General features: G+C 72.5%; 90 protein-coding genes, 3 tRNA genes and 2 pseudogenes. 44 read left to right on the top strand and 51 right to left on the bottom strand.

From position 1 onward, the window contains the following. Positions 1-144 precede the first annotated feature (144 nt). From ABT122_RS04955 to ABT122_RS04940, 4 genes and pseudogenes are all read left to right on the top strand, one after another. A complete protein-coding gene (locus tag ABT122_RS04955; RefSeq protein WP_351545398.1) occupies positions 145-909 on the top strand; it encodes an SDR family NAD(P)-dependent oxidoreductase in 765 nt (254 codons plus the stop codon). 23 nt (positions 910-932) lie between these two features. Continuing rightward, a pseudogene (locus ABT122_RS04950) lies at positions 933-1,160 on the top strand (flavoprotein); the annotation flags it as partial. Between the two features lie 313 nt (positions 1,161-1,473). Further along, a complete protein-coding gene (locus tag ABT122_RS04945) occupies positions 1,474-2,520 on the top strand; it encodes a FecCD family ABC transporter permease (protein WP_351545396.1) in 1,047 nt (348 codons plus the stop codon). Continuing rightward, positions 2,517-3,716, top strand: coding sequence for a FecCD family ABC transporter permease (locus ABT122_RS04940; protein ID WP_351545393.1), 1,200 nt, complete (start codon positions 2,517-2,519; stop codon positions 3,714-3,716). The genes ABT122_RS04945 and ABT122_RS04940 overlap by 4 nt, the downstream gene beginning before the upstream one ends. Before the next feature lie 41 nt (positions 3,717-3,757). Here the strand turns inward: ABT122_RS04940 and ABT122_RS04935 are convergent, their stop codons facing one another. Next, entirely contained in the window at positions 3,758-4,747 is a 990-nt protein-coding gene (locus tag ABT122_RS04935; protein ID WP_351545390.1) for an ABC transporter substrate-binding protein, read from the bottom strand. Between the two features lie 198 nt (positions 4,748-4,945). Here ABT122_RS04935 and ABT122_RS04930 point away from each other — a divergent pair, with 198 nt between their 5' ends. The 3 genes from ABT122_RS04930 to ABT122_RS04920 all read left to right on the top strand — a co-directional run bounded on the left by ABT122_RS04930 (position 4,946) and on the right by ABT122_RS04920 (position 9,277). Beyond that, entirely contained in the window at positions 4,946-5,689 is a 744-nt protein-coding gene (locus ABT122_RS04930) for a siderophore-interacting protein (RefSeq protein ID WP_351545387.1), read from the top strand. A 92-nt stretch (positions 5,690-5,781) separates the two neighbouring features. Beyond that, on the top strand, positions 5,782-7,527 hold the full coding sequence (locus ABT122_RS04925) for an ABC transporter ATP-binding protein (protein WP_351545384.1): 1,746 nt from the start codon (positions 5,782-5,784) through the stop codon (positions 7,525-7,527). Continuing rightward, on the top strand, positions 7,520-9,277 hold the full coding sequence (locus ABT122_RS04920; protein WP_351545382.1) for an ABC transporter ATP-binding protein: 1,758 nt from the start codon (positions 7,520-7,522) through the stop codon (positions 9,275-9,277). Before ABT122_RS04925 ends, ABT122_RS04920 begins: the two co-directional genes overlap by 8 nt. Positions 9,278-10,402: 1,125 nt before the next feature. Here ABT122_RS04920 and ABT122_RS04915 read toward each other — a convergent pair. The 6 genes from ABT122_RS04915 to ABT122_RS04890 all read right to left on the bottom strand — a co-directional run bounded on the left by ABT122_RS04915 (position 10,403) and on the right by ABT122_RS04890 (position 13,026). Beyond that, positions 10,403-10,591 carry a hypothetical protein gene (locus tag ABT122_RS04915; protein ID WP_351545379.1) on the bottom strand — a complete coding sequence of 63 codons (189 nt, stop codon included), beginning with the start codon at positions 10,589-10,591 and terminating at the stop codon, positions 10,403-10,405. After that, positions 10,588-10,818 carry a hypothetical protein gene (locus ABT122_RS04910; RefSeq protein WP_351545376.1) on the bottom strand — a complete coding sequence of 77 codons (231 nt, stop codon included), beginning with the start codon at positions 10,816-10,818 and terminating at the stop codon, positions 10,588-10,590. The genes ABT122_RS04915 and ABT122_RS04910 overlap by 4 nt, the downstream gene beginning before the upstream one ends. Then, a complete protein-coding gene (locus ABT122_RS04905; RefSeq protein ID WP_351545373.1) occupies positions 10,815-11,348 on the bottom strand; it encodes a hypothetical protein in 534 nt (177 codons plus the stop codon). The genes ABT122_RS04910 and ABT122_RS04905 overlap by 4 nt, the downstream gene beginning before the upstream one ends. Positions 11,349-11,409: 61 nt before the next feature. After that, positions 11,410-12,255 (bottom strand): helix-turn-helix domain-containing protein, encoded by an 846-nt coding sequence (locus ABT122_RS04900; RefSeq protein WP_351545370.1) that lies wholly within the window; start codon positions 12,253-12,255, stop codon positions 11,410-11,412. A 2-nt stretch (positions 12,256-12,257) separates the two neighbouring features. Beyond that, the gene (locus ABT122_RS04895) at positions 12,258-12,785 is read right to left on the bottom strand and encodes a DUF6879 family protein (RefSeq protein WP_351545500.1); all 528 of its coding nucleotides are present in this window, start codon (positions 12,783-12,785) and stop codon (positions 12,258-12,260) included. After that, a complete protein-coding gene (locus tag ABT122_RS04890) occupies positions 12,757-13,026 on the bottom strand; it encodes a hypothetical protein (protein ID WP_351545367.1) in 270 nt (89 codons plus the stop codon). Before ABT122_RS04890 ends, ABT122_RS04895 begins: the two co-directional genes overlap by 29 nt. A gap of 310 nt (positions 13,027-13,336) precedes the next feature. Between ABT122_RS04890 and ABT122_RS04885 the strand changes: the two genes are divergently transcribed. Further along, complete coding sequence (locus tag ABT122_RS04885; RefSeq protein WP_351545364.1) at positions 13,337-13,903, top strand: flavoprotein; 567 nt, start codon at positions 13,337-13,339, stop codon at positions 13,901-13,903. Positions 13,904-13,992: 89 nt separating this feature from the next. Here the strand turns inward: ABT122_RS04885 and ABT122_RS04880 are convergent. Further along, positions 13,993-14,065, bottom strand: a tRNA-Arg gene (locus ABT122_RS04880). Between the two features lie 308 nt (positions 14,066-14,373). Here ABT122_RS04880 and ABT122_RS04875 point away from each other — a divergent pair. The 10 genes from ABT122_RS04875 to ABT122_RS04830 all read left to right on the top strand — a co-directional run bounded on the left by ABT122_RS04875 (position 14,374) and on the right by ABT122_RS04830 (position 28,636). Next, complete coding sequence (locus tag ABT122_RS04875; protein WP_351545497.1) at positions 14,374-15,978, top strand: dynamin family protein; 1,605 nt, start codon at positions 14,374-14,376, stop codon at positions 15,976-15,978. Between the two features lie 5 nt (positions 15,979-15,983). Next, positions 15,984-17,975: a GTPase gene (locus tag ABT122_RS04870; protein ID WP_502976094.1), complete on the top strand. Its 1,992-nt coding sequence runs from the start codon at positions 15,984-15,986 to the stop codon at positions 17,973-17,975. Between the two features lie 163 nt (positions 17,976-18,138). Then, a complete protein-coding gene (locus tag ABT122_RS04865) occupies positions 18,139-18,615 on the top strand; it encodes a single-stranded DNA-binding protein (protein WP_351545362.1) in 477 nt (158 codons plus the stop codon). Between the two features lie 406 nt (positions 18,616-19,021). Continuing rightward, a complete protein-coding gene (locus ABT122_RS04860) occupies positions 19,022-20,440 on the top strand; it encodes a thioester domain-containing protein (RefSeq protein WP_351545359.1) in 1,419 nt (472 codons plus the stop codon). Positions 20,441-20,594: 154 nt separating this feature from the next. Beyond that, a complete protein-coding gene (ettA, locus tag ABT122_RS04855) occupies positions 20,595-22,259 on the top strand; it encodes an energy-dependent translational throttle protein EttA (protein WP_351545356.1) in 1,665 nt (554 codons plus the stop codon). A gap of 16 nt (positions 22,260-22,275) precedes the next feature. Then, positions 22,276-22,719: an acyl-CoA thioesterase gene (locus ABT122_RS04850; RefSeq protein ID WP_351545353.1), complete on the top strand. Its 444-nt coding sequence runs from the start codon at positions 22,276-22,278 to the stop codon at positions 22,717-22,719. Further along, positions 22,716-23,396, top strand: coding sequence for a DUF8185 domain-containing protein (locus tag ABT122_RS04845; RefSeq protein WP_351545350.1), 681 nt, complete (start codon positions 22,716-22,718; stop codon positions 23,394-23,396). The genes ABT122_RS04850 and ABT122_RS04845 overlap by 4 nt, the downstream gene beginning before the upstream one ends. Positions 23,397-23,546: 150 nt before the next feature. Further along, positions 23,547-26,222 (top strand): GcvT family protein, encoded by a 2,676-nt coding sequence (locus tag ABT122_RS04840; RefSeq protein ID WP_351545348.1) that lies wholly within the window; start codon positions 23,547-23,549, stop codon positions 26,220-26,222. Between the two features lie 39 nt (positions 26,223-26,261). Next, positions 26,262-27,416: an N-methyl-L-tryptophan oxidase gene (gene solA / locus ABT122_RS04835; protein ID WP_351545345.1), complete on the top strand. Its 1,155-nt coding sequence runs from the start codon at positions 26,262-26,264 to the stop codon at positions 27,414-27,416. Positions 27,417-27,460: 44 nt separating this feature from the next. Then, entirely contained in the window at positions 27,461-28,636 is a 1,176-nt protein-coding gene (locus tag ABT122_RS04830) for an aromatic ring-hydroxylating oxygenase subunit alpha (RefSeq protein WP_351545342.1), read from the top strand. Here the strand turns inward: ABT122_RS04830 and ABT122_RS04825 are convergent. Further along, on the bottom strand, positions 28,633-29,037 hold the full coding sequence (locus ABT122_RS04825) for a globin (RefSeq protein ID WP_351545339.1): 405 nt from the start codon (positions 29,035-29,037) through the stop codon (positions 28,633-28,635). The two genes, ABT122_RS04830 and ABT122_RS04825, sit on opposite strands and share 4 nt — an antisense overlap. A gap of 122 nt (positions 29,038-29,159) precedes the next feature. On the opposite strand from ABT122_RS04825, the gene ABT122_RS04820 reads away from it, so the two are divergent. Further along, positions 29,160-30,152 carry a methyltransferase domain-containing protein gene (locus ABT122_RS04820; RefSeq protein WP_351545336.1) on the top strand — a complete coding sequence of 331 codons (993 nt, stop codon included), beginning with the start codon at positions 29,160-29,162 and terminating at the stop codon, positions 30,150-30,152. A gap of 34 nt (positions 30,153-30,186) precedes the next feature. Here ABT122_RS04820 and ABT122_RS04815 read toward each other — a convergent pair whose 3' ends face one another. The 14 genes from ABT122_RS04815 to ABT122_RS04750 all read right to left on the bottom strand — a co-directional run bounded on the left by ABT122_RS04815 (position 30,187) and on the right by ABT122_RS04750 (position 49,905). Then, positions 30,187-31,632, bottom strand: a complete 1,446-nt coding sequence (locus tag ABT122_RS04815) for an FHA domain-containing protein (RefSeq protein ID WP_351545333.1) — start codon at positions 31,630-31,632, stop codon at positions 30,187-30,189. Positions 31,633-31,716: 84 nt separating this feature from the next. Further along, on the bottom strand, positions 31,717-33,060 hold the full coding sequence (locus ABT122_RS04810; protein WP_351545330.1) for a vWA domain-containing protein: 1,344 nt from the start codon (positions 33,058-33,060) through the stop codon (positions 31,717-31,719). Between the two features lie 257 nt (positions 33,061-33,317). Beyond that, the gene (locus tag ABT122_RS04805; RefSeq protein ID WP_351545329.1) at positions 33,318-34,859 is read right to left on the bottom strand and encodes a PP2C family protein-serine/threonine phosphatase; all 1,542 of its coding nucleotides are present in this window, start codon (positions 34,857-34,859) and stop codon (positions 33,318-33,320) included. 3 nt (positions 34,860-34,862) lie between these two features. Beyond that, positions 34,863-37,358, bottom strand: coding sequence for a serine/threonine-protein kinase (locus ABT122_RS04800; protein ID WP_351545493.1), 2,496 nt, complete (start codon positions 37,356-37,358; stop codon positions 34,863-34,865). A gap of 50 nt (positions 37,359-37,408) precedes the next feature. Next, positions 37,409-38,749: a coiled-coil domain-containing protein gene (locus tag ABT122_RS04795; RefSeq protein ID WP_351545326.1), complete on the bottom strand. Its 1,341-nt coding sequence runs from the start codon at positions 38,747-38,749 to the stop codon at positions 37,409-37,411. Positions 38,750-38,768: 19 nt separating this feature from the next. Beyond that, complete coding sequence (locus ABT122_RS04790; RefSeq protein WP_451068454.1) at positions 38,769-39,839, bottom strand: glutamate ABC transporter substrate-binding protein; 1,071 nt, start codon at positions 39,837-39,839, stop codon at positions 38,769-38,771. Between the two features lie 11 nt (positions 39,840-39,850). Beyond that, on the bottom strand, positions 39,851-41,182 hold the full coding sequence (locus tag ABT122_RS04785; RefSeq protein ID WP_351545323.1) for a GlnX family signal transduction membrane protein: 1,332 nt from the start codon (positions 41,180-41,182) through the stop codon (positions 39,851-39,853). Positions 41,183-41,715: 533 nt separating this feature from the next. Further along, positions 41,716-42,702, bottom strand: a complete 987-nt coding sequence (locus tag ABT122_RS04780; RefSeq protein ID WP_351545320.1) for an N-acetylglucosamine kinase — start codon at positions 42,700-42,702, stop codon at positions 41,716-41,718. Further along, positions 42,693-43,958: a 6-phospho-beta-glucosidase gene (locus tag ABT122_RS04775; RefSeq protein ID WP_351545317.1), complete on the bottom strand. Its 1,266-nt coding sequence runs from the start codon at positions 43,956-43,958 to the stop codon at positions 42,693-42,695. The genes ABT122_RS04780 and ABT122_RS04775 overlap by 10 nt, the downstream gene beginning before the upstream one ends. A gap of 7 nt (positions 43,959-43,965) precedes the next feature. After that, the gene (locus ABT122_RS04770) at positions 43,966-44,862 is read right to left on the bottom strand and encodes a carbohydrate ABC transporter permease (protein WP_351545315.1); all 897 of its coding nucleotides are present in this window, start codon (positions 44,860-44,862) and stop codon (positions 43,966-43,968) included. A gap of 2 nt (positions 44,863-44,864) precedes the next feature. Beyond that, on the bottom strand, positions 44,865-45,806 hold the full coding sequence (locus ABT122_RS04765) for a carbohydrate ABC transporter permease (protein ID WP_351545313.1): 942 nt from the start codon (positions 45,804-45,806) through the stop codon (positions 44,865-44,867). Between the two features lie 14 nt (positions 45,807-45,820). Next, entirely contained in the window at positions 45,821-47,158 is a 1,338-nt protein-coding gene (locus ABT122_RS04760) for an ABC transporter substrate-binding protein (protein ID WP_351545310.1), read from the bottom strand. A gap of 198 nt (positions 47,159-47,356) precedes the next feature. Beyond that, on the bottom strand, positions 47,357-48,577 hold the full coding sequence (locus ABT122_RS04755) for an ROK family transcriptional regulator (RefSeq protein WP_351545307.1): 1,221 nt from the start codon (positions 48,575-48,577) through the stop codon (positions 47,357-47,359). Between the two features lie 245 nt (positions 48,578-48,822). Further along, a complete protein-coding gene (locus ABT122_RS04750) occupies positions 48,823-49,905 on the bottom strand; it encodes a mechanosensitive ion channel family protein (RefSeq protein ID WP_451068453.1) in 1,083 nt (360 codons plus the stop codon). 274 nt (positions 49,906-50,179) lie between these two features. Between ABT122_RS04750 and ABT122_RS04745 the strand changes: the two genes are divergently transcribed. After that, positions 50,180-50,716, top strand: coding sequence for an HNH endonuclease (locus ABT122_RS04745; protein ID WP_351545305.1), 537 nt, complete (start codon positions 50,180-50,182; stop codon positions 50,714-50,716). 127 nt (positions 50,717-50,843) lie between these two features. On the opposite strand, the gene ABT122_RS04740 is transcribed toward ABT122_RS04745, so the two are convergent. Continuing rightward, positions 50,844-53,780 (bottom strand): beta-N-acetylglucosaminidase domain-containing protein, encoded by a 2,937-nt coding sequence (locus ABT122_RS04740; protein WP_351545302.1) that lies wholly within the window; start codon positions 53,778-53,780, stop codon positions 50,844-50,846. Between the two features lie 286 nt (positions 53,781-54,066). Here ABT122_RS04740 and ABT122_RS04735 point away from each other — a divergent pair, with 286 nt between their 5' ends. The 3 genes and pseudogenes from ABT122_RS04735 (at position 54,067) to ABT122_RS04725 (ending at position 56,755) form a co-directional block, all read left to right on the top strand. Then, on the top strand, positions 54,067-54,372 hold the full coding sequence (locus ABT122_RS04735) for a hypothetical protein (RefSeq protein WP_351545299.1): 306 nt from the start codon (positions 54,067-54,069) through the stop codon (positions 54,370-54,372). Between the two features lie 9 nt (positions 54,373-54,381). Next, a pseudogene (gene malQ / locus ABT122_RS04730) lies at positions 54,382-56,576 on the top strand (4-alpha-glucanotransferase). After that, on the top strand, positions 56,519-56,755 hold the full coding sequence (locus ABT122_RS04725) for a hypothetical protein (RefSeq protein WP_351545294.1): 237 nt from the start codon (positions 56,519-56,521) through the stop codon (positions 56,753-56,755). Before malQ ends, ABT122_RS04725 begins: the two are co-directional and overlap by 58 nt. A gap of 616 nt (positions 56,756-57,371) precedes the next feature. Here ABT122_RS04725 and ABT122_RS04720 read toward each other — a convergent pair. From ABT122_RS04720 to ABT122_RS04705, 4 genes are all read right to left on the bottom strand, one after another. After that, a complete protein-coding gene (locus ABT122_RS04720; RefSeq protein ID WP_351545291.1) occupies positions 57,372-57,713 on the bottom strand; it encodes an STAS domain-containing protein in 342 nt (113 codons plus the stop codon). A gap of 23 nt (positions 57,714-57,736) precedes the next feature. Then, positions 57,737-58,843 (bottom strand): cobalamin B12-binding domain-containing protein, encoded by a 1,107-nt coding sequence (locus tag ABT122_RS04715; RefSeq protein ID WP_351545288.1) that lies wholly within the window; start codon positions 58,841-58,843, stop codon positions 57,737-57,739. Further along, complete coding sequence (locus ABT122_RS04710; RefSeq protein WP_351545285.1) at positions 58,840-60,357, bottom strand: PP2C family protein-serine/threonine phosphatase; 1,518 nt, start codon at positions 60,355-60,357, stop codon at positions 58,840-58,842. Before ABT122_RS04710 ends, ABT122_RS04715 begins: the two co-directional genes overlap by 4 nt. A gap of 367 nt (positions 60,358-60,724) precedes the next feature. Further along, on the bottom strand, positions 60,725-61,258 hold the full coding sequence (locus ABT122_RS04705; protein ID WP_351545282.1) for a MarR family winged helix-turn-helix transcriptional regulator: 534 nt from the start codon (positions 61,256-61,258) through the stop codon (positions 60,725-60,727). Between the two features lie 95 nt (positions 61,259-61,353). On the opposite strand from ABT122_RS04705, the gene ABT122_RS04700 reads away from it, so the two are divergent. Beyond that, entirely contained in the window at positions 61,354-62,292 is a 939-nt protein-coding gene (locus ABT122_RS04700) for an EamA family transporter (protein ID WP_351545279.1), read from the top strand. A gap of 10 nt (positions 62,293-62,302) precedes the next feature. Here the strand turns inward: ABT122_RS04700 and ABT122_RS04695 are convergent, their stop codons facing one another. The 6 genes from ABT122_RS04695 to ABT122_RS04670 form a co-directional block, all read right to left on the bottom strand. Beyond that, on the bottom strand, positions 62,303-62,929 hold the full coding sequence (locus ABT122_RS04695) for a GTP-binding protein (RefSeq protein ID WP_351545276.1): 627 nt from the start codon (positions 62,927-62,929) through the stop codon (positions 62,303-62,305). Then, positions 62,910-63,266 (bottom strand): DUF742 domain-containing protein, encoded by a 357-nt coding sequence (locus ABT122_RS04690; RefSeq protein WP_351545273.1) that lies wholly within the window; start codon positions 63,264-63,266, stop codon positions 62,910-62,912. Before ABT122_RS04690 ends, ABT122_RS04695 begins: the two co-directional genes overlap by 20 nt. Continuing rightward, a complete protein-coding gene (locus ABT122_RS04685; protein WP_351545271.1) occupies positions 63,263-63,679 on the bottom strand; it encodes a roadblock/LC7 domain-containing protein in 417 nt (138 codons plus the stop codon). The genes ABT122_RS04690 and ABT122_RS04685 overlap by 4 nt, the downstream gene beginning before the upstream one ends. Continuing rightward, positions 63,676-65,115, bottom strand: coding sequence for a sensor histidine kinase (locus tag ABT122_RS04680; RefSeq protein WP_351545484.1), 1,440 nt, complete (start codon positions 65,113-65,115; stop codon positions 63,676-63,678). The genes ABT122_RS04685 and ABT122_RS04680 overlap by 4 nt, the downstream gene beginning before the upstream one ends. Before the next feature lie 225 nt (positions 65,116-65,340). After that, complete coding sequence (pepN, locus tag ABT122_RS04675; protein ID WP_351545268.1) at positions 65,341-67,923, bottom strand: aminopeptidase N; 2,583 nt, start codon at positions 67,921-67,923, stop codon at positions 65,341-65,343. 711 nt (positions 67,924-68,634) lie between these two features. Further along, a complete protein-coding gene (locus tag ABT122_RS04670; protein ID WP_351545266.1) occupies positions 68,635-69,663 on the bottom strand; it encodes an aspartate-semialdehyde dehydrogenase in 1,029 nt (342 codons plus the stop codon). A 198-nt stretch (positions 69,664-69,861) separates the two neighbouring features. Here ABT122_RS04670 and ABT122_RS04665 point away from each other — a divergent pair, with 198 nt between their 5' ends. Further along, positions 69,862-70,398 (top strand): sigma-70 family RNA polymerase sigma factor, encoded by a 537-nt coding sequence (locus ABT122_RS04665; protein ID WP_351545263.1) that lies wholly within the window; start codon positions 69,862-69,864, stop codon positions 70,396-70,398. 1 nt (position 70,399) lies between these two features. Then, entirely contained in the window at positions 70,400-71,056 is a 657-nt protein-coding gene (locus ABT122_RS04660) for a hypothetical protein (RefSeq protein ID WP_351545261.1), read from the top strand. A gap of 77 nt (positions 71,057-71,133) precedes the next feature. Here the strand turns inward: ABT122_RS04660 and ABT122_RS04655 are convergent, their stop codons facing one another. The 3 genes from ABT122_RS04655 to pepN (ABT122_RS04645) all read right to left on the bottom strand — a co-directional run bounded on the left by ABT122_RS04655 (position 71,134) and on the right by pepN (ABT122_RS04645) (position 78,483). Continuing rightward, positions 71,134-74,457 carry a S8 family serine peptidase gene (locus tag ABT122_RS04655; protein ID WP_351545259.1) on the bottom strand — a complete coding sequence of 1,108 codons (3,324 nt, stop codon included), beginning with the start codon at positions 74,455-74,457 and terminating at the stop codon, positions 71,134-71,136. Between the two features lie 216 nt (positions 74,458-74,673). Beyond that, entirely contained in the window at positions 74,674-75,669 is a 996-nt protein-coding gene (locus tag ABT122_RS04650) for a hypothetical protein (protein ID WP_351545256.1), read from the bottom strand. 228 nt (positions 75,670-75,897) lie between these two features. Beyond that, positions 75,898-78,483 (bottom strand): aminopeptidase N, encoded by a 2,586-nt coding sequence (gene pepN, locus ABT122_RS04645; RefSeq protein ID WP_351545253.1) that lies wholly within the window; start codon positions 78,481-78,483, stop codon positions 75,898-75,900. Between the two features lie 209 nt (positions 78,484-78,692). On the opposite strand from pepN (ABT122_RS04645), the gene ABT122_RS04640 reads away from it, so the two are divergent. Further along, a complete protein-coding gene (locus ABT122_RS04640) occupies positions 78,693-79,334 on the top strand; it encodes a mycothiol-dependent nitroreductase Rv2466c family protein (RefSeq protein WP_351545250.1) in 642 nt (213 codons plus the stop codon). Positions 79,335-79,501: 167 nt separating this feature from the next. Here the strand turns inward: ABT122_RS04640 and ABT122_RS04635 are convergent, their stop codons facing one another. The 4 genes from ABT122_RS04635 to ABT122_RS04620 all read right to left on the bottom strand — a co-directional run bounded on the left by ABT122_RS04635 (position 79,502) and on the right by ABT122_RS04620 (position 83,066). Then, positions 79,502-80,137 (bottom strand): superoxide dismutase, encoded by a 636-nt coding sequence (locus tag ABT122_RS04635; RefSeq protein ID WP_351545248.1) that lies wholly within the window; start codon positions 80,135-80,137, stop codon positions 79,502-79,504. A gap of 139 nt (positions 80,138-80,276) precedes the next feature. Then, positions 80,277-81,713 carry an FGGY family carbohydrate kinase gene (locus ABT122_RS04630; RefSeq protein ID WP_351545481.1) on the bottom strand — a complete coding sequence of 479 codons (1,437 nt, stop codon included), beginning with the start codon at positions 81,711-81,713 and terminating at the stop codon, positions 80,277-80,279. Positions 81,714-81,800: 87 nt separating this feature from the next. Further along, on the bottom strand, positions 81,801-82,814 hold the full coding sequence (locus ABT122_RS04625; protein WP_351545246.1) for a 2-hydroxyacid dehydrogenase: 1,014 nt from the start codon (positions 82,812-82,814) through the stop codon (positions 81,801-81,803). A gap of 90 nt (positions 82,815-82,904) precedes the next feature. Then, positions 82,905-83,066: a hypothetical protein gene (locus ABT122_RS04620; protein WP_351545244.1), complete on the bottom strand. Its 162-nt coding sequence runs from the start codon at positions 83,064-83,066 to the stop codon at positions 82,905-82,907. A 116-nt stretch (positions 83,067-83,182) separates the two neighbouring features. Here ABT122_RS04620 and ABT122_RS04615 point away from each other — a divergent pair, with 116 nt between their 5' ends. Together ABT122_RS04615 and ABT122_RS04610 are read left to right on the top strand one after the other, a co-directional pair. Next, on the top strand, positions 83,183-84,553 hold the full coding sequence (locus ABT122_RS04615) for an FGGY-family carbohydrate kinase (RefSeq protein WP_351545241.1): 1,371 nt from the start codon (positions 83,183-83,185) through the stop codon (positions 84,551-84,553). Then, the gene (locus ABT122_RS04610; protein ID WP_351545238.1) at positions 84,550-85,167 is read left to right on the top strand and encodes a histidine phosphatase family protein; all 618 of its coding nucleotides are present in this window, start codon (positions 84,550-84,552) and stop codon (positions 85,165-85,167) included. The genes ABT122_RS04615 and ABT122_RS04610 overlap by 4 nt, the downstream gene beginning before the upstream one ends. Before the next feature lie 330 nt (positions 85,168-85,497). Here the strand turns inward: ABT122_RS04610 and ABT122_RS04605 are convergent, their stop codons facing one another. Beyond that, positions 85,498-86,928: an amino acid permease gene (locus tag ABT122_RS04605; protein ID WP_351545235.1), complete on the bottom strand. Its 1,431-nt coding sequence runs from the start codon at positions 86,926-86,928 to the stop codon at positions 85,498-85,500. A gap of 378 nt (positions 86,929-87,306) precedes the next feature. Here ABT122_RS04605 and ABT122_RS04600 point away from each other — a divergent pair, with 378 nt between their 5' ends. Continuing rightward, positions 87,307-87,891: a biotin transporter BioY gene (locus ABT122_RS04600; RefSeq protein WP_351545232.1), complete on the top strand. Its 585-nt coding sequence runs from the start codon at positions 87,307-87,309 to the stop codon at positions 87,889-87,891. Between the two features lie 67 nt (positions 87,892-87,958). Here ABT122_RS04600 and ABT122_RS04595 read toward each other — a convergent pair whose 3' ends face one another. Further along, entirely contained in the window at positions 87,959-89,284 is a 1,326-nt protein-coding gene (locus ABT122_RS04595; protein ID WP_351545230.1) for an FAD-binding oxidoreductase, read from the bottom strand. Positions 89,285-89,353: 69 nt separating this feature from the next. Continuing rightward, the gene (locus tag ABT122_RS04590; protein WP_351545227.1) at positions 89,354-90,793 is read right to left on the bottom strand and encodes an amino acid permease; all 1,440 of its coding nucleotides are present in this window, start codon (positions 90,791-90,793) and stop codon (positions 89,354-89,356) included. 90 nt (positions 90,794-90,883) lie between these two features. Between ABT122_RS04590 and ABT122_RS04585 the strand changes: the two genes are divergently transcribed. Both ABT122_RS04585 and ABT122_RS04580 read left to right on the top strand, forming a co-directional pair. Then, entirely contained in the window at positions 90,884-91,369 is a 486-nt protein-coding gene (locus ABT122_RS04585; RefSeq protein ID WP_351545224.1) for a ribose-5-phosphate isomerase, read from the top strand. A 503-nt stretch (positions 91,370-91,872) separates the two neighbouring features. Beyond that, a complete protein-coding gene (locus tag ABT122_RS04580) occupies positions 91,873-92,682 on the top strand; it encodes an Fpg/Nei family DNA glycosylase (RefSeq protein WP_351545221.1) in 810 nt (269 codons plus the stop codon). A 16-nt stretch (positions 92,683-92,698) separates the two neighbouring features. On the opposite strand, the gene ABT122_RS04575 is transcribed toward ABT122_RS04580, so the two are convergent. Next, positions 92,699-93,928, bottom strand: a complete 1,230-nt coding sequence (locus tag ABT122_RS04575; protein WP_351545218.1) for a GNAT family N-acetyltransferase — start codon at positions 93,926-93,928, stop codon at positions 92,699-92,701. Between the two features lie 199 nt (positions 93,929-94,127). On the opposite strand from ABT122_RS04575, the gene ABT122_RS04570 reads away from it, so the two are divergent. Continuing rightward, positions 94,128-95,273, top strand: a complete 1,146-nt coding sequence (locus tag ABT122_RS04570; RefSeq protein ID WP_351545215.1) for a SpoIIE family protein phosphatase — start codon at positions 94,128-94,130, stop codon at positions 95,271-95,273. A 58-nt stretch (positions 95,274-95,331) separates the two neighbouring features. Here ABT122_RS04570 and ABT122_RS04565 read toward each other — a convergent pair whose 3' ends face one another. Further along, on the bottom strand, positions 95,332-96,222 hold the full coding sequence (locus ABT122_RS04565; RefSeq protein ID WP_351545212.1) for a lytic polysaccharide monooxygenase auxiliary activity family 9 protein: 891 nt from the start codon (positions 96,220-96,222) through the stop codon (positions 95,332-95,334). A gap of 1,060 nt (positions 96,223-97,282) precedes the next feature. Further along, the gene (locus tag ABT122_RS04560; RefSeq protein WP_351545209.1) at positions 97,283-97,678 is read right to left on the bottom strand and encodes a peptidase inhibitor family I36 protein; all 396 of its coding nucleotides are present in this window, start codon (positions 97,676-97,678) and stop codon (positions 97,283-97,285) included. Positions 97,679-97,953: 275 nt separating this feature from the next. On the opposite strand from ABT122_RS04560, the gene ABT122_RS04555 reads away from it, so the two are divergent. Continuing rightward, positions 97,954-98,400 (top strand): ATP-binding protein, encoded by a 447-nt coding sequence (locus tag ABT122_RS04555; protein WP_351545478.1) that lies wholly within the window; start codon positions 97,954-97,956, stop codon positions 98,398-98,400. Positions 98,401-98,457: 57 nt separating this feature from the next. Here the strand turns inward: ABT122_RS04555 and ABT122_RS04550 are convergent, their stop codons facing one another. Then, a complete protein-coding gene (locus ABT122_RS04550) occupies positions 98,458-99,615 on the bottom strand; it encodes a cation:proton antiporter (RefSeq protein WP_351545206.1) in 1,158 nt (385 codons plus the stop codon). A 281-nt stretch (positions 99,616-99,896) separates the two neighbouring features. Between ABT122_RS04550 and ABT122_RS04545 the strand changes: the two genes are divergently transcribed. The 3 genes from ABT122_RS04545 to ABT122_RS04535 all read left to right on the top strand — a co-directional run bounded on the left by ABT122_RS04545 (position 99,897) and on the right by ABT122_RS04535 (position 103,964). Continuing rightward, positions 99,897-100,799 carry an ABC transporter ATP-binding protein gene (locus ABT122_RS04545; RefSeq protein ID WP_451068476.1) on the top strand — a complete coding sequence of 301 codons (903 nt, stop codon included), beginning with the start codon at positions 99,897-99,899 and terminating at the stop codon, positions 100,797-100,799. Continuing rightward, positions 100,799-103,252 (top strand): ABC transporter permease, encoded by a 2,454-nt coding sequence (locus ABT122_RS04540; protein ID WP_351545203.1) that lies wholly within the window; start codon positions 100,799-100,801, stop codon positions 103,250-103,252. The genes ABT122_RS04545 and ABT122_RS04540 overlap by 1 nt, the downstream gene beginning before the upstream one ends. Before the next feature lie 259 nt (positions 103,253-103,511). Beyond that, positions 103,512-103,964 (top strand): HD domain-containing protein, encoded by a 453-nt coding sequence (locus tag ABT122_RS04535; RefSeq protein ID WP_351545200.1) that lies wholly within the window; start codon positions 103,512-103,514, stop codon positions 103,962-103,964. A 110-nt stretch (positions 103,965-104,074) separates the two neighbouring features. Here ABT122_RS04535 and ABT122_RS04530 read toward each other — a convergent pair whose 3' ends face one another. Continuing rightward, positions 104,075-105,259 (bottom strand): acyltransferase family protein, encoded by a 1,185-nt coding sequence (locus ABT122_RS04530; RefSeq protein WP_351545197.1) that lies wholly within the window; start codon positions 105,257-105,259, stop codon positions 104,075-104,077. A gap of 443 nt (positions 105,260-105,702) precedes the next feature. Here ABT122_RS04530 and ABT122_RS04525 point away from each other — a divergent pair, with 443 nt between their 5' ends. Next, on the top strand, positions 105,703-105,897 hold the full coding sequence (locus tag ABT122_RS04525; protein ID WP_351545194.1) for a hypothetical protein: 195 nt from the start codon (positions 105,703-105,705) through the stop codon (positions 105,895-105,897). A 100-nt stretch (positions 105,898-105,997) separates the two neighbouring features. Here ABT122_RS04525 and ABT122_RS04520 read toward each other — a convergent pair. Next, positions 105,998-106,071: transfer RNA gene (locus ABT122_RS04520), tRNA-Gly, on the bottom strand. A gap of 172 nt (positions 106,072-106,243) precedes the next feature. Here ABT122_RS04520 and ABT122_RS04515 point away from each other — a divergent pair. The 5 genes from ABT122_RS04515 to clpX all read left to right on the top strand — a co-directional run bounded on the left by ABT122_RS04515 (position 106,244) and on the right by clpX (position 111,115). Beyond that, positions 106,244-106,320 (top strand) — tRNA-Pro (locus ABT122_RS04515). 200 nt (positions 106,321-106,520) lie between these two features. After that, a complete protein-coding gene (gene tig / locus ABT122_RS04510) occupies positions 106,521-107,951 on the top strand; it encodes a trigger factor (protein WP_351545191.1) in 1,431 nt (476 codons plus the stop codon). Between the two features lie 295 nt (positions 107,952-108,246). After that, the gene (locus tag ABT122_RS04505; RefSeq protein ID WP_351545472.1) at positions 108,247-108,852 is read left to right on the top strand and encodes an ATP-dependent Clp protease proteolytic subunit; all 606 of its coding nucleotides are present in this window, start codon (positions 108,247-108,249) and stop codon (positions 108,850-108,852) included. A 150-nt stretch (positions 108,853-109,002) separates the two neighbouring features. Continuing rightward, complete coding sequence (locus tag ABT122_RS04500) at positions 109,003-109,662, top strand: ATP-dependent Clp protease proteolytic subunit (protein ID WP_351545188.1); 660 nt, start codon at positions 109,003-109,005, stop codon at positions 109,660-109,662. A gap of 169 nt (positions 109,663-109,831) precedes the next feature. Next, positions 109,832-111,115, top strand: coding sequence for an ATP-dependent Clp protease ATP-binding subunit ClpX (gene clpX, locus ABT122_RS04495; RefSeq protein WP_351545469.1), 1,284 nt, complete (start codon positions 109,832-109,834; stop codon positions 111,113-111,115). Between the two features lie 131 nt (positions 111,116-111,246). On the opposite strand, the gene ABT122_RS04490 is transcribed toward clpX, so the two are convergent. Next, on the bottom strand, positions 111,247-112,263 hold the full coding sequence (locus tag ABT122_RS04490) for a hypothetical protein (RefSeq protein ID WP_351545185.1): 1,017 nt from the start codon (positions 112,261-112,263) through the stop codon (positions 111,247-111,249). 136 nt (positions 112,264-112,399) lie between these two features. On the opposite strand from ABT122_RS04490, the gene ABT122_RS04485 reads away from it, so the two are divergent. Continuing rightward, positions 112,400-115,021, top strand: coding sequence for a valine--tRNA ligase (locus ABT122_RS04485; RefSeq protein WP_351545182.1), 2,622 nt, complete (start codon positions 112,400-112,402; stop codon positions 115,019-115,021). Positions 115,022-115,343: the final 322 nt, after the last annotated feature.

The raw sequence follows: 115,343 nt of genomic DNA, 5'->3' as shown, positions 1-115,343 counted from the left end.
GATTCACGCCATTGTCCGCCCCGGGCCCGCACCCCGTGTGCCGCTTTCTGGTGGGAAATCCCCGTCGCGTGGCAGGCTTCGGGACCGAGACGCCACCGGAAGTCCTCTTCCGGCCCGTCACCCCACCCCCGAAGGGAGCCCCTGATGCGGCTGGAAGGCAAAGTCGCCGTGGTGACGGGCTCCGGCACCGGCATAGGGCGGGCCATCGCCCTCCGCTTCGGCCGCGAGGGCGCGAGCGTCGTGGTCAACGGCCGCCGCCCCAGACCCGTCATCCAGACCGCGAAGGACATCACGGCGGCCGGCGGCCGGGCCGTCGCGGTCCCGGCCGACGTCTCGTCCGAGGACGAGGCCCGGACTCTGATGGACACGGCCGTGGAGCTGTACGGGGCCCTCGATGTGCTGGTCAACAACGCGGGCGCGCTCATCACCCGCACCAACGCGGCGGAGTGCGCCGAGCCCGACTGGCACGCGACCCTGGACGCCAATCTCCACACCGCCTTCCTCAGCTCCCGGGCCGCCCTGCCCGCGCTTCTCCGCAGCCAGGGCAACATCGTCCAGATCGCCTCGGTCCACGGGCTCACGGGGCTGACCGACGGCGCCGCGTACGCCGCCGCGAAAGGCGCGCTGGTGAGTCTGACCCGCTCGATGGCCATGGACTTCGGCCCGCGCGGCGTCCGGGTCAACGCGGTCTGCCCGGCGTATGTCGAGACCGACATGAACCGCGAGGCGCTCAACGGACTCCGGGAGTCCGGCCGCTTCGGCACCGTCCTGGACCGGCTCCCCCTCGGCTTCCTCGGCGACCCCGACGACGTGGCCCACGCGGCCCTCTACCTGGCCAGCGACGAGGCCCGCTGGATCACCGGAGTCGCCCTCCCGGTGGACGGCGGCCTCTCCGCCGGCCGCTCCTGACCCCCCAACCCCCTGGAGCGCGCGTGAGCGACGACCGGTCCGATGGGCCCTTCCTGTACGTGGTCGTGTGCGCGGCCGGGATCGCCGGCGATGTCGGCCGGCTGATCACCGCCGCGCAGGAGGCGGGGTGGGAGGTGGGGGTCGTCGCGACCCCGCGGGGCCTCGGCTTCATCGACGCGCCGGCGGCCGGGGCCCGGGCCTGGTATCCGATCCGCCCGGTCCGGCGAGGTCCCGGCCCGTCGGAGGCGATCGACAAGGGCGCGTCTCTTTCGTTCGTCTCTCCCCACCCCCCCGTGCTGGAGATCGCGAGCTTCCTCGCCGGGGCCTTCGCGGCCTCGGCGACCGGGTGGCACGACGCGGGCCCCGGCCCGTCACGGTCATAGCTAAGGTTAGCCTTACTTCACGGGGTGGCTGAGCCTCCGGGCCGGCAAGCCGCGCCCGCAGAGGGGCAGTTGCCGCCCGTGGAGCGGCCGGTGCGGGTGGGCGGAGAGAGGCTGGAAGAATGCGGATTGCCATGTTCGGCCATCGGGCCCGGGGGCGTCGCACCCCGTGAGCCGGAATGCCATGATCTCGCCCGCTCCACCCTCCGCCGGGGACGGAGAGCGGAACACGGCCCGCGCGGTAATGCGGGGCACCGGCCTGCTGCTGGCCATGGGGGTGTTGCTGCTGATGGTCGTGGTCAGCACCTGGATCGGGACGAAGGACACCTCGCTCGGACAGGTCTGGTCGGCGATCCGGGGGGACGACGGCTCATACGCCACAGGGGTGATACGGGAACTGCGGCTGCCGCGCACGCTGATGGGACTGGCCGTCGGCGCGGCGCTCGGGGTCGCGGGAGCGGTGATGCAGGCCATGACCCGCAATCCGCTCGCCGACCCGGGCCTGCTCGGGGTGAACGCCGGCGCATCCGCCGCGGTGGTCCTGGGCATCGGAGTGCTCGGCCTCGGTACGTTCACCTCTCTGGTGTGGGCGGCCTTCGCGGGTGCCGGGGCGGCGACCGTCCTCGTCTATGTGCTCGGCGCGTCGGGGCGCGCCGGGCCGACCCCGGTGCGCCTCGCGCTGGCCGGCGCGGCGGTCAGCGCCTGTCTGGGCGGGGTGATCGGCGGTCTCACCGTCTTCAACACCGCGACCTTCGAGTACATGCGGTTCTGGATGGTCGGTTCGCTGGCGGGCCACGATCCCCGCGTGATGGGGCAGTTGCTCCCCTTCGTGGCGACCGGCCTGGTGCTCGCGCTGCTGATGGCACGCTCGCTCAACGCCCTCGCGCTCGGTGAGGAGATGGGCAGGGCGCTCGGCACCGGGGTGGCGCGGACCCGGCTGGCGGCCGTCGTGACGGTGACCCTGCTCTGCGGTGCGGCGACCGCCGCCGCCGGACCGGTCGGTTTCGTGGGGCTCGTCATCCCGCTGGTGGCGCGCTGGCTCACCGGTCCCGATCTCCGCTGGGTGCTGCCGTACTCCCTGGTGCTGGCGCCGATCCTGCTGCTCACCTCGGACATTCTGGGGCGGGTGGTGCTGCCCGAGGGGGAGCTGGAAGTCGGGGCCGTGACCGCGCTGGTCGGGGCACCCGTCTTCATCGCCATGGTGCGCCGGCGCAAGGAGATCTCGCTGTGAGGACCACCGGCGGCCGGCCCCGGCCCGCACCCGGCGCCCGGGAGAGCCCGCCCGCTCCCGCCGCTCCCACCACGACCGCGAGAACGGCCGGTGCCACCCGGCCCGTGAGTCTGCTCTCCGCCCGGATCACCTTCCGGCTGCACCGCCGCACCGGCACGGTCTGCCTGCTCGCCCTGGCGCTGTCGGCCGTGGCCCTGGTGATCAGCCTCAGTGTGGGGGCCTATCCCGTCCCGCTGCCGGATGTCGCGGAGGCGGTCTTCCACGGCACCGGCGACCGGCTCGCGGTCCACTTCGTCAATCAGGAGCGGCTGCCGCAGGCGCTCCTGGCCGCGCTGGTGGGCGCGGCGCTGGGCGTCAGTGGGGCCATCTTCCAGAGCATCTCCCGCAATCCGCTGGCCAGCCCGGACGTTGTCGGGTTCAACAGCGGCGCGGCGACCGGTGCCATCGCGGTGATCGTCTCCCTCGGCGGTGCCGCCGGGGCGGCGGCGATGGCACTGGGAGCCGTAGGGGGCGGTCTGGCCACCGCCCTGGTGGTCTTTCTGCTGGCGAGCCGGGGCGGGCTGCACGGGGTGCGGCTGGTCCTGATCGGTCTCGGGGTCACCGCGATGCTCGGCTCGATGAATTCGTATCTGCTCACCCGCTCCAGCCTCAACAGCGCGCAGAGCGCCCATGTCTGGCTGGTCGGCACGTTGAACGGCCGGGGGTGGAGCTCGGTGCAGATGATCGCCACCGCCCTGGCCGTGCTGCTGCCCGCGGCGATGCTGCTCGGCCGGCAGTTGCGGATGCTGGAACTGGGCGACGAACTGGCGAACGGGCTCGGCGTGCGGGTCAACGCGGCCCGGATCGCGCTGACCGTGCTGGGCATCGGGCTCTGCGCGGTGGCGGTGGCGAGCGCGGGCCCGATTCCCTTCGTCGCCCTGGCGGCGCCGCAGATCGCCGTGATGCTCACCCGCGGCCCGGGGGTGAGTGTGCTCTCCGCCGGGACGGTGGGGGCGGCGCTGCTCTCCCTGGCGCACCTGGTGTCCAGCCAGTTCTTCACCTCGCTCGCCTGGATGGGCGACCGGGTGGGCCGGCTGGAACTGGTGAATGACTCGCAGCGCAACAATCTGCTGCCGGTGGGGGTCACCACGGCGGTCCTCGGCGGCGCCTATCTTGCCTGGATTCTCTTCAAGCGGCGCGGGACGGGGCGTGCCTGAGAGGTGTGGGCCGGGTACGGCCCGGCCGCGCCACGGAGCCGTCAGAGCTTCCCAAGCATGTTCTCGATCTCGTCCACCGCGCCGATGGCGAAGGAATAGTTCGCCATCAGGAAGTGCTGCGAGGGGAACGCCCGCCCCCTTCTGACCGCGGGCACCGCCTTCCACAGCTTGTGGTCGAGGAGCGCCTGGGTGGTCGGGGTGGCCTTCCCGTCGAACTGCACGGGGTAGATCAGCGCGGTGCAGTCTCCGAGGACATCCATCTCCTCATAGCTCTTGGGTATGAACTTCTCGCCCTTGGAGACCGGGATTCCGGCACCGATCCGGAGCCCGAGGTCGCGCATCACGGTCACCACCGGAGTGCCGAGGAAGAACTTCCCGCTGGGGCCGCCGCTCAGCGGGGCCCAGGTGGAGGCGGCGATCTGCTTGGCGTGGGCCGTCCTCACCTCCTTGAGGCGGGTCTCGTACCGCGCCTTCAGCTCGGTCAGTTTCGCCTCCCGGTCGACGGCGCCGGCGACCCTGGCGATCTGTTCGTGCCAGAGCGCGCCACTGGTCCAGTCGAAGTGGACGACCGGGGCGACCGTCTTCAGCGCACCGGACTTCTCCCGGTAGAACTGATCGATGATCAGATCGGGGTCGAGTGCCGCCACCGCCTGCGCGTTGGGGGTGCCCGGGGCGCCGATCGTCCTGACGTCCTTCAGCTTGGCGTGGTCGGCCTCCGGCATCAGCGTCGGCACGGCGGTGCCGTCCGGGACTCCGACCGGGACCACGCCCAGCTCAAGCAGCATCAGTGCGGCGTAGTTGTCGGTGACCACGATGCGCTTCGGGCTGTCCGGTACGGTGATCGTGCCGTTGTCGGCCTTCACTTCGCGGCTCGTGCCGCTCTGCCCGTCGCCTCCCCTCCTCTTCTCACCGCTGTCCGGGGACTCGCTCACCCCACAGGCGGTCAGCCCCAGAGCCGCCGTGCCTGCGGTCAGCCCTCCGAGGAGAGTCCTCCGGCCCAGAGCCTGGGACATCGTGCGCGAGCGGGTCATTTCGCTTACTCCTCCATAGGTCACACAGCGGACACCCCCCTCCCTCAACAGAGGGCAAGGTAAGCCTTGCCTAAGCTACCTGTTCCGGAGACGATCTCGAACATCCAACGAGAGGTCCGCAGTGAGGAGTTATCGCGCATGAGCGGGGCAACGGCGCAGAGCCGAGGTGGCGGGAACAGCCGAGCCGGAGGGATCCAGGTGACACGGGTGCGACGGGTGGAGCGGATCACCCCGCGCATGGCGCGCATCACCTTCGCCGCCGGCGGACTGGCGGGACTGCGCAGCAATGGCACCGACCAGCATGTGGCCCTCTACTTCTACGAACCCGGGGTGGAACTGCCCCGGCCCTTCACCGCGGAGGCCGCCCGCGCGCTGCTGCCGGTGGCCCGGCCGCGGCTGCGCCGCTACACCATCCGCCACCACCGGCCCGGACTCGGCGAGGTCGATATGGACTTCGTGCTGCACGGAGCCGACCAGCTCGCCTCCGGCTGGGCCGAGCGGGCAGCCCCCGGCGACGAGGCCATCTGGTTCGGCCCCAGCCCCGGCTGGACGCCCGGCCCGGACGCGGAGTGGGCGGTACTGCTCGGGGACGAGACCGCGCTTCCCGCCATCGGCGCGATCCTGGAGCAGCTCCCTCCGGGCCTCCCGGTCTCGGCGCTGATCGAGGTCCCCGACCCGTCTGAGGAACAGCAGTTGACGACCTGGGCGGACGCCCGGATCACCTGGCTCCACCGCGGCAGGCGCCCCGCCGGGCAACTGCTCCACGAGCGGTCCACCGCGCTCCGTCCACCGCCGGGGCGGGGCCGGATCTGGGGCGCGGCCGAGCGGGACGTCGTACGCGGAATCCGCCGCCACTTCGTCGAAGGACTCGGCACGGCGCGCTCCGACACCCATCTGACGCCCTATTGGACCAGGGGCGAGACCCAGGACAGCGAGGTCTGACCCATGCCCCCCGTGGCACTCGACGCCGCCTTCCCGCCCACCGGCGACTGCGGCGGGCCCGGCCCGGCCGCCCTCTCGCGCGAGGGCTCGGCATGACGCCGCCGACCCGCGCGTCGGACCCGTACGAGACCCGTTCCGGACCGGATGATCACACGGAGCCCACCACTCGGGACGGGCTGCGGCTGCTCGGCACGACCCTGCGCGGGGGCTCGGGGCTGCTGCCGGCCGCGGTGCTCGGCGGGTTCTGCTATCAGTTGGCGCTGATCGCGCTGCCCTGGTGCATCGAGCGCGCCGTCGACCGGGGCATCGTTGGCGAGGACTCCGGCGCGCTGCGGACCTGGGCGTTGATCGTCCTGGCCGCCAGTGTCGCCGCTGCCCTCGCCGAGATGCTGCTCGGCTGGTTCTCCACCCTCGCCGGCACCCTGGAGGGCAACCGGCTGTACCAGCGGCTCGCCGACCGGATCGCACGGCTCGACAGCCGGAGCCTGGAGCGGTTCGGCGAGGGCGATCTGGGCATGCGCGGCACCCGGGACGTCGACCTGGTCCGCACCTGGCTGATGGGATTCGCCTCCTTCGTCAGCGGGGTGGCGGGGTTCCTGCTGATCATCATCGCCATCGTCCGGCTGGACCCGCTGCTCGCGGTCGTCTGTCTGCTCTGTGTGCCACCGCTGGTGTGGCTCAACACCCTGTGGTTTCCCCGGCGGTTCGGCGAGGCCAACACCGCTCTCTCGACCGCTCACGGCCTCCGCGCCGACTCCGTGGAGGAGCTGCTCTCCGCCAGTGCCGCCGTCCGCGGCATCGGAGGCGAACCCGCCCTGGTGAAGCGCCATCACACCCGGAGTGCCGAGGTCACCGACCACACTCTGGCCACGGCCCGTGTCTCGGCGGACTGGGCGGCTCTCTCCCCCTTCGTGCCCGCCCTCGCCATCGGCGCCGGGCTCGGCTTCGGCGGACTGGCCGTGCTGCGGGACACCATGTCGGTGGGCGGCGTCGTCGCCTTCACCAGTTGGATGGGCATGCTGGTGATGTGGGTGGGCGTGCTCACTCTGCGGATCAGTCAGCTCAGTCAGGCCACCACCGCCGCCCGCCGGCTCCAGCAGGTCCTGCTGCCCCGTCCCGGCGAACCCTCGGGCGTAGGCGGCAGGCCGCTGCCCGCGCGGGGAGCGCTCACCGCCGAAGGCGTCACCCGGACCGCCCGGGGGCGCACCCTGCTGGCCCCGGTCGGCCTCACGGCCCGGCCCGGCGCCCTGATCGCCGTCACCGGGCCGACCGCCTCCGGCAAGACGACCCTGCTGCGGGTGCTCGCCGGGCTGGTGCCGCCGGACGCCGGGACCGTCCGTTTCGGCGGGGTCCCGCTGCACGAGGCGGACCCCGACCGGCTCCACCATCTGATCGGCTTCGTCCCCCAGCGCCCGGTCACCATCAGCGGGACGCTCGCCGACAACCTCCGGCTCGGCGGCGACTTCGACCACGAGGAGCTGCGCGAGGCCTGCCGGGTCGCGGCGTTCGACGAGCATCTGGACGCGCTGCCCGACGGGTTCGCCACCGAGGTCGGCGAGCGCGGCAGCACGCTCTCCGGGGGCCAGCTCCAGCGGCTCGCCCTGGCCCGTGCCGTACTGCGGCACCCCGCCGTGCTGCTGCTGGACGACATCACCTCCGCCGTGGACACCGCCACCGAACGCGTCGTCATCGGCCGGCTGCGGGAGTGGGCCAGTGGGACCGCAGTGGTCTGGGCCACCCACCGACCGGCCGTGCTGGCGGCGGCCGACCGGGTGATCACCCTCGAATCCGCCGGAGTCCCGGCCCTGACGAAGTGCCGGATGACCACCGATGGCTGAACAGACACCGCTCTCCGCCTCCCCCGACCGGCGCGGAGTGCTGCGCCGGACCTGGCCCCATATGCGCGCGCACCGGCGTTCCATCGTGATCGCCCTGATCACCAGCGCCGCCGCCACCCTCACCACCGTCGCGGTGCCCGCCGTGATCGGCGCCGCCGTCGATCATCTGCTGGCCCGGGAACGGACCGGGCTGCTGGTCTCGGTCGCCCTGCTGATCGCGCTGGCCCTGCTGCGGCTGCTGCTCTTCCGGCGGGCGGAGATACTGCTGACCGCGGTCGGCGAGCGGGTGGTGCGACGGCTGCGGAATCTCGCTGTCGAACGGCTCTCCCGGGCCCCGTTGCGTTTCCTGGAGGCGCAGCCCTCGGGCGATCTGCTGCGCCGGACCACCACCGAGATCGCGGATCTGGCCAACTTCGTCCGGGCCCAGTTGCCCGAACTGCTCACCGTCGGCGGATATCTGACCTTCACCACGGTACTGCTGCTCGGCTACTCCCCCCTGCTGACCCTGGTCACCCTGATGGCCTTCGTGCCGGCGATCATCTGGGTGCTGCGGCGGTTCAAGAAGGCCGCGGGCCCCGCCTTCGCCGCTGAGGCCGCCGCCGCGGGGACCGTCGCCGCGACCTACCGGGAGCTGGTCCAGTCCCGCGAGATGCTGGTGACCGGTGGGGGTGTGGGGTTCTGGCGCGAAAGGTTCGGCCGGAACACGGACCGGCGCTACCGTGCCGCGCGCCGCAGCCAACGCTCCCTGTTCATCATCAGCCTCGCCCGGCTCGTCCAGGGGGTGACGACGGCCGCGCTGCTGCTGATCGGCGGCCGGCTCGCCGCCGAGGGCCGGATCAGCGTCGGTACGGTCGTGGTCTTCATTCTGGCGAGCCGGCAGCTCTTCGACTCGGCCGCCCAGGCGTCGACTCTGATGGGGCAGCTTCAACTCACTCTGGTGGGGCTCGCACGGCTGCTGGACCTCCTGGCCCGTACGGCACCCGGGACGAGCGCACGCGGGGACAGCGGGACGGAGCCGGAACCGGGAGCCGCTCCGCGAACGGCTCCGACCCGGCGGGCGGCGGTCGGGCCGGCGGCGGTGACGGCCGAGCGCGGGGTGCTGGAGGTGGAAGGGGTGCACTACGCGTACATCCCCACCACACCGGTCCTGTCCGGCCTGACCCTGCGGATCGAACCCGCGGAGCGGGTCGGCCTCGTCGGCCCGACCGGAGCCGGCAAGACCACCCTGGCCAAACTGCTCACCGGCCTCTACACCCCCGACTCCGGCATCGTTCGTTACGACGGCCGGGATCTGCGCGACCTGCCGCCGGACGAGCTACGCCGCCGGATCGTCCTCATACCCCAGCAGGTCCATCTGATCCACGGCACCCTGCTGGACAACCTTGGCCTGGTGCCCGGCGATCCGGGTGAGGACCGAATCCGGGCGGCTGTGCGCGAACTGAGGCTGACCGAGTGGGCCGAGGGCCTGCCCGGCGGCCTCCACACTCCGCTCGGAGGCGGTGCGGGCGGGCTCTCGGCAGGTGAGGTCCAGCTCATCGGGCTGGTCAGGGCCGCCCTGGTCGATCCGGCGGTGCTCGTCCTGGACGAGGCGTCCGCCGATGTCGACCCGGACACCGCGCGGCGGGTGGAGACCGCGATCGACACCCTGCGGACCGACCGCACCCTGATCGTCATCGCCCACCGCGAGGCGACGATCAACCGCCTGCCCCGGATCATCGGTCTCGACGCGGGTTCCGTGCCGGCGGGGTGATCCGCCCACTGCGGACGGCGCGGGGCTTCCCTGTCGGGAGGCGCCCCAGGGCACCCTGCCCAGCCGGACATCCGGATCGCCTTCGAACCGTGGCCCCGGCCGCCCCTTGCCGCCCGGATGTGATCGGGCCGGACGCGGGGCCGTCCCGGCCCGGTTCGGGGCAGCCGGATCGCTTCCGTCACGGTGCTGGACCGGGTGCGGTCGTCGGTGGTCCTGCCGGTGACGGACAGCGCGTGGGCGGCCCCGGCCGTCGCGGGCCAGTGGATCGCGCCGGGCAGGCCGCCACTGGACCGGCCGGAGGCCGGGTCGGTCGCGGAGCCCTCTTCCCGGGCCCGGCCGCATGCTGGTCAGCCCGGACGGCCGTGGAGGCGGCCGACCCGCGCCACTCGGCGTCTCCCGCGCGTCCGCCCCCGCGTCGACCCGGGCAGCGACGGCCGAACGACATCCCACCCCGCGTGAACGGTTCATGGCGGCGTATCACGGCACCATGCTCCACCAGCAGTGATCATTCGAAGACACCACCCAGGCCCCCCACACGATCGGACGGGCCGTTCCGCGGCGCCGAACGTCACCCCGAGGGACGCCCCGGGGCCGATTCCGTGGGATGTACGCGGGACAGGCACCCGCGGAAGCGCGGTTCTGCCCGGTGCCGGCCGGACTGCCGCTCGGTGGAGCGCGAGCTCCCGATTCGCCTTTGTGGTCAGCCACGCATGCTCTGACCTGCCAGAACGACACCGCCTGAGCGGTGCGCCAGTGGCGCCCCCGGCAGGACTCGAACCTGCGGCCAAGCGCTTAGAAGGCGTATGAGATTTAGCGATGTGCTGACCTGCGTTATCCCTGGTTCCCGTTGACCAATCCAGGGAAAGGCGCTTGGCCCATATTCGTGTTGACTTTGACGGGATTCGATCCTGAGCGTACGTGACCCCGGGCTCCGCGTAGGAGGCCCGGGGCCAGTCAGAGCTGCGGTTCGCCATCTGGGCGAACAGACGACCTCGCGCGAGGGTGTCAGTCGCAGCTCTGATACCCGCTGTTAGGCGGGCGCTTGCGGAGGGGATATTCCGCGTGGGGATACCCGCACCTCCCTGAGGTCAAACGAGTAAAAGGCGGCCGCCGCGCTGTCGTGGTTCAGTCGGTCGCGTGGCGGGCGTCGTCCGGGGCCGATGCAGGAGCCGGTGGACGGTCCTCGGTGAGCAGTTGCTCGCCGATGGACCAGAGGTGGCCGACGACCGCGATCAGCCCGAGGACGGCGACCGACATCACCCGCGCCTCCTCCACGGCTGCCTCGCTGCGGTGCCGGCCCTGACGGCGCTTCACAGCGGCGGCTTCGGTACCGGGATCATGGTGCCCGGGCCCGAGCCCGTGTCGAGCCACCGCGGCATCCTCGCGCCCCGGGCGTGGCAGGAGTGCTCGCACTGGAGAGTCAGCAGCGGGCGCTCGCCGGGGCCCTGGCTGGTGAGCCGCAGCTCACCGGGGCCGGGGCAGAGGCCGCATTCGCCCTGCCGGCACTCGGGGGTCAGGTAGCGGGGCGTGGGGGTGGTCATGAGGCGGGCCGCCGGAACTCGCACGGGGCGGGCGTGAGGCGTTCGTGGCCGTCCTGGAGCAGCTGGTCGACGGCGGCCGGGTCGCACAGGCGGCCGGGGTAGGCCATGGGTACGCACCAGTGGATGCCGGTGCCGGTGTCGTCGGTGCAGTCCGGGCGGGGGACTGTGAGCCATGCGCCGGTGCTGAGGCAGCGGGCGAGTCCGCACGTCCACCGCTCGCTGGTGCGGGGTGGTACGAGGGCGTAGAACCAGCGGGTGTCGCAGATGACGGGCCCTGCGAGGGCCGCAGCCAGGGCGCCGCTGACCGTGGCGTGGTCGGTGGCGCCGACGGCGGCGTGGACGAGGTCCCCGGGCATGCGGACGGCGTCGAACCTCTCGCCGGTCGGGAGTACCGCGATGGAGCCGCCGCGCCTCCAGTCCAGCCAGGGCCCCGCAGGTGCGGGATGAGCCTCCGCGAGCCACAGACCAATCGGGTGCGTGTGGTTGCGCTGTGATGGGGGTTCGGATGGGCCGCCTAGTTCCGTATCCATGCTCAGAACGTATGGACCGTGTGGTCAGGCGTTCCAGCAAGTTCTACGAGATTCCACAGAATCATCCGAGGGCCCGAAGGGCCTCAGCTATTAGGCCCCGCGCATCCGCTCCGTACAGAGCCTGCCCGGCCAACTCGGCAAATGTGTCGGCGTACATCGAGATCTCGCTGGGTTGAATGAGCGTGAGGTAGCCAGAGACCAGTTCTACGTTGACCTGGGCAGTGTCATAAATCCAGAAGCCCTCTACGGGCATCCGAGAGCGGTCTGGTCGCATGGGGATGACGCCAAGGCTGATGTTTGGGAGCGCCGCCATGGTGGCCAGCTGCTCCAGCTGCCCGGCCATGACCTCTGGCCCACCGATCCCTGATCGCAGGACGGATTCCTCAAGGAGGAAGGCGAAGACGCGGTCACTCCTCAAGACATTTTGTCGGGCCATCCGGGCTTCCACCGCTGCGTCTACGTCGTCAACGATGACCCGGCGCCTCTGAACCGCACGGAGAACGGACTCCGTATAGGCGCGACTCTGGATGAGTCCCGGCACAAACCATGAGGAGTACGCTCGAAACCGTCGAGTGCGTTCGAAGAGCGGGCGAACCGCCTCTTGGGCCGAGCGCAGGCCGGTGCGCTCCATCCGCCGCCACTCCACCCACATTCCCTCTACCGCTCGCAGAGATGCAACGAGGTCGGGCTCCTGATCCTCCACACCACAGGCAGCGCACCACGCTCGGATGTCGACAGCTGACGGCGGCGTGCGCGCGTTCTCGATGCGAGACACCTTGGACGGGTACCAGCCGCACTCACGTGCCAGGTCCCGGCCGGTCAGCCCGGCATCCCGGCGTATGTCACCAAGGCGGTCGGCGAGAGCCTGCCGGGCCTGCTGGGCACTGGAGGACGCTGAGACTGCCACAGTCAGATGAGCCGGTATTCGTTGTGCGGGATTCCCCGCTCCCACGCCGCCTCAAAGGCAGCGGCGCAAAGCGTTACCAGGGCCGGATCATCTGTGTATTCCCGGCCGTCCTCGGCGAGCTGTCCATCCCCAGTGAAGTGGTGGAAGAGGGCGTGCTGCCCATCGAACAGCCAGAAGTCGGTACCCGGAAGCGCAAGGCCCATTGTCTGGCGCCGGGGCAGCCACCGCACCTGTTCGCCAGCAATGATGTTCGCGGGTGTGAGGTCGTGCTCATAGCGGATGTAGTCGTGTACGGGTTCCGAGACAATACGCGCTCGACGGACTGTCACGCCCCGGGCAGCAGCATCTCGCACGTGGGTGTGCCAGGGCCCCCACCACGAAGAGTGGTCGACTGCGTTCAGTCTCTGGCCCTGTTGCCATTGAAGGAACGCAGGGTCATCCAGCATGTAGTGGTCGCGCATCTCCAGATGGACAGCGGACCGGGTTGCTCGGGCCAGAGCCTCACGCGCGGGTGGCTGCACTGCTGGCATCTCCATCGTTCGGGTGGGGAATGTACTTCAGCATCACGGCCGGCAGCCTGATGATTGCCTCGTGGACCGGCACGTCAGTCGAATGCCCTGGGATTGACCCGACCTCCTGGCACGCCTTCACTTCTGCCTCGGTCGCCTTGTACGACTGGATCAGCAGGTCGCCGGTCTCGTCGTCGAGCCAGATCGTAGGGCTTTCATCTGTGGGGGTGTTGGGGTAGATCCCAAGAAACTTTAGGGCCATCGATGCCTCCGCCTACAGCAGATTCCACGTTGTTCCACGCACCCTCACGTGGACGCAGTACGGAGTCAAGAGGCGAAGGTGCCGAGGCTGTCCGGAGCGACATCCTGCGGAACATGGACGTTCTCCGCACCGCACCTGAGTGAGCGGTTTCGGCCCCGCCGGTGCGGTGGGTCCGCCACGATGGGCGCATGCCGATACCCCTCCTGCCCAGGACGCGCCCACGGCCGACGACTGACCCGACACGGAGGCCCTGGGCGCCCGGATCGTCGCCGCCTTACGGAGCCTCGCGATCGACGCCACCGCCGGGTCCATGGGCGACCGGGTGCGCCTCCAGGTGAGCCCACAGGCCGCCGACGATCTCGCCGACCAGTACGTGGTCGTGTGCGCGGCCGGGATCGCCGGCGATGTCGGCCGGCTGATCACCGCCGCGCAGGAGGCGGGGTGGGAGGTGGGGGTCGTCGCGACCCCGCGGGGCCTCGGCTTCATCGACGCGCCGGCGGTCGAGGCCCGGACCGGGTACCCGATCCGCTCGGCCTGGCGCGCCCCCGGCGACCCCCGCCCGCTGCCTCCCCCGGACGCCATCGCCGTGGCCCCGGCCACCTTCAACACGATCAACAAATGGGCCGCCGGGATCTCCGACACCCTCGCCCTGGGCATCCTGTGCGAGGCCCACGGCCTGGGCGTCCCCATCGCGGCCCTCCCCTACCTGAACGCGGCCCAGGCCGCGCACCCGGCGTACGCCGAGAGCCTGCGGAGGCTGCGGGGGATGGGTGTCCTGATCGGCTCGTACCCGCCTCACCGGCCCGTGGCCGGCGGCGGTGGTGGCACCCGGTTCTCCTGGGAGGAGGCGCTGGAACTGCTCGCGCCCGCCGGCTGAGGAGCCGCACCGGGCCGCGCCCGCCGGCCGTTCCTGGTCCTCCGCGAGGGAGGGGGTCCGCCGGAGAGAGAGCGGCGAGTTGGGAAGAGCGCCCCCGGCAGGACTCGAACCTGCGGCCAAGCGCTTAGAAGGCGCCTGCTCTATCCACTGAGCTACGGGGGCCGGATGGTGGCCGCGGCTACCGGAGTCCGCGGGTCCGTGACCTTGCCGGGACAAGGATAGGGGTCCGATTGCCTTGGCCTCGTTGCTTCACCTGCGTGGCACGATGTGGAGGTTCGGTGAAGCGAACCGATAATCGCAGGCGAGTGCGATTTCTGCACCGCTTTTGGCGTCCCGCGTCCCGGGTGTTGTGCACTCGTTATGCCTGCGCCCCACTCATCCCCCTTGCCCCTTGTGTCCGACCGGCGCGCAGACAAGCTCATACGCTTCAAAAAGCCGCCAAAATTAGGCATTCTTCGCATGTGGTGACCTTGGATGCACGGCCTCAGCTGATCGACGCACTTACGGCCCTCCGCGACCGTGTCGCCGCCGTGCGTCTCCCTCTGCCCCTGCCCGGGGCGCCCCGGGCCCGCCAGACCAGGGTTGAGCTGCTCGCACAGCTCGACGACTACCTCGTGCCCCGGCTCAAGGCCCCCGCGGCCCCCCTGCTCGCCGTCGTCGGCGGGTCCACCGGGGCCGGGAAGTCCACGCTGGTGAACTCGCTCGTCGGGCGGCGGGTGACCGAGGCGGGGGTGCTGCGCCCCACCACGCGTACGCCCGTGCTCGTCTGCCACCCCGACGATCACCACTGGTTCGCCGGGATGCGGGTGCTGCCCCACCTCATCCGGGTCTGGCTGCCCCACCAGGACGAGAGCGACGACAGCCCGGACACCGACGAAAACACCCCCGAAGGGGGGAACCGGCTACGGATCGAGAAGGCGTCCTCGCTCCCGCGCGGGCTCGCCCTCCTCGACGCGCCCGACATCGACTCGCTCGTGGTGCGGAACCGGCTGCTGGCCGCCGAGTTGATCTGCGCCGCCGATGTCTGGGTGATGGTGACCACCGCCTCCCGGTACGCCGACGCGGTGCCGTGGCATCTGCTCCGTACCGCCAAGCAGTACGACGCGACCCTGGTCACCGTCCTCGACCGGGTGCCCCACCAGGTGATCGCCGATGTCTCCCGGCAGTACGCCGCCCTGCTCACCAAGGCCGGACTCGGCGAGGTGCCCCGGTTCACCATCCCCGAGCTGCCCGAGTCCGCGGGCGGCGGCAGCGGACTGCTGCCCACCACCGCCGTCGCGCCCCTGTTCGCCTGGCTCGCCCACCGGGTGCAGGACCCCGCCGCCCGGCAGCAGGCCCTGGGGCGCACGGCCACCGGGGTGATCAGATCGCTCAACGCGCGGATGCCGGAGCTGGCCGCGGCCGTCGCCGGGCAGTACGCCGCCGCCGTACGGCTCATGGGTGTGGTCGAGGAGGCGTACGAGGGTGAGCGCGAGCGGGTGAACCGGCAGCTCAAGGCGGGTGCGGTGCTCGCCGGCGACGCCCGTACCCGGTGGCGCGGGTTTCCGCGCGACAGTTCGGCGGGTGAGCTGCTGGACTCCCTGGTCGGCAGCCTCTGCGCGCTGGTGCAGTGTGCCGTGGCCGCCGCCGACGAGCAGGTGCACGACGCCTGGCGGCGCGACCCGGGGGCGGGAGCGGTGGTGATCCGGGGGCGGCTCGACCTGGAGGCGGCCGAGCGCATCGGGATGGCCGTGCGCCGGTGGCGGCGCGAGCTGGAGGAGCTGGCCGACGCCGAGGTGCGCACGCTGGAACTGCACGCCGCACCCGACCCCGAGACCGTCGCCGCCCTGGTCGCGGCGGCGCTCCTCGGCGGGCGGCGGGCCCGGGGCGCCGGGGAGCAGCTCGCCGAGCGGATCGGGGCGCAGGGCGCGCTCCGGCTGCGCGACAAGGGCGGCGAGGTGCTGACCGCGTACATCGACGGTGTGCTCAACAGCGAACGCGACCGCCGCCTCGCGCCCCTGGACGCGCTCGATGTGTCCCCCGAACCGCAGGCGGAGCTGATCGCCGCACTGTCGCTACTCCAGAAGGTGAGGTGACGGCGGTGACCGCCATCACGGACGACCAGAGCCGGGCGGCCGGGACCCCGCGCCGGGAGCAGGAGCAGACACAGGAGAAGGAGCGGGAGCGGGAGCAGACACAGGAGAAGGAGCGGGAGCGGGAAGAGGAGCGGGAGCGGGAAGAGGTGCGGGGGCGGGACGGGGGCCCGGAACGGGAGTCCGAGCCCGAGCCCGAACCCGAGCAGGCCCCCGGTGAGGGGTCCGCCGGTATCTGGGACGACGGGCTCATCGCCCGCCGCGCGGGCGGCCGGGAGAGGCGGGACTCCGCGGGGGAGGCCGCGCGGACCGGCGGGGCCCGGGACCTCCTGGGGCCCGGGGGCTCCGGGGGCATGGACGGCATCGACGGCATCGAGGGCTCCGGGGAGCACATTCCCATCGGGGGGACCTACGGCGGGCCGCTCCGCACCCGGCTCGACGCCCTGCGGGAACTCGTCGGCCTCTCCTCCACCCGGGTGGAGAGCCACACCCTCGCCGAGGCCGGACGCGTGCTCGACGAGGCCTCCGCCCGGCAGCGGCTCTCCTCCCGGCACACCGTCGTCGCCCTCGCCGGCGCCACCGGAAGCGGGAAGTCCACCCTCTTCAACGCCCTCGCCCAGGTCCCGCTCTCGGAGACCGGGCTGCGCCGCCCCACCACCGCGGCGCCCATCGCGTGCAGCTGGTCGGAGGGGTCCGCCGGGCTCCTCGACCGGCTCGCCATCCCCTCCCGGCTGCGCCGCAGGCCGCTCGCGGGCGGCTCCGAGGAGATGTCCGGTCTGGTCCTGGTCGATCTGCCGGACCACGACTCCGCGATGGTCAGACACCGGGAGCAGGTCGACCGGGTGCTGGCGCTGGTGGACGCGGTGATCTGGGTGGTCGATCCGGAGAAGTACGCCGACGCCGCCCTGCACGAGCGGTATCTGCGGCCCCTCGCGGGCCATGCCGAGGTCACCTTCGTCGTCCTCAACCAGATCGACCGGCTGCCCGGCGAGGCCGCCGACCAGGTACTGGACGATCTGCGCAGACTCCTCGACGAGGACGGCATGGCGCTGGGCGAGCACGGCGAACCGGGGGCGACGGTGCTCGCGCTGTCGGCGCTCACCGGCGAGGGCGTCGGCGAGCTGCGGGAGGTGATCGGCACCTTCGTCCAGGAGCGGACCGCGCCCGCCCGCCGGCTCTCCGCCGATGTGGACGCGGCGGCGGCCGGGCTGCGCTCCGCCTATGTCGCCGAGGGCCGCACCGGTCTCGGCGAACGGACCCGGGACGACTTCGCGGCCCGGCTGGCGGAGGCCGTCGGGGCGAAGGCGGCGGGCGACACGGCCGAGCGCGAGTGGCGCAGACACGCCATCAGGGCGTGCGGGACGCCCTGGCTGCGGCTCTGGCGCTGGTACGAGCGGTCCCGGACGCCCGGGAGCGGTCTGCCCCTCGCGGTGACGCCGGTGGAGGAGGAGCTGACCGCCCGGCAGCGCGTCGAGCAGGCGGTGCGGACGGTCGCCGACGAGGCGGCGGCGGGACTGCCCGCGCCCTGGGCGCAGGCGGTGCGGGAGGCGGCCGTCCGGGGGGCCGGCGGGCTGCCCGAGGCACTGGACGAGCTGGCCGTGCGCGAGGCGGCGGCGACCGCGAAACGGCCGCTGCGGCCCGCGTGGTGGCCCGCGGCCGTGCTGGCGCAGATGTCCATGACACTGCTCCAGGTGTACGGAGGGCTGTGGCTGGTGGGGCAGATCATCGGGGTCCTGGAGCCGGGGCTCGTGGTGCCGGCGCTGCTGATGGTGGCCGGGATCGTGGGCGGTCCGCTGGTGGAGTGGGCGTGCACGGCGGCGGTGCGGGGGCCCGCCCGGCGGTACGGGCAGGACGCGCGGCGCAGGCTGCGGGAGGCCGCCGCCGGGTGCGGGAGGGCGATGGTGCTCGATCCGGTGGCGGGGGAGCTGATGCGGTACCGGGAGGTGCGCGAGCAGTACGCGACGGTGGCGGGGAAGGCGGGGGGCGGGGGCCGGCGATGACGGGTGCCGGGGCCGGGGCCGGGGTCCCCGGGCGGCGGCGGGGGTGACGGAGTTGTCCACAGCCGGGTGGTGGTCCACAGGGCCCGGCGGGACCGGGCCGCCCGGTCCAGCATGGAAACCGGCGGGCAGGGAGCCCGCAGGAGCGGACGGGGAGGTGGCCGCCGTGCACGACACGATGGTGACGCTGGTGGGCAATGTCGCGACCCAGGTGGAGTACCGGGAGACAGCGACCGGCGGAATGGCGCGATTCCGTATCGCGGTGACCCCGAGGCGCTGGGACCGGCTGCGGGAGAGCTGGGCGGACGGGCGCACCAGTTTCTACACGGTCTTCGCCTGGCGGTCCCTGGCGGCGCATCTGGCCGGTTCCGTCTCGCTGGGCGATCCGCTGCTCGTCCATGGGCGGCTGAGGGTCCGGGAGGAGGAGCAGGACAGGGCGCAGGGCGCGCCGGAGGCCGGCGCCGGCGGCAGGCGCAGGACCTTTGTGGATATCGAGGCGGTGGCCGCGGGCCACGACCTCTCGCGCGGGACGGCCGCGTTCCGGCGGGTGGTGAAGCCCGCGCCCCCGGTGGGGGAGGAGGGCACTCCCCGGGGAGCGGAGGGGGCCGAGGGGGGCGCGGCGCAGGTCGCGGCGCCCTTCTGAACTCCCGGCGCCTCACCGGCCGGTGAGTTGTGGAGATTTGTCGATTCAGAAATGGCGAAATGGCGCGCGCCGGACAGTCGGCGATAACGATTCCGATTCGGAATGGTTGTCCGACCGTATGACGGGGGACGGGGGTCTCCCGCCTCTCTAGGATTTCCCGGTATTCACCGGGCACTTGAGTCCGCCCGCGAGGCGATCCCCCCACCAGCCGCCCGTGAGACACCGCCCGCCCGGCTGCCCGAGCAGCGCCATCGACCTCACCATCACGATCTGCACGACCCGCGAGGCCCGCGTCACCCGTACGGCTCGCACGAGCCGTACGAGCCGCCCCCGCGCGCCCCGGTGCGCGGTGAGGCGGGTGAACGCGCCTCGCCCGGAGGGGAATTCTGTGTTTTCCAAGTTCGCTGTGCCGGTTGGACTCAGGCGGGGGACCGCGCGCCGGGCCGTGGCCGCGGTGCTGGTGTCGGGTCTGGTGGCGACGGGGGCCGCGGCGGGCACGGGGACCGCCGTGGCCGACGACAGCGCGCACCACCAGGCCGGGGCCGTCGCCACGCTCGACGGCCTCAAGACCTTCGACCGGGCCGTCCTGCGGGCGGGCGGCAAGAGCCATCCGATACCCGCGGGCCTCTTCGAGATGACCGTCGACGGCGGCGGCCGGCTCAAGACCTACTGCATCGACCTCCACAACCCGACGCAGGACCAGGCGAAGTACCTGGAGACCCCGGGGAAGCAGACCTCCCTCGCCGGCAACCGCGACGCGGGCAGGATTCGCTGGATCGTGGAGAACTCCTTCCCCCAGGTGGACGATCTGGCGGAGCTGGCGAGGAGGGCGGGCACCGGTCCGCTGACGCAGCGGACCGCCGCCGCGGGGACCCAGATCGCCATCTGGCGGTACTCCGACCGGGCGGAGGTCGAAGCGCTCGACCCGGCGGCCGAGCGGCTCGCGGACTGGCTGCACCGGAAGGCCGGGAACGTCGGGGAGCCGGCCGCGTCCCTCGCGCTGGAGCCGGGCGCGGTCGCCGGCCGGCCGGGCGGGCGGCTCGGCCCGGTGACCGTGCGCACCGGGGCGGACCGGGTCTCGCTCACCCCGCCGCTGGACAGCGGGGCCAGCGGGGTCCGGCTCACCGACGCCGCCGGGAAGCCCCTCACCTCGGCGGTCGACGGCACCAAGGTGTACTTCGCGGTGCCGGACTCCGCCCCGGACGGCACGGCGGCGCTCACCGCGCAGGCCACCACCCCCGTCCCGGTGGGCCGTACCTTCACCTCGACCACCAGGAGCCAGGCGCAGATCATCGCGGGCTCCAGCGAGTCCACCGTCACCGCGCACGCCTCCGCGGTCTGGGCCGCCGAGGGAGCGGTGCCCGCGCTCTCCGCGCGGAAGAACTGCGCCGAGGGCGGCATCGACATCACCGCGCGGAACAGCGGTGACGCCCCCTTCACCTTCGAGCTGGCGGGAACCGCGCACACCATCCCGGCGGGGAGGTCGCGGACGGTCACCGTCCCGGTCGGCGAGGACCAGCCGTACGACTTCGCCATCGCCCTGCCCGGCGGCCCGAGCAAGAGCTTCAAGGGCGTCCTGGACTGCCGGGTCACCGGTCTGCCCGATCCGGCGCCGTCCCCCGCCGCCTCGGCCTCCGAGACGCCCGTCTCCCGGCTCGCGCCCGCCTCGGCCGGCGGGACCTCGGCCGGGCTGGAGGGCGACCTGGCCGCCACCGGCGGCTCCGGCACCACCCCGCTGATAGCGGGGGTGGCGGTCGTCCTGGTCGTGGTCGGCGGCGGAGCCGTCTTCCTCCTCCGCAGGAAGAAGCCCTCGGCCGAGGAGTGAGCGGCCCCGTCACGCGGTGACCGGAAGACTACTTTCCGGTCACCTCCGGGGCTCCGGGAGCCCCACCGCTCCGGTGACCGGTTTCCATCGGGGGATGGACGTCAGGCAAGATGGGGTGTATCTGCCCACTCACTCATCTGCCGGACGGTTTCTCTTGGCTGAGTACATCTACACGATGCGCAAGACGCGCAAGGCGCACGGCGACAAGGTCATCCTCGATGATGTGACGCTGAGCTTCCTGCCCGGTGCGAAGATCGGTGTGGTCGGCCCCAACGGCGCCGGTAAGTCCACCGTGCTGAAGATCATGGCCGGTCTGGAGCAGCCCTCCAACGGCGACGCCTTCCTGTCGCCCGGCTACACCGTCGGCATCCTGCTCCAGGAGCCGCCGCTGGACGAGTCCAAGACCGTGCTGGAGAACGTCGAGGACGGCGTCGCCACGATCAAGGGCAAGCTCAACCGGTTCAACGAGATCGCCGAGCAGATGGCGACCGAGTACACCGACGAGCTGATGGATGAGATGGGCAAGCTCCAGGAGGACCTGGACCACGCCAACGCCTGGGACCTCGACGCCCAGCTGGAGCAGGCCATGGACGCGCTGGGCTGCCCCCCTGGGGACTGGCCCGTCACCAACCTCTCGGGTGGTGAGAAGCGCCGCGTCGCCCTCTGCAAGCTGCTGCTCGAAGCCCCCGACCTGCTGCTGCTCGACGAGCCCACCAACCACCTGGACGCCGAGTCGGTCCAGTGGCTGGAGGCGCACCTCGCCAAGTACGCGGGCACCGTCGTCGCCATCACCCACGACCGGTACTTCCTCGACAACGTCGCCGGCTGGATTCTCGAACTCGACCGCGGGCGCGCGATCGGCTACGAGGGCAACTACTCCACCTACCTGGAGTCCAAGCAGGCCCGGCTGAAGGTCGAGGGCCAGAAGGACGCCAAGCGCGCCAAGCGGCTCCGCGAGGAGCTGGAGTGGGTCCGCTCCAACGCCAAGGGCCGGCAGGCCAAGTCCAAGGCCCGGCTCGCCCGGTACGAGGAGATGGCCGCCGAGGCCGACAAGATGCGGAAGCTGGACTTCGAGGAGATCCAGATCCCGCCGGGCCCGCGGCTCGGCAGCATCGTCGTCGACGTGGAGAACCTCTCCAAGGGCTTCGGCGACAAGCTGCTCATCGACAATCTCAGCTTCACCCTGCCGCGCAACGGCATCGTCGGTGTCATCGGCCCCAACGGCGCCGGCAAGACCACGCTGTTCAAGATGATCCAGGGCCTGGAGGAGCCGGACTCCGGCTCGATCAAGGTCGGCGACACGGTCAAGATCTCCTACGTCGACCAGAGCCGCGCCAACATCGACCCCAAGAAGTCGCTGTGGGCCGTCGTCTCCGACGAACTGGACTACATCAACGTCGGCCAGGTCGAGATGCCGTCCCGCGCCTATGTCTCGGCGTTCGGCTTCAAGGGCCCGGACCAGCAGAAGCCCGCGGGCATCCTCTCCGGCGGTGAGCGCAACCGGCTGAACCTGGCACTCACCCTGAAGCAGGGCGGCAACCTGCTGCTCCTCGACGAGCCCACCAACGACCTCGACGTCGAGACGCTCTCCTCCCTGGAGAACGCCCTGCTGGAGTTCCCCGGCGCGGCCGTGGTCGTCTCCCACGACCGCTGGTTCCTGGACCGGGTCGCCACCCACATCCTCGCCTACGAGGGCGACTCCAAGTGGTTCTGGTTCGAGGGCAACTTCGAGTCGTACGAGAAGAACAAGATCGAGCGGCTCGGCCCGGACGCGGCCCGTCCGCACCGCGCCACCTACAAGAAGCTGACCCGAGGCTGAGGGAGCCCACAGACCCATGGCCCGGCACATCTACCGCTGTCCCCTCCGCTGGTCGGACATGGACGCCTTCGGGCACGTCAACAACGTCGTCTTCCTGCGGTATCTGGAAGAGGCGCGCATCGACTTCATGTTCCGGCTCCAGCCGGGCGACGGTTCGCCGTCGTTCTCCGGCGGGTCCGTCGTGGCCCGGCACGAGATCGACTATGTCCGGCCGCTGGTCCACCGGCACGAGCCGGTGATCATCGAGTCATGGGTCACCAGGATCGGCGCGGCGTCCCTCACCATCGCCTACGAGGTGAAGGACGCCGAGGGCGACACCGCGCAGATCTATGTGCGGGCGTCGACCGTCGTCGTGCCCTACGACCTGGAGGCGGCCCGTCCGCGCCGGATCAGCGCCGAGGAGAAGTCCTACCTCCAGCGGTATCTGCCGGCCCTGGAAGAGGGCGCTCTCGTCGGATGAGTGTGCCCGTGCAGAGTCTGCACTTCGCCGACGCGAGGGAGGCGGAGGATCTCGCCGCCTTCCTCGCCCGGCTGCTCCACTACGACCGGGCCGCCGCCGTGCGGCTCCAGGCGGGCGGCCCCGAGGGGCCGCAGGCCAGTCTGGCCGTCTTCGGCCGCCCGCCCTCCTTCGAGGTGCTGGCGATCCGGGCGGCGCGCCTCGGCGCGCCCGCCCGGATCGATCTCACCGTCTCCGCCGGTGAGCTGCTCGACTCCGTCACGGGCACCGCGTTCACCCTGCCGGGACCCGTCACCGGACCGCCGTGGGCGGGGGTCCTGCCGCCGCGCGGCGGCTGGCGGGAACTGCCCGGTCTGCCCCCGGCCCAGGCCGTGCGCGAGGCGGTCGCCGCCGCCGTCGCCGAGTTCCGCGCCCGCGACGGCGACCTGCCGGCCGAGCGCCGCACCCGCGCCGAGCGGGACCGTATCGGCCGGGAGATCTGGTCCCGCACCCTCGGCGCCACCCCGCTGCCGCTGCGGGCCGTCCATGCCGCGCAGTCCCTCGGATTCCTGCGCCCCGGGGCACCCCTCGCGCTGCTGTCCACGGCCTCCTGGCTCAGACTCCGTACGCCCTTCGGGTCCATCGCCGTACGCACCCATGGCCTCGGCGGGCTGAACGTCATCCCCACCAGGGGCGCTTGACCCCCACCCGGGCCGCGCCCGCGCGCGGGCCGGGCCCGGGGCCGCCGACGCCCTTGACGGTGCGCGGGGCCGTTCCCACTATGTCTCCCATCGAGATGGCTCCATGGCGCAACCCGTCGTGCACACAGCGCAACAGCTGGGGGTCGAGACATGCCCGTGCCACCCGACGCCACCCCGGTGGACCCCGCCGCCGCTCCCGGAGCCGGCGCCCCGCGCCCCGTTCCCGGAGCCGGCGCGCCTCCCCGCGCGAGCCCCGCTCCCGGGGGAGGCGCCGGGCCCGGCGACCTCCGCGCCCCCGTGGTCGTCATCGGAGCGGGCATCGTCGGCTGTGCGCTCGCCGATGAACTCACCACACGCGGCTGGAGCGATGTCACCGTCCTCGACCAGGGCCCGCTGCCCTCGCCCGGCGGCTCCACCTCCCACGCGCCCGGTCTCGTCTTCCGCCTCAACCCCTCGCGCACCATGACCCGTCTCGCCGCCCACACCGTCGAGCGCTTCACCCGGCTCGGCGCCTTCGACCGCGTCGGCGGCCTCGAAGTCGCCACCACCGGGGCGCGGCTGACGGAGCTGCACCGCCGCGCCGGACTCGCCGCCTCCTGGGGCATCGGGGCCGAGGTCGTCGGCCCCGGACGCTGCCGCGAACTGTGGCCGCTGCTGCGCGGGACCGAGGTCGTCGGCGGACTGCACACTCCCGACGACGGTGTGGCCCGCGCCCTGGACGCCGCCGGCCGCATGCGCCGGCGCGCCGCCGCCCGGGGCGCCCGCTTCCTCGACCGCCACACCGTCACCGGGATCGAGCGCTCGGCCGGCCGGGTCACCGCCGTCGTCACCGACCGGGGGAGCTTCCCGGCCGAACGGGTGGTCTGCGCCGCCGGGTTCTGGGGGCCGCTGGTCGGCGCGCTGGCCGGGGTGCGCGTTCCCCTGCTGCCCCTCGCCCACCAGTACGCCACGACCCGCCCCCTGGACCGCCTGCCGCAGCGGCTGCCCATCCTCCGCCACCAGGGCGGGCCGCTCTACTTCCGGCGGCACGGCACCCGTATCGGCATCGGCTCCTACGCCCACCGGCCGCTGCCCGTCGACCCCGCCGCCCTCCCCTCGTACGACGCCGCACCCGTCATGCCCTCCGCGCTCGGCTTCACCCCCGAGGAGTGGGCACCCGCCTGGGACGAGGCCGTCCGGCTGCTGCCCGCCCTCGCGGACGCGGGTGTCGGCGAGGGGTTCAACGGCGTCTTCTCCTTCACCCCCGACGGTCTGCCCCTCCTCGGCGAGAGCCCCGATCTGGGCGGTTTCTGGCTCGCCGAGGCCGTCTGGGTCACCCACTCCGCCGGCGCCGCCCGGGCCGTGGTCCAGTGGATGACCGACGGCCGGCCCGCCCTCGACCTCCACGAGTGCGACCCCGCCCGCTTCGAACAGGCCCAGCTCACCCCCGCGTACATCGCCGCGCGCGGCGCCCGGAGCTTCGCCGAGGTGTACGACATCGTCCATCCGCTCCAGCCGCCCGGCCGGCCCCGCCCGCTGCGGACCAGCCCCTTCCACGCGCGGCAGCGGGAGCTGGGGGCGTACTTCCTGGAGGGCGGCGGCTGGGAGCGCCCGCACTGGTACGAGGCGAACGCGCCGCTCGTCACGGAGGCGGGCCGGCCCTCGGAGCGCGACGACTGGTCGGCCCGCCACTGGTCGCCCATCGCCGCCGCCGAGGCCCGGACCACCCGCGAGGGTGTGGCGCTGTACGACATGACCCCGCTGCGGCGGCTGCGGGTCAGCGGCCCCGGGGCGCTGGACTTCCTCCAGCGGATGACCACCAACCAGCTCGCGAAACCACCCGGTTCGGTGACCTGCGCCCTGCTGCTCGACCACGCGGGCGGCATCCGCTCCGATCTGACCGTGGCCCGCCTCGGCGAGCGGGAGTTCCAGCTCGGCGCCAACACCCCGGCCGACCTCGGCTGGCTGCTGCGGCACGCGCCGCCCGGGGTGCGCGTCCAGGACCTCACCCCCGGCACCTGCTGCGTCGGCGTCTGGGGACCGCTGGCCCACGCCCTCGTCCAGCCGCTGACCGACGACGACTTCCCGCACCGGGACCTTCGCGACCGCGCCGCCCGCCGCACCTGTATCGGCCCGGTCCCGGTCACCGCGCTGCGGATCGGCCGGGTCGGCGAGCAGGGCTGGGAGCTGTGCACCACCGCCGACCTCGGACTCGCCCTCTGGGACACCCTGTGGTCCGCCGGAGCGTCACTCGGGCTGATCGCGGCCGGGCGCGGCGCCTTCGACTCGCTCCGGCTGGAGGCGGGGTACCGGGCCTGGGGCCGCGACATGACCACCGAGGACACCCCGGACGAGGCGGGCCTCGGCTTCGCCGTCCATCTGGGCGCGGGCGGTCCCGGGGGTGACGGTGGTCCCGGGGGCGGGGGCGGTCCCGAGGATGACGGCGGTCCCGAGGACGACGGCGGGCACGGGCACGGGCACGAGGGCTGGGCCGGGTCCCAAGGCGGGACGGGGGCCGGGGCGAAGGGCGACTTCATCGGCCGCGACGCCCTCCTCCGCCACCGGGAGACCGGGGCCCGCGCCGACCGCCGCCTCCTCTGCCTCACCCTCGACGACCCCGCCGCCGTCGTCCTCGGCAAGGAGCCCGTTCTCCACGGCGGTGTCCCCGCCGGCCATGTCACCAGCGCCGGCTACGGCTACACCGTCGGCCGCTGCGTCGCCTACGCCTGGCTGCCCCCGCTGCCCCCCGGAACCGCCGTCCATATCGAATACCTGGGCGAGAAGCTGGCCGCCACCGTCGTCCGGACCCCGCTCCACGACCCGGGGACGGCCCGCGTCCGCGGTTAGTCCGGCCCCGGACCGGCGGCCCCCAGCGAAGGGAGACCCATGGCACCCGCGTACGGCGCGATCATCCTCGGACTCGGCGGGATGGGCAGCGCCGCCGCCGCCCACCTCGCCGCCCGGGGGGTGCGTGTGCTCGGACTGGAGAAGTTCGGCCCCGTGCACAGCAGGGGCTCCAGCCACGGCGGTTCGCGGATCACCCGCCAGTCCTACTTCGAGGACCCGGCCTATGTCCCGCTCCTGCTGCGCGCCTACGAGCTGTACGAGGAGCTGGAGCGCGGGACCGGGCGCGACATCGCCACCCTCTGCGGCGGGGTGATGATCGGCCGCCCCGAGAGCCGTACGGTCTCCGGCTCCCTGCGCTCGGCCCGGGAGTGGGATCTGCCGCACGAGATGCTCGACGCCCGGGAACTGCGCCGCCGCTTCCCCACGCTGACCCCCGCCGACGACGAGATCGGTCTGTACGAGGCACGGGCGGGGCTGCTCCGCCCGGAGAACACCGTCGCCGCCCATCTCCAGCTCGCCACCCGCCACGGCGCGGACCTCCACTTCGAGGAGCCGGTCACCCGCTGGGAGCCGTACCGCGACGGCGTGCGGGTGCACACCGCCGAGGACACCTACACGGCGGCCCGGCTGATCATCTGCCCCGGCGCCTGGGCGCCCCGGCTCCTCGCCGGTCTGGGGGTGCCGATCACCATCGAGCGGAAGATCATGTACTGGTTCCAGCCCCGGGGCGGCACCGGTCCGTACCGCCCCGCGCACCACCCCGTCTACATCTGGGAGGACCCGGCCGGCACCCAGGTCTACGGCTTCCCCGCCATCGACGGGCCCGAGCGGGGCGCCAAGGTCGCCTTCTTCCGCGATGGCGAGATCTGCACCCCCGAGACCATCGACCGCACCGTCCACGACCACGAGGTGCGGGCGATGGCCGACTACCTCGGACCCCGGCTGCCCACCCTGCCCGGCACCTTCCTCAAGGCCGTCACCTGCATGTACTCCACCACGCCCGATGAGCACTTTGTGATCGCCCCGCATCCGGCGCACCCGGACGCGGTCGTGGTGGCCTGCGGATTCTCCGGCCACGGCTTCAAATTCGTCCCCGTCGTCGGCGAGATCCTCGCCGATCTGGCCACCGACGGCACCACCCGCCACCCCATCGCGCTCTTCGACCCCGGCCGCTTCACCGCGGCCCCCGCCTGACCGGCCGCCCGGCCGCCCGGCCGCGCCCGCCCGAGGGAGATCGCATGACCGTCCCGCCGAGTCTGCTCACCACCCTGCCGGGGCACCACTACACCAGCCCCGAACTCTTCGCCCGGGAGCAGGAGAGGATCTTCGAGTCGCTCTGGTTCTGCGCGGCGCGGTCCACGGAACTGGCCGCTCCGGGGGCGTTCCGCACGGTCCCGGTCGGCCGGGAGTCCGTCCTGCTCACCCGCAACGGCGCGGGTGAGCCGCGCGCCTTCCTCAATGTCTGCCGGCACCGGGGTGCCCGGCTCCGCACCGAGGAGTCCGGGCTGGCCGGCCGGACCCTGCGCTGTCCGTACCACTCCTGGAGCTACGACCTCGACGGACGGCTGGTCGCCGCGCCCAATCTGGCGCGGATGCCGGACATCGACCGCACCGCCTACGGGCTCCGCGCGGTCGCCCTGCGCGAGTGGCTGGGCTACCTCTGGGTCTGTCTCGCCGACGAGCCGCCGCCCTTCGAGGAACAGGTGCCGGGGGCCGCCGCCGAACGGCTCGGCGACGCCGGTGCCATCGGCCGGTACGGCGCCGAGGGGCTCGGGCTCGGCCGGCGGGTGCGCTACGAGGTGAACGCCAACTGGAAGCTGATCGTCGAGAACTTCATGGAGTGCTACCACTGCGCCACCATCCACCCCGAACTGGTCTCCGTGCTGCCGGAGTTCGTCCGGGGCCGGGCCGCCCAGTCCTCGGTGGGCCACGGCGCGGTCTTCGCGGACGGCGCGCGCGGCTTCACCGTCGACGGAGGGGAGGGCTTCGGCCGGCTGCCGGGGCTCGCGGACGAGCAGGACCGGCGCTACTACGCGATCACGGTCAGGCCGCAGGTCTTCATCAACCTCGTGCCCGACCATGTGATCGTCCACCGGATGTTCCCGGCCGCCCCCGACCGCACGGTGGTCGACTGCGACTGGCTGTACGCGCCCGAGGTGATTGCCTCGGGCGCGGATCTGAGCCGCTCGGTGGAGCTGTTCCACCGGGTCAATGTGCAGGACTTCGCCGCCTGTGAGCGGACGCAGCCGGGGATGGGGTCCCGCGCCTACCGGGCGGGCGGGGTGCTGGTGCCCAGTGAGCACCACATCGGGGCCTTCCACTCCTGGGTGACCGGCCTCCTCGCCGAGACCCCCGAGACCCCCGAGGCGGCCGGGACCCCCGAGACGGCCGGGACCGGCGGCGGCGCGGCCTAACCCGCCGTGTTCACCATCGACGCGGCGGCGTAGACGAGATAGTCCCAGAGCCGGCGGTCGTGCTCCGGCGACAGCTCCAGCTCGTCGAGGGCGTCCCGCATATGCCTCAGCCAGGCGTCATGGGCCGCGCGGTCCACCGGGAACGGAGCGTGCCGCATCCGCAGCCGGGGGTGGCCGCGGTTCTCGCTGTAGACGCGCGGACCGCCCCAGTACTGCATCAGAAAGGTGGCGAACCGGTCCTCGGCCGGGCCGAGGTCCTCCTCCGGGTACATCGGCCGCAGCAGCGGGTCATCGGCCACACCCTCGTAGAAACGGCGCACCAGGCGCCGGAAGGTTTCCTCGCCGCCGACCTGCTCGTAGAAGGTCTGCTCCTGAACGGTGCCGCGCGGAATCTCAGTCACCCCTCCATCGTCTCAGACCCACCGGCGGAGGACTCCGGACCTAGGGCGCTTCTCGTGGATCTTGCCGGGCCCACCGGCCCGGGGTGCTCGCGTACCGGGCGGCGGGGCAGCACAGTGGAGGCATGGGTGCGAACGCGGAACCGTACGCCGGGCCGGGGGCCGAGGCCCGGGCGGCGATGGTGCGGCTGATCGTGGCCGACGGCGGGCTGACCGACCCCGCCTGGCGGCTCGCGTTCGAGGAGGTGCCCCGGCATCTGTTCGTCCCGTACTACTTCGTCAACCGGGCCGGAGGCCATGAGCGGCTCTGGCGCGAGGACCCCGACCCCGCGCGGCGGGAGCGCTGGCTGCGCGGTGCGTACGACGACGGGCCGCTCGCCACCCGGGTGCGCGACGGCGAGCTGATCTCCTCCAGCAGCCAGCCCTCGCTGATGGCCCGGATGCTCGACGCGCTGCGGGTGCGGCACGGCGACAGGGTGCTGGAGATCGGCGCGGGCACCGGGTACAACGCGGCGCTCCTCTCCCACCGGCTCGGCGACGACCGGATCACCACCATCGACATGGAGACGGAGATCACCGACTCGGCGCGGGCGCATCTGGCCCTCGCCGGCTTCCGTCCGACGGTGGTCACCGGCGACGGCGCGCGCGGCTGCCGCGAGCGCGCCCCCTTCGACAGGATCATCGCGACCTGCACCCTGCCGTACATCCCGTACGACTGGCTCGCGCAGTGCCGGCCGGACGCCCTGATCCTGGCGCCGCTCTCCACCGGACTGATCGCCCTGCGGGTACGGGACGGGGAAGGCGGCGGCGGGCCCAGCGCGGAGGGGCGCTTTCTGCGGACCTCCGCCTACTTCGTGCCGCTGCGGGGCGGTGACGCCGTGCCGGAGCGGGCCGGCGGGACACCGTCCCGCGGAGTACTGGAGAACGATCTCTTCCGGTTCCTGCTGACGCTGACCGGCGGGAGCCTCGGTCCGCGTGAGGCGCGGGCGCTCTGGGAGCGCGAGCGACGGCCGGCCCGGGAGCGGTTCGGGGTCACCGTCAGCGGCGGCCGGCAGTGGGCCTGGCTGGACGACCCCGACGGGCCGTACGCCTGGCCACTGGGCCGCCGCGACACGTGAGGCCGTGCCCCCGCGGGCTCCCGGGGTGGCCGGCTCAGCTCCTGCGCACGGTGATGGTCGTCCAGGCGCCGACGTGGACCCGGTCGCCGTCGTTCAGCGTGACGGGGACATAGGGCTGGATCGGCTCCTCCGCGCCGTTGATCGTCGTGCCGTTGGTGGAGTTCTGGTCGACGACTGCCCAGGTGCTGTCGGGCTGCTGCACCAGCACGGCGTGCTTGTGCGAGACCCCCGGGTCCTCCGGCGGCACCGACAGATCGATGTCGGGGGACTCTCCGGTGGAGTGGCGGCGGCGGCCGATGGTGATCTGGCTGCCGGTGAGCGTGAGGTGCTGCTCGGGGGAGTACGCGGGCAGGTTGAGGCCGGTGGCGTCGGGGCCGCTGCGCTGCATCATCGCCAGGAAGTAGTCGCGGTCGGGCGCGACGACGGCGGTCCAGCCGTCGGCCGCCGGATACGACGGCGGTGACTGGTGCTGCCCGGGCGCGGAGCCGGAACCGGGGCCGCCCTGCCCGCCCTGGCCCTGGCCCTGCTGCCCGGGGCCGCCGTGGTGCTGCCCCGGTCCCTGCGGGAAGGGCGACGACGGGCCGCTCTGGGGGAACGGGTGCTGGGGCGGGGACTGGTGCTGGTGCTGGGGCTGCTGGGAGTGCGGCTGCGGGGACGGTGACTGCGGCGACGGCGACGGCGGCTGCGGCTGCGGGGACTGGTGCTGGGACTGCGACGGCGGGGAGATCATCCAGTCGTCGGCCACCCCCGGCTGCTGCCGCTGGCGCTGCGGCGGCGCGAGCGGTGCGGACTGCTGCGGGTACCCGGGCGGCGGGTTCTGGTGCCCCTGCCCGGGGCCCGGGTGCTGCCCGGGACCGCCCTGCCGGCCCGGCGCGCCGTGCTGACCCTGCGCGCCGTGCTGACCCTGCGCGCCGTGCTGATCAGGTCCGCCGGGGTGCTGCGCGGGTCCGCCGGAGTGCTGCCCCGGTCCCTGGGGGAAGGGGGAGGGCGGGCCCGGCGGGAACGGCTGCTGTCCCGGCCGCTCGCCGAGCGGTTCGGCGGGCCGGTTGAGCTGCGAGGGCCGCGAGCCCTGGTACTCGTACGGATCGTGCCCCGGCCCGCGCGGCCCGGGCGGCGGCCCCTGGGGGCCGGGGCCCGGCGGGGGCGGCTGGTGGGTGAAACCGGACGGCAGATTCAGCCCGGGCGACGGCGAGTGCGGTGCCGGGGCTATCGGCGTGTAGGACGTCGCCGTGTGCGTCAGGAAGTTGTAGCGGCACTCCTCGCAGAACGGGGCCATGGCCTCGCGCGGGGTGCGGCACTGCGGGCACAGCTCCGCCTGGGCGGTGGCGTGCGGATCGCCCCCGGGGCCGGGGTATCCGTACCCGGGCCGGGGCGGCTGCGGCGCGGCCCCCGCGGAAGCGCCGGGGCCGGCCATGCGGTGTCCACAGACCTCGCACCAGTCGTCGGAACCCGACTGGTGTCCGTTCGGGCAGGTCGGCATGTCGGCGCTTCCCCCTCTCCTCGTCCGGCCCGCGGGCCGTCTCTTCGCTGTGTCGTACGTCCGGTCGGCGCCGCGGCGGAGCGGCTACTTCTTCACCCGGACCGTCTTCGTGGACCGGGTTTCGAGCGTCATCTCGTCCGCCTCGGCGACCTTCGCCTTCAGTCGCACAGTACCCGTCGCCGCGTCGACGACGTCGACCACCTTCGAAAGGAGTTTCGCGGTGTCCGCGTTTCCGGAGACCGCCGCGAGCTGCACGGCGCGTCCGAGCTTCGCCGTCGCCCCATCGATATCGCCCAGTTTGCGGGCATCCAGTCCTTGTTGGATGACGTGCGCGAGTTCCGCCTGGCCCGTGTAGTGCGCCACCTGGGGGTTGATGGAGGTGGAGGCGGCCATGTCGTCCGTCCAGACGGCCCTGATCAGCCCCTGGGAGAGCACATCGGGCGCCCCGCCGCCCGGGGCCGGGACGATCAGCGAGGCCCGGGCGGCCAGCATCTCCTGGCCGATGTTCGCCCGGGGCACCCACACACAGATGTGGTAGTCGCGGGACTCGTCGCCCCACGAGCCGGTCGGGTAGTCACCGGCCCGAGGGCCCGCCTCCGTGCGCCGGTCCGTCAGATCCGTGACGGTGGGCGCGACCTGCTTGACGAATCCGATCTCCACCCCGACCGGGGTCCAGAGCCGCAGCGTGACATCCGCGACCCCCTTGCCCATCGCGTTCTCCATCATGCCGGTGAAGTCGGCGGCCAGACCGGCCGGATCGGCCACGATGTCCGCGGTGCCGAGCAGCGCGGACGCTATCCCGGTGACCTCCTTGACCTCCCAGTCGGTGCCGACTCCGCGCGCGTCACAGGTGAACCGGCCCGTCACGGCGGAGAGCGCCGAGCGCAGCGCCTCCGGGCTCTCGTGCTCATTGCGTCCGTCGGTGAGCAGGATGCCGTGCCGGATATCGCCGGACGAGGCCGCCAGCAGGCGGTCCGCGAGGGTGAGCCAGGTACCGATCGCGGTGCCGCCGCCGGCGGTGAGCCGCCGCAGCGCGCTCTTCGCCTCCGCGCGGGTGCGGCCGTCGGCGACGGCGAGCCGGCCGCCGCCGGGGTAGGTCTCCACGGCCCGGTGGGTGCCGCCGACGACGGCGAACTCCACTCCGTCGCGGAGGGTGTCGATCGCGGCGGAGGTGGCGTCCCGCGCATGGCGCATCTTGGTCGCCGGATAGTCCATCGAACCCGAACAGTCCACCATGATCACCACGGCCGCGCCGGGCGCGGATGCGGACGCCGAGCTTCCCCGGAGCGGCGCACCGCCGCTGGTCCCGCCGCCGGTGGAGGCGACGGTCACGATCGCGTTCACCTCCCGGCCGCCCTCGGGCAGAAACTCGTTCTGGTAGACGTCGACCGAGAAGCGCGGCACCGGGGACTTGGAGAAATTGGCCATCTGATGGGCTCCTTGAGGCTCCGCTCGGGGAGAACTGAAGCGGCCGGGCACCCGTTGGTGCCCCTGCTGCGGGCGCCTCCCCCGTTGTCGGCGCCCGGCCGTTGTGCGCGGGCGGTGCGCCCGGTTGTCCGCCGCCGGGACCCGCCCGGCCGGTGCCGGGTCAGATCCGTGGGCGGGCCGGGTCCGTGCCGTGTCCCGTGGCCCCCTGGCCCGTGACCCCCTGGCCCGCGGCGCGTTGTCCCGTCACTCCCGTCCTGTCACTCCCGTCCCGTCACCGTGAACGGCACCACAGCCACGGTCACATTGTCGTGTCCGCCGCCGTCCAGCGCGTGTCCGACCAGCACCTGAGCGCTGTGCAGCGGCCGGGTCGCGGCGTCTGCCGGGATGGCGCGGGCCATCTCCTCGGCGCTCTCCGCGTAGTTCCACAGACCGTCGGTGCAGACCACGACCACGCCGTCGCGGTCCGGCTTGAAGGCGGCGGTGTGCGGGTCCAGCTCATAGGCGTCGGAGCCGAGCCAGCCGGTGATGGCGTGGGCGCGCTCGTCCGCGTACGCCTCCTGCTCGCTCATCAGGCCCGCGGCCACCATCTGGGCCGCCCAGGAGTCGTCCTCGGTGAGCCGGGCGGCGGGACCGCCGCGGTCGTCGGGCACCCAGTAGACGCGGCTGTCGCCGACCCAGCCGACAATCAGCAGGCCGCCGGCGCTGATGGCGCCGACGATGGTGCACGCGGGCGCGTTGAGCTGGTGACCCGGCGCGGGCTCGGCCGGTTCGCTCCGCGCGGGGCGGTCCGCGAGGGCGTCGACCGCGGCGGCGGCGGCGACGATGGCGTCCCGCATGGCCTGCTGGGGGTGGGTGCCCCGGGGCAGCTCCGCCAGCAGCAGGGCGTTGGCCGCCGCGGCGGCGGCCTGGGACGCCTCGTCGGGCCGGGTGGCCGATGACACCCCGTCACAGACGATCGCCACCACGGCGGGTGAGCCGTCCGGCAGGGCGGTGGTGGAGATCGCGAACGCGTCCTCGTTGCGGTGGTGGCGCAGCCCCCGGTCGCTGACGGCGGCCACCGGGCCCAGCTCACGCTCCATGTGGTCGCGCTCCTTCGGCTGGGCGTGGCCGCAGTTCTCGCAGTACCCGTCGGTGTCGACCCGGCCGCCCCGGCAGGCCACACAGACCTTGACGGCGGCGGGCGCGGGGGAGGGCACGGCGGCGGGCGGGGACGGGGTGCGCGGGTCGGCCGGAGTGCGCGGGTCCACCGCACCGGCCGCCGGTGCCGGTGCCGGTGTCCGCGGCGCGGGCAGCTCGAAGTCCCCACCGGCCCGGCCGGTGGCCCCGGGCTCGGCGGGCGGCGGAACGGGTGGCCCCGGCGGCGTGACCGGCCCGGGGGGTCCGTACGGGGCGGGTGTCCGCGCGGCCGGAGGGGCGGGGGGCGCCGGTACGCCGGGGCCCGGGGCGGCCGGACCGGAGCCGTGCGGGCCCGGGACGGCCGGCGGTACGGAGGGGTGCGGCGGGGCTCCCGGTCCGGCCGGGGGGTGTGCGGGGACCTCCGGCAGCGGCGGATACGGCCCCGCCGGAGCCGGAGCCGGAGCCGGATCGGGTCCCGGAGGGGCGGGGTTCGCCGGGGCGCGGGCGGCCGACCACGCCGCCGGGACCCCGATCGCCAGGGTCGGACGGTCGGGCCCCGGTGGCGCCGACCCCGCCGACAGGCCGTGTCCACACGCGCCGCAGAAGCGGTCGCCCTCCTCCAGGGGCTCCGCGCAAGCGGGGCACATCGGACCGGCGCCGGGCCGGTGCATCTGCGGCGACATCAATCACACCCACGTCCGGGGGCGGAAGCGGTTGGCTCGCTCCACCAGTTCCATCCGCTCCTCGCCCCGCTGGGCGAGCCGGGCGAGCACCCGGTAGGAGCGTTCCAGCCCGAAGCGCAGACCGCGTTCGTCCAGCGCGCTGCCGAGCAGCACGGCGGGGGCGGCCCGCGCGGCACGCTCCACCTGGGCGGTGGGCGCGCCGCTGGGCCGCGAAGTGCCCGCCGGCGCCGGTACGGACGGCTGAGTTCCGGGACTACCGGAGAGTACCCAGTCCAGGGCCGTGCCGAGTACCTCGGTGGACAACCGTTCCCGGCGCACCGCGTCCAGACCGAGGTCCTGGAGCGCCTCCACCTGTTCCGCCGAGGCCACCAGATCGTCCAGCAGCGGCTCCCGGACACCGCGCCCGCGCAGCCGCGCCCGTACCGCGGCGACCCGGGCGGCGGTGCAGTGGACGGACGCCTCCGGCACCGACTCCAGGGTGCGTACGGCGCCGGTGCGGTCGCCCGCCGCGAGCTGCACCCGCGCCAGGCCGAACGCGGCGCTGACATAGCTCGGGTCCGTCGTCCACACCAGCCGGTAGTACTCCGCGGCGTTGTCCGACTGGCCCAGTATCTCCGCGCACACCCCGAGCGCCAGCTTGGGCGCGGGCTCGCCCGGGAAGGCGTCGTAGACCGCGTCGAAGGAGAGCGCGGCGGCCTCGTTGTCCCCGGCGATCAGGGCGGTCAGACCCCGGTACCAGACGACCCGCCAGTCGTCCGAGTGCTTGCTCTCCAGCGCCGCGAGCGCCGTGGACGCGGTGGCCGCCTCACCCGTCTCCAGCCGGGCGCGCAGCTCGCGCAGCCTGCTCTCCGGGGACGGCGCGGGCACGGCGGCGAGCGCCGCGATCAGCTCGGCGGGGGCGGAGGCCACCAGACCGGCGAGGAAACCGGCGTTGGGGTCGGCCGGGTCGATCCGGGGCACGGGCAGCGCCAGCGCCACGGCCCGGGTGTCGCGCACCGCCGGCTCCGGAGCGGCCGGCCCGGCGCCGGACTCCGGCGCCCCGGCGGCCCCCCGGGCCCCGCGACCCCTCCGGGTCCGTGCGCCCAGCCGCGACACATCGTCGGTCCGCTCCGCGAACAGCTCCGTGTCCGGCACCCGCAGTTCGGGGCCGAAGAGGGTCGACAGCGCGGGCCGGGGACGGCCCGTCTGGAGCGCGACGACCTCCCGCAGCACCCCCGTGAGCTGCTCGGCCATCTCCTGCGCCGAGGAGAAACGCCGGGCCGGATCGGGGTCCGTCGCCCGCACCAGCAGCCGGTAGAACGACTCGTAGGCACGGAAGACCTCGACGTTCTCCGGGTCCGGCAGACTGTCCGCGAAGACATGGGTGTAGCCCTGGAAGTCGAAGGTCAGCACCGCCAGGGTGCGCGCCACCGTGTAGAGGTCGGAGGCGACCGAGGGCCCGGCGCTCGTGACCTCCGGGGCCTGGTAGCCGACCGTGCCGTAGATCGCCGACTCGTCGTCGTCCATCCGCCGGACGGCGCCCATGTCTATCAGCTTCAACTGGTCCTGCTGCTGGATGGCGTTGTCGACCTTGAAGTCGCAGTACAGCAGGTGACGGCTGTGCAGGTGCCCGAGCGCCTCCAGCGCCTCGATGCCGTACGCGCACGCCTGCTCCACGGGCAGCGGGTCGCGCCGTCCGGAGGGGTCCCTGCGGTCGTTCGCCAGCTCCTTCAGCGACTTGCCGCCCACGTACTCCATGACGATGTAGCCGTCGAGCGAACCGGTGCGCTGGTCGAGGTGCTCGACGAAGTTGTAGATGCGCACGATGTTGGAGTGCTCGATCTCGGCGAGGAAGCGGCGCTCGGATATCGCCGCGGCCATCGCGTCCTGGTCGCCCGTGTCCAGCAGGCCCTTGAGCACCACCCAGCGGTCCGAGACCGCCCGGTCCACGGCCAGATAGACCCAGCCGAGGCCGCCGTGGGCGAGACAGCCCGCCACCTCGTACTGACCGTGCACCACATCCCCGGCGGCGAGCTTGGGCACGAAGGAGTACGGATGGCCGCACCCGGTGCAGAACCCCTCCGTGCGCCCGGTCCGCCCGCCGCGCGAACGCCCCACCGGCACACCGCACTCGGCCCGTGAGCAGAACCGCTTCCGCTCGGGCACCTCCGGGTTCGCCATCACCGCCGCGCGGGGCTCCGGGCGCGGCACCTCCGGCACGGTGACCAGGCCCGCGCCCAGCCGGTTGCGGCTGGACGCGACCGTGGAGGTGCCGGAGCTGCGCACCGAGACCGAGCGGGTGGAGGTGCTGGACCCGGTCGCGGTGAGCGAGAGCCGCCCCGACACCGAACGGCGCGAGGAGGCGGGGCGCGAGGAAGCCCGCGAGGAGCGGGAGCCCCGGTGGACGGAGGTGGTGTCGCCGCTCAGCCGGCCCGCGCCCGCCGATGTGCCGGACGGCCCGGCCGCCGCGACCACGGGCGCGAGGCCGCAGGTGTCGCAGTACAGCTCGCCGCCGCCCATGTCCTCGTAACCGCCGTCGCAGCCCGGCCGCTGACAGCTCCGGTCCTCGCTCACGTGTCCCCTCCGCGGTCCTCGGGCCGGGACCGCCCCGGCTCCCGGTGGGTCAGGGCCTCCGCCGCCGCCTGCTGATAGCGCAGCACCGCCTGCTCGGCCACCCGCAGATCGCAGGGAGCGCTCCACAGCATCCGGCGGGCCGCGTCGTACCGCTCGATCAGCAGCGGGTCCTCCGCGAAGCCCAGACGGGCCACCTTCGCCCGGTACGCGTCCAGCCGGCCGCGCAGCTCAGCCCGCACCGCGAGCGGGGCGGTGACCGCCGTCAGCGACTCCCGGGCGCGGAGCAGTTCGTCCTCCGCCTCCCGCTCCAGGGCCTCCAGCAGCGGGGAGAGCCGGTGCCAGCGGGAGTGTCTGCGGTACTCCGCCGCCGTGCCGAGCCGCTCCTGAAGGGCGGTCGGCGGGCCGCTGACCGCGGGCACCTCCGACGCGGCGATCTTCGCCAGCACCTCGCCGCGCGCCACCCGGGCCTCGGCCAGGGTGCGGTCCGCGCGGGAGAGGACGTCCCGCAGCCGCATCAGCCGCTCCTCCGAGTCCTGCCGGACCCGCAGCACCGCCTCGATCTCCCGCCGGATGTCCTCCAGGGCCCGCGCCGCCCGGTCGTAGCGGTCGGTGTCGGGCCGCCCGCCGCCGGGCGCCGAACTGCCCTGAGCGGGACGCCAGAAGGCCAGCGGGTCGGAGATCACCCGCGCCCGGAGCGTGCCCAGCTCCTCGGTGATGGACTCCAGTTCGTCACCCGAGGGGTGCTCCCCGGGCCGTACGCCCACCGAGTGGGCGAGCGAGCGGGTGCGCTGGAGCTCGGCGGAGAGCAGATCGATCCGCGCGGGCAGCGCCGACCACACCGCGTCCGCCGTCACCACCACGTCCAGCGACGCGGCGTACAGATCGTTCATCCGGGCGACGAGCCGCTCCAGGGTGAACTGTTCCGACAGCCGGGCCGGCCCGGTGACCGAGGGCGGGGGGAGAGCGGCCGGGGACGCCAGGGTCACACCGCCGCCGCGCAGCCGCTCCGTCAGCTCCACCAGGTCCTCCCGGCTCGGCCAGCGGCGGCGCGACCGCAGCTCGCGGATGCCGGTGAGGGCGGCGCTGTACGCGTCGAAGTACTCCCAGAGCAGGGTTATCGCCTGCTCGGCGGAGGCCCACCGGTCCTTGGTGACCCCGGTCAGCTCGGCACCTTCGAGGAGCCTGCGGCCCGCGTGGTCCTGGAGCGCGAGCAGCGAGGTCTCGATCGCCTCGTGCTCGGCGACCAGGCGCGTCAGCGCCCGGTCCACCTCGTCCCGGTCCATCGTCGGCCCGGGGGCCCGCCCGCCGGAGCCGGGGGACGCTCCCGCGACTCCCATCGATCACCTCTTTCGTTCGTCAGCGCTGGTGGTACTTGGGCGCCGGGGGCCCCGATATGCCCGGCAGATCATCGGCCAGCAGCCGCTCGTACGCCTTCTGCCAGGCGCTCTCGCGGTACTCCTCCAGGACGTGGTTGACCCGGCGGACCACGTCGTCCTTGCCGAGTTCGGTGGCCACGCCGTAGTACTCGGTGGTGAAGGTCCGGCCCTTCAGGGCGACCGCCGGGTCCTGGGCCGCCTGGCCGGCGGCCAGGGCGTTGTCCGTGACGACGGCGTCGGCGAGGCCCTCCTGGAGCCGCACCAGACAGTCGAGCTGGTTGGGCACGGTGAGGATGTCCTCGTCGGCCGGGGTGCCGTCGTGCTTGTCCTTGAAGACCGCGCCGAAGGACTTCTTCTCCAGCGCGTCATAGGCGGTGGTGCCCTCGGCGGAGCAGACGCGCTTGCCCTTCAGCGAGGCGTTGTACCCGGTGATGGTGGAGTTCCGGGGGGCGAGGATCTGCTGCCCGACCTCGAAGTACGCGGTGGAGAAGGCGACCTGCCGAATCCGGGCGCAGTTGATCGTCATGGTGCGGACGATGATGTCCACGGTCTGGTTGTTCAGGGCTGGGACGCGCTGGTTGGTGGGGATGGCGCGGAAGATGACGGCGTCCGGTTCGCCGAGGATGTCCTGGGCGATGGCGCGGGCCAGTTCGATGTCGAAGCCCTTGAAGTCATCGGTGGCCGGGTCGCGGTAGCCCCAGCGGTAGCTGTTCTGGTCGACGCCGACGATCAGCTTTCCGCGCTTCTTGATCGCGTCGATGTTCGGCCCGTCGCCGGAGGACGCGGGGAGGGAGCGCTCCGGCTCGACGCAGGTGTCCGGCTCCGCGGGGGCCGCCGGGGCGACGGCGTGTCCGGCGCCGGTGATGGCGGTGCCCGCGCCCCGGGAGAGCGGCAGCAGGGTGACGGCGGCGGTCAGCGCGCAGGCCGCGGCCATTCCGGCGACCCCGCCCCAGCCGCGCAGACTCGGCCGGCGGGCCGCCCGGGGCCGGGGGCCGGTGCCGGGTCCGCCGATGCCCCCCGCTCCGGTGCCGTCGCTCGTCCCGTCCGTCATCTCTCCCCCTCTCACCGGTACTCCGCCAGTCTGCGGTTGACGCCGAGGATCGCGCCCGCGGCACCCAGCACCCCGAGCGCCGCCGCCCCGGCGGGCAGCCCGCCCAGGGCGTCCCGGCCGTCCCGGGCCGCCCGGCTGAACTCGCTCTGCTCGTGGGCGAGTGCCCGCTCCAGCGCCGCGTCCACCGTGTCGAAGGACTCGCCGGTGGAGTCCTCCGCCCCGATGACCTTCTTCAGGGCGCCCTCGTAGTTCCCGGCCCGGTCGGTCGTGCCGGCGTCCCGGTGCCGGGACTGCCACTCGCCCATGCCGGCCTCGGCGGCCTCGACGGGCGCACGGCCCGCGTCGTCGTCCGCCAGCCGCGCGGCCCGCTCCAGGCCCTCGCGAAGCTCGACCATCCCGGCGGCGTACTCCGTCTCGTACTTGTCGTTCCTGCCGTCGTCGGTGAGGACGGCGCCGCGCGCCACGAGCACGAGGTTCTCGTTGGCGCGGGCCTTGAGGGAGTCGATACGGGCGTCGTTGAGGACTCTCAGAGAGCTCTGGCCGTGCTCCCGCGCCTCGGTCAGCCGGTCGCGGGCCACGGTGTGGCCGGCGGCCAGCCACAGCAGGACGACGGTGGTGGCGGCGGTCGCGGCGAGCAGCCCGGGGTTGAACACCCGGTTGGTCCGCAGATACAGGCGCCGCTGGGACCAGCCGAGCCCGCCGAGCGCCAGCAGACCCGCCGCGAGGGAGAAGACGGGCCAGAAGGACGCCTTCTCGTCGTCCCGGTCGAGCCGGGCCGTCTCCGCGTCGTACAGCCTCTGGGCGGCGGGCAGCAGGACCTTGGTCATCTGCTCGTTGGCAAAGCGCAGATACGCGCCGCCGAGGGGGAGGCCCTGGCGGTTGTAGGCGCGGGCGGTCTCGATCCGGCCGGTGTAGACCGGGAGTTCCGCGTTGAGCGTGGTGATCTGGCGGCCGGACTCGCTGGCGGCGTCGGTGTTCGTCGCCGCCTTGACCAGGAGCCGGGAGGCGAGGGCGATGTCCTTCTCGTACCGCTCGCGGACGCCCGGGGGTTCTTTGACGGCGCCGGCCAGGAAGCCGCCGGCCGCGGCGGTGTCCGCGTCCGCGAGGGAGCGGTAGACGGAGGCGGCGTCGGCGCTCAGGGGCTGGCTGCGGCTCACCACGTCGTCGGCGGCGGAGGCGCGGTCGGAGACCTCCACGGCGGTGACCGCGCCGAAGGCGACGACCAGGGCGGCGAGGACCGCGCCGACGATCCGCAGCCGGCCGGGTTCGGTGGTGGTGGCGGTGCGGAGCCGTGAGCGGCCGGCGGGAAGGGGTGCGGGGCGCACCTGTGGTGGGTGTGTCATGTGACCTCCCCCTGGGTCGCTGACGGCGGCCCGCGGGCCGGCGGGTCGGAGGGGGTGTCCCCTTGGCGTGAAGTATGGCCGTCGTGACCGACAATCACAGCCTGTTGACTGGATCTTGTGGCGATCCGTGTGACATCCCCCTCCTGAATACGCCCCAGCCCCCTGATCGGTTCCCGCCCCCGGCGGGGGGAACCCTGCCGGGGGCAGCTCCGGGAGAGTCCGAGGACGACCCCCGCGCGACGGGCGGCCCGAGCGCAATCCCAGCCCGTCCGGCCTTTGAGGACGGCCCCTGCGCCACGGGTTGCCGCACCGGGCAAGACGCAGCCCGTCCCGCGTTTGAGGACGCCCCCTGCGCCACGGGCGGCCCGAGCAGTTTCAGCCCGCCCGGCGTTTGAGGACGGACCCGGCGCGACGGGTTGCCGCACCGGGCAAGACGCAGCCCGTCCGGCGATTGAGGACGGACCCTGTGCGCCAGGACCCCGCACAAATCCAGCCCGTCCAGCCGCTCCTGCTGACTGCCCCCCGTGGGGGCCTCAGGCGTACTGGGTGCGGAGGCGGGTGTGGACCTCCTGGGGGGAGGCGAGGTGGTCGAAGGCCAGGAGGGCCGCGCCCAGGACCGGGGGAGCGGTCACCACCGAGAGGCGGGCCTTGGGGGCGCGGGCCCCCATCATCGCCGTGAGGTGGGCGTCCAGCTCGGGATGGCGCGCCGCCAGCACCCCCCCTCCCAGCACCACCGGCGCCTCCTCCTCCAGCAACCCCAGCTTCCCCAGCGCCACCGCCGACATCGCCACCACCTCCTGCGCCAGCCGCCTCACCACATGCCGCGCCACCGGGTCCCCCGCCGCGCTGGTCGCGAAGAGCACCGGCGTCAGCTCATGCGTACGGGCGTACGGGATGACCTCCCGGTGCAGCGCCTCGATCAGCGCATACATCGAGTCGAGACCGAAGTGCGCGGGCAGCGTCCGCGCCAGCTCCGTCGCCTCGCCCCGCCCGTCCTCCGCCCGCGCCCCGTACCAGAGCGCCTCCTCCGCGAGCCCCTGCCCGCCGCCCCAGTCCCCGGAGATCTTCCCGATCGCCGGATAGCGGGTCGTCCGGCCGTCCGGCAGCATCCCCACGCAGTTGATGCCCGCGCCGCACACCACCGCCACGCCCCGGGGCTCGTCGACCCCCGCCCGCAGAATGGCGAAGGTGTCGTTGCGCACCCGGGTCGTACGGCCCCACCCCCGGGCGTGCAGGGCGGCGCTCAGCTCCTCCTCCTCCACCGGGAGGTCGGCGTTGGCGAGACAGGCCGACACATGCTCGATCCCGTCGGTCCTCGCCCCCTGCGCGCGGGCCTTCGCCAGCGCCTCCTCGACGGTGACCGCGAGCAGGTCCACCGCCGCCCCGATGCCGACCCTCGGCGGCTGGAAGCCGTGGTGCCCCCGCACGGACGCCAGCACGGCGCCGTCGGGGCCGACCACGGCCACATCGGCCTTGCTGTTGCCCGCGTCGATGGCGAGGACTGAAGCGGTCACGCCCACGCCAGGTGCTCCCGGTTGTGCGCGACGAGCCGGTCGGTGAGCGCCTCGGCGTACTCGTACTGGCCGATCAGCGGGTGGGACAGCAGCGCCTTGAAGACCCGGTCCCGCCCGCCCCGCAGGGCCGCCTCCAGCGCCAGGTCCTCGTACGCCGTGACGTTGGCGATGAGCCCCGCGTACAGCGGGTCGACCGTGCGCACGGGCAGCGGCGACGCCCCCTGGGCGCCCACCGACGCCTGCACCTCGATGACGGCGTCGTCCGGGAGGAAGGGGAGCGTGCCGGCGTTGCGGGTGTTGACCACCTGGCAGGGGCTGCCGCCCCCGCCCAGCAGCGAGGCCGCGAGATCGACGGCGGCCTCCGAGTAGAAGGCCCCGCCGCGCTTGGCGAGCAGTTCGGGCTTGGTGTCCAGCGCCGGGTCCGCGTACAGCTCCAGGAGCTGCTTCTCCATCGCGGCCACCTCGGAGGCCCGGGACGGCTTGGTCCGCAGCTCGCGCACGACCTCGTCGTGCGCGTAGAAGTAGCGCAGATAGTACGAGGGCACCACGCCCAGGCGGTCCAGCAGCGGCCGCGGCAGGCTCAGGCTCTCCGCGATGGAGGCGCCGTGCTCGGCCAGCAGCCCGGGCAGCCGGTCCTCCCCGCCGGGCCCGCCGATCCGCACCCCGGTCTCCCAGGTCAGATGGTTGAGCCCGACATGGTCCAGATGCACATCCGCGGGCGCGACATCGAGCAGCGCGGCGAACCTGCGCTGGAAGCCGATGGCCACATTGCAGAGCCCGACGGCCTTGTGCCCGGCCTGGAGCAGCGCCCTGGTCACGATCCCCACCGGGTTGGTGAAGTCGATGATCCAGGCGTTGGGGTTGGTGCGCCGCACCCGCTCGGCGATGTCGAGCACGACCGGCACGGTGCGCAGGGCCTTGGCGAGCCCTCCGGCCCCCGTGGTCTCCTGGCCGACGCAGCCGCACTCCAGCGGCCAGGTCTCGTCCTGGAGCCGGGCCGCCTGCCCGCCCACGCGGAGCTGGAGCAGGACGGCGTCGGCGTCCGCGACCCCCGCGTCCACGTCGGAGGTCACCACGATCCTCCCCGGGTGGCCCTGCTTGGCGAAGATCCGCCGGGCCAGCCCGCCGACGAGTTCCAGCCGGTCGGCGGCCGGGTCGATGAGCACCAGCTCGCTGATGGGGAGCGTGTCCCTCAGCCTGGCGAAGCCGTCGATCAGCTCAGGGGTATAGGTGGACCCGCCACCCACGACTGCGAGCTTCATACGTGTGTTAGCCCTTCACTCCGGTCAGTGTGACGCCCTCGACAAACGCCTTTTGGGCGAAGAAGAAGACGAGGATCACAGGGGCCATGACCATCACGGTCGCGGCCATGGTCAGATTCCAGTCGGTGTGGTGCGCGCCCTTGAAGGATTCCAGACCGTAGCTGAGCGTCCACGCCGCCGGGTTCTCGGAGGCGTAGATCTGCGGGCCGAAGTAGTCGTTCCAGGCGTAGAAGAACTGGAACAGCGCCACCGCGGCGATTCCCGGTCTGGCCATCGGCAGAACGACCTTGAGCAGGGTGCGCACTTCGCCGCAGCCGTCCACCTTCGCGGCGTCGATGTACTCGTTGGGAATGGTGAGCAGGAACTGGCGCAGCAGGAAGATGGCGAACGCGTCGCCGAACGCCATCGGAATGATCAGCGGCCAGAGCGTGCCGGTCAGATCGAGCTGCTTGGCCCAGAAGAGATACATCGGGACGATGATCACCTGGGGCGGCAGCATCATCATCGAGATGACCAGCATCATCGAGAGCCGCTGTCCCCGGAAGCGGAACTTGGCCAGTGCGTAGGCCACCGGGATCGAGGAGACGACGGTGAGAACCGTTCCGACGCCCGCGTACAGCAGGGTATTGCGCCACCAGGTCAGATATCCCGGTGTGTCCAGCACCCTGGTGTAGTTGCCCCACTCCCAGGTGGTGGGAATGAGATCGCGGGTCAGCGTCTGCTGATTGCTCATCAGCGACGTCAGAATGACGAAGACGAAGGGGAGGACGAAGAACAGGGCCGCCGCTATGCCCAGGGAGTGCACCGCGATCCAGTGCAGCAGCGCCTTGCGGCGCGCGGTGCGCGCGGCGGGGGTGAGGGAGACGTTCCGTGCCGCGGGTTTTCTCTCGACGATCTGCGCCATGGTCAGTCACCCATCCGGATAAGGCCGCCGCGCCGCCGCATCAGAAGTGCGGTGAAGACCATGGCGAGTGCGAACAGCACGAGGGCGACGACGGACGCCGTCCCGTAGTCGAAACGCTGGAAGCCGGCGTTGTAGACGATCTGCGGCAGGGTCAGAGTGGATTTCTCCGGATACCCGGGTTCGAACTGCTGCCCGCTGCCGCCCATGTTGCCGGACGCGACCTTCGCCGCGACCAGGGGCTGTGTGTAGTACTGCATGGTCGCGATCACCCCGGTGACCACGGCGAAGAGCACGATGGGCGAGATGTTCGGCAGGGTGACGAAGCGGAATCGCTGCCAGGACGACGCCCCGTCCAGCTCGGCCGCCTCGTACTGCTCCCTGGGCACGTCGAGCAGGGCCGCCATGAAGATCACCATGAGATCCCCGACACCCCAGAGCGCGAGCAGGGTGAGCGCGGGCTTGGACCAGTCGGGGTCGGTGAACCAGGTCGGGGGCGAGAGGCCGATCGTCTCCAGGACCGTGTTCACCGGTCCCGTGCCGGGGTTGAGCAGAAAGACGAAGGCCAGTGTCGCGGCCACCGGCGGGGCGAGATAGGGCAGGTAGAAGAGGGTGCGGAAGACTCCCGTACCCGTCTTGAGCTTGGTGATCAGCAGTCCGATGCCGAGGCCGAAGACCACCCGGAGGGTGACCATGACCAGCACCAGCCAGAGCGTGTTGCGCAGCGCGGGCCAGAACATCGGGTACTCGGTGAAGACATACGTCCAGTTGTCCAGGCCATTGAAGACCGGGGGCCGGAAGCCGTCGTACCGCATGAAGGAGAAATAGACGGTGGAGATCAGCGGATAGGCGAAGAAGACGCTGAAGCCGATCAGCCAGGGCGAGAGGAAGGCCACCGTCCGAAGCGCCGACCGGCGGCGCTTCGAACGCAGGGTGTTGGTGGTCATCGTGTTCCGTGTCGCTACTTCAGCTTGGCGATGTCGGTGTCGATCTGGCGGGCCGCCTTCTCCAGGCCGGCCTTCAGATCCTTCAGCTTGCCCGACTCGTAGCGCAGGCCCACGTCCTGGAGCGTCAGATGGTAGGCGCCGCCGTCGACATTGGCGGGGCTGGAATTGGACTTGGGGTGCTGGGCGATGTCGATGAAGGTCTGGAACGCGGCATCGTGCTTGAGGTCGGGCGACTTCAGCGCCTCGATGGTGGAGGGCACATTGCGGATGCCGTTGGAGAAGGCCACCACCGCGTCCGTGTCGGTGGTCATGTACTTCACCAGTTCCCAGGCGGCGTTCTGCTTCTTGCTGGTCGCGGCGATACCCATGATGGTGCCCGCGAGATAGCCCTTGCCGTAGTCGGCGATCTGGTCGTCGGGCACGGGCAGCGGGGCGGTGCCGATCTCGAACCCGACGCCGGCGTCCTTGGCCATGCCCAGCCGCCATTCGCCGTCGAGCTGCATGGCGACCTGACCGGTGTGGAAGGGGTGCTTGGCGCCCCATTCGTCACCGAAGGTGTTCCGGTACTTCTTCAGCTTCTCGAAGCCGCCCAGCTTGTCCACGAGCTGCTTCTGATAGGTGATCATGTCGGCGAACGCCGGGTCCTTGACGATGTTCGACTTGCCCTCGGCGTCGAAGTAGGTCGGGGACCACTGCGGGACGTAGTGGGAGATCGTCGTCTCGTAGCCGTGGTAGTTCGGCATGAAGCCGAGCTGCTCGTAGCTGTCGCCCTTGGTCTTCGTCAGCTTCTCGGCGACCTTGTCGAACTCGCTCCAGGTCTTCGGCGGCGCCTTGATGCCCGCCTTCTTGTACGCGTCCTTGTTGTAGTACAGGCCGTAGGCGTCGCTCAGCAGGGGCAGGGTGCACTGATTGCCGTCGAACTGGCTGTAGTCCAGCAGCGGCTTGTGGAAGACCTTCTGCGCGTCGATCCCGGACTTCTTCAGGAACGGGTTGAGGTCGACGAAGGCGCCCGAAGCGCAGAACTTCCCGACGCTGGTGGTGGTGAAGGAGGAGACCACGTCCGGAGCCTTGGAACCGCCCGCCCGCAACGCCTGGTTGATCTTGTCGTCGGTCATATTGCCGACGATCTTGACGTCGATGTTCCGGTGCGCGGCCTTGAACCGGTCGACGTTGTCCTGAATGGCCTTGACCTCGCTGGGAGCCGACCAGCCGTGCCAGAACGTGAGGGTCGTCCTCGCGTTGGGATCGTCGGATGCCGCGTTCTCGGACGACCCCGTACAGGCGGAGGCGAAGAGGGATATGGCGGCGGTGGCGGCGAGCGCGGCGGCGGATTTCCTGGTGCGTATGGACATGGCGGTGTCTCCCTGATGCGGGTCAAGTGTCGTGACGCGGGAAGGGTCTGTGCCTGTCGTGCTGTCGGAGGGGGCGGGCCGGTGTCGAGGGGGTCGGGGTGTGTCGGGGTGTGTCGGGGACGGTGCGGCGGTCTGCGGTCTGCGGTCGTGCTGTCGGTGGGGACGGGGTCGCGGTGGGGGCCGGGGTCGGGGGTGCGGTCAGCGGGAGGTGTCGAAGACGTCGTCCCGCGTGGTGGCGAGGGCGCTCTCCAGCGCCCCCCGCAGGACCGGGTGTTCGCGTACGGAGCCGATGACGAGCCGGGGCCGGGGCGCGGCCAGCTCGGCCAGCTCGGACTGGACCCGGGCGCGCAGCGGCTCCCCGCCGGCGGCGATCGGCTCCCCGGAGAGGACCACCAGCTCGGGGTCGAGCAGGGCGACCATGGAGGCGAGCCCGGTCGCGAGCCCGGTGGCGTACCGGTCGAGGAACTCCCGGTACGGCCCCGAGCCGGCCCCGGAGGCCCGGGCCACCAGTTCGGCGGCGACCTCGACGTACGGGCCCTGGCGGACCTCCCGGACCCCCAGCTCGCGGGCGAGGCGGGGCAGCACCTGGGCGCCGGCCAGCTCCTGGAAGCCGCCGCTGTTGGCCCGGGTCACCTGTCGGACCAGCGGAGTGCCGGGCACCGGCAGGAAGCCGACCTCCCCCGCGCCCCCGGTGAAGCCCCGGTGCAGCCGCCCGCCGATGACGACGGCCGCGCCGAGGCCCTCCTCGTTCCAGAGGAGGACGAAGTTCTCCATGCCGCGTGCCGCGCCGAGCCGCTGCTCGGCGACGGCCACCAGATTGACGTCGTTCTCGTACTCCACCGGCATCGGCAGCTCGGCTGCCAGCTCGTCCAGCAGGGTGGCCGAGTGCCAGCCGGGCAGATGGGAGGCGTACCGCAGCCGCCCGGTGGACGGGTCGAAGGCGCCGGGGGTGCCGATGACCAGGCGGTTGATGTCCGCCCGGGTGAGCGAGGCGGCCTTGACCGCCCCGTCGAGGGCCTCGGCCACCTGGCGCACGGCGTTGGTGTCGCGGCGGCGCGGGGTGGGCAGCTCGAACTCCCCGACCGTGGCGCCGGTGACATCGGCGACGGCCGCGCGGATGCGCTGCGGGGTGACATCGGCGCCCGCCGCGTGGGCGGCGCGGGCGTTGACCGCGTACAGCTGTGCGTTGGGCCCCGGCCGGCCCTCCGTCGTGCCGGTGGCGACGACCAGACCGGCCGCCTCCAGCCGGGCGAGGAGCTGGGACGCGGTGGGCTTGGAGAGCCCGGTGAGCTTGCCGATCCTGGTGCGGGAGAGGGGCCCGTGGGCGAGGAGCAGATCGAGCGCGGCGCGGTCGTTCATGGCGCGGAGCACCCGTGGAGTACCCGGAGTGGTCCCCGGGACAGTAGTGGTTTCAGCCATGTCGGACACCCCTGCCTTTCGACCGTCACCGTTCTCACCTGGACTGTTAGGAAAGTTTCCTATCCCGTGGGGAGAAACTAAGCCGCTTGTCGGGCGGGCGTCAATGGTCCATGCCTGGGCGTGTGCCAATCCGTTACCTTCCCAGGGAACCCGTCATGAGCACATCACCGCGTGGCCGGGGTGCGGCGCGGGGTGAGCGCGATCGGCCCCCGCCGGGTGGGCGGGGGCCGATCGGGGGAGGCGGTCTACTTCGTCAGATTCGCCGGCGGCGGTATCGGCGAGGCGGCCAGGGACTGCGGGGAGGTCGGGCTCGCCAGCGCCGACGGGGGAGCGACCGAGGCGGCCGGGTCCGCCGCCGGGCTCTCGTCCGCCGGCAGCGGCAGCCCGCCGACGATACGGATGCCCGCCGCGTCGAACGCGTGCTTGATCCGCCAGCGCAGCTCCCGCTCCACCCCGAGCGCCTTGCCCGGCATGGTCTTCGCCGAGAGCCGCACGGTCATCGAGTCGAGCAGCACCTCGGTGAGGCCCAGGATCTCCACCGGGCCCCAGAGCTGCTCGTTCCACGGCTCGGCCTTGGCCAGCCCGTCGGCGACCTCGCCGATCACCTTCCGCACCCGGTCCAGGTCCTCCGTCGGGCGGACCGTCACATCGACGGCCGCCGTCGCCCAGCCCTGGCTGAGGTTGCCGATCCGCTTGATCTCGCCGTTGCGCACGTACCAGATCTCGCCGTCGTCGCCGCGCAGCTTGGTCACCCGCAGACCCACCTCGATGACCTCGCCCGAGGCGACGCCCGCGTCGATGGAGTCACCGACCCCGTACTGGTCCTCCATGATCATGAAGACACCGGAGAGGAAGTCGGTCACCAGGTTCCGGGCGCCGAAGCCGATCGCGACACCCGCCACACCCGCCGACGCCAGCAGCGGAGCCAGATTGATCTTGAACGCGCCGAGGATCATCAGCCCGGCCGTGCCGAGGATCAGAAACGACGCCACCGACCGCAGCACCGAGCCGATCGCCTCCGACCGCTGCCGCCGCCGCTCCGCGTTGACCAGCAGACCGCCGAGCGCGGTCCCCTCCACCGCCTGGGCGGAACGGTTCATCCGCGCTATCAGCTTGGTCAGCGCCCGGCGCACCAGCATCCGCAGCACGATCGCGACGATCAGGATCAGCGCGATACGGAGGCCGGTGCTCAGCCAGGTGGACCAGTTCTGCTCCACCCAGCCGGCGGCATCCGTCGCCTGCCTGGCCGCCTCGTCGAAACCCGACGGGGCGGCCGGCTCCGACGGGCCGTCGGAGGGCGGCGGAACGGACAGGGGGGTCGTGGTCACGAGGGATGACCTCCAGGCAGGGTACGGCTGGCCAACCACACTAACGGCGCCCTCGCCCGGGCCCCGTTGTTGTGCGACGGGGAGAGAGAAGACTCACCCGGGGGCGGCCGGGGATGAAAACGGCCCGCCGGGCGTTGTCAGGGGTGATGTGGTCGAAAACACTTCGAGCCCGTTACGGCGACGTGGTGGCGCTCGGACCTGGCCTGAGGGGAGACTGAGGGCAGATCGTCCCGGCGCGAGCCACGCGCCGCCGGCGTACAAGGAGGCATCCACCGTGCCGCACGTCCTGGTCCTCAACGCGTCGTACGAGCCCCTCGGCGTCGTACCGCTCCGCCGCGCGCTCGTCCTCGTGCTGGAGAACAAGGCCCTGTGCCTGGAGGAGTCCGGCGCCTTCATGCACAGCGCGACCCGGGTGATCGCCGCGCCCAGCGTCGTCCGGCTGAAGCGGTTCGTCCGGGTGCCCTACCGGGGGCCCGTCCCGCTCACCCGCAAGGCGCTCTTCGCGCGTGACGGCGGGCGCTGTATGTACTGCGGGGCCGTGGCGACCAGCGTCGACCACGTCGTGCCGCGCAGCCGGGGCGGACAGCACGTCTGGGACAACGTCGTGGCGGCCTGCCGCCGCTGCAACCACGTCAAGGCGGACCGGCATCTGCGGGAGCTGGGCTGGAGACTCCGCCACCAGCCCGAACCGCCCAGCGGACTGGCGTGGCGGATCATCGGGACCGGACACCGGGACCCCCGATGGCTGCCTTACCTCCAACCGTATGGAGCGGAGGACGCGATGGCCCGGATCGACGGCGTATCCGCCTAGAGCCAGGCCTCTTTTTTGTCCCCGGACACCCTCGCGGGTCTCTTCCCGGGCACCCCGGCGGGCGGCACCCGGTCACCTCCGCGACCGGGTGCCGGGCCGTGCCGGGTCGGCCCGGAGAGGTCCGGCGTCACCGCTCCGCGACCGCGTACGCCTCCACCGACCACAGCGAGTAGCTGAACCGGGTCGCGCGCTCGTCGCCCAGGACGCGGATGAACCGCACGTCCCGGCTGTCCATCCGGATCGCCTCCCGGCCGCCCCGCCCGTCGTCCACCGCCGCCGCCGTCCGCCAGTCGCGGCCGTCCGCCGAGACCTGGATGCGGTACGCCGCCGCGTACGCCTCCTGCCAGTGCAGCACCACCTGCCCGAGCCGCACCGGACGGGGCAGCTCCGCCTGCCACCAGGCGCTGTCCTCGACCGGTGAGGACCAGCGCGTCTCCGGGTCGTCGTCGAGCACCCCCGACGCCGGGAAGTCGGGGGTCTCGTCGCCCGAGGACGACGCGGTGACGCCGTCCCCGCGCAGCAGGTCCGGTCCCGAGGTGCGGGGGAACGCGCGGACGGTGAGGGTCCGCTCCTGGCCGGCGAACGACAGCGGAACCCGGTACTCCCCGGCGGGCGTGTCCGCCGGTACGGAGACCTCCACCGGCACCGTCGTCCGCACCCCCCGGGGCACCGTCGTCCGCTCCGGCGCCCGCACCTCGATGCCGGCGGGCGGCTCCGCCTTCAGCGTGCCGCGCACCTCGTCGGGGCGGCGCGGCGTCAGCCGTACGCCGGTGCGCTGCGGGCCGCCGCCGATGACCGCGTCCGCCCGGCTGTGCTCCAGCGAGATCCCCGCGGCCGGCTCGTCGGCGAACCAGGGCACCACCGCCCGCACGGCCGGCTGTCCACCGCCCTCCGGGACGACCCGGATCGCGTCCACCCGCAGCCCCCGGCCGTCCGCCTGGGTCCAGCCGCCCGCGGCGAGCGGGCCCAGCGAGCGCCAGCCCTCACCGGGCACCCGGACCTCCAGCCGGGCGGGGCCGCCGCCCGGCTCGGTCATCGCCGTGACCGCGCGGACCGGACGGGCCCGCTCCAGCCGTACGGTGCCGTCGTCCCCCCTCTCACCCGCCCGGTCCGCCCCCGTCCACGCGCGCGACTCCTTCACCGCCCGCTCCAGGAAGGGCTCCAGCACCCCCTTGCCGACCGTCGCCCTGCTGCCCGCCGGCCCCGTCTCCGGCTCCGCGCGCAGCCGCTCCAGCTCCAGGAAGGCGCGCCAGCCCCGCTCCCCGTCACCGGCGGACTGGGCCAGGAGCATGTCCATGGCCACCTCACCCGCCCGGCCGTACCGGGAGAGCCCGTCGAGCCACGGGCGCACCTCGTCGTCCAGCCGGCCGCCGGCGGGCCCCTTCAGCCGTTCGGGCGCCTCGCGCATCACGGTGAACTCGGCGCGCAGCGCGGCAGCCGCCCGGTCGCGGCCGGCCCCGTCCGCGGAGCCGCGCAGCCGCCAGAAGTCGTCGATGAGCGGGGTGAGATAGCGCGACTCGACGGGATCGAGGATCGAGGAGGAGTGGTTGCCCGCGAGCGCCCGCAGCGCCGCGCGGGTCCGGGAGTCCCCGCCCGCGAGATCGGATATGGCCGCCTCCCAGGACTCCCGGGGCCGGTATCCGCGCGGATTCCAGCTGTAGTCGGCGGTGGTGAAGAGCGGGATACGGGAGGCCGACGCCTGCTCCATCGCATTGGCGAGCAGCGCCGCGGAGCCGCTCGCGACGGCCGGGTCCCGCCCCGTGTACGGGCCGAGGAAGATCCGGTCCTGGGCGTAGTCGTTGACCGGGTAGTTGTCCATGGTGACCAGCGGATGGCCGAAGACCTCGCGCGCGCCGGCGAGTTCCCGGCCGGTGATGGTGCGCGGCACCACGCCGACACCCGTCCAGGCGACCTGGACCCGGGGGTCCAGCGCGCCCGCGAGAGCGCGCCGGTAGTCGGTGGCGCCGTCCTGGTAGAACTCGGTCGGCATCAGGGAGAGCGGCTCGGCCCCGGGGTGGCGCTCCACCAGATGGCGGGAGACCGCGTCCGCCACCCGGGCCTGGGCGCGGGCCGCCGCGCCGGGGCCCGAGCCGAAGGCCGCCGCGTCCTCGCGGCAGTGCCACTCGCTGTAGCTGACGTCCTGGAACTGGAGCTGGAAGGCGCGCACCCCCAGCGCCCACATCGCGTCGATCTTGCGGAGCAGCGCCCGGACATCGCGCTCGTCGGCCAGGCACATCTGCTGGGCCGGGGCCACCGCCCAGGCGAGGGTGACATGGTTGTCCCGCGCGCGCTCGGCCAGTTCGCGGAAGCCGGCGCGCTGGGCCGCCGGGTAGGGCTCGCGCCAGCGGGCCTGGCGGAAGGGGTCGTCCCCGGGGGCGTAGAGATAGCGGTTCTGCTTGGTCCGGCCCATGAAGTCGATGTGGTCGAGCCGCTCCTGAGGGGTCCACGGCTCGCCGTAGAAGCCCTCGGTCGTCCCGCGGACCGCCGTGCCCGGCCAGTCGCGCACGGTGGCGCCGGCCACCGCGCTTCCCTTCGAGGGGGTGCGGACGATCAGCTGACGCAGCGTCTGGGCGCCGTGGAAGAGACCGCTCTCGCCCACTCCGTCGAGGGCGACCGTGCCCCGGCCGCGGATCTCGCCGACCGCGATCCGGTAGTCGCCCGAGGGCAGATCGGCGCGTTGAGGCGCGCGCAGGGCGCGCAGGGCGTCCTGCGCGCCCTGGCCGCCGATGTGGAGCAGCGGTCCGCGCCCCGGCAGTCCGGTGTGGACCGTGCGCACCCCGGCGTCGCCGAGCTGCCGCCGGATCAGCTCCACCGCCCGGGGGTCGGCCCCGGGCGCGGCGACGAGGGTGGCCTCGGTGCCCAGCGGAACGGCCTCCCCCGCCGCCTCGATGAACTGCGGACGGGGCCAGACCGGGGGCGGGGCGCCCTCGTCGCGGGGGCCGGCGGCGGTACGGGCCGGGGTGTGCGGGTCGGCGGGGGCGGCGACGGCGCCCTGCGCTCCCGAGAGGAGACCGCCGATGACGGCGACGGCGACGGCCGTCCGCCTCCTGCGCGCGAGCCGCACGTTTGTCTCCTTTGGGTCCCCTGATGGTCACTGTTTGGTTGCGAGCCCACCACCCCTGGCCTGAACGTGTCAACGGGCGTGGCCGATGTGCGCCTTTTGCCGGTCGCGACGGGGTGGCGGGAGGTGCCGGGCAGCGGGGCGGGAGAGCGCCGGGGAAGGTGCGACACACCGGGAACCAAATGTGACGCGGAACACGTTGACTGATCGAATACGTCTGCGGTGGAGCCCGCTGGGTAGGGCTGCACTGACCGGTAAGTGCCCGTACCGTCTGTTGGGAGTGTCATCCATGACCGCATCCGCCCATCTGCTGCTCTCCGCCATCACCACCCGGGCCGCCGCCGATGAACAGATCCCCGGCCCCCGGACCCTCTCGGGAAAACCTTCGGCGCACGGCCCGCTCAGCGAGAAACCCTGGGGCCCGGGCACCCCGCTGATGGACGAGCCGCCCGCCTTCGCGCCCCTCACCAGTGAACCGCCGCTGCCCGACGCCGCCCCTCTCACCAGCGAGCCCCCGCTCTCCGGCATAGCTCCCCTCACCAGCGAGCCGACGGCCGCCGGATTCACCGGCGGCTCCCAGTCCCCAGGAGTCTGAGGAGACCGCATGGGCCTTGCCAGGCTCGCCGCGCTGCACGGGGTCGCCACCTCCCGCACCACCTCCGAGGGCGTGAGCGCCCCCGTCCCCGAGGCCACCGTCGTCGCGGTCCTCGCCGCGCTCGGCGTGGACGCCACGGGCCCGGCCGCGCTCCGGACCGCCCTGGAGCGGGCCGAGTCCACCGCCCGGGAGCGGCTGCTGCCCCCGTCCGTGGTCGTCTGGCGCGAGACCCCCGAAGGAGCGGAGGAGACCGGCGGCCCCGGCCCCACAGCCCTCGGCCGGCTCCCCGCCGGCACGGCCCTGCGCGTCCTGCTGGAGGACGGCACCGAGACCGGCGACTGGCGGGGCGTGCCCTGGGGAGTGCACCGGCTGACCGCCAGGGCGCCCGACGGCCGCGGCGGGGAGAGCCTGCTCATCGCCGCCCCCGCCCGCGCCCCGAGCCCCCCGGAGCGCACCCACGGCTTCCTCGTCCAGCTCTACTCCCTGCTCTCCGCCCGCTCCTGGGGCATGGGCGACCTCGGCGACCTGGCCGAGCTTGCGGCCTGGTCCGGCCGGGCGCTGGGCACCGGCTTCCTCCAGGTCAACCCCCTGCACGCGGGCGTCCCCGCCCCCGCCGGCGGAGCCGGTGACCCCTCCCCGTACCGCCCCTCGTCGCGCCGCTTCCCCGACCCCGTCCATCTGCGCGTCGAGTCCATTCCCGAGTACGCGCGGCTGGCCGGCCGGGACCGCGACCGCGTCGACGACGTGGCCGAGCGGGCCGCACGGCTGCGCGAATCGGTGCTGGCCAAGGGGGCGCTGATCGACCGGGACGCCGTCTGGGCGCTGAAGCGCGAGGCCCTGGAGGTGATCGGCCGCGTCCCGCTGGGGCCCGGCCGGCACGCCGCCTACTGCGCCTTCCTCGCCCGGCGGGGCCGCGCGCTGGAGGACCACGCCCTGTGGTGCGCCCTCGCCGAGGTCCACGGGCCGAACTGGCGCTCCTGGCCCGCCGGTCTCGGGGACCCCCGGTCGTCCGCCTCCGCCCGCGCCCGCCACGAGCTGGTGGAGCGGACCGACTTCCACTCCCGGGCCGTCTGGTACACCGACTGCCAGCTCGCGGAGGCGGACCGGGCGGCCCGCGAGGCGGGCATGGGCATCGGCATCGTCCACGACCTCGCGGTCGGCGTGCACCCCGAGGGCGCCGACACCTGGGCCCAGGGCGAGCTGTTCGCCTCCGGCATCTCCATCGGCGCGCCCCCGGACGCCTTCAACGCCCACGGCCAGGACTGGGGTCTGCCGCCCTGGCGCCCCGACTCCCTCGCCGCCTCCGGGTACGCGCCGTTCCGGGAGCTGCTGCGCGGGCTCCTCCGCCACGCGGGCGCGCTCCGGATCGACCATGTGATGGGCCTCTTCCGGCTCTGGTGGGTTCCCGGGGGCCGCCCGCCCACCGACGGCACCTATGTCCGCTACGACGCCGAGGCGATGCTCGCCGTCCTCGTCCTGGAGGCCCACCGGGCGGGCGCCGTCGTGATGGGGGAGGACCTCGGCACCGTCGAGCCGGGGGTACGGGAGGACCTGGCCCGGCGCGGAGTGCTCGGCACCTCCGTCCTCTGGTTCGAGCGCGACTGGGCGGGCTCGGGCGAGCCGCTGCCGCCCGACGCCTGGCGCGAGGGGTGTGTGGCCACCGCGACCACCCACGACCTGCCGTCGACCGCCTCCCGGCTGACGGTGGACCATGTGGAGCTGCGGGACCGGCTGGGGCTGCTGACCCGGCCCGCGCGGCGCGAGCGCATCCGGGAGCGGATCGAGGTCCAGGAGTGGCTGCGGCTCTTCCGGAGCCTCGGGCTGCTCCCGGAGGACGAGGTGGGCGAGGAGGCGTACATCCGGGCGGTCCACCGCTTTCTGCTGGCGACCCCGGCGCGGATGGTCGGCGTCTGGCTGCCGGACACGGTGGGGGACCTCCGCCCCCAGAACCTCCCCGGCACCTGGGACCAGTATCCGAACTGGCGGCTGCCGCTGGCGGACGCGGACGCCCGTCCGCTCACCCTGGAGCAGCTCGCCGCCTCCCCCCGGCTGCACGCGCTGATGAAGGTGTTCGCCTGAGGCGGGGTCCCGCCCGTACGGCACCCCCGGGCGCGCGGCTCGATCCGCCGTTCGCTACGTTGGCACCGTGGACAAGAAGAACGCTTTGCGCGCCGGCACCGTCACGGCCGGATCGACGCTCATGATGCTGCTCCTGTCGTCGCCGGCGCTCGCCCTGACGCGTGACGACGGGGATGACCCGGGCCAGGGGCTGAGTGTGATGGAGACGCTGGGGCTGTTTGTTGTCGCGCCGCTGGTGATCTTTCTGGTGATCGCGGGTCTGGTGATGGTTCTCGACAAGTCGAGGAAGCAGGAGCAGGCCTGACCGTACGGCTCCACCGCCGTACCCGCGCCCCGGCCCCCACCGGCCCCGGGACGCTTCCTCACGCCCACCGAGCCCCGAGCGGCCCCGGCCCCGCCGGTGTGGGGTGCGCCCATCCGGCTCCGCCCGTGTGAGTGGGCTCGGCCCGTCGAGGTGAGGTGGGCCCGCCCGGCCTCCGCCCGTGATGTGTGAATGGGCTCGGCCCCGCCGGTGTTCGGGGTGCACCCGCCGCCCCGCCGGCGGCTGGGCGGCACCACCCCAGCCCTTCTGGCGGTTGGCGCCGCACTGCCCTCAGGCCCGCCGGCGTTTGGGCCGCGCCGCTCTCATGCCCCGCAGGCGTGTGTGAGCCGCCACCCCAGTCCCGCGGCGTGTGAGGCGCTCCCTCCGCCCACTCCGGCGCTTGAGCCGCACCCTCCGCCTCTCCGGCGGTTGAGCCGCACCCTCCGCCTCTCCGGTTTGGGCCGCACCACCCCACCCCCTCCGGGCGGGCCGAGGCACGAAATCCAGCCCCTCCGGCGTTTGAGGAGCGGGGGTTCGGGGGCCGGCCCCCGACCGTGGCCCGCACCGTGCGGGCACCTGTGGCACAGGGTCCGTCCTCAAGTCCGGGCCGACGGAGGGCTCAAGGGGTGGGCGGGGTGGTCAGGTGGTCGTAGGTGCCGGTCAGCTCCAGCAGGCGGCGCAACCCCGGGCCGATGTCGTCCAGATGAAACGCCACCCCCTCCCCGCAGGCCGACCGATGGATCTGCAGCAGCGCCGACAACCCCATCGAATCCACCACCTCCAGCTCGCGGCAGTTCAGCCGCAGCTCCTCGACATCCCGGCGCTCGTCGAGCGCCGTCCGCACCCTCCGGAGAAGCTCACCGAAGGTGTCGTAGTCCAGGTCGCCACTGAGGGCCAGGCTCACGGTGCGCGGGCCGTGCGGGCCGGCGGGGGAGGGGGTCGCGTCGGGAGAGGTCGTCACGAGGTTCGTCCAGCGTCTCGGGGTCAGGGGCGGGAGGCGAGCGCCGAGCGCCCGGTGTCGATGATGCCGCGGGCGCGCGGGAAGTCGCGCAGTTGCTCCGCCAGCAGGTCCAGAGCGGGTACGAGGGACCGCGCGGGCACCCCTCGGGCGGTGAGGACATCGGCGGTCCAGGTCAGAAACCCCGCGAAGATCTCCGGGGCGTCGATGTACAGGGCCGCGGTGAGGAAGTCGACGACATGGGCGAGGTCCTCCGCCGTCCGCTCCCGCTGCTCGTCGCCGTACTCCCGCATCGCCGGGAAGCGTTCCTCCAGCCGCTGGAAGGTGTCGCGCACCAGGCGCGCGGAGGAGTGGGCGACCATGGCGTACTCCTGGTCGGCCAGGTGCGGCAGATCGTCCACCGACTGGTGGGCCGGCGCCGGCTGGGGCAGGGGCCCGGCGGCGAGCCGGTCGGCCGCGGCGCGTGCGTGGGGGGCCCACGCCTCCGCGCCCAGCAGCCGCGCGTACCGTCCGTCGCTGCCGAAGGCGAGCCCACCCACCATCACCGGGGTCCCGGCGGCCTGGCACGCGGTGATCGCGGTGTGGGCCAGCGGCAGCCGGGGGGAGAGGGAGCTGGACAGACAGACCGCGTCCGGTGCGGTGCGGTGGATATGGCTGATCAGATGCGCGGTGGGCACCTGCGCGCCCAGATAGTCCACCCGCCAGCCCCGCAGCCGCAGGGTCTCCGCCACCAGGCGCGCGGGCAGCGCGTGCCACTCCTGGTCCACGCAGGCGACCGTGACCCTGCCCCGGCTGGTCGCGGGGCGGTGGACGGGCAGGGTGGCGATGACGCGGTCGTTGATGGCGGTGGCCGCGTGTTCACCGGCCACGCTCATACGGTTGGCGGCCCACTCGGCCCCGACCCGGTGCTGGACGGCGGCGACCACGTCCAGCAGCACCGCCTCGGGCTCCAGCCCCGCCCGCAGGGCGTCGTCGGCGACATCGAGGGCCGCCAGTTCGTCCCCCGCCCGGACGGCGGCCCAGAGCCGCTCGACCCACCGGTCGTCCCGCTCGTCGCCGTCGGGCGCGGCGGGGCGAACGGGGGCGGCCGGGCTGTCGGGGCCGTCCCGGAGGTCGGTGGTGCGCGTGGTCATGCCGTATACCTGCCCCGTGTTCTCCCGTTCACGGCACTGAGATGGGCACCGCGGGGGGCGGTGATCGCCATGACGGCGATGTCGTCGTGGCGCCCGCCGCCGATCCACTGGGACGCGACCATCTGGATGCGCTCCACGACGGCCTCGGCCGGCATGTTGGCGCACTCGGCCGCGGCGCGCCGGAGGCGCTGGTCGCCGAACATGGTGTCGCCCAGCGGACCGCCCACGGCCTCGGTGACACCGTCGGTGAAGAGCAGACACGTCTCACCCGGCGCGAGCCGGACTTCGGCCGTGCGGGAGGTGACGACCGGCAGCACGCCGATCAGGGTCCCGCGCGTGTCGACCTCCTCCACGGTCCCGTCGCGCCGCACGATCAGCGGCGGGGGGTGCCCGGCCGAGGTCAGCCGCAGCGCCACATGGCTCTCCTCGCGGCGGACGGAGGCCATCACCAGGGTCGCGAAGCGGGTGTGGTGGCTGGTGAGCATGGCGTTGTTCAGCAGCCGCAGCATCGTGGCGTGGTCCCCGGCCATCGGCAGCAGGGCGTGCAGGGTGTTGCGGATCTTGCCGGTGAGCACCGCCGCTTCCAGCCCCTTGCCGGCCACGTCCCCGAGGACGGCGAGGGTCTCGGGGAAGTCCTCGCTGGGCGAGTGGACATCGTAGAAGTCGCCGCCGACCCGCTCGGTGTCCGTGCTGGGCCGGTACCCGCCCGCGAACTCCACCCCCTCGACCTGCCGCAGCGTCGGCGGCAGCAGCTCGCGCATGAGGGTGTCGGAGATCGTGTTCTGCTCCGCGTACAGGCGCGCGGCCGACATCGCCGCGCCGGCCCGGGCGGCGAACAGCCCGGCCAGGGTCTCCTCGGCCTCGGTGAAGGCGGCGTGCTTCGCCCGGCGCAGCAGGATCAGCGCGCCCGCCGGTACGCCGTGACCGGGCAGCGGTGTGATCGCCAGCGAGCCCACCTCGCCGAAGCCCTCGGGAACCAGCCAGTCCGGTGCCGTGGCGGGGTCGATCCACCGGGAGGGCACCGGCGGGAACCCCCGCAGCGCCTCCGCCAGTCCGGGCACGGTGTCCGGCTCCTCGCCGACCGAGCCGCGGGTGAACTCGCCCCGGTGGTCGCAGCCGACCACCGGCAGCCTTCTGGCGGCGGTGGGCGCGATGACCAGGGCGGCGTCGGCCAGATGCTCGGTGGCCAGCCGCGCCGTGACCTCCATGCACCGGTCCAGGTTCAGCGAGGCCAGCAGGGCGCTGGAGGCCTCGGTGAGGAAGTGGGTGCGCCCGCGCTCCGCCGCCAGCTCGTCCACGGCGGTCCGGTAGGCGGTCTCCTCGACCAGCCACCACACGGTGCCGCCGTCCGGGAGGACGGAGGGACGCGCCGCGAACGACCGGTCCCCCACCGCGCCGCCCACGGGGGCCGGGTGAGGGGCTTCGCCGGCGGTCACGAGCCAGGCGGGGCCGGTCAGGGCCCGCCCGGCGCGGGCGTCGGGGAGCAGTTCGCGGGCCGCGTCGTTCAGTTCCACGACCGTTCCGTCCGCGCCGGTGACCACCACGGGACAGGGGGCGTCGGCAGCGCTCAAGGTGCTGGTGGCACCGGTGGTGTGGGAGCCGACGGGGGAGGACATCATGTGAACGGGGCCCCTACGCGTGGTCCCTCACCTCACTCAGCGAAGACGACAGATGTTCAAGAACAGTCCCGCACTGTGGTGGCACTGTGCAACCACCGGACCGGTCACGGGCCCCTGTCGGCGACCGGCTGAGCGGTTCCCTGGGCACAGACTCATGACGATTGCCCGCAAGCCGGGCACCGGGGCCGTGCGAAGTTTCACACCGTGTCCACAGGCGGCCGGGGTGCCGGGCCCGGTGCGGGCGGCGCGGGGACGGCCGGGGTCAGACCGGGTGCGCGCCCATCAGTCGGCGGAGCAGATCGGCGAGCTGCTCCGCCTGCTCCGCGCTGAGCGCCGCGTCGAACACCTGGTGCTGAAGCGCCAGCCCGGCGGTCACCGCCTGCTCGATCACCTCCAGGCCCCGCTCCGTGAGCGTGACCCTCAGGCCCCGCCGGTCGTCCGGGTCGGGGCTGCGGGTGAGCAGGCCCGCCCTCTCCAGCTTGTCGAGACGGCCGGTCATCCCGCCGGTGGTCAGCATCAGCGCGGCCGACAGCTCTCTCGGCGAGAGCGTGTAGGGCTCCCCGGACCGCCGCAGCGCCGAGAGCACGTCGAACTCGCCGCGGCTGACGCCGTACCGCCGGTACTCCCTCTCCTGGAGATCCCCCATGGCGCGGGCGATGCGGTAGATGCGTCCGTACGCGGCCATCGGGCCGGTGTCGAGATCCGGCCGCACCGCCGCCCACTGGTCGACGATCGCGTCCACGGCGTCCCGGGCCGGGGCCCGCGTTCCGGGCCCCGGGGCGGTTGAGGAGTTCATGGGGCGATTATCGGACGCCTTCCACTTGGCTGCAAGTAAGCGGCATGCGGTTAAGCATCTTGACGGTAAGTAGCTTAGAGGTAAGCTATCTCACCATGAACCGAGCAGCCGTCATCGCCCTCACCGCCCTCGCCCCGATCTCCTGGGGCTCCACCTATGTGGTCACCACGGAGTTCCTGCCACCCGACCGACCGCTGTTCACCGGGCTGATGCGAGCCCTCCCCGCCGGTCTGCTGATCCTCGCGCTCACCCGGGTGCCGCCGCGCGGGGCCTGGTGGTGGCGGGCGGCCGTGCTGGGCGCGCTCAATATCGGGGCGTTCTTCCCGCTGCTCTTCCTCGCCGCCTACCGGCTGCCCGGCGGGGTCGCGGCCGTCGTCGGCTCGGTCGGGCCGCTCTTCGTGGTGGGCCTCGCCGCGCTGCTGCTGGGCGAGCGCCCCACCACCCGTACCCTGCTCACCGCGATCACCGCGGCCCTCGGGGTGAGTCTGGTGGTGCTGCGCGCCGGAGCCGCCTTCGACCTCATCGGTGTCCTGGCCGGGCTCGCGTCGTCCGTGTCGATGTCCGCCGGAGTGGTGCTGACCAAGCGCTGGGGCCGGCCCGAGGGCGTCGGCCCGCTGGTGATGACGGGCTGGCAGCTCACCGCGGGCGGGCTGCTGATAGCCCCGGTCGCGTTTCTGGCCGAGGGCGCGCCGCCCGCGCTCACCGGCACCAACGCCGCGGGCTATCTCTATCTCGCGCTCGCCAACACCGCCGTCGCCTACTGGCTCTGGTTCCGGGGCATCGAGCGGCTCACCGCCACCTCCGTCACCCTGCTGGGCCCGCTGTCGCCGATCACGGCCGCGGCCATCGGCTGGGCGGCGCTGGGCGAGGCGCTCACTCCCGTACAGCTCCTGGGCATGGTGGTGGCCTTCGCCGCGACCCTGGCCGGACAGCTCGGGCCCCGTCGTGAACGGGCCGTGCCCGCCGTGCCCTCGGGGCCCGAGCCGCTGCCGGACCCGGTCCCCGGCCACCGGGGCCCGGGGCCGAGGGTCTGAGGGCCAGGCCCTAGGAGGCGGCGTCGGCGGTCACCGCGAGGTTCTGGAGGTAGCGCATCAGCGTCATCAGCACATCCCTGCTGGAGCCCCGGAGCCGGGCGTCGCAGTCGACGATCGGCACCGAGGCCGGCAGGTCGAGAGCCGTGCGGATCTCCTCGATCGGATACATCGGGGCTTCCGGGAAGGTGTTGATCGCGACGACGAACGGCACCCGGCGCTCCTCCAGCCGCCCGATGACATCGAAGCTGACCTCCAGCCGCCGGGTGTCCACCAGGACCACCGCGCCCAGCGCGCCCTCGAACAGCCCCCGCCACAGGAACCAGAACCGCTGCTGTCCCGGGGTGCCGAAGAGATAGAGCACCAGCTCGTCGTTGATGCTGATCCGGCCGAAGTCCATGGCGACGGTGGTGGAGGTCTTGTTGCGCTCCACACCGTGGGTGTCGTCGACACCCACCCCGGCCTGGGTCATCGTCTCCTCGGTGGTGAGCGGCTTGATCTCGCTCACCGAGCCGACAAGGGTCGTCTTGCCCACTCCGAAACCGCCCACGATGACCACCTTGACGGCGGCGGTGGCCGTCTCCGGCAGCACGTCCTCGCTGCGCGGGCCCACGGCCTGCTCAGAGCTTCTGAAGTCCATCGATCACTGCCTCAATCAAAGCGCGGTCGGGGAGTAGCGCGGGCTGGACCGGAGCGCGGGCCATCACCTGGCTGTCCAGCAGCAGATCGCTGAGCAGGACGGTGACCACACTCACCGGAAGACTCAAGTACGCGGAGATCTCGGCCACCGAGAGCGGCGACTGGCACAGCCGGATGATCGCGGCGTGTTCCGGCTGCATACCGTGCCGGGGGCCCGACTTGGCCACGATCAGGGTGACCAGGTCGAGCGTGGCCGGCACGGACGCCCCGCTGCGTCCGCCCGTAATGACATACAGCCGCTCGGGACTGCTCTCCTCCCAGTCCCCGGCATGGCTCACGCGGACTGCCTGTCCTGACGCGGCGGGCTGGACAGGTGCTCTCCGATCCGCAGTACGAGGTCGCGCATCCGCTGTCCCATCAGTCCGGCATCGACACCCTCGTCGGCGAGCACGGCCAGGAACGCGCCCGAGCCCGCCGCCATCAGGTAGAAGAAGCCACCGCTCATCTCGATGACGACGAGATGCATCCGGCCGTCGCTGCCCGGAAGCTCGGAGGCGACGGCACCCGCCAGGGACTGGAGGCCGGCGCAGGCAGCGGCCAGCCGGTCGGCGGTGTCGTTGTCCGCGCCGTACTGCGCCATCCGCAGCCCGTCCGCCGACAGCACGACCACATGTCTGGTCTGCGGTACGCCTTCTGCCAGGTCCTTGAGCATCCAGTCCATGTTGGTCTGGTTGGACTGCTGCTGAATCATGGCTGCGTACTCCCCTTGTTCGTCTGGGTTGCCTCACCGGCCAGGCCGTTCTGGAACGCCGTGAGCCACATACCGGGCTGTACCGCGGGGGCGGCGTCCGGCTGGGGCGTCGCGGCGGCAGCGGGCGCCGCGGTGGCGGGGGCCTTGCGGCGCCGCTGCGGCAGCCCGGTCGCCGTCCGTTCGGTGATCACCGGAAGTTCTTCGTCCGGCATGAGGTCCGTGATGGCGGGGCCGGTGGTCTGCCTGACCGGCTGCGCATCGGGCATCGGCACACCGCTGGGCCGGGGGCCGGACGCGGCGCCGATGCCGTGTGCCAGTCCGGTCGCCGACGCGACGGTGGTGATCAGTTCCTTGGGTACGACGAGGACCGCGCGCACTCCGCCGTACGCGGACGAACGCAGCGAGACCTGGAATCCGTACGCCTGGGCGAGCCGGCCGACCACGGCCAGGCCGAGGCGGGGCGTCTCGCCCAGGTCGTTCACATCGATGCCCTGCTGGGCCTGGCGCAGCATGCGCTCGGCCCGCAGCCGGGCCTCCTCGCTCATGCTCACACCGCCGTCCTCGATCTCCACGGCGATGCCCGAGTTCACATCGACGGCGGTGAGATGGACCTTGGTCTGCGGCGGCGAGTAGCGGGTGGCGTTGTCGAGCAGTTCGGCGAGCGCGTGGATCAGCGGTTCGACGGCGGTGCCGACGACGGCGACCTCGGAGACCGAGTGCAGCTCGACGCGCTGGTAGTCGATGATCCGGGACATCGCGCCGCGCATCACGCTGTAGAGGGGTACGGCCCTGCTCCACTGGCGGCCCGGCCGCGCGCCGCCGAGCACGGCGATGGAGTCGGCGAGCCGGCCGATCAGCGCGGTGCCGTGGTCGATCCGGAGCAGATCGCCGAAGACCTCGGGGTTCTTGCCGTGCCGGTCCTCCATCTCCCGCAGCTGCTGGGCCTGCTGGTGGACGATGGCCTGCACCCGGCGGGCGATGTTCACAAAGGCGCGCTGGGCGGACTCGCGGAGGTCCTCCTCCCTGGCCACGGCGTCCAGCACGGAGCTGAGCACGGCCTGGTGCTCGCTGGAGGTGTGCAGCGAGTCGAGGATGTCCTCGGGGAACTCGCCCTTGCGCAGCCGCTCCACCACCTGGGGCAGCAGTTCGCGGACGAGCCGGGTGGTCTCGGCCTGCTCACGGGCGAGTGTGGCCTCGCGCTCGGCGAGCCGGGCGCTGAGCAGGGTCGCGCGACGGCCCCGGCGCACGGTCTCCGCGCAGGAGATGGCGATGGCGGTGACGGCGATGATGTCGACCCAGATCACGGCGGCCCGCGCGGAGCCGGAGACCGTGGCGGCCGCTCCGGCCGCGGCTACGGCGGTGACGACGACGGGCACGAGCCACACAAGGGAAGCCGCGGGCCGCGGAGTTTCGGTCGACGTGTCCTGTCGGACCATCAGCACCCTCAAACCATCGGAACGGGAATGATCATATGACGACAGTCGGGGAGCATATCTGTGTCCTGCAACGGCAGATGACGTCAGGTCATGAATTTGGCCAGATGTTGACGCTTGAGAACGGTGAAGGCGCCCAGGTCCTGGGACCTGGGCGCCTCAACGATGATTTTCAGCCAAGTTAGAAGCGGAGTCAGCGGGTTGGCGTCCCGCCGCCGCCCCGGCCCCTCAGGAGGCGGAGGCCGCGTCCGCCGCCTGCGCCCTCAGCGCCCGCTCCACACCCGAGCGCGACTCGGAGACCAGCCGGCGCAGCGCCGCCGTCGGCTCGGCCGACTCCAGCCAGGCGTCCGTGGCGTCCAGCGTCGCCCGCGAGACCTGGAACGAGGGGTAGAGCCCCACCACGATCTGCTGGGCCATCTCCGTGCTGCGCGACTCCCACACACCCTTGACCACCGCGAAGTACTTCTCGGTGTACGGGGCGAGCAGCTCGCGCTGGTCGCTCTGCACGAAGCCGCCGATGACGGCCTCCTGCTTGGCGTTGGGCAGGCTGTCGCCCTCCACGGCGAGCGCCCACGCCTCCGCCTTCGCCTCCGCGGACGGCCGGGCCGCGCGGGCGGTGGCCGCGTGCTGCTCGCCCGCCGCCGTGCGGTCCCGCTCGTACTCCGCCGCGATGCCGTCCTCGTCCAGCACCCCGGTCGCCGCCAGCCGCTCCACGAACGCCCAGCGCAGCTCGGTGTCGACGGCCAGGCCCTCGATCGAGTCCGCGCCGTCCAGCAGCGCCTGGAGCAGATCGAGCTGCTGCGGGGTGCGGGCGGTGGCCGCGAAGGCCCGCGCCCAGGCGAGCTGGTGGTCGCTGCCCGGCTCGGCGGCCCGCAGATGCGCCAGCGTCGCCTCCGTCCACTGGTTCAGGCCCGTCTCGCGCCACTCCGGCGCGGCGTACAGCTCGATCGCCGTCTTCACCTGGCGGTGCAGCGACTGCACGACACCGATGTCCGACTCCTTGCCGATGCCCGAGAGCACCAGCGACAGATAGTCCCGGGTGGCCAGCTCGCCGTCGCGGGTCATGTCCCACGCCGCCGACCAGCAGAGCGCGCGCGGCAGCGACGCGGTGAAGTCGCCCAGGTGCTCGGTGACCGCCTTCAGCGACTCCTCGTCCAGCCGGACCTTGGCGTACGAGAGATCGTCGTCGTTCAGCAGGACGATCAGCGGGCGCCGGGTGTTCGCGGGGAACGGCACATCGGTCAGCTCGCCGTCGACATCCAGCTCGATCCGGTCTGTCCGCACCAGCTTCCCGCTCGCCGGGTCGAGGTCGTAGCAGCCGACCGCGATCCGGTGCGGGCGCAGCGTCGGCTCGCCCTGGGCGCCCACGGGCAGCGCCGGGGCCTCCTGGCGGACCCGGAAGGAGGTGACGAAGCCCTCCGCCGAGACCTCGATCTCCGGGCGGAGCACATTGATACCGGCCGTCTGGAGCCACTTCTGCGACCAGGTCTTCAGATCGCGTCCCGAGGTCTCCTCAAGAGCGCCCAGCAGATCCGTCAGAACGGTGTTTCCGAAGGCGTGGGCCTTGAAATAGGACTGCACACCGCGGAAGAACTCGTCCTCGCCGACATAGGCCACGAGCTGCTTCAGCACGGAGGCACCCTTGGCATAGGTGATTCCGTCGAAGTTCACCAGGACATCGTCGATGTCCCGGATCTCCGCCATGATCGGGTGCGTGGAGGGGAGCTGGTCCTGGCGGTACGCCCAGGTCTTCATGGAATTCGCGAACGTGGTCCACGAATGGGGCCAGCGCGAACCCGGGGCGGCGGCCTGGCAGGCGATGGAGGTGTAGGTGGCGAACGATTCGTTCAGCCACAGATCGTTCCACCACTCCATGGTGACGAGGTCGCCGAACCACATGTGCGCCAGCTCGTGCAGGATGGTCTCGGCCCGCACCTCGTACGCCGCGTCCGTCACCTTCGACCGGAAGACGTACTGGTCACGGATGGTGACGGCGCCCGCGTTCTCCATCGCGCCCGCGTTGAACTCCGGCACGAAGAGCTGGTCGTACTTGGCGAACGGGTAGTCGTAGTCGAACTTCTCCTGGAACCAGTCGAAGCCCTGGCGGGTGACCTCGAAGATGGCGTCCGCGTCGAGATACTCGGCGAGGGAGGGGCGGCAGTAGATGCCGAGCGGTACGGACTGGCCGTCCTTCTCGTACGCGCTGTGCACCGAGTGGTAGGGGCCGGCGATCAGGGCCGTGATGTAGGTGGAGATCCGGGGGGTCGGCTCGAAACGCCAGACACCGTCCGCGGGGGCCGGGGAGGGGGTCGGTGAATTGGAGATGACCGTCCAGCCCTCGGGGGCCCGCACCGTGAACCGGAAGGTGGCCTTGAGGTCGGGCTGCTCGAAATTCGCGAATACCCGGCGGGCGTCCGGGACCTCGAACTGCGTATAGAGATACGCCTGCTCGTCGACCGGGTCGACAAAGCGGTGCAGGCCCTCGCCGGTGTTGGTGTACGAGCAGTCGGCGACGACCTTCAGCTCGTTCGGGCCCTCGTGGAGATGGGGCAGCGCGATGCGCGAGTCGCGGAAGACGGCGGCGACGTCGAGGGACTTGCCGTTGAGGACGACCTCGTGGACGGCGGGGGCGACGAGGTCGATGAAGGTTTCGGCGTTCGCCTCGGCGGAGTCGAAGCGCACGGTGGTCACCGAGCGGTAGATGCCGCCGTCCTGGGCGCCGCTGAGGTCGAGGTCGACCTCGTACGCGTGGGTGGTGAGAAGGCGTGCGCGCTGCTGCGCCTCTTCGCGGGTCAGGTTCGTGCCAGGCACCCGGTCATCTCCTTTTTCGTGACGTTTGGCGTCATCCTTCCATGGGTGGGTGGGAAGCCCGAGCCCCGCATGCTGCGGGTCTTCCGCGACGCGTGGACCGTCGCCCCGGCCCCCGCGCGCCCCCGGGCTCCGCCCTGCCCCGCCGCCGCGTGAGGCACCCTTCACCCCTCCGGCCGTGCCGGGGGTCAGGCCCCCGGCCCCGCCGGCGGGCCGATCCACGAACTCCAGCCCCTCCGGCCGTGCCGGGGCACAAGCTCCCAGCCTTGCCGACGTGCCGGGGCACAGGCTCCCAGCCTTGCCCGGGGCACAGGCCCCCGGCCCCGCCGGCGATTGAGGAGCACCACCCCAGCCCCGCCGGCGTTTGAGGCGCGGGGGTTCGGGGGCTGGCCCCCGACTGTGGCCCGCGGGGTGCGGGTTTCCTGTGGCACAGGGTCCGTCCTCAAGCGCCGGACGGGCTGGGTTTGTGCGGGTTTCCTGTGGCGCGGGGTCCGTCCTCAAGCGCCGGACGGGCTGGGTTTGTGCGGGTTTCCTGTGGCACAGGGTCCGTCCTCAAGCGCCGGACGGGCTGAGATCGCTCGGGTTTCCCGTGGTGCGGGGGCCGTCCTCAAGCGCCGGATGGGCTGGGGTTGCTCGGGGTGCCCGTGGCCCGTGGCCCGTGGCCCGTGGCCCGGGGTCCGGGGTCCGGGGTCCGGGCCACGGTGGTCGCAGGGGTCAGGGGGTGAGTTCGGCTGCGACCAGTTCCGCGATCTGGATCGCGTTGAGCGCCGCACCCTTGCGGAGGTTGTCGTTCGAGAGGAAGAGCGCGAGACCGTGCTCAACGGTCTCGTCGACCCGGACGCGCCCCACATAGGACGCGTCCTTCCCCGCCGCCTGCAACGGCGTCGGAATCTCCGAGAGCTCCACCCCCGGAGCCCCGGCCAGCAGCTCATACGCCCGCTCCACCCCCAGCGGACGCTCGAAGCGCGCATTCACCTGGATCGAGTGCCCCGAGAACACCGGCACCCGCACACACGTCCCGGACACCTTCAGCTCCGGCAGCTCCAGGATCTTCCGGGACTCGTTGCGGAGCTTCTGCTCCTCGTCCGTCTCGAAGGACCCGTCGTCCACCAGGTTCCCCGCGAGCGGCAGCACATTGAAGGCGATCGTCCGCTGGTACACCCCCGGCTCGGGGAACTCCACGGCCTCCCCGTCGTGGGTCAGCTCCGTCGCGCGCTCCACCACACCCTTCACCTGGCCGTCCAGCTCCGCCACCCCGGCGAGCCCCGACCCGGAGACCGCCTGGTAGGTGGTGGCGACCAGCGCGGTCAGCCCCGCCTCCCGCGCCAGCGGCTTCAGCACGGGCATCGCGGCCATGGTGGTGCAGTTCGGGTTGGCGATGATCCCCTTGGGGCGGTCCTTGACCGCGTGCGGGTTGACCTCGGAGACCACCAGCGGCACCTCGGGGTCCAGCCGCCACGCGGAGGAGTTGTCGATCACGACGGCACCCTGCCCCGCGACCTTCTCCGCCAGCGCCCGCGAGGTCGCCCCGCCCGCCGAGAAGAGCACGATGTCCAGGCCGGTGTAGTCGGCGGCGGCGGCGTCCTCGACGGTGATCGGGGTGCCCTCCCAGTCGATCGTGGACCCGGCCGAGCGCGCCGAGGCGAACAGCCGCAGCTCGTCCACGGGGAACTTCCGCTCGGCGAGGATGCTGCGCATGACTGTGCCGACCTGACCGGTCGCTCCGACGATTCCGACCCTCACCGATGTCTCCTCTGTGCGTGTCCGCGTGATTTTACGGGGCTGAGTGCTGCCGCTCCCCATGATGCGTATGTCCTGGCCCGACTTGTCCAGTCCATTGTCCGAAGGGCGGACGCTGTGACGTAGGACATGCGATCCGGCCGGGGCGAACGGTTTCGCCCACCCCCGCGTCGTAGGGGAAACGCGACGTGGGGAGGCACCTTGCCGATCAGAGGACCCGGCCGAGCGCCGGGGGACGGGGGAGCGGACGATCCGCTCGACCCCGCGCAGATCTCCCGGGTGCGGGCCGTGCTCGCGCTCGGCGGCGTACCGCGCTCCGACCTCGCCGACGGTGTCCAGCAGATCCGGCTGCGGCTGCTGGAGCGCCGGGCCGACGGCCGGGAGCCCCCTCGGGACGTGGGCGCCTGGGCCGCCGTGGTCGCCTCGCACCTCGCCGCCGACTGGCACCGCACCCGCACCAGACACCGCAGGACCGGCGCCCGGCTCGCCCAGCTGAGGGTGTGGAGCCCGCAGGCCCCGGACGGCCCGGAGGCCCGGCTGCTGGCGCTCACCGTCGCCGACGGTCTCGACGCCCTGCCCCCGCTCCAGCGCCAGGTGCTGGTGCTGCGGTTCTACGCGGATCTCACCGTCCCCCGGATCGCCCGGGAGCTGGGGGTGCCCGAGGGCACGGTCAAGAGCCGGCTGCACGCGGCGGCGAAATCGATGCGGGCCCGGCTCCATGTGGACGAGGTGGTGTGACATGCCGACGACCGGTGATGACGGATACGGCGACGACGACCGGGCGCTGATGGCGGTCCTCCTCGGGGAGCCCGCGCCGGAGGGCCCCGGGGCCGGGGCGGCGTACCGCCGTGCCGCCCGCGACATGGACACCCTGGCCGGGCAGCTCCGTGTGCTGGGCCACGAGCTGTCCTGGGACCCGGGCCACCACCCCGTGCCCCCGCCGGAGCCCCCGGCCCGGCGGCGCGGGCGGGCGGTCCTGGCACTGGTGGCCTCGGTGGCGGTGCTCGCCGGGCTCGCGGCGGCCTGGCTCTCCCCCGGGCCCGGCGCGGCCGGGCCCGAGGCGGAGTCCAAGCCCGTGGTCTGCTCCCGGCTGATCGCGGAGGGCACCGTGGCCCGGACCGAGCCGGACGGCGACCGCCTCCGGGTCGTCCTGGCCGTGGACCGCTATCTCGTCCCCGGGCACGGACCCCGGGAGAGGGCCTTCACCGTGGAGCGCGCCGAGGCCGCCCGGTACGCGGACGGGAGCCGGCTGCTCGTCCACCTCTTCCGGGTGCGGGGCGGGCGGGAGGAGGAGGTCGCCGTCTACCGGGGAGCGGAGATCGACCGGGTCGAGGAGCTGCTGCCGGTCCCCGCCGGACCGGGGGACGGCGACGGCCGCTGCGGCACCCCGGAGTGAGACAGCCGCGGCACCCCGGAGTGAGACAGCGGAAAGGGGGCGCCCGGCCCGCGGACGCCCCCTTCACCTCACCGCTGTTACGGCGTGACTTTCTCGATCACGACGCTGCCCGCGCCCGCGGCGGTGCCGCGCGCGTTGACCAGCCGGGCCTCGCCGAAGAACTGGCGCCCCTCGGGAGCCGCACCGGCCACCACGACCTCCGCGCGCGCCTGCGCGGAGGCTCCGTGCGCCAGCTCGACACTGCTCGCCGGGTCCACCTTCAGCTGACCGAGCGACGGCGCGAAGAACACATCGCGGTAGCCGTACTCCGTCGTCCCGGACGGGACCGAGTAGCCGTCGACCACGATGGTGTACGTGCCGGCCGCCGGCTTCGTGAGGCTGACAGCCTCCTCGGAGTCGCCGTCCGCGGCCTGCCCGACCAGGGTGGTGCCCCGGTAGACGGCCAGGTCCAGGTCCGCCTGGGCGTCCGAGACCCCGCCGATCGCGACATCGAGCCGCTCGACGCCCTCGCCGAGGGTGACGGTCGTCTCCCGCGACTCACCATTCGCGATCACCGGACGGGCGACCTTCGCCGAGCCCAGCGAACCGCCCTCCAGCTTGCCCTTCACCGCGGCACCGCGGTTGGTGACCGTCCACTCGACCGGGGCCGGCGTGCCGACCTTCGCCTCGGCGAGCTTCTGCGGCTCCGGGGCGAAGTCCGCGCCCAGCACCGTGACGTCCAGCTGGTAGGGGTTGTCCAGCAGCGGCGAGGTGCGCCGCGACTCGACCTCGATCTCCCAGACACCCGGCTGCGGGTTGGCGTACGACCGCAGGTCCGGACGGCAGGTGTTCGAGGGGCTGTTGTAGTTCGGGTAGCAGTAGATCGTGGCGCTGTCCTCCATCTGCACCCCGTACGGGTGGATGGAGATGAACCGCGTCTGGCTGCCCTGCGCGAGTCCGCCGAGCGCGACCTCCAGGGTCTTCGCCCCGGCGGGCACGGTCACGAAGTACGACCTGTGGCTGTTGCGCTGCACCGACGAGGAGTCCGAGAGGGTGTGTCCGGCCCTGGCCAGCTCGTCGGAGACCACCACGGTCGACAGGATCTGCTTGTCGACGCCCTCGGTGCGCGGGTCGTCCGCCTCCAGGATGGCGCTGTGCACGCCGTCCGTCTTCGGCCGCGCCTGCACGGTGACGGTGACCGGCTGGTTCAGCGGCAGCCGCACCCGGTCGCCGCCGAGCAGACGGAACGTGTTGCCGGTGTTGTACTTCCACTCCAGGTTGTGCCAGCGGGCGCCCTCGGGGCCGCTGGTCCTGGTGACGGTGATGTCGTACGTCTTCGCCTGGCCGGCCTTCAGCCCGCCCTCGCGGTCGTAGAGACCGGTGCCGAAGCCCGGGGTCTTCAGCGCGAAGTCGATCGAGGTGTCGACCGGGGCCTTGACGGTGTACTCGTGGGCGGTGGCGCCGTTCCGCACCGACTCCCACGCGTCCACCACGTCGATCATGCCGGCGCCCTGCTCGTGCGCCTTCACGCCGGGGATCTTGTTGGCGGTGCTGGTGACCGCGGTGCGCAGCTTCGCCGGGGTCAGCTCGATCCCGCGCTGCTTGGCGGCCGACAGCAGCAGCGCGCTCGCGCCCGCCACCTGCGGCGAGGACATCGAGGTGCCCTGGAGCATCGAGTAGCCGGGCGGCAGCGCGTACCCGGCCTCGGCGACCGGACCGCCGGCCTGCCAGGTCTGGGTGGTCTGGATCGCCGCGCCGGGGCCGGTGATGGTCGGCGTGAAGCCGCCGTCCTCACGGGGGCCGCGGGAGGAGAACGGCATCATCGCGTTCTTCTTGGTGACCTCGGAGCCGTAGTTGGCGGCCCAGGTCTCCTTGGTGATCGAGGCGCCGACGGAGATCGCCTTGTCGGCCACGCCGGGGTCGCCGATGGTGTTGACGCCCGGACCGTCGTTGCCGGCCGAGATGACCAGCTGGACGCCGTAGAGGTCGATCAGCCGGTTGTACATCAGGGCACGGGTGTTGTTGCCGTCGTTGAGCGCCGGCAGACCGCCGATGGAGATGTTGACGATGTCGACACCGCGGTCGATGACCAGATCGGCCAGACCCTCGGTCATCGCGATGTTGGTGCAGCCGCCGGTCCAGGAGCAGGCGCGCGAGGAGACCAGCTTGGCGCCGGGCGCCGCGCCGTTCATCTTGCCGCCGAAGAGGCCGTTGGCGGCGGTGATGCCGCCGACGTGCGAGCCGTGCGAGCCCTCGATGACACCGATGCCCACGAAGTCGGCCGTCGCGCCCGCCGGGTTGTACACGACGTCCTCGCGGACCTCGATCACGAACGGGATGCGCTCGGCCACCGGGGTGGCCGGGTTGTCCTTGCCGAAGTACCCGATCTGGAAGCCGTTGCGGTACGGCTTCATCACCGTGTCGTTGGTGAAGTCGGCGTCGTCGTTCAGGTCGACCCGGACCGTGCGGGTCTCCGTGTCGTAGAGCAGCGCCCAGCGGTCGGTGGTGTCGCCGTCGCGGTTGAGGTCACCGGCCATGTCGCCGCCGAGGGTGGCGTTCTCGGAGAAGACGCTGAACCGGTACGAGCCCGCGGGGGCCGTGTACGCGCGCCCCGCCTCGGTGAACGCCGGTCCCGTGACGCCCTTGTCCATCCGGCGCCAGGTGCCGTCCCGGTCCTGGACCGGGTCGGTCGCCGTCACCCAGTCGACGATCTTGCGCTCGCCGGTGGTGGTCTTCTGGAGCGCCGGGTGCGAGACGTCGACACCGGAGTCCAGGATGCCGATGGTCACCCCGCGGCCGTCGTACTTGGGGTTCTCCTTGACGAACTGGACCGCGCCCGTCTCGAAGGAGGGGTTGTACGGGTTGACCGCCGGGGTGTTCTTGTCCGGGGCCGGGTAGGAGCGGGCCTGCTTGCCCGCCGCGCGGCCCGGCTTCGCGGAGCCGGCGCCGGGCGCCGGGTCCTCCAGCTTCACCTCGTGCTTGAGGTCGATGCCCTGGACGCTGGAGAGCTTGGCGGCGGCCTTCAGCGTCCCCTCCGCCTTCGCGGTGGGGATCGTGGCCCGCACATAGCCGATTCTGTCGATGGTCTTGCCGACCATCGTGCCCTCGACGGCTCTGAGCTGCCGGACCACCGTCTCGGTGGCGCCGGGGGCGGTGGCGACCATGACGGTGACGGTCTTCTCGCCGGTGGCCTGGGCCTCGGCGAGCAGTTCCTCATCGGCCGAGCCGAGCTTCTCGGAGGCCGGCGCCGCCTTGACGGGCGGGCTCACCGAGGGGTCGTCGGCCGGGGTGGCGGCGAACACCGGTACGGTGCCCGCGGCCACCAGTGCGGTCACCATCGAGGCCGCGGCCGCGATGCGGGCCGCGCGTCTGCGCCCTGGCACGGAGCGCCCGGATATGGAGCTCTGGGAATCGGGGGTCATCAGCATCCCTGGTTGTGAAAGAGACGTTTCGCTGTGATGAGACGTCAGTCCGGATTTCGGTGCCGGATGACCGCTCAGCCTCTCCTACGGGAGCGGGTTTTGTGGAGAGCTGACGGAGGCCTGATGTGGTCATGGCATAAATCCGCCACCGTGGAGGACGTGCCAACGGGAGCAAACCCTCAGCAATCCCCCGCCGGACGCGGCCCGGTGGCCGGATCAGCGCGGCAGCACCACCACATACGCCGCGGGCTCCCGCTCGGACGCCGTCATCAGCGCCGTCCGCACCACCATCGCCTGCTGCTCGGCCGACTCCCGCAGCCCCTGCGGCGTCAGATGGACGACGGTGATCCCCAGCCGCTCCAGATGCTCCCGCTTGCGGACGCACTCCGACCAGGCCGCGTCCCGGTCGCGGCGCGGGGTACGGGTGTTCAGCTCGACCGCCACCGCGTGGTCCGGCCAGTAGGCGTCCACCGCGCCCAGCAGCGGACCCCCCGGAATCCGCAGATCCACATTCCACAGCGGGTCCGGCAGCCCCTCGCCGTCCACCATCGCGTACAGCCGCTCCTCGGCCAGCGCCCGCCCCTCCGCGAGCAGCGAGTCCACGGCCTCCACCACATGGGGACGGTCCAGCAGCCGGGAGCGGTTCAGCTCCGCGACCACCGCGCCGGGCTCGCAGTGCCCGCGCCGCACGGCCTCGGCGAGCAGCGGCCGTACCGCGCCCGTGTCACCGAGCCGGGCGACCGCGTCCGCGAGGGCCCGGGCGACGGGCGCGACCGGCAGCCCGGTGATCTCCTGCGCCTCCGGCATCTCCTGCGCCCGCACGATCCGGGCGTAGCCGGCGGACCGCAGCCGCCGGGACCGGGGCACCAGGACATCGATGTGCTCCAGATCGAGCAGCGGAGGCGCCGAGTCGAACTGGTGCAGCGCGAGCGCGGCGAGCCCGGTGATCACGGCCTCGCCGCACGGGGGAGCGGTGCCGCCCTGCGACGCGGCCGGCCGCACCGCGTACAGCAGCGCGCCGTGCAGCCGCTCCTCGCTGGTGGCGGTGGAGCGGTGCGGCAGATACACCCCCGGAAGCAGCGCCTGCCAGGGGCCCTTGGGCCGGGCGCGGGCGGCGGCCTGGGCGGGCGAGATGCCCTCGGAGCGGAGCTGGACGGCGGTCAGCACACGGGGGAGGGTCAGCGGCGGCGCGGTGCGGGTGTCGTGTCTCATGCACGGGGCATGCCCACGGCTCACCGTGCGGCTAACCTCCGTGACGGACCCGTCGGCCGGCCGTGACGGCTCCGCCCCGAACTCCCCAGGCCCACGGGCCGGTCGGGGTGTTCAAACGCTTTCCCGGGCGTACCTCCGCCCGGGTGGACGGCTCCCGTCAAACCTCCCGGGGCGCAACGATCGGGCCCCGCCCCGCCCGGTGCGGGACCGCACCGGGCGGGGGCCGGTTCAGGCAGCGGAACCGGCGTCGCGGACCTGGCCGCGCAGGGCGCGGGCGAGGTCGTCGCGGGCCTCCAGGACCAGCCGCCGCAGCGCCGGAGCGGCCAGGGGGCGCTCCGCCAGCCAGGCGTCGGCCGCCGTGAGCGCGGGCTCGCCCTGGAGCGAGGGGAAGAGCCCCGACACCACGTCCATGCCGATCTGGATGGACCGCTCGGACCAGACCCGCTCGATCGCCGCGAAGTACCGCTCGGTGTACGGGGCCAGCAGCTCCCGCTGCCCCGTCTGGACGAAGCCCGCGATGGTGGCGCCGGCCAGCGCGTTGGAGAGCGCGTCGGACTCCACCACCCGCGCCCACGCCCGTTCCTTGACCTCCGCGCTCGGGCGCGCGGCGAGCGCGCGCAGCTGGTGGCGCCGGCCCGACGCGGTGTCGTCGCGGGCCAGTTCGTCCGCGATCACCTTCTCGTCGGCGGCCCCGTGCGAGGCCAGCGGCTCCAGGAAGGCCCAGCGCAGCTCCTGGTCCACCTCCAGACCGTCGATCTTCGCGGTGCCCCGGAGCAGTCCGTCGAGCAGCTGGAGGTCGGCCTCCGACGCGGCGACGGAGGCGAAGAACCGCGCCCAGGTCAGCTGGTGCTGACCGGCGGGATCGGCCAGCCGCAGCTCCCGCAGCGCGCCCTCGGCGAGCAGCCGCCCGCCCTCCGCGCGCCATCCGGGCGCCGCGTAGTGCGCCAGCGCGGTGGCCGCCCAGGCGTGCAGCATCTGGAGTACGCCGATGTCGGACTCCCGCCCGGCGAACCGGAGCACCAGACCGATGAAGTCCCGGGCGGGCATCAGCGCGTCCCGGGTCATGTTCCACAGCGCCGACCAGCACAGCGCCCGCGCCAGCGGGTCGGTGAGCGTGCCCAGGGAGGACCGCAGGGTCTCCAGCGACACCTCGTCGAAGCGGATCTTGCAGTAGGTCAGGTCGTCGTCGTTGACCAGCACCAGCGCCGGGCGCTCGGCCCCGGCCAGCTCCTCCACCACGGTCCGCGCCCCGGTGACGTCCAGCTCGGCGCGCGCGTACCGCACCAGCTCCGTGCCCTCGTGCCGGTAGAGCCCGACGGCCACCCGGTGGGGGCGGAGCCGCTCGCCGTCCTGGACGACCGCCAGCTCGGTGATCCGGCCGGCGGCGTCATGGGTGATCTCGGGGGTGAGCGCGTTGACGCCCGCCGTCTGGAGCCAGGACCGCGACCAGGCGGCCATGTCCCGCCCGGAGGTCTCCTCCAGCACCGAGAGCAGATCGCCGAGCCGGGTGTTGCCGTACGCGTGCCGCTGGAAGTAGCGCCGCGCGCCCTCCAGGAACGCCTCCTCGCCCGCGTAGGCGACGAGCTGCTTCAGCACACTGGCGCCCTTGGCGTAGGTGATGCCGTCGAAGTTCAGCTTGGCGTCCTCCAGATCACGGATGTCGGCCGTGACCGGGTGGGTGGAGGGCAGCTGGTCGGCGCGGTACGCCCAGGCCTTGCGGCTGTTGGCGAAGGTGACCCAGCCGTTGGTGAAGCGGGTCGCGCCGACCATCGCGTACGAGCCCATGAAGTCGGCGAAGGACTCCTTCAGCCACAGGTCGTCCCACCACACCATGGTGACGAGGTCGCCGAACCACATGTGCGCCATCTCGTGCAGGATGACATTGGCCCGGCGCTCGTAGGAGGCCCGGGTGACATTGCCCCGGAAGACGAACTCCTCGCGGAAGGTCACACACCCCGGGTTCTCCATGGCGCCGATGTTGTACTCGGGGACGAACGCCTGGTCGTACTTGCCGAAGGGGTACGGGTAGCCGAACCGCTCGTGGAAGAAGTCCAGGCCCTGCTTGGTGACGAGGAAGATGTCGTCCGCGTCGAAGTGCCGGGCGAGCCCCTTGCGGCACATCGCGCCGAGCGGGATCTCCAGCTCGGTCCCGTCGTCGAGGCTCCGCCGGTAGACATCCGTCTCATAGTGGTACGGACCGGCCACGACAGCCGTGATGTACGTGGAGATCGGCCGGGTCACGGCGAACCGCCAGACCCCGTCCGCCGCCCGCTCGCCCGCGCCGTTGCTCCAGACGGTCCACTCCTCCGGAGCGGTCACCTCGAACCGGAAGGGCGCCTTCAGATCGGGCTGCTCGAAGTTGGCGAAGACCCGGCGGGCGTCGGCCGGCTCGTACTGCGTGTAGAGGTAGACCTCGCCGTCCTCCGGGTCGACGAAACGGTGCAGCCCCTCACCCGTCCGGCTGTAGGCGCACTGCGCGTCCACGACCAGGACGTTCTCCTCGGCGAGCGAGTCCAGCGCGATACGCGAACCGTCGAAGACCTCGTCCGGGTCCAGCCGCTCGCCGTTCAGGGTCACCGCCGTCACGGCGGGGGCGAGCAGATCGGCGAAGGACGAGGCGCCCGGCCGCGCACAGCGGAACCGGATCGTCGTCACCGAGCGGAAGGTCCGGACCCCGGGGTGCGTCGCGCCCTCCTCCTTCCCGGGGCCGTCCCCGACCGCGGAACGCACATCGAGGGCCACCTCGTACCCGTCGACGGACAGCAGCTCCGCCCGCTGACGGGCCTCGTCACGGGACAGATTCTCACCGGGCAAGGGAGCACTCCTTCATGTCTCGTACATGTGTAGGTCGAACGCGGTCCGGCACGGCCTGGTGGTCGATGACCGTCATGGGCAGTGACAAACGCCCCGATACTCCCATGAGCTTCCTCCGAGGGGTATCCGGGGAATCGACCGGCCCCCCGCCGCGTTGTCACGCTGAGACGTGGGCCACACACCCTGACGCGGATTCCCTGAGGAGAGAGATGTCGGAGAACGGCAAGACCCCGGTGGACTTCTGGTTCGACCCCCTGTGCCCCTGGGCGTGGATGACCTCCCGCTGGGTCCTGGAGGTCGAGAAGGTCCGTGACATCGAGGTCCGCTGGCATGTGATGAGCCTCGCCGTGCTCAACGAGGACAAGCTCGACGAGCTGCCCGAGAAGTACCGCGAGGGGCTCAAGGACGCGTGGGGCCCGGTCCGGGTCGCCATCGCCGCGGAGCAGGAGCACGGCGGCGAGGTCCTGGGCCCGCTCTACACCGCCCTCGGCACCCGCTTCCACAACCAGGAGGAGGGCCCGACCCGCGAGGCGGTCGCCGGCGCGCTGGCCGATGCCGGCCTGCCCGCCGACCTGATCGAGCACATGGAGAAGGACACCTACGACACCCGGCTGCGCGCCTCCCACCAGGAGGGCATCGACAAGGTCGGCCAGGAGGTCGGCACGCCCGTCATCGCCGTCCCGGGCGCGGACGGCGAGCAGATCGCCTTCTTCGGCCCGGTCGTGACCCCCGCCCCCCAGGGCGAGGCGGCGGCCCGCCTCTGGGACGGCACCCTGCTGGTGGCCTCCGTCCCCGGTTTCTACGAGATCAAGCGCACCCGGACGAAGGGCCCGGACTTCTCCAACCTCTGACCCCGGCCCCCGCCGGCAATTCCGTACGGCATTCTGTTCCGGCACGGAGAAGGGCCCCCGCGAGTCACGTCCTCGCGGGGGCCCCTCTTTTTCATCCGCCCGCACGTGAAGGCTGAGAAGACGATCACGAGCAGGACGACTGTGCGCCGTTCAGAACCTCACACGGTTCAGGGCGTGATGAGCGGAGTGCGCTCCTTGGCCTCGGCGTAGCGCTTGGCCACGTCCTGCCAGTTCACGACCTGCCACATGGCGTCGATGAAGTCGACCTTCTGGTTCTTGTACTGGAGGTAGAACGCGTGCTCCCAGGCGTCGAAGACCAGGATCGGCACCGAGCCCTGGCCGACATTGCCCTGGTGGTCGTAGACCTGCTCGACGATCAGGCGCCGGCTGACCGGCTCGTACGCGAGCACGCCCCACCCCGAGCCCTGCGTGGTCGCGGAGGCCTTGGTGAGCTGCGCCTTGAACTTGGCGAAGGAACCGAACGACTCGGCGATGGCGTCCGCCAGCTCGCCCGTGCCGTCCTTGTCCAGCGGCTCGCCGCCGCCGTCACCGGTCATGTTGTGCCAGTAGATGCTGTGGAGGATATGGCCGGAGAGGTGGAACGCGAGGTTCTTCTCCAGCCCGTTGATCGAACCCCACTGCTCCTTGTCGCGGGCCTCCGCGAGCTGCTCCAGCGTGTCGTTCGCCCCCTTGACATAGGCGGCGTGGTGCTTGTCGTGGTGCAGCTCGATGATCTGCGGATTGATGACCGGTTCGAGCTCGGCGTAGTCATACGGCAGATCAGGAAGTGTGTAGATGGCCATTGTTGTCCGGTCCCTCCGACTGCTTATTGCACATCTTATGCAAGTGCACGTTAGCAGCAGAAGACCGCGCGGAGTGATCAGGCATTGGTCCTAGGACCGGCGCGCCGCTCCCTCGGCAATTCGGTGTACGAGCCCCTAGTCACGGGCCCGTCGCGGGCGGGTTCCCCCGCGCTCTCGCCCGCGCCGCCGCCAGCCGTTCCCGGTGGTCGCGGTAGACCCCGCAGTAGAAGGCGGCCCGCTCCGGATCGGGCTCCACCACCGCCGTCGGAGCCGTCCAGGCGGCGGTGTCCAGCGCCACCCCGAACCGCTCGGCCGCCGCGAGCACCGCGCCGCGCGCCCCCACCTCGCCCTCCACGATCCGCAGCGGTCTGCCCAGCACATCCGCGAACAGCCGCATCCACGCGGGCGACCGGGTGCCGCCGCCGCAGATCGCCAGGGAGCCCGTCAGACCGGCCGCCTCCAGACAGTGCCGGGCCGCGAAGCCGATGCCCTCGCAGGTGGCCCGGATCAGATCGGCCGGGGTCGACTCCAGCGACACCCCGGTCAGCTCGGCGCGCAGCCGGGGCTCCACGAACGGCGCCCGCTCACCGGACGAGGCGAAGTAGGGCAGCACCCGCACACCGTGCGCGCCCGGCGGGGTGGCCGCGAGGATGCCGTCCACCTCCTCGTGCGCCACCACCGTCGTCCGCAGCACCCAGTCCAGCGCCGCCGTGCCCACCATCGCGGGCATCGCCCGCAGCCAGTGCCCCGCCCGGTCCGTGGAGATGTGCAGCCCGGCCGGCTCACCCTCCAGATCGAGCGCGTCGACCGCGACCAGCGAGGCCAGACAGGTGCCGACGATCAGCAGCCCGTCGCCCGGCGCGGTGACCCCGGCGCCCAGCGCCGAGGCCGGGAGGTCGTACGGGCCGTTCGCGATCCGCGCCCCGCCCGCGAGGGCCGTCCGCCCGACCGCGATCGGGTCGCTGACCGGGGGCAGCAGCCCGCGCCGGTGGCCGATGCCCAGCTCCCGCAGCACCTCGTCCGCGTACGAGCGCGCCCGCGGGTCCAGAAACGGCATCGACGCGTCCGACACATCCGTCGCCGCCGGGCCGCCCGTCAGCCTCTGGAAGACCATGTCCTTGCAGTAGACGGCCGCCGACGCCGCGTCCAGGACGGCGGGCTCGTGCCGCTCCAGCCAGGCCAGCACCGGCCCCGGGCAGCCCGGGAACATCGCGCTCCCGGTGCGCCGGAACACCGACTCCACCACGCCCGACTCCTGCCAGGCGTCGACGAGTCCGCTCGCCCGCCCGTCCATCCAGGAGATCGCCGCCCGCACGGGACGGCCCTCGCCGTCCACCAGCCAGACACCGTCCCCCTGCCCGGTGAGACCGATCAGCTCGACGGGGCCCGGGACGGCCGCCGCCAGCGCCGTGAGCACCTCCGTCACCGCGCCGAACACCTGGTCCATGTCCTGCTCGGCCCGGCCCTCGCGCAGTGACAGCGAGACCTGGCGGGTCTCGACGCCCAGCGGGCGGCCCCGTTCGTCGAAGGCCGCCGCCTTCACCGCCGAGGTCCCCGCGTCGATCCCGATGTACACCGCCACCGTCAGCTCTCCTCCTCACACGCGGCGCGATCGCCCGCGACGCACCGTCGTACCGGGCCGGGGCGGCCCGCCCCACCGGGCTCACCCCAGGGCGTGGGCCGGCGGCTCGCCCCGGACATAGCGGGCCACCTCGGCCGCCGTGATCTCCGCCGCCTTGCGCGCCACGGCCCGGCTCGCCCCCGCCACATGCGGGGTCAGCACCACATTCGGCGTCGACAGCAGCCGGGAGCCCGCCCGCAGCGGCTCGTCCTCATAGGTGTCCAGCGCCGCCGCCGCCACCTGCCCGCTGTCCAGCGCGTCGCAGAGCGCCTCCGTGTCCAGCAGCCCGCCGCGCGCCGCGTTCACCACCACCGCGCCCGGCGGCAGCAGCGCCAGCTCCCGCGCCCCGATCAGCCCCCGGGTCTCGGGCGTCAGCCGCGCGTGCAGGGTCAGCACCCGGGAGCGCGCCAGCAGCGCGTCCAGCGACCGGGCCCGCATCCCGTGCACATCGCCGCGCACATACGGGTCGAACACCTCCACCTCCGCCCCGAAGGCGCTCAGCACCCGCGCGACCCGGCTGCCCACCGCGCCGTAGCCCACCAGGCCCACGGGGGTGTCCTCCAGTTCGAGGCCGCTGTGCTCATAGGTGTAGAACGAGCCGTCCCACTCGCCCTCCACGGCGAGCGAGTGGTGCGCCCCCGGGATGCGGCGCAGCGCGCTCAGCATCAGACCGATGGTGAACTCCGCCGTCGACGCCGCGTTGCGGCCCGGCGCGAAACACACCCGGACGCCCCGGGCGCGCGCCGCCTCCGCGTTGACATTGACCGGACCGCCCCGGCACACCGCGATCATCCGCAGCGACGGCGCGGCGCTCAGCACCCGCTCGGTGAAGGGGGCCATCTGGGTGACACAGACCTCGACACCGTCCAGCGCCTTGATCAGCTCGTCCTCGGAGTCGCTCGCCTCCGCCACCTCGGCGACCGGCCCGAACGGCTCCAGCGGCCAGGGGAGGGTCAGCTCGGCCAGCTCGTACGGTGTGCCGGACAGGGTGCGGCGCAGGGCCTCCGCGATCAGGTCGTTCCGTACGAAGTGATCGCCGGCAGCCAGAACTCTCATGCGGTTCCTCCGTGATCGTCGACATCGGCGCCCCGGCCGGAACGCCGTCGCTCCTCGGCCACCGCGCGGAACCGGCGGGGGACCTCGTGCTCATCGGACGGGCGCACCCGGGGCACCGGGGAAGAAGGAGTGCAGCGGATCGTAGCCGCCGGCGGGTGCCGGCACCGGGATGCCGCGCTCGGCCGCCGCGCTCCCGCGCCGGGCGCGTACCGAAGCGGCGGAGACCTGCCGCCGGCCCGCGGGTCCTCGCATGGGAGATGAGCTTGAGACAGAGTCGGGGGACCGTCAATCCTCCGCGCACGTGTTTCCCCCGGCGGGGGGTGAGAATGCGTCAGAGGAAGCGGGCACCAGCGGCGGGAGGAACCCGTATGTGGATGGGGATCGATCTGGGCACCCAGAGCGTCCGTGCCGTCATCGCCTCGGACACCGGCGAGATCGTCGGCAGCGGCTCGGCACCGCTGACCGGCCTCCGCGACGGGGTACGCCATGAGCAGCGGCCCGCCGACTGGTGGACCGCCGTCCGCGACGCGTCCCGCGGGGCCCTGCGCCACGGCCACCGGCCCCGCGCCCTGGCGATCTGCTCCACCTCCGGGACCGTGCTGCTCACCGACGAGCGCGGCGCGCCGCTGACCCCCGCCGTGATGTACGACGACGGGCGCGCCCCGGGCCGGGGACCCGGCCGGGCCCGGCTGCTCCTCGACGCCCACGGCCCCGGGCGGATCACCCATCAGGCCGATCTGATCGCCGGCCGGCTCGCGGGCCGCCCGCTGCCCACCGACTCCAGCCACGCCCTCAAGACGGGGTACGACCCCGCGACGGGGCGCTTCACGGAGCCGGAGGTGCCGGGGCTGCCGGAGGTCGTCCGCCCGGGGACCCGGATCGGCGAGGTCGCGAGGGCCGCCGAGGCGGAGACGGGGATTCCGGCGGGGACGGCGATCGTGGCCGGAATGACCGACGGGTGCGCCGCGCAGATCGCCTCCGGGGCGCTCGCCGTCGGCTCCTGGAACTCGGTGCTCGGCACCACGCTGGTCCTCAAGGGGGTCACCGCGAGCCCGCTGCGCGACCCCTCCGGAGTGGTCTACAGCCATCTCTCCCCCGACGGGAACTGGCTGCCCGGCGGGGCCTCCAACGTCGGCGGCGGCGCCCTGCGCGCCGCCTTCCCGGACGCCGACCCGGCGGCGCTCGACGCCCTCGCCCGCGCCCATGAGCCGGCCGGCCCGGTCGCCTATCCGCTCGGCGCGCCCGGGGAGCGCTTTCCCTTCGTCGCGCCCGACGCGACCGGGTTCCTCCTCGGGACGCCGGCGTCGGACGCCGACCACTGGGCGGCCCTGCTCCAGGGCGTCGCGCTCGTCGAACGGCTCTGTCTGGACTACCTCGATCTGCTGGGGGCGCCCGTGGACGGGCCGCTCACCTTCACCGGAGGGGCGGTGCGCAGCGCGTACTGGACCCGGCTGCGGGCGGAGGTCCTGGGGCGGGCGGTCCGGGTCCCGGTCACCAGCGAGCCCGCGCTCGGGATGGCGGTCCTCGCGGCGCACGGCGCGGGCGCGGCGCCCACGCTCAGGGCGGCGGCCGAGCGGATGGTGCGGGTGCGGGAGACGGTGGAACCCGCGCGCACGGGGCGGTTCACCGGTGCGTATCTGACACTGGTCGACGAACTGGAACGGCGCGGCTGGCTGCCGGCGGAGGCGGCCGCGCACGCGCGCGTCCGCACGGAGACACCGAGAGAGCGGGAACGATGAGCGCGAGCGCGACACTGCTGCTGGCCCGGCACGGGCAGACGGTCTGGCACGCGGAGAACCGCTATGCCGGGGTGAGCGATGTGGCGCTCACCGACGAGGGGTACCGGCAGGCGCGGGAGCTGGGGGAGTGGGCGGCGCGGCACCCGGTGGACGCGATCTGGACCTCCACCGTGCCGCGCGCGATCGAGACGGCGGAACCCGCGTGCCGGGCGCTGGGGCTGACCCCGCACCGGGAGCGGGAGTTGCGCGAGTGCGACTTCGGGGTGGTGGAGGGGCGGACGCTGGCGGAGTTCGCCCGGGAGGCGCCGGGGGCGGCGGCGGCGTTCGAGGAGGACCCGGTGGGGAATCCGTTCCCGGGGGCGGAGGACCCCGTGTCGGCGGCGGCGCGGGGGGTGGGGGCGCTGCGGCGGATCGCCGAGGGGTGTTCGGGGGGGCGGGTGCTGGTGGTGGCTCACAACACGCTGATCCGGCTGGTGCTGTGTGAGTTGCTGGGGATTCCCCTGCGGGACTACCGGAGGGTCTTCCCGCGCCTCGGGAACACGGCGCTCACGGAGCTCCGCCTCACCCCCACCACCTCGTCCCTCCTCACCCTCAACCACCCCACCACCCTCTGACCTGCCCCCCGCACCCCGTGGGCCCGGGCCCCCGCGCCTCAATCGCCGGCGAGGCTGGATTTCCTGCCTCGTCCCGTCCGGAAGGGCTGGGGCGGTGCGCCTCAATCGCCGGCGAGGCTGAGTAAACCCAGCCCGTCCGGCGTTTGAGGACGGACCCTGTGCCACAGGTCGCCGCATCCCGCGGGCCCGGGTCGGGGGCCGGTCCACGAACCCCCGCGCCTCAATCGCCGGCGAGGCTGAGTAAACCCAGCCCGTCCGGCGTTTGAGGACGGACCCTGTGCCACAGGACCCCGTACGGTGCGGGCCCGGGGCGCCGGCTTCAGGCAGGGGTCAGGTGCGGCGGGTCGACAGGCGCTGCCTGATCACTCCCACCACCACCAACCCCACCGTCAGCACCCCCGTGTAGTACAACTGCGTCCGCGTCTCCCCCTCCCGCGCCATCAGCACGAACACCCCCACCATCGCCACCAGCGCCGCCCACGTCAGCCCCGGGTACAGCCACATCCGCACCACCAGGCGCGACGGGTCCTCCCGTTCCGTGCGGCGGCGCAGGATCAGCTGGGAGACGCCGACGAAGAACCACACCACCAGGATGATCGCGCCGATCATGTTCAGCAGCCACATGAAGACATCGTCCGGGCGCCAGTAGCTCAGCAGCACGCACAGGAAGCCGAACCCCGACGACACCACCACCGCCGTCATCGGCACCCCCTTGTGCAGACGGCCGAGCGCCCTCGGGCCCTGGCCGCGTCCCACCAGGGAGCACGACATCCGCGACGCCGCGTAGATGTTCGCGTTCATCGCGGAGAGCAGCGCGATCAGGATGACCACGTTCATGATCTCCCCGGCCGCCGGGATGCCCAGATGGTCGAGGGTGGCGACATACGGCCCCTGCTCCACCACCTTCGGGTCGTCCCACGGCACCAGCGTCACCACCACCGCCATCGACCCGACGTAGAAGATCGCGATCCGCCACATCGCCGTGCGCACCGCCTTGGCGACCCCGCGCACCGGGTGCTCCGACTCCGCCGCCGCGATGGTCACCGTCTCCAGGCCGCCGTAGGCGAAGACCGACGCCAGCAGGCCGAACACCAGCCCCTCGGTCCCGTTGGGCAGGAAACCGCCCTCCCCGGTGAGGTTCGCGGTCCCGGGAGCCTCACCCCCGCCGGGCAGCAGCCCGGTGATCGCGAGGACCCCGATCCCGAGGAAGAGCACGATCGCGCCGACCTTCAGCGCCGCGAACCAGAACTCGAACTCGCCGAAGTTCTTCACCGCCGCGAGGTTCGCCGCGCAGAACGCCACGGTGAAGAGCGCGACCCACGCCCACTCGGGCGTCCCCGGCAGCCAGCCGACCATGATCTTCGCCGCGCCGATCCCCTCCAGACCGACGACCACACAGAGCAGGAACCAGTAGATCCAGCCGGAGGCGAACCCGGCCCAGGGCCCTATCGCCCGTTCCGCGTGGACGGAGAAGGTGCCGGACGCCGGGTTCGCCGCCGACATCTCCCCGAGCATCCGCATCACCAGCATCACGAGCAGCCCGGAGAGCGCGTACGCGATGATGATCGACGGCCCGGCCTGGGCGATGCCCGCGCCGGAGCCGACGAAGAGCCCCGCGCCGATGACCCCGCCGAGGGCGATCATCGACAGATGGCGCTGCTTCAGACCGTGGGCGAGCCCCTGGGACGCGGGGTCGCCGCCGGAGGGGGAGCCGGGCTGCGGCGTCGGGGCCGGCGTCTGGGACGCCGAAGTCTTGGACATGGGGGTGGCCCTGTTCCGGTAGCTGACGGAGAGCGGAGCTCAAAGTGAGCATGCGCGCCGATCGGAGGGCAACCAAGGTCCATCAAACGATCACAGACCTCACACGAAGTACACAATTGCGCACAGAGTGCAGGCAGCTTACGCATATTCACCAGCTTTGGCAGAACCCTACAGCGCCTCCCGTACCCGCCCCCACCGCACACCCGCCCCCACCTCCGTGACGAGCGTCACCTCCCCGGGCGCATGAACCCCATGCTTTGTTTGATCCCCATGAACCCCGCACACCGTGCTTTGTCGGCGCCTGACGGTGATCCGGCGAAACCCGGTGGGCTACGGTCACTCTGACCCTCCCCCTCCCCTCGCCTCCGCGGAGTCCCGATGAGCACTGCCACTGCCACCACCCGTCCGGGCGCGGTCCTCGCGGACCTGCTCCCCGCCTCCCGCACCCGGGACATCGCCCTGGTCGTCGGAGGCGCGGCCCTCACCGGCATAGCCGCCCAGATCGCCCTCCCGATCCCCGGCTCCCCGGTCCCGGTCTCCGGCCAGACCTTCGCCGCCCTCCTCGTGGGCACCACCCTCGGCGCGCGGCGCGGCTTCCTCTCCCTCGGGCTGTACGCGGTGGCGGGCATGGCGGGCATGCCCTGGTTCGCGGAGGGCCAGTCCGGCTGGTCGATGCCGTCCTTCGGCTACATCCTCGGCATGCTGCTCGCCACCACCGTCGTCGGCGCGCTCGCCCGGCGCGGCGCCGACCGCTCCGTCCCGCGCATGGCGGGCGCCATGGTGGCCGGGTCGGCGATCGTCTACGCGATCGGTGTCCCCTATCTCGCCCTGGCCACCGGGATGACCCTCCCGCAGGCGGTCGCGGCGGGCCTCACCCCGTTCCTGATCGGCGACGCGCTCAAGGCGGCGCTGGCGATGGGCGTCCTGCCGACGGCCTGGAAGCTGCTCGGCAACCGCGACTGACCGTCTCGCCGGCGCACTCCGCCCGGTCCGGTCCACCCCGGGCCGGGCGGAGTGCGTCCGGCGCGGATCACTCCCCGAACGCGTACCCCCGCCGGAACACATTCCCCGGGTCGTACCGCCGCTTGACCCGCGCCAGCCGGGCCCGTGCCTCCCCGGAGCCGTAGATCCCCTCCGGCCGGTCCGCGGCGCCGAAGGCGAAGTTCAGCGAGCGCCCCAGGACCGCCGGGCCGAGCAGTCCGTACACCTCCCCGTGCTGGGCCCGGATCGCCGCCACATCCGTCCCGGGCGACAGCGGGGAGAGCATCCGCACCAGATACCGGGCCTGTCGGTGCGGTACCGCGTTGGCCCGGGGAATCGCCAGCGCCCCGCCCAGATGGCTGATCTGCGTCACCGTCCACACCGGCTGCGCCGGCCCGGTCGCCCTCAGCAGCCGTACGGCGGTCCCCGGGTCCAGGCCGCTCACCATCGCGCTGTCCCCGTAGTACGGATGGGGCTGCTCCGGATCGCTGTGGATCGTCGCGCCCTCGGTGTACGGCAGCTCCCGCAGCGAGTCCCCGAGCGCGGGCCCGATCGCCCGCAGCGGGGCCACCAGCCGCTCGCCCTCCTCCCGCGACCCGGTGAAGGCGACCCGGACGGAAGCCGTGTACCGGCCGCGCAGCTCCGCCGGGACCATGGGCAGATCCGGGTAGGTCAGCACGGCCAGCCCCGACGTCAGCGTGTCCGGCAGCCCCCGGGTCCACTCCAGATAGGCGCGCAGGGCCGGCTCCACCAGCGCGTCGCCGAAGAGGATCGAGCCTCCGTACAGCCGGGTCACCGGCACCAGGCCCGTCTCGATCGCCGTGACGACCCCGAGCTGGGCGCCGCCGCCGAGCAGGGCCCCGTACAGCTCCCCGTCGGCGGCCGTCACCCGGCGCGGCTCGCCGTCGGCCGTGACCACCTCGATGGCCCGCACATGGTCGGCGGCATAGCCGAACTCCCTGGCCAGCAGTCCGATGCCGCCGCCCAGGGTGGAGGAGACGGCCCCGACGCCGGGCGCCGAGCCGCTGAGCGGGGCGAGCCCGTGCGGGGCCGCCGCCTCGACGACCCGGCCCCAGCGGACCCCGGCCCCGACGCGCGCGGTGCGCGTGGACGGATCGATACGGAGTCCGTCCATCCGGCGGGTGGTGATCAGGACTCCGCCCTCGGCCGGCCCCGGCAGCCCGTGGCCGGTGGCCTGGACGCCGACGGGGAGCCCGAGCCCGGCCGCGTACCGCACGGCGCGGCCCACGTCCTCGGGGCCGGTGGCACCGACCACCAGCTCGGGCCGCAGGGCGAAACCGGTCTGGAAGCCGGCCGTCTCCTCGTCGTATCCGGGGTCCCCGGGGCGGAAGGTGTGCGCTGCGATGAAGGTCATGGCGCGGAGACTGCCGTCCCAACCTGACACCTTCCGTCAGGTATCCCCGGAAGCCGTCCGCCCGAGGGATCAGCCGGCCGTCTCCCGGCGCCGCTTCGAGGACCGCTCACGGGCCACCGAGATCCCCACCACCACCGCCGCGACCAGCAGCGAGAGCAGCATCTGCTCCCGTCCGGTGTCGCTGAAGAGCATATAGACGATGATAAAAGTGATCATTCCGATGGTCGCCCAGGTCAGCCCGGGGAAGAGCCACATCCGGACCGTGAGCCGCTCCGGCGACTCCCGCTCGATGATCCTCCGCATCCGCAGCTGCGTGCAGCAGATCACCAGCCAGACGAAGAGGGCCACGGCTCCGGAGGAGTTGATCAGGAACGCGAAGATGGTGTCCGGCCAGCGGTAGTTGAAGAAGACGGCGAGAAAGCCGAAGAGCACCGAGGAGAGGATCGCCGCCCGGGGCACACCCCTGGAGTCGGTCCGGGCGAAGGACTTCGGCGCGTCGCCGCGCTGCCCCAGCGAGAACGCCATCCGGGACGCGGTGTACAGCCCCGAGTTGAGACAGGACAGCACGGCGGTCAGCACGATCACATTCATGATCTGCCCGGCGTGCGGGATGCCGATGGAGTCGAGCGCGGCGATGTAGGAGCCGTCCTCGGTGATCGCCTTGTCGTTCCACGGCAGCAGCGTCAGGACCACGAAGATCGAGCCCAGGTAGAAGACGGCGATCCGCCAGATCACACTGTTGGTCGCCTTGGCCACGGCCCGCCGCGGGTCCGCCGACTCACCCGCCGCGAGGGTGACGATCTCGCTGCCCATGAAGGAGAAGACCACCAGCAGCACCCCGGTGAGCACCGCTCCGTACCCCTTCGGGAAGAAGCCCCCGGAGTCGGTCAGATGGGCGAATCCGGCACCCGGGTTGTCGGAGCCGGGCAGCAGACCGAAGACCGCGAGGAGTCCGATGACGACGAAACCGGCGATCGCCACCACCTTGATCCCGGCGAACCAGAACTCGAACTCCCCGTACGACCCCACCGAGGCCAGATTGGTCGCGGTCAGCACCACCATCACGATCAGCGCCCACGCCCACTGCGGCACCGCCGGAAGCCAGCCCTCCAGGATCACCGCCCCGGCCGTCGCCTCCACGGCCAGCACCACGACCCAGAAGAACCAGTAGAGCCAGCCGATCGAGAACCCGGCCCAGCGTCCCAGCGCGCGGTCGGCGTACTCGGAGAACGAACCGGAGGCCGGGTTGGCGGCGGCCATCTCGCCGAGCATCCGCATCACCAGCACGACGAGCGCGCCGACGAGCGCGTACGAGAGCAGAATGGCGGGCCCGGCCGCCGCTATCCCGGCCCCGGAGCCGACGAAGAGCCCGGCGCCGATCACCCCGCCGATGGCGATCATGGAGAGATGGCGGTTCTTGAGGCCCGGCTTGAGACCGTCGTCGGGCTGGGGCTTTCCGGGGTCGCCGGGCTGCCCGCCCTTCGTGGCCGTGGTGGACTGCGAGGTCATGAGGATTCCTAGAGGGTTGGGAACCATGTGGTCACCGAAGTGCTGACCCCGCTGACGATTACCCGGCTCCTCGCGTGCCACACTCGGAGCATGCGCGTGTACCTCGGTTCCGACCATGCCGGATACGAACTCAAGAACCACCTCGCCGAGTGGCTCAGGGCCCACGGCCACGACCCCGTCGACTGCGGCCCCCACATCTACGACGCCCAGGACGACTACCCGCCCTTCTGCCTCCGCGCGGCGGAGCGCACGGCGGCCGACCCCGGGAGCCTCGGCATCGTGATCGGCGGCTCCGGGAACGGCGAGCAGATCGCGGCGAACAAGGTGAAGGGGGTGCGGGCGGCGCTGGCGTGGAGCGAGCAGACGGCGGCGCTGGGGCGGGAGCACAACAACGCGAACGTGGTGGCGATCGGGGGGCGGATGCACTCGGTTGAGGAGTCCACGAAGTTCGTGGAGATCTTCCTCGGGACGCCGTACTCGGGGGAGGAGCGGCACACCCGCCGCATCGAGATGCTGACGGAGTACGAGACCACCGGGGCCCTCCCGCCCATCCCGGCGCACCACCCCCAGCCCTGACCGTCCCCACCTCGCCGGCCCGCTGACGCGGAAGCCCCGCCGCGCCGGGGGACCTGAGCGAACCCGGCTCCACCGGAGTTGGGGCGGTACCACTCGGCCCTCCGGCGTTTGGGGCGCACTCATCCGGCCCGCCGCTGTTTGGGCGGCACCACCCAGCCTTGCCGGTGTTTGGGCGGTACCACCTCAGCCTTTCCGGGCGGGCGGAGGTGCGAAATTCAGCCTCGCCGGCGTTTGGGCGGCACCACCTCAGCTCTTCTGGGCGGGTCGAGGTGCGAAATTCAGCCTCGCCGGCGTTTGAGGCGCGGGGGTTCGGGGGCTGGCCCCCGACCGTGGCCCGCAGCGTGCGGGCTACCTGTGGCACAGGGTCCGTCCTCAAACTCCCCCGGAGCTGCCTCTGGGAGGTGCCCCCGGGCGGGCTGACCTACACGGGCCCGGGGCGGCGGCGGGCCCGTAGAGACGAAGGCCCCCGCACACCGAGCAGCCCCCGCACAGAGAAGGCCCCCGTGCCCGAAGGACACACCATTCATCGGCTCGCCGCCGACCACCGCGCCCACTTCCTGGCGCGCCCCCTCCGCGTCACCAGCCCGCAGGGCAAGTTCTCCGGCTCCGCCGCCCTGCTCGACCGCCAGGTCATGACCGACGCCGAGGCCCACGGCAAACACCTCTTCCTCGGCTTCGGCCCCCTCGGCTGGATTCACATCCACCTCGGCCTCTTCGGCAAGGTCGGCTTCGGCACCACCCCCGCCCACCCGCCCACCGACACCGTCCGCCTCCGGCTCGCCGACCCCGAGGCGTATGTCGATCTGCGCGGCCCCACCACCTGCGCCCTGATCACCGACGCGGAGAAGTCCGCGGTGCACGACCGGCTGGGCCCCGACCCCCTGCGCGAGGACGGCGACCCGGACGCCGTCTGGCACCGGATCTCCCGTTCCCGTACGACCATCGCGGCCCTGCTGATGGACCAGAAGGTCATCGCGGGCGTCGGCAACGTCTACCGCGCCGAGGTCCTCTTCCGCCACGGCATCGACCCCTACCGCCCCGGCCGCGACCTCACCCGCGCCGAGTGGGACGCCATCTGGGCGGATCTCGCCGGGCTGATGCGCGAGGGCGTGCGGAACAACCGCATCGACACCGTCCGGCCCGAGCACACCCCCGAGGCCATGGGCCGCGAACCCCGGGTGGACGACCACGGCGGCGAGGTCTACGTCTACCGCCGTGCCCGGATGCCCTGCCTCATCTGCGCCACCGAGATCCGCACCGAGGGTCTCGCCGCCCGCAACCTCTTCTGGTGCCCCGGCTGCCAGCGCCGCTGACACCGGAAGACCGACCCTAGAACCCGTGCGCCATCCAGGGCGCGACCTCGCTCCCGAAGGCGAGCGAGGCCGCCGCCAGCGCCCCCGGGGCGATCTCCCGCACCCGCCCCGCCGCGGCGAGTTCCCGCAGGGAGAACCCGCCCAGATAGGCCGTGCCCAGCTCCCGCACGGTCAGCGCCAGCTCCGCCGCGTCCGTGGTGCGTTCGCAGGACGCCCCCTTCGGGTCCCCGCTCAGCCGCCACCGCCCCGAGTTCCACGGGCAGAAGGCGTCCTCCACCTCGATGACCACATCCACCGGCGCCCGGTAGGTCCGCGCCGCGAGGGCGGCCCCCACCTCCACCACCCGCACATGGAGCCCGTCCCAGGGCCGCCGCCCGCAGCGCCGCACATCGGTCACGAGGTGCTGCCAGGCGTCGTCCGCGGGCCGGTTGCCCAGGCTCACCCTCGATGTGAGGTCGGTTCCGAGGAGGAACCGCAGCAGCGCCGCGTACGCCCCCGGCTCCACGGCCTGGAGGTCCTGGACCTCCACCGATCCGTCGGGGCCGGCGTCGTTCCAGGACGGGCGGAGGCGGAAGAGCGCGTATCCGAGGGTCTCCCCGTCCCGCTCGGCGAGGACGCACTGGAGCGGGGAGGCGCCCGCCTGGTCGGCCGGGGTGTCGAGGATCTGGAACCGCTCCCACCCGGGCAGCCGGGCGATCATCCCGGGGCGCCCGGGGACCTGCCGGGCGTAGACCGCCTCGATCTCCGCGAGCCCGTCCTGCGGCCGTGTCCCGCGCAGCCGGACCGTGTCGGTGTCCGCCGGCACCGTGAGCCCCACCCGGGCCGTGTCGATCTCGGCCTTGAGCTGACTGGTCGCCATGCCGTAGCCGAACCGTCCGTAGATCCCGGGCTCCGACGCGGTCAGCGCGGCCAGGGGCTCGCCCCACGCGCGTATGTCGTCGAGCTGGCGGCGCATCATCGCGGTGAGCAGACCGCGCCGGCGGTGCGTCCCGGCCACGCTCACCATCGTCACCCCCGCGACCGGCACCCCCGACCCGCCGGGCACGGTCATCCGGAACCCCACCGACCCGGCTGTGCCCACGCACGCGTCGCCGTCCCAGAGCGCGAGCGAGCGGTCGAGGTCGGTGATCGTGCGCACCAGCTCGCGGCGCTCCGGAGGGGCCGCGACACCTCCGAACGCCAGTTCCAGTGCGGCGTACCACTTGTCCCACTCGGACCCTTGCAACACACGCAGCTCAGTCGTCATGCCCCATCCCTACCAGGGCCGCCGGTGCGGTGGCGATCCCGGCGCGGATGGCCGGTCCCCCGGGACTCAGCGCGCGTAGAGCTGATGTCATATGCCATGACGACGAAGCGCTACATCGACAGAGCGATCCCCTCGCGAGGACGATGTCGCAGGGGTCCCTCTGCACGGATGGGCGATGGATCGATAAGGTCACACGACAATGGCTCATGGCGCAGGAGTGGATTCGTTCCGGGCCCGGTTGCGGAAGGCGGTGCACCGGGTACGCATCGCGCTGCGCAGGTCCGCCGTCGACTACTTCCGGGGTGACGGCTCCGACACCCTCGCCCTCGCGGGTCTGCTGCTGACGGTCCCCGCCCTCACCTGGGGCACCACGGTGATGCCCGAGTGGATCTCACCCGCCGCGCTGGTCCTGCCGATCGTGGCGGGCGCGCTGCTGCTGCGCCCGGCGAGCCTGCTCGGGCTGTACGCGGCCTGCGCGGGCGGCCTGATCGTGGAGACCTTCGCCCTCGGCCCCTATACGGACGGCCCCGCCCGGGTCACCCCCGGCACCGTCCTGGTGGTCGCGGCGGCCGGGTTCTTCGGGCTGCTGATCGCCCAGTTCCGGGCGCGGGTCGGGGTGCCCTGGCGGCGCGGCGGCACCATGCTCTTCGACCTCCGCGAACGCATCCGGGTCCAGAGTGCCCTGCCCCGGCTGCCCAAGGGCTGGCACCGCGAGATGGCGCTGCGGCCGGCCGGCGGGCAGTCGTTCTCGGGTGACTTCGTGGTCGCGGCGAGAACCAACGGCGGGCGGACCCTGGAGATCGTCCTGACCGATGTCTCCGGCAAGGGCATGGACGCGGCCTCCCGCGCACTGCTGCTGTCCGGCGCGTTCGGCGGACTGCTGGGCTCCCTCCCGCCGCACCGCTTTCTGCACGCCGCCAACGGGTATCTGCTCCGCCAGGACTGGGACGAGGGCTTCGCGACCTCGATCCACCTCGTCCTGGACCTGGAGTCCGGCGACTACGAACTCCTCTCGGCGGGCCATCTCCCCGCCCTTCAGCTCAGCGCCGGCACCGGCCGCTGGGAGGAGATGACCGGCGAGGGACCCCTCCTGGGCGTCTACGACGGCGCCCAGTTCGACCCGGTGAAGGGGTCCCTGCGGCCCGGCGATGTGCTGATGCTCTTCACCGACGGTCTGGTGGAGTCCCCGGACCGCGATCTCAGCGAGGGCATGGACCGGCTGACCGGCGAGGCCGACCGCTATGTCACGGCCGGTTTCGAGGGCGCGGCCTGGCATCTGATCGAGGCCGTCGCCAAGGACGTCAACGACGACCGGGCCCTGCTGATCCTCTGCCGCGAGGCCTGAGGCTGAGCCTGCCCCTGCCCCTGCCCCCGAGCCCGCCGGTTCCGGCCCCCGGCCGGGGTCAGCGGCGGTGGCGGTGTTCCTGCTGCTGGGGCGGCCGGAGCGTCGCGAGCGCGCCCAGGACCAGCACCGCGAGCACTCCCGCGCCCCCGGCGACGACCGCGAGGGAGACGCCCTCCTCGCTCTCCTCCTCTCCCTCGGCCCGCGCGGACGGCTCCGTCGCCGGGGCCGCCGACGGGGTGTCCAGCACACTGACCGGGCTCTGCTTGCCGTAGAGGCCGAAGCTGCCGCTCTCCGGCGCCTGGCCGGTGAGGAGCACGTCCGAGCACGCGAAGTACGTGTCCGGCGAATCCGAGGTCCGCCACACGGTGTAGAGGACATGGGGGCCGGTCAGGCCGGCCGGCACCGTCGCGTCGATCCGGTACTCGCCGTTCTCCGCCGGAGGGTTCAGCACCTCGGCGAACGGCTCGGCCGCCAGATCCGACCAGCGCAGCGGCTGACCGGGGTCATAACCCTCACGGGTGAGGTACAGCTCGAATGTTCCCTCGTGCGGGACGGAGCCGCGGTACCGGAGGGTGAACGGCTCGCCCGCGACCAGCTCGGCCGAGGGCCAGTCGGTGCGTACGGCGTCCAGGCCCCGGTAGCCGTCCAGGCCCGCGCTGCAGAGCTGTCCGTCGGGTATCAGCTCGCGTTCCCTGCCCTGGACCCCGGAGACCTTCAGACCGTTCCAGGCGCCGAGCGGGGCACCGCCGTTGGCGGCGACGGCGGCCCGGCAGGCCGCCGAGTCCCGTTCCGGTCCCTCGGTGGTGCACGCGGCGGTCCGGCTCACCGGATCGACCGGGGCTCCATGGGCGTACGCGGTCCAGGGGGCGGCCGCCGCGAGCAGCACGGGTACGGCCATGACCGCGGCGCAGCGCAGGGCGAGGGCGGTGGCGGTGCGGGGGTCGATCATCTTTGGCAGACCTCCTTGTCGGCCCGGTGGCCTGCCGTCGATTACGGATGTGCCCGGTGAAGCGTTCACTTCACAGCTGGACGGGCGGCTTCCGTCACGGACGGCGACGACAGGTGTACCGGTGGCAGCATCCTTGTGGCCGGAAAGGTCCCCCGCAATGCCCTGGTCCGGAGAAAATCAACCGATTTCCCGGCGGCGGGTGAGGTGGGCCTCATGTCCCGGTTTGATCAACGGGGTTGGGCCGTGTGGAAGGTGCTTGGACGCGCCTGGAGCGGAGTTCGGGGAAGGGGGTTCCCGGGCAGGTGGGCGCGGGAGAGCGGCCGATGTGCGGCTCCCGTGGGTCCGTGGGGTCCGGGTGCGCGGCTCGGTTGCGCCCGAGGTCGGGCAGGGGTGTGCCGATGGTTCTGAGGGCGCCGTAAACCGTCGAGTTCACGCCGTCGGGCACGCGCCCTGGGGTGGCCAGACTCTATCGGTCCGAAAGTCGCCGCGGAAGGAGTTGCCTCAGCCGGCGGAAGCTGCCCCGGGTTGAAGCCCGGCGCCACGGGAGGCCCGAGCCAACCGTGCCCGTCCGGGGGCACCCCCCAGTGGCAGCCCCGGAAGAGCTTGAGGACGGACCCGCACACCCTCAGCCCGTCCGGCGCTTGAGAACGGCCCCCGCACCACGGGCAACCCGAGCAAACCCAGCCCGTCCGGCAAACCCAGCCCGTCCGGCGTTTGAGGACGGACCCTGTGCCACAGGACCCCGCACCCTGCGGGCGACGGTCGGGGGCCAGCCCCCGAACCCCCGCGCCTCAAACGCCGGCGAGGCTGAGTGGTGCGGCTCAATCGCCGGAGGGGTTGAGTGGTGCGGCTCGACGCTGAGAGGCCGGGTTCCGCGCCCCGGCCCGTGCCGGAGGGGCTGGAATGTGTGCCTCGGCCCGCCCGGAGGGCTGGGAGCGTGCCCCGGCTCGCCCGGAAGGGCAGGATTTCGCGCCTCGGCCCTGCCGGAAGGGCCGGCTGGGCGCTCCTCAGGCGCCCGAGGGGCGAGGGCGGTCCGGCTCGCCCGGCCCCCCGGGCCGGCTCACCAGCACTCGACGGATGACGCCGTGTCGTTCTCCGAGGGCAGCACCTGCACCCGGTTCCCGTCCCGCATGTCGTGGATGGCGCCGCCCCGGTAGGAGTCCGACCACCAGTCGCACACCTGCCCGGTGTCGTTGGACCACGACGACATCCGGTCGTTGAAGCCGTGGTCCCCGAGCCAGCCGACATAGGTGTCCGCCGACAGCGCGACCCCGCCGCCGGTGAAGTTGTGGTCCCGGTAGAGACAGAGACTCCGGGCCGGACAGTCCGAGCCGGAGAAGGAGGTCACCGAGGCGGACAGGGACGCCGGCGGGGACGAGTGCGCGGCGGTCGCGGGGGCCGCGGACGGGCCGGCGATCAGGGTCACCGCGGCGGCGAGCAGCGCGATACGGCGCATGGGGAACCTCCGGAGGCAGGGGGAGAAGGGAGTCGGGCCGGTCGCCGGCCCGCACCCGGGTTACCCGGCCCGCCGCCCCGTACCCTCGGCCCCGCCGCTCTTCACCCCAAGGTGTCGCGCCGGAGCGCCGCCGTTGACGGCTCGGCGCTCCTGTCCGCACTCCGGACGGGGAGTCATCACTAGACCGCGGTCCAGTGGGGAAACAAAGAACTAACCCTGCCCCACCGGGAGATATCGTGCATTTGATCGACCCAGTGTCCGCCTCCAGCTACCGGATGCGCTTCACCGCGGGTGAGCACTCCGCCTGCCATCTGCGCCGCATCATCCGCGCGTACCTGAAAATCTGGACCCTGGAGGAGCTGACCGACTCCGCCGAATCCGCCGTCACCGAACTGCTCGCCAATGTGGTGCGCCATGTCCCCGACCGCCGGTGCGCGCTGGTGATACTGCGGCTGCCGTGGGGGGTGCGCGTCGAGGTGAGCGACGGCTGGCACCGTCTGCCCGAGTCCCCCGCCCCCGATGCCGCCGTTCCGGCCCTGGTGCCGGCTCCCGCCCCGGTGCCCGCGCGCGCCGAGCGGGTCGATCCCTTCGCCCTGGAGGAGAGCGGGCGCGGGCTGCTGCTGGTCGAGGCGGTGGCCGACCGCTGGGGTGTGGTCCCGCTGGCGGCGGGCGGCAAGACCGTGTGGTTCGAGTGCGAGGCGAAGAAACCCGCCGGTCTGTGAACGCACGGGTGCCCCGGGTCCCGGCCGCTCACGGCCGGGACCCGGGGCACTCGCCGCTCAGAGCGGGGCGGGTTCCGCGGTGCGCCCCGGCAGGATGCGCGCCAGCAGATGGGACCGCCCGGCCACCAGCGGTGCGAGCACGGCCAGGACGAGTACGTACCCCGCGATGAACGGCGAGAGCCGCTCGTCGAGTCCGGCCGCCGCCGCCATGGTGGCGAGGATCAGCGCGAACTCGCCGCGTGCCAGCAGCGTGGTGGAGATGTTCGCGGCCGGCCCGGGGCCGAAGCGGTAGAGCCGGGCGGCGGCCAGCCCCGCCAGGACGTTCATCACCAGCGTCACCGCCACGGCGACGAGCACCGGCCAGAGCACGGTCGGCAGATCGCCGGGGTCGATCGAGAGACCGAAGGCGAAGAAGAAGATGGCGCCGAAGGCGTCCCGGAGCGGGTGGACGAGCTTCAGGATGCGTTCGCCCGAGGTCGTGCTGCCGAGCATCAGACCGACCATGAAGGCGCCGATCGCGTCCGCGACCCCGAACCACTCCGACACCCCGGCCATGAAGACGGCCGCGCCCAGGAAGGAGATGACGAGCAGTTCGTCGTCCCGGGTGTTGATGAGCCGTCCGATGACCTTGGTGCCGAAGCGGGCGGCCAGGGCGAGCAGCAGCAGGAAGCCGAAGGCCTTGCCGGCGTCCATGACGGCCGCGGAGAGGCTGTCGGCGCCGGACAGGATGGGCTGGAGCGCGGCGAGGTAGAGCGCCAGGAAGATGTCCTCGACCACGATGATGCCGAGGATGGGTTTGGTCTCGGGGTTGCCGATGCGTCCGAGGTCGACCAGCACCTTGGTGACGATGGCGGACGAGGAGATGCCGAGGACTCCCGCGAGGACCAGCGCCTCCGACGTGCCCCAGCCGAGCGCGAAGCCGAAGCCGAGACCCGCGCCGACGTTGAGGACCAGATAGGCGCCGCCGGCCATGGCCATCCGCTTGCCGCCGGCCTTCAGATCGTCGAGGTGGAATTCGAGACCGAGGTAGAAGAGGAGCAGGACCAGGCCGAGGGCCGAGAGCATCTCCAGATCGTGCGGGTCCGAGAGGAGCACGATGCCGGGGGTGTGGGGGCCGAGCAGGATTCCGGCCAGGATGAACAGGGGGATCGTCGGCAGGCCGATACGGCCGCCGAGGCGGGCGAGCAGTGCGGCGGCGAGGAACGCGCCGCCCATGGCGATGAGAGTGTCTGCGTGTCCGATGGGATCGTCCTCCGTTGGGAGTCAAGAGGGCGTCAAGAAACCGTCAGTAATTAGTTTACCAAATGATTGTCGTCCGCAACTATATCGGGTCGATAACGTCGGCGACAGAGGGCCCCGAGGGGAGCGGCCCCGAGCGAGGTGGGTGGGGTTCTCCCCACCCGCGATCCGCCAGCAGCCGCCATGGTCCACACCCCTGCCGAATCCGTAACTTCAAGGCGTTGACCTGCACAGTTACCAACAAGGCGGAGGACACGATGGGGCTGCGGCGCAGCAAGCGGCGGACCACTGGGGACATGGGGGACGCACGGCGGGCGGCCGGCCACGGCGTGCGGAACCCGGCCGCCGGGCCGTCGTACGCCCCGGCCGCCGGGCCGTACGCCCCGACCGCCGGCCGGGGGGCGGCGGTCGAACTGACCGGTGTCCGCCGTCAGTACGGCAAGGGCGGCGGAGCCGTCCACGCGCTGCGGGGCATCGACCTCGTCCTGCCGCACGGCAGCTTCACGGCCGTCATGGGCCCCTCCGGCTCCGGGAAGTCCACCTTCCTCCAGTGCGCCGCCGGGCTCGACCGGCCCACCGCCGGGTCGGTGCGCCTCGGCGGCACCGAGATCACCGGGATGAGCGAGAACAGGCTCACCGTGCTCCGCCGGACCCGGCTCGGCTTTGTCTTCCAGGCCTTCAACCTGCTGCCCTCGCTGACCGTCGAGCAGAATGTGCTGCTGCCGATGCGGCTCGCGGGGCAGCGCCCCGACCGCCGCCGGGCCGCCGAGGTGCTCGCCCAGGTCGGCCTCGGGGACAAGGGCCGGCGCCGGCCCGCCGAACTCTCCGGCGGCCAGCAGCAGCGCGTCGCCATGGCGCGGGCCCTGGTCACCCGCCCCGATGTGGTCTTCGCCGACGAACCCACCGGGGCGCTGGACACCACCACCGCCGCCGAGGTCCTCACCCTGCTGCGCTCCGCCGTGGACGGCCTCGGCGCCACCGTCGTCATGGTCACCCACGACCCGGTGGCCGCCGGCTACGCCGACCAGGTTCTCTTTCTCGCCGACGGCTCGATCGCCGACAGCCTCGTCGCCGCGGACGCGGCGCGGATCGCCGCCCGGATGACCTCGCTGACCGGGCCCGCGTCCGCGTCCGCGGCGTACGCCGGGGTGGCCGCCTGATGTTCCGTACCAACGGGCTGGCCCGCGCGGCCATCCGCTTCCGGCCCTCCTCGTTCGTGGGCACCTTCGTCGCCCTGCTGCTGACCGCCGGCATCGTCGCCGCCTGCGGCATCATGCTGGAGAGCGGGATACGGGCCACGGCGCCGCCACAGCGGTACGCGGGCGCCCCGGTCGTCGTCGAGGCCGACCAGCGCAGCCACCTCTGGGTCGGCAGGGGCCAGGAGCGGTTCGACAACTACGCCGACCTCCCCGACCGGGCCCGGCTGGACGCCTCCCTGCTGAGGAAGGCCGCCGCCGTCCCCGGCGCCGCCCGGGCCGTCCCGGACGTCACCTTTCCCGTACGGGAGGGGAACACCCCGCTGACGGCCGCGGGCTGGGGCTCCACCGCCTTCACCGGTACGGAACTCACCGCCGGGACCGCGCCCGGCGCGGGCGAGGTGGTGCTCGGCGCGGGCACGGCCCGCACCGGCGACCGGGTCACCCTCGAAACCCCCGCCGGGAAGCGCGCCTTCACCGTCTCCGGGCTCACGAAGGGCCCCGGGGCCTGGTTCGGCGACACCGAGGCGGTCGCGCTCTCCGGGCACCCCGGGAAGCTGGACGCCATCGCTGTCCTGCCCGAGCGCGGCACCTCCGCCGACACCCTCGCCGGACGGCTCACCGGCACCTTCGGCAGCGGCCACGACAAGCCCAAGGTCTACACCGGGGACGACCGGGGCGGGGTCGAGAACACCGGTCTCGCCTCCGCGAAGACCCTGCTCACCGCCATCGGCGGCTCCTTCGGCGGGATGGCCGCCCTGGTCGCCGTCTTCACCGCCGCCGGAACCGTGGCGCTCTCGGTGGGGCTGCGGCGACGCGAGTTCGCCCTGCTGCGCGCCATCGGCGCGACCCCCTGGCAGGTGCGCCGCTCGATCGCGACGGAGGCCCTGCTGGTCGCCCCGCTCGCGGGGGCCCTCGGCTGTCTGCCCGGTGTGGCGCTGGCCTCCTGGTGGATCGGCGAACTCCGCTCCCGGGGCGCGATCCCGGGGGCCGTGGAGATCAGTATCGGCTGGATACCGCCGGCCGCCGCCGTGCTGACCGTGATCCTCACCGCGCTCCTCGCCGGGTTCCTGGCCGCCCGCAGGCCCTCGAAGATCAAGCCGGGGCAGGCGCTGGCGGACGCCTCCGTGGAACGGACCGGTTTCGGCCGGGTCCGTACGCCGCTGGGGATCGCCGCCGCCGCGGGCGGGGTGGTCTTCGCCGGGGTCGCCGCCCACGAGACCGGCGAGAACGCGGCCAACGCGGCTCTCGGGGTCGTGATGCTCTTCATGCTCGCGGTGGCGCTGCTCGGTCCGCTGATCGCCCGGCTCTGCGCGGAGCTGTTCGGGCTGCCGCTGCGGATGGCGGGGGCGGCGGCCTCGCTCGCGGTCGCCAACTCCGCCACCAACGCGCGGCGGCTCGCCTCCGCGATCACCCCGATCGTGCTGGCCGTGGCCTTCTCCTCGGTCCTGGTCTTCCTCCAGACCAGCACCGAGCGGGCGACCGAGCGCCAGCAGCGCGCGGGGATCACGGCGGATCATGTGGTGACCGGCCGGGACGGCATGCTCCCGCTGGACGCCGCCGAGCGCGCGGCGCGGACGGAAGGGGTCACGGCGGCGGTCTCGCTGCTGCGCACCTCCGTCCTGGTGAAGGCCACATCCGGCCCCGAGGACTCGCTGGTCGAGGCGTCGGCCCAGGGCGTCGGCGGCAGGCCGGCGGATCTGGCGCGGGTGCAGGACCTGGATGTGCGGGAGGGCTCGCTCGCGGGCCTGAGGCCCGGGGCGGTCGCGCTGGACGCGGGGCTCGCGGACTCCGCCGGCGTGCGGCTGGGGGAGCGGCTGGACTTCCGGCTGCCGGACGGGACCCCCTCGTCCGCGACGGTGGTCGCGCTGTACGGGCGCGGGCTCGGGCTCTCCCAGCTCACCCTTCCGGCGGCGGGGCTCACCGCGCACGTCTCCTCGCCCTACCCGCGGGACCTGCTGGTCCGCGCGGCTCCGGAGGCGGCGGGGGAGCTGTCCGCGCTGGGGGCGGTGCGGGACCGGGACGGGTACGCGGCCGACCGGAGCATGGACCGTGAGATGAACGCGTGGGCGAATCTCACGATGGCGGCGATCCTCGGCGGGTTCGCCGCGGTGGCGGCGGGCAACACCCTCGTCATGACGGTGCTGGACCGCCGCCGCGAGCTGGGGATGCTGAGGCTGATCGGGTCGACGCGGCGGCAGGTGCTGGGGATGATCCGATGGGAGGCGCTGCTGGTGAGTGCGGCGGGGGTGGTGCTGGGGACGGGGATCGCGCTGGCGACGCTCGTCCCGATGACGAAGGGGCTCACCGGGGAGGCCCCCCACATCCCGCCGGAGCTGTACGCGTCGCTGGTGGCGGCGGTCCTGGCGCTCGGTCTCACGACCACCCACCTCCCCGCCCGAGCGGCCCTCCGCTGAGCAGCCGGCCCAGGCCCATGGGCTCGCGCTCCCCGCCCGGCGCGGCCCCCGGTGCCCGGGGGCGCGTCCTCAATCGCCGGACGGGCCGGGTCGATCCGCTGGGCGGGCACCCGCATCCCCGGCCCGTCCGGGGGAGTTCGAGGACGGACCCTGTGTCCCGGGGGCCCGCGCCGGGCGGGGGAGCGCCTCCCCGCCGGCCCGTCCGGCGCCGCCCACAGCGCGGAGGCGTCCCCGCGGCGGCGGTCGTAGAGTCGGGGGCATGGCCCCCGTGCTCACCCTCGCCGAGATCGAGTCCCTCGCCCGCCGCTCCCACGCGGGACAGACCGACAAGTCCGGCCGCCCCTGCGCCGAACACCTCGCCGCCGTCGCCGACGGCGTCCGCGCGCGGGGCGGCAGCGAGGAGCAGATCGCCGCCGGGTGGCTGCACGACGCGCTGGAGGACCACGCCCTCTCGCTCGACTGGCTCCAGACCGCCCCGCTGCACCAGTCCGTCAGGGACATGGTCCTCGCCCTCACCCGGGGCGAGGGCGAGGACCTGGAGTCCTACACCCGGCGCATCCTCACCACCCCGGGCGCCCTCCTCGTCAAGGAGGCCGACCTCGCGAGCAACACCGACCCGGCGCGGCTCGCCGCCCTCGACGAGGAGACCCGGGCCCGGCTGACCGCCAAATACGCCAGAACCCGCGCCCTCCTCGGCCTCGACCAGCCCTAGGCCGTCTCTTTCGGATCAGGCCGGATCGGTGAGCGAGCCCCGGCACCGCGCCTCGCCGCGTTGTCGTCAGTCCCCGCTCCCTGTTCCGGCCCGATCCACGAGAAACCGCCCTAGCGCTTGGGCCCCAGCTCGGCGGCGTCCCGCCGGAACGCCCACTCCATGTCCGGCTCCGTCGCCCAGCGCAGCGCCCTCCGCACCGGGGGCGTGCAGAGCAGGGTCACCATGACCGCCGTCACCAGGGTCAGCAGGATCTCCCCGGCCGGCTCGCTCAGCCAGGCGTGCGTCTCGAAGAACCCGGTGTACTCCGCGGCCTTCAGCGGCAGCCCGTGCAGCAGATAGCCGCAGATGGTGCCCACACCCAGCACGGTGAACCAGGTCCGGTGCCGCGGCACCCACGCCAGGAACCCCGCGGTGAGCAGCGCCCCGAGCCCGAACATCGTGACCGTGGTCACCGCCCCGGTCCACCAGGGCATCCCCAGCTCCTGCGCGCTGTCGGAGCGGTAGAACCACCCCAGCGCCAGATGCGGGGAGACCCAGTACGCCAGCCCCAGAGCCCCGGCGAAGAGCGGCACCGCGAGCATCCGCACCTCCGGCCGGCGCACCAGCTGGAAGTGCTCCGGCTTGAGCACCAGGCCCAGCACGAAGAAGGGCAGGAACTGGAGCACCCGCTGAAGGTTGAGATCCTCCCCGATGTCCGGGGACATGCTCGCCAGCGCGGCGATGACGATCGACACCGGCAGCGGATACCGGATCATCCGCCACAGCGGCGTCGTCAGCCGCCAGACGAAGAGCGCGGCCAGGAACCAGGTCAGATAGAAGGGGTCGAGCAGACTGATCGGCTGGCCGGGGTCGTCCAGCGAGATCCGTACGAGTGAGTAGGCCAGCTCGAAGACGACATACGGCAGGGCGATGCCGGTCAGCAGCCGTCTCAGCTGGTGCGGGCGCCCCGAGTAGCTCCGCGAGAAGTAGCCGGAGATCACGATGAACGCCGGCATGTGGAACGTATAGACGACGAGGTACAGCGCACGTGTCGCGCGACTGCCCTCCATCACCGGCTCCCAGGCGTGCGCGATGGCGACGAGCACGATGGCCAGGTACTTCGCGTTGTCGAAGAACGGGTCCCGCCCGGGGGACGCGGCGGGTGCCGGAGCCGTCTTCGGCCGGGGCCTCTCCGCGGTCAGCAGCGAGGATCTGACGGGGGCAGTGGACGTGGGGGTCGTGGGGGCGAGGTCCGGGTCCGGCTCCCGGGCCTTGGGGCCGGGGGCCCTGCGATATCCATCCGGAGCGTGGAACATTCGAGGCACCTTAGTCGGGAGGATTGGAATTCGTAAAACCCCTCTGCGCCTTCCCCGTATTCGCATCCCAAACCTTGGCAAACTGTCCACTATGCCCCAATTAATACCCCTTAAATAGGGCATATCAATACGAGTTTGTGACCCTGTGAAATATCTCGCTGCCAGGTTTGGATTTCTCGTGACCGATGTGTGTCCACATGGCAACGATCAGGCCGAATTCCTTCCCGCATTCCCCGCCCCACCGGCCGCACCCTCCGTGGCCGACCCCCCGGGCCAGCGGCGATGGCGGCCCACGACCGGCGGATGGCGTGATTCCGCCCCCTGCGTTCCGTCAGGTGGCGGCATGGAACCGGCTGTTGGTGGCACGATGGTCTTGAGGCGGGGGTACACGCGCAGCCGAATGTCCCCGGCCGGCAAGGGGACCGACCGAGGGTGTGATCAGTTTGGCCATTTCACTGTCTGCGGTGCTGCTGTTGGGAATCATCCTCGTTGTCATGATTCGCTCAGGGCAGCTCAAGGGCGGCCCGGCCATCATCCCGATACTGTTCGGCTTCTTCCTCGCCTCGTCGGGCATGGCCCCGTCCATCGAGCGCTTCCTCAACTCGATAGCGGCGACGATCAACGACATCAGCTTCTGACGAGCCGCGCGCGACCGCGCGGACGGCGGCGGAAGCGCGTGGAAGCCCTCGGGCCCGGTCGCGCTGGACGGCGACCGGGCCCGAGGGCTTCTTCTGCGATTGGAGCGGGCGACGGGAATCGAACCCGCGTAGCTAGTTTGGAAGACTAGGGCTCTACCATTGAGCTACGCCCGCATGCACCGCGAGTGGTACGGGCGACTGCCCGACCGCGGTACGAGAAGCATCGTAGCGGGTCCGGGACGCGCACCGCACACCCCGTCCGACAGCCGTTCGGGCGAGCGCGTGGCCGCCGCGGAAAACCGGCCCCCGCCGCCCTGGCGAGCATGTACCCTACGTGTCGCACCGGCGGGGTGTGGCGCAGCTTGGTAGCGCGTCCGCTTTGGGAGCGGAAGGTCGTCGGTTCGAATCCGGCCACCCCGACCACGATCATCACGGGACCCCACAAGATCGCGTTGTGGGGCTCATCCTGCGTGCGGCTACTATGCAAGCTGCGTGCCCGCGTGTCCGGCGATGAGTCCGACCGAGTGAGACGACTGAGACGACGATCCGGGCCGATCAGCCGAGCCGCCGCCTGTGCGGCGGATGCGGCAGAAACCAGAATCAGCCACCAAGGAGACCGAACCGTGAAGAGCGCCGTAGAGACCCTGAACCCGACCCGGGTTCGGCTCACTGTCGAGGTGCCCTTCGAGGAGCTCAAGGACAGCCTCGACGCGGCGTACAAGAAGATCAACCAGCAGGTCACGGTGAAGGGCTTCCGCAAGGGGAAGATCCCGGCGCGCGTCATCGACCAGCGGTTCGGCCGTGGTGCAGTGCTGGAGGAAGCCGTCAACGACGCTCTCCCGAAGTTCTACACCGAGGCGGTCAACGAGGCGGAGATCAACCCGCTGGGCCAGCCCGAGGTCGACATCACGGAGCTGAAGGACGGCGAGACGCTGAACTTCACCGCCGAGGTCGACATCCGTCCGGTCATCGAGATCCCGGACTACTCCGGCATCGAGGTCACCGTTGACGCGGTCGAGGTCACCGACGAGGACGTCGACAAGGCCGTGGAGGAGCTGCGCGAGCGCTTCGCCTCCACCACCCCGGTCGAGCGTGCCGCCGAGGACGGCGACATCGTCACCCTGGACCTGGAGGCCAAGGTCGAGGGCGAGGTCCTGGAGGACGGCGTCGCGACCGCGGTTCCGTACACCATCGGTTCCGGTGAGCTGCTGGACGGCATCGACGACGCCGTGAAGGGCCTGGAGGCCGGTGGCGAGGCCACCTTCACCTCCCAGCTCAAGGGCGGCTCGGCCGAGGGCAAGGACGCCGAGGTCACCGTGAAGGTCACCGCGGTCGCCAAGCGTGAGCTGCCCGAGCTGGACGACGACTTCGCCCAGCTCGCGAGCGAGTTCGACACCCTGGACGAGCTGAAGGCCGACAGCCGCAAGCGCCTCGGCTCCATGAAGCAGTACGACCAGGCCACCCAGGCGCAGGAGCGCGTCCTGGAGGAGCTCCTCAAGATCACCGAGGTGCCGATCCCCGAGAAGCTGCTCGCGGACGAGATCAACACCCGCAAGCACAACCTCGAGCACCACCAGCTCGGCCAGATGGGCATCGACCTCGCGAAGTACCTGGAGATCCAGGGCAAGACCGAGGAGGAGTTCACCACCGAGACCGAGGAAGCCGCGGTCAAGGGGATCAAGACCCAGTTCATCCTCGACGAGCTGGTCTCCAAGGAGAAGCTGAACGTCAACCAGGAGGAGCTCACCGAGCACCTCATGCGCCGCGCCAGCTCCTCCGGCATGAGCCCGGACCAGTTCGCCCAGGCCGTCGTCGAGGGCAACCAGGTCCCGATGCTCGTCGGCGAGGTCGCCCGCGGCAAGGCGCTGGCCCTGGTCGTCGAGTCCGCCAAGGTCACCGACACCAACGGTGAGGCCGTCGACCTCGACGACGACGAGGACGAGGCCGCCGAGACCACCGAGGCCACGGCCGCGGAGGCCGGCGACGCCGCCGAGGCCGAGGCCGAGGCCAAGGACGACAAGGGTGCGAAGGGCGAGGACAAGCCGGAGGCCTGAGCCCCCCGCTGAACCCTCCCTCCCGTACAGCCGTACCACCGTGCACAGGGCCCGGACGCCACCCGCGTCCGGGCCCTGTGCCATGGGCGGCCGTGGCGGACCCGTGCGCGGGGCTCAACCCTCCCTCCCGCACCTTGCGCTCCCAGCGAACAGTTCGGGAACCGGGATGGCGTTGTCCGACCTGCGCGTTAGGGTCCATGAGTACGAGGGCAGGGGAGTACCCGCCCTCGGTTACGAAGACGCTGAGACGGCAGGCAGCCGTCAGAGACGAGCAGGTGGATACGTGACGAATCTGATGCCTTACGCCGCCGGTGAGCCGTCCTTCGGTGGTGGCCTCGGCGACCAGGTCTACAGCCGGCTGCTCGGCGAGCGCATCATCTTCCTCGGCCAGCAGGTCGACGACGACATCGCCAACAAGATCACCGCACAGCTGCTGCTCCTTGCCGCTGACCCCGACAAGGACATCTACCTCTACATCAACAGCCCCGGTGGCTCGGTGACGGCCGGCATGGCGGTCTACGACACCATGCAGTACATCCCGAACGACGTGGTGACCATCGGCATGGGCATGGCGGCCTCCATGGGCCAGTTCCTGCTGACCGGTGGCGCGGCGGGCAAGCGTTTCGCGCTGCCCAACACCGACATCCTCATGCACCAGGGCTCGGCCGGTCTCGGCGGCACCGCCTCCGACATCAAGATCCAGGCCGAGTATCTGCTGCGCACCAAGCAGCGCATGGCGGAGATCACCGCGCACCACTCCGGCCAGACCGTCGAGACGATCATCCGCGACGGTGACCGCGACCGCTGGTTCACCTCCGAGGAGGCCAAGGAGTACGGCCTCATCGACGAGATCATCTCCGCCGCGTCGGGTGTTCCGGGCGGCGGCGGCACCGGCGCCTGAGCCGGCGGCACCGATCCGCTCGGCCCGCGGGGGCCCGCGCGCCGAGCGCCCCGGCCCCGGCCGCCCCTCACCCCACCACTCCACCCCTCGAAACGCTGCGAACGCCCGCGAAACGTTCCGCAGAACGCCACCAGGACGGTGAACACCCACATGAGCAACAACTCCGCGAGCGGCCTCTACACCGGCCCGCAGCTGGACAACCGCTATGTCGTCCCCCGCTTCGTCGAGCGCACCTCCCAGGGCGTGCGCGAGTACGACCCGTACGCGAAGCTGTTCGAGGAGCGCATCATCTTCCTCGGCGTGCAGATCGACGACGCCTCCGCCAACGACGTCATGGCACAGCTCCTCTGCCTGGAGTCGATGGACCCCGACCGTGACATCTCCATCTACATCAACAGCCCCGGTGGCTCCTTCACCGCGCTGACCGCGATCTACGACACCATGCAGTTCGTGAAGCCGGACATCCAGACGGTCTGCATGGGCCAGGCGGCCTCCGCCGCGGCCGTGCTGCTCGCCGCCGGCACCCCCGGCAAGCGGATGGCCCTGCCGCACACCCGGGTCCTGATCCACCAGCCGTCCTCGCAGACCGGCCGGGAGCAGCTCTCCGACCTGGAGATCGCCGCCAAGGAGATCCTCCGGATGCGGGAGCAGCTGGAGGAGATGCTGGCCAAGCACTCCACCACCCCGATCGAGAAGGTCCGCGACGACATCGAGCGGGACAAGATCCTGACCGCCGAGGAGGCGCTGGCGTACGGTCTGGTCGACCAGATCGTCTCCACCCGCAAGACCACCGCGGCGGCGGCCGCCTGACCCGCGCACAGCCCTTGGCGCGGGTCATGACACGATTCCCCTCCGGGAGCACGGCCATGTGAACCGCGCCAAGGGGGGCCCGAACGAGGGCCCCGGCAAGGTACCGTCGGATATGAGGCACCAGGAGTCGGCCGAACCAAGCCGCTCCCAGGCGAAGGGGAAGCACCTCGTGGCACGCATCGGTGATGGCGGCGACCTGCTCAAGTGCTCGTTCTGCGGAAAGAGCCAGAAGCAGGTGAAGAAGCTCATCGCAGGCCCGGGTGTGTACATCTGCGACGAGTGCATCGATCTCTGTAACGAGATCATCGAGGAGGAGCTGGCCGAGACCTCCGAGGTGCGGTGGGAGGAACTGCCCAAGCCTCGCGAGATCTACGAGTTCCTGGAGGGCTATGTGGTCGGGCAGGAGCCCGCCAAGAAGGCCCTCTCCGTCGCGGTGTACAACCACTACAAGCGCGTCCAGGCCGGTGAGACCGGCGGCGCCCAGGGCCGTGACGACGGGATCGAGCTCTCCAAGTCCAACATCCTGCTGCTGGGTCCCACCGGCTCCGGCAAGACCCTGCTGGCCCAGACCCTCGCCCGGATGCTCAATGTCCCCTTCGCCATCGCCGACGCGACGGCGCTCACGGAGGCGGGCTATGTCGGCGAGGACGTCGAGAACATTCTGCTGAAGCTGATTCAGGCGGCCGACTACGACGTCAAGAAGGCCGAGACCGGGATCATCTACATCGATGAGATCGACAAGGTCGCCCGCAAGAGCGAGAACCCGTCCATCACCCGCGATGTGTCGGGCGAGGGCGTCCAGCAGGCCCTGCTGAAGATCCTGGAGGGCACCACCGCCTCCGTACCGCCCCAGGGCGGACGGAAGCACCCGCACCAGGAGTTCATCCAGATCGACACCACCAACGTGCTCTTCATCGTGGGGGGCGCGTTCGCCGGTCTGGAGAAGATCATCGAGTCGCGGGCCGGGGCCAAGGGCATCGGCTTCGGGGCCACGATCCGCTCCAAGCGCGAGATCGAGGCGAGCAACCAGTTCCAGGAGGTCATGCCGGAGGATTTGGTGAAGTTCGGGATGATCCCCGAGTTCATCGGCCGGCTCCCCGTCATCACCTCCGTGCACAACCTCGACCGCGAGGCCCTGCTGAAGATCCTGGTCGAGCCGAGGAACGCCCTGGTCAAGCAGTACCAGCGGCTCTTCGAACTCGACGGTGTGGAGCTGGACTTCGACCGTCCGGCCCTGGAGGCCATCGCCGACCAGGCGATCCTGCGCGGCACCGGCGCCCGTGGACTGCGCGCCATCATGGAGGAGGTCCTCCAGTCGGTGATGTACGAGGTCCCGTCCCGCAAGGACGTCGCCCGCGTCGTCATCACGGCCGATGTGGTCCGCAACAACGTCAACCCGACGCTGGTGCCGAGGATCGTCAAGAACGACGGCCGCCACGAGAAGTCCGCGTAACCCCCGTCCGCACGGACCCCGCCCGGGCCCGCACGGACCCCGCCCGGGCCCGCACGGACCCCGCACGGACAAGAGGGGCGCTCCCCGCCGGGAGCGCCCCTCTCCGTCCGCCCGGGTCCGGGCCGGGTCCGTCAGACCTTGGTGCGCGAGACGTTGTAGAGCTTGGCGGCGAGATCGGCGGTCTTCTCCGTGGGGTTGCCCGAGGAACTGCCACCGAGCAGGGACTGCAGATCCATCGCGATCACCGCGGCGACGGTGCTGTGGTCCGCCCACACACAGATCGGGACCTCGGCGTCCTTGGGGCCACCGGAGTTGGCGGGCATGGTGAACTTGGCCTTCTGGCACTTCATCAGCGCGCCGTCGAAGCCCTCGGGAGTGACGGCCTCGGCCGTGCCGAGCAGCTCGACCCTGGTGCCGCTGTCCTCCTTCGCGGACGCGTCCCTGGCGGTCTGGAAGTAGCCGTCCAGCGCCTTCTCCGGGTCGTCGATCTCGCCCCAGAGGCCGTGCGTCATCACCATCCGCTGCTTCAGCGGCTGGTCCTTGGAACCCGCCTCATAGGTCGCCGAGACACCCTGGGGGTTCTGGACGCCGATGCCCTCGGCCTTCTTCCTGCCGTCGCCGGACGGCGTCTTCGAGTCCTCGGACTGGGACCGCTTGTAGTCCTCGAACGACGCGGGCGGCGTCAGCTTGTACCCCTTGGTGGCGCTCGCCACCCCGCCGCTCCCGCCCTCCTCGCCGGCCAGCAGGAAGTACCCGCCGGCGGCGATCACGGCGAGTGCCACCACGGACGCGCCGATGATCAGCCCGGTCTTCTTCTTCGGGGCAGGCGGCGGGGGCGGCATCTGGCCACCGGGGAACTGCGGCGGCTGCCCGTACGGCCCCGGCTGCTGCGGGGGACCCCACTGGCCGGGCTGCTGGGGCTGCCCGCCCGGCTGCTGCGGGACGCCCTGCGGGGCCTGCGGGGGGTAGCCGTACCCCGGCGCGGGCTGCTGCTGCGGGTACCCGTAGCCGGGCTGCGGGGCCTGCGGCTGCCGGCCGTACGGCCCCGGCTGGCCGTAGGGGCCCGGCTGCTCGTAGGGGCCCGGCCGGCCGTACGGCCCCGGCTGCTGGGGCTGCTGGCCGTACGGGCCCGGCTGCTGGTGGCTCATTTCTGGGTTCCCCTCCAGATATTTATGTGGTTCAGACATCCTCACCCAATCACCGCCCGGTGGAAGCGGTGGGGGTCACACCGTTACCGAACTCTCCCGTTTCAGTACGGTGCCGTGACACCTCTAAACTGGGCCCGTGACCGAGAACACTCAGCAGACGCCAGCCAGCAACCCCGAACTGCCGACCCAGTACGCGCCGGCCGAGGTGGAGGGGAAGCTGTATGAGCGCTGGGTAGAGCGCGGTTACTTCACGGCCGACGCCAGGAGCGAGAAGCCGCCGTACACCATTGTCATCCCGCCGCCGAACGTCACCGGAGCGCTCCACCTGGGCCACGCCTTCCAGGTCACCCTGATGGACGCGCTCACCCGCCGCAAGCGCATGCAGGGGTACGAGGCGCTGTGGCTCCCCGGCATGGACCACGCCGGCATCGCCACCCAGAACAAGGTCGAGCAGCAGCTCGCCGAGGAGGGCAAGTCCCGTCACGACCTCGGCCGGGAGCAGTTCACCGAGCGGGTCTGGCAGTGGAAGGAGGAGTACGGCGGCAAGATCCTCGGCCAGCTCCGCCGGCTCGGCGCCGGGCTCGACTGGAGCCGTGAGCGCTTCACCATGGACGACGGCCTCTCCCGGGCCGTCCAGACCATCTTCAAGAACCTCTACGACGACGAGCTGATCTACCGCGCCGAGCGGATCATCAACTGGTGTCCCCGCTGTCTCACCGCGATCTCCGACATCGAGGTCGACTACCAGGACGACAACGGCGAGCTGGTCTCGCTGAAGTACGGCGAGGGAGACGAGACCCTCGTGGTGGCGACCACCCGGGTCGAGACGATGCTCGGTGACACCGCCGTCGCCGTCCACCCCGACGACCCGCGGTACGCGCACCTCATCGGCAAGCGGATCAAGCTGCCGCTGACCAACCGGACGATCCCGGTCGTCGCCGACACCCATGTCGACCCCGAGTTCGGCACCGGCGCGGTCAAGGTGACCCCCGCCCACGACCCGAACGACTTCGCCATCGGCCAGCGCCACGGCCTCGAATCCCTCACGATCATGGACGAACGGGCGGTCATCACCGTGCCCGGTCCCTTCGAGGGGCTCGACCGCTTCGAGGCGCGCTCGGCGATCGTCGCGGCACTGCGCGAGCAGGGCCGGGTCGTGGCCGAGAAGCGCCCCTATGTCCACTCGGTGGGGCACTGCTCCCGCTGCCGGACCACGATCGAGCCGCGCCTCTCCCTCCAGTGGTGGGTCAAGGTCGGCCCGCTGGCCCAGGCGGCCGGGGACGCGGTCCGCGACGGCCGGGTGGCGATCCACCCCGCCGATCTCTCCAAGCGGTACTTCGACTGGGTCGACAACATGCACGACTGGTGCATCTCGCGCCAGCTCTGGTGGGGTCACCGCATTCCGGTCTGGTACGGCCCGAACGGCGAGACCGTCTGTGTCGGCCCCGACGAGCAGCCGCCCGCGGGCGAGGGCTGGACCCAGGACGAGGATGTCCTCGACACCTGGTTCTCCTCCGGGCTGTGGCCCTTCTCCACCCTCGGCTGGCCCGAGCGGACCGAGGACCTCGATAAGTTCTACGCCACCGATGTCCTGGTCACCGGGCACGACATCATCTTCTTCTGGGTCGCCCGGATGATGATGTTCGGTCTGTACGCCATGGACGGGGAGGCGCCCTTCCACACCGTCGCCCTGACCGGACTCGTCCGGGACGAGCACGGCAAGAAGATGTCCAAGTCCAACCCGAACTCGGTCGACCCGCTCGACTGGATGGACGCGTACGGCTCCGACGCCGTCCGCTTCACCCTGGCCCGGGGCGCCAACCCGGGGGCGGATGTGCCCATCGGGGAGGACTGGGTCCAGGCCTCCCGCAACTTCGCCAACAAGATCTGGAACGCCACCCGCTTCGCGCTGATGAACGGGGCGACGGTCGAGGGGGAGCTGCCTCCGGCGGAGCGGCTGTCGGCGGCGGACCGGTGGATTCTGTCGCGGCTGAACAAGACCGTGGCGGAGGTGGACGCGTACTACGACGACTATCAGTTCGCCAAGCTCGCGGACAGCCTCTACCACTTCGCGTGGGACGAGGTCTTCGACTGGTACGTGGAGCTGTCGAAGACCACGTACTTCGCCGGCGGCGAGCAGGCGAAGGTCTCGGCGCGTGTCCTGGGCGAGGTCCTGGATGTGACGCTGCGGCTGCTGCACCCGGTGGTGCCGTTCGTCACCGAGACGCTGTGGACGACGCTCACCGGCAAGGAGTCGCTGGTCGTCGCCGAGTGGCCGGCCGACAGCGGGTTCCGGGACGAGGCGGCCGAGAAGGAGATCGAGCTGGTCCAGCGGGTGGTGACCGAGGTGCGCCGCTTCCGCAGCGACCAGGGGCTCCAGCCGGGCCAGAAGGTCCCGGCCCGGCTCGGCCTGGACGGCACGGCGCTCGCCCCGCACGAGGCGGCGATCCGCCAGCTGCTCCGCCTCCAGCCGGAGGGGGAGGGCTTCGCGGCGACCGCGACGCTGCCGGTGGCGGGGGCGACGGTGGCGCTGGATCTGTCGGGGACGATCGATGTGGTGGCGGAGCGGAAGCGGCTGGAGAAGGATCTGGCGGCCGCGGTGAAGGAGAAGGGGCAGGCGGAGGGGAAGCTGGGGAACGAGGCGTTTCTGGCGAAGGCGCCGGATCAGGTGGTGGAGAAGATTCGCGGCCGGTTGTCGGCGGCGGAGGCGGACATCACCCGCCTGACCACCCAACTCACCCACCTCCCCTCCGCCTGACGACGCCCCGCGCATTCTCAGCCCGTCCGGGGGCACCTCCCAGAGGCAGCGACCCTGTGCGCCGGGTCCCCGCATGCTGCGGCCCTCGGTCGGGGGCCCGCCCCCGAACCCCCGCTCCTCAATCGCCGGAGGGGCTGAGTAGACCCTGCCTGTCCGGCGCTGGCGGGGACGGCCCGCGCGTGGAGGGCGACCCGAGCAATCCCAGCCCGTCCGGCGTTTGAGGACGGACCCTGTGCGACGGGTGCCCGCATGCTGCGGGCCGCGGTCGGGGGCCGGCCCCCGAACCCCCGCTCCTCAATCGCCGGAGGGGCTGAAATGGTGC

Source organism: Streptomyces sp. NPDC001985 (assembly GCF_040296845.1).
Taxonomy (GTDB): Bacteria; Actinomycetota; Actinomycetes; order Streptomycetales; family Streptomycetaceae; genus Streptomyces.
The sequence above is the reverse complement of the archived record's forward strand: the minus strand, read 5'-3'. Positions and strand labels throughout refer to the sequence as shown.

Bases quoted from the DNA above. Each gene is read 5' to 3' on its own strand.
- ABT122_RS04905 (WP_351545373.1), bottom strand. From the start codon at position 11,348: ATGGATACGGAACTAGGCGGCCCATCCGAACCCCCATCACAGCGCAAC.
- ABT122_RS04775 (WP_351545317.1), bottom strand. From the start codon at position 43,958: ATGAAGCTCGCAGTCGTGGGTGGCGGGTCCACCTATACCCCTGAGCTG.
- ABT122_RS04565 (WP_351545212.1), bottom strand. From the start codon at position 96,222: ATGATCGACCCCCGCACCGCCACCGCCCTCGCCCTGCGCTGCGCCGCG.
- ABT122_RS04800 (WP_351545493.1), bottom strand. From the start codon at position 37,358: ATGGGCGGCGGCGAGCTGTACTGCGACACCTGCGGCCTCGCGCCCGTG.
- ABT122_RS04765 (WP_351545313.1), bottom strand. From the start codon at position 45,806: ATGACCACCAACACCCTGCGTTCGAAGCGCCGCCGGTCGGCGCTTCGG.
- ABT122_RS04685 (WP_351545271.1), bottom strand. From the start codon at position 63,679: ATGATTCAGCAGCAGTCCAACCAGACCAACATGGACTGGATGCTCAAG.
- ABT122_RS04795 (WP_351545326.1), bottom strand. From the start codon at position 38,749: ATGGGAGTCGCGGGAGCGTCCCCCGGCTCCGGCGGGCGGGCCCCCGGG.
- solA (WP_351545345.1), top strand. From the start codon at position 26,262: ATGGCACCCGCGTACGGCGCGATCATCCTCGGACTCGGCGGGATGGGC.
- ABT122_RS04575 (WP_351545218.1), bottom strand. From the start codon at position 93,928: ATGACGACTGAGCTGCGTGTGTTGCAAGGGTCCGAGTGGGACAAGTGG.
- ABT122_RS04895 (WP_351545500.1), bottom strand. From the start codon at position 12,785: ATGCCAGCAGTGCAGCCACCCGCGCGTGAGGCTCTGGCCCGAGCAACC.
- ABT122_RS04490 (WP_351545185.1), bottom strand. From the start codon at position 112,263: ATGAGCCACCAGCAGCCGGGCCCGTACGGCCAGCAGCCCCAGCAGCCG.
- ABT122_RS04820 (WP_351545336.1), top strand. From the start codon at position 29,160: ATGGGTGCGAACGCGGAACCGTACGCCGGGCCGGGGGCCGAGGCCCGG.
- ABT122_RS04600 (WP_351545232.1), top strand. From the start codon at position 87,307: ATGAGCACTGCCACTGCCACCACCCGTCCGGGCGCGGTCCTCGCGGAC.
- ABT122_RS04700 (WP_351545279.1), top strand. From the start codon at position 61,354: ATGAACCGAGCAGCCGTCATCGCCCTCACCGCCCTCGCCCCGATCTCC.
- ABT122_RS04570 (WP_351545215.1), top strand. From the start codon at position 94,128: ATGGCTCATGGCGCAGGAGTGGATTCGTTCCGGGCCCGGTTGCGGAAG.
- ABT122_RS04680 (WP_351545484.1), bottom strand. From the start codon at position 65,115: ATGGTCCGACAGGACACGTCGACCGAAACTCCGCGGCCCGCGGCTTCC.
- ABT122_RS04615 (WP_351545241.1), top strand. From the start codon at position 83,183: ATGTGGATGGGGATCGATCTGGGCACCCAGAGCGTCCGTGCCGTCATC.
- ABT122_RS04785 (WP_351545323.1), bottom strand. From the start codon at position 41,182: ATGACACACCCACCACAGGTGCGCCCCGCACCCCTTCCCGCCGGCCGC.
- ABT122_RS04560 (WP_351545209.1), bottom strand. From the start codon at position 97,678: ATGCGCCGTATCGCGCTGCTCGCCGCCGCGGTGACCCTGATCGCCGGC.
- ABT122_RS04610 (WP_351545238.1), top strand. From the start codon at position 84,550: ATGAGCGCGAGCGCGACACTGCTGCTGGCCCGGCACGGGCAGACGGTC.
- ABT122_RS04625 (WP_351545246.1), bottom strand. From the start codon at position 82,814: ATGAGAGTTCTGGCTGCCGGCGATCACTTCGTACGGAACGACCTGATC.
- ABT122_RS04590 (WP_351545227.1), bottom strand. From the start codon at position 90,793: ATGACCTCGCAGTCCACCACGGCCACGAAGGGCGGGCAGCCCGGCGAC.
- ABT122_RS04840 (WP_351545348.1), top strand. From the start codon at position 23,547: ATGCCCGTGCCACCCGACGCCACCCCGGTGGACCCCGCCGCCGCTCCC.
- ABT122_RS04755 (WP_351545307.1), bottom strand. From the start codon at position 48,577: ATGGCTGAAACCACTACTGTCCCGGGGACCACTCCGGGTACTCCACGG.
- ABT122_RS04555 (WP_351545478.1), top strand. From the start codon at position 97,954: ATGCGCTTCACCGCGGGTGAGCACTCCGCCTGCCATCTGCGCCGCATC.
- ABT122_RS04540 (WP_351545203.1), top strand. From the start codon at position 100,799: ATGTTCCGTACCAACGGGCTGGCCCGCGCGGCCATCCGCTTCCGGCCC.
- ABT122_RS04890 (WP_351545367.1), bottom strand. From the start codon at position 13,026: ATGGCCCTAAAGTTTCTTGGGATCTACCCCAACACCCCCACAGATGAA.
- ABT122_RS04790 (WP_451068454.1), bottom strand. From the start codon at position 39,839: ATGACGGACGGGACGAGCGACGGCACCGGAGCGGGGGGCATCGGCGGA.
- ABT122_RS04705 (WP_351545282.1), bottom strand. From the start codon at position 61,258: ATGAACTCCTCAACCGCCCCGGGGCCCGGAACGCGGGCCCCGGCCCGG.
- ABT122_RS04660 (WP_351545261.1), top strand. From the start codon at position 70,400: ATGCCGACGACCGGTGATGACGGATACGGCGACGACGACCGGGCGCTG.
- ABT122_RS04595 (WP_351545230.1), bottom strand. From the start codon at position 89,284: ATGACCTTCATCGCAGCGCACACCTTCCGCCCCGGGGACCCCGGATAC.
- ABT122_RS04500 (WP_351545188.1), top strand. From the start codon at position 109,003: ATGAGCAACAACTCCGCGAGCGGCCTCTACACCGGCCCGCAGCTGGAC.
- ABT122_RS04920 (WP_351545382.1), top strand. From the start codon at position 7,520: ATGGCTGAACAGACACCGCTCTCCGCCTCCCCCGACCGGCGCGGAGTG.
- ABT122_RS04640 (WP_351545250.1), top strand. From the start codon at position 78,693: ATGTCGGAGAACGGCAAGACCCCGGTGGACTTCTGGTTCGACCCCCTG.
- ABT122_RS04955 (WP_351545398.1), top strand. From the start codon at position 145: ATGCGGCTGGAAGGCAAAGTCGCCGTGGTGACGGGCTCCGGCACCGGC.
- ABT122_RS04530 (WP_351545197.1), bottom strand. From the start codon at position 105,259: ATGTTCCACGCTCCGGATGGATATCGCAGGGCCCCCGGCCCCAAGGCC.
- ABT122_RS04695 (WP_351545276.1), bottom strand. From the start codon at position 62,929: ATGGACTTCAGAAGCTCTGAGCAGGCCGTGGGCCCGCGCAGCGAGGAC.
- ABT122_RS04770 (WP_351545315.1), bottom strand. From the start codon at position 44,862: ATGGCGCAGATCGTCGAGAGAAAACCCGCGGCACGGAACGTCTCCCTC.
- ABT122_RS04535 (WP_351545200.1), top strand. From the start codon at position 103,512: ATGGCCCCCGTGCTCACCCTCGCCGAGATCGAGTCCCTCGCCCGCCGC.
- ABT122_RS04815 (WP_351545333.1), bottom strand. From the start codon at position 31,632: ATGCCGACCTGCCCGAACGGACACCAGTCGGGTTCCGACGACTGGTGC.
- ABT122_RS04585 (WP_351545224.1), top strand. From the start codon at position 90,884: ATGCGCGTGTACCTCGGTTCCGACCATGCCGGATACGAACTCAAGAAC.
- ABT122_RS04715 (WP_351545288.1), bottom strand. From the start codon at position 58,843: ATGACCACGCGCACCACCGACCTCCGGGACGGCCCCGACAGCCCGGCC.
- ABT122_RS04805 (WP_351545329.1), bottom strand. From the start codon at position 34,859: ATGTCGCCGCAGATGCACCGGCCCGGCGCCGGTCCGATGTGCCCCGCT.
- ABT122_RS04550 (WP_351545206.1), bottom strand. From the start codon at position 99,615: ATGGGCGGCGCGTTCCTCGCCGCCGCACTGCTCGCCCGCCTCGGCGGC.
- ABT122_RS04650 (WP_351545256.1), bottom strand. From the start codon at position 75,669: ATGAGACACGACACCCGCACCGCGCCGCCGCTGACCCTCCCCCGTGTG.
- ABT122_RS04735 (WP_351545299.1), top strand. From the start codon at position 54,067: ATGACCGCATCCGCCCATCTGCTGCTCTCCGCCATCACCACCCGGGCC.
- ABT122_RS04810 (WP_351545330.1), bottom strand. From the start codon at position 33,060: ATGGCCAATTTCTCCAAGTCCCCGGTGCCGCGCTTCTCGGTCGACGTC.
- ABT122_RS04635 (WP_351545248.1), bottom strand. From the start codon at position 80,137: ATGGCCATCTACACACTTCCTGATCTGCCGTATGACTACGCCGAGCTC.
- ABT122_RS04910 (WP_351545376.1), bottom strand. From the start codon at position 10,818: ATGACCACCCCCACGCCCCGCTACCTGACCCCCGAGTGCCGGCAGGGC.
- ABT122_RS04655 (WP_351545259.1), bottom strand. From the start codon at position 74,457: ATGACCCCCGATTCCCAGAGCTCCATATCCGGGCGCTCCGTGCCAGGG.
- ABT122_RS04605 (WP_351545235.1), bottom strand. From the start codon at position 86,928: ATGTCCAAGACTTCGGCGTCCCAGACGCCGGCCCCGACGCCGCAGCCC.
- ABT122_RS04545 (WP_451068476.1), top strand. From the start codon at position 99,897: ATGGGGCTGCGGCGCAGCAAGCGGCGGACCACTGGGGACATGGGGGAC.
- ABT122_RS04925 (WP_351545384.1), top strand. From the start codon at position 5,782: ATGACGCCGCCGACCCGCGCGTCGGACCCGTACGAGACCCGTTCCGGA.
- ABT122_RS04845 (WP_351545350.1), top strand. From the start codon at position 22,716: ATGAGTGTGCCCGTGCAGAGTCTGCACTTCGCCGACGCGAGGGAGGCG.
- ABT122_RS04935 (WP_351545390.1), bottom strand. From the start codon at position 4,747: ATGACCCGCTCGCGCACGATGTCCCAGGCTCTGGGCCGGAGGACTCTC.
- ABT122_RS04945 (WP_351545396.1), top strand. From the start codon at position 1,474: ATGATCTCGCCCGCTCCACCCTCCGCCGGGGACGGAGAGCGGAACACG.
- ABT122_RS04885 (WP_351545364.1), top strand. From the start codon at position 13,337: ATGGGCGACCGGGTGCGCCTCCAGGTGAGCCCACAGGCCGCCGACGAT.
- ABT122_RS04830 (WP_351545342.1), top strand. From the start codon at position 27,461: ATGACCGTCCCGCCGAGTCTGCTCACCACCCTGCCGGGGCACCACTAC.
- ABT122_RS04850 (WP_351545353.1), top strand. From the start codon at position 22,276: ATGGCCCGGCACATCTACCGCTGTCCCCTCCGCTGGTCGGACATGGAC.
- ABT122_RS04505 (WP_351545472.1), top strand. From the start codon at position 108,247: ATGCCTTACGCCGCCGGTGAGCCGTCCTTCGGTGGTGGCCTCGGCGAC.
- ABT122_RS04760 (WP_351545310.1), bottom strand. From the start codon at position 47,158: ATGTCCATACGCACCAGGAAATCCGCCGCCGCGCTCGCCGCCACCGCC.
- ABT122_RS04620 (WP_351545244.1), bottom strand. From the start codon at position 83,066: ATGCGAGGACCCGCGGGCCGGCGGCAGGTCTCCGCCGCTTCGGTACGC.